Below are 115,343 nucleotides of genomic sequence, written 5' to 3' on the forward strand. Positions count from 1 at the left end.
AAGGCGCCGAAGGCGCGAACGGCGCCGCACCGACGCACGAAAACCGTTCGCGGAACGCACCCGCCCCCAACTACCGTGCCACTCCGTGGACATCGACGATCCCAAGGACGTGGTCAGGCGCGGATACGACGCGCTCTCCCGCCACTACGAGCGGTCCTATGCGACCGAGACCAAGTACCAGCCCTGGCTCGGCGCACTCCAACAGCGCATCCCGCCCGCCGCCACCGTGCTGGACCTGGGATGCGGCTCCGGCCTACCGGTCGCCCGCGTGCTCAGCGCCGCGGGACACCGGGTGACCGGAGTCGACATCAGCGGGGAGCAGATCCGCCGGGCGCGGGAGCTCGTGCCGGAGGCCGAGTTCCGCCAAGCGGATGCCACGGCGGTGGAGTTCCCGGCGGCCTCCTTCGACGCCGTGGTCTCCCTCTACGCCCTGATCCACATCCCCCTGGACGAACAACCTCCCCTCCTCGCCAGGATCGCCACCTGGCTCCGGCCCGGCGGCTGGTTCCTGGCCACCACCGGGCACACCGCCTGGACCGGCACCGATGACAACTGGCTCGGCGGTGGCACCAGGATGTGGTGGAGCCACGCCGACGCCGCGACCTACCGGGACTGGCTCACCCGGGCCGGACTGACCGTCGAGGGAGAGGAGTTCGCCCCCGAGGGCGACAGCGGCCACGCCCTGTTCTGGGCGCGGCGACCGTGACGTACCTCGGGACCTCGTCTCAGCCGATGGGCCCGTCCGCACCGGCCTTCTGCCAGGCGCAGCTGCCCAGCGTGGCCCGGCCCTTCTCCACCAGCGGGTCCGCGATCCGGGCAGGTGGCATCGTGCTGTGGCCCCGGTAGCAGATGACCGTGCGGTCCGTGTGCCCGGCGAGGTCGACGAGGATCTGGTCCCAGTGCCGGTACTGCACATCGTGGCCCGTGTCGGCATAGCTGCGCACGGCCGGGTCGCCGGGCAGGTGCTGCTTCCAGGTGTCGATCGTGCTGGGCGGCACGGTCGTGTCCTTCTTCCCGCTGTAGATGGTGACGGGGGCCGTCAGCTTTGACAGATCGGGGCCGGGCCGCTGGCAGTAGAGCTTCTGCTCATGCACCTGAGCCGCGGGGTCGGCCTTCTGACCGCGCTGGTTGTAGGTGCGGGCGCCGTCCTCGAAGGCGGTGTCGGCGAAGCCCGGGATGCGCTTGGTCGGGCTGTCGTCCGGGAGCGCCCACCAGACCCGGGGGTCGGCGATCTGCTTCTCCAGGGACTTGCCCAGCTCCTCGTCGGACATCGAGCAGTACGCGGGCTGGGTGCCGTACGGCGGCAGGGCGGCGGCCAGGTGCAGTGACGACACGCGGTCCGGGGCCAGGGACGCCAGCTCGGCGGCGTACGGACCGCCGCCCGAGATGGCGATCACACTGACCTTGCGCACCCCGACGCGGTCCAGCACCTGGAGCGCGTCCTTGGCGAAGTCGGCCTTCCCCAGGCTCTTGTCGAACTCGGTGTCGCCGAAGCCGTTGCGCTCGACGGATATCAGCCGCAGCCCGAGGGATTCCCGGGTGTTGCGCAGGAAGTCCGTCATGTGCGCCACCCGGGCGCTGGTACCCGTGCCACCGATGTAGAGCACCGGCTTGCCGTCCCGGGGGCCGTCGTCGATGTAGTGGGCGGTGCGGCCCGAGTCGAGTTTCAGCGCCCGGACCTCGGGGCCGAGCGAGTCGAAGTCGTCCTGGATGTGGACCCGGTGGACATCGGTGGCATGCGGCTCGCGCGGCGCGGTGGCCGTGGCGGTGGCGCTCACGACTCCGGAGCCCGTGAGGAGGACGGTGGCGACGGCGGTGGCGGCGATCCCGGTGACGAGGGCTCTGGGCACGTGTTTCTCCTGGCCGTAGGGGGCGGGCGGCGTTGATCGAGTACAACGAACGCCACCTACCCCCTCCGGCCAGGAAGACACTACGGGGTACCCGCCGCGTGACAGGGGCGTCGCCCGAGAGTGGCGATCCCCGTCGACGGCTGGCCCGGATCGCGGGCGATCTTCGAAGGAATCGATGACCCCGGCACGCACTGTGGTCCAGACCTGTGGCCGCGCGGGGGTGACCAGATGAACGGCACCTGATCCGTTGAAGGCGGTTCCTCGCCGCCTCGGACGCCATTCTCCGTTAAAAGGTTGCCGCGCTAATAATATTAGTGACGACGATTTTCGGACGGCCCGGCGCCAGATCCGCGGCTCATCCGCGAAATTCAGCCGAATTCACTTTCCGGAGCAACCTCTGTCTGATCGTGAGCATGCCAATCCCCCGGGGTCGCGTCTATTCCGTGAGCCCGTCGCGCGGCGCCTGGTCGGGGCGTGACATGGGGCGTTTGCTCGGGTCGCGCTCGGGCGCTTTTACATCACTTTAACTATGCTATGTGTGGACTTTGTTCGCTCATGACGCATTCCATTCCTAGGGAATTCCGGGTTTTCCGGCCTGGCATGCTGGGTCCGGAAAAGGCACTCAGGGAAAGGTTGGAGAATGCAGTATTCCTTCATCGCGGAGTTAGCCGGGCCGGGGCGCAAGGTTCCGGTGCGGGCATGCGATCCGGAGTCCAACCCGGTGTGGCTGTGCGCCTCGATCGGCGAGTACCCGGTGTACGACGACGTCGTGTACGAGGTGATGATCAAGGACGAGCGCCGGATGGGCGCCTACGCCGAAGCCGTCCGGCGCTACGCCCCCGGCCGGACGGTGCTCGACATCGGCACGGGAAAGGACGCGGTGTGGGCGCTGGCCGCCGCCCGCGCCGGGGCGCGGCACGTGTGGGCGGTGGAGGTCATCCCCAAGTCGGCACAGATCGCCCAGGAGACCATCGAGGAGGCGGGCTTCGCCGACCGGATCACGGTCGTCGAGGGACTGTCCACCGAGATCGAGCTCCCCGAGCCCGTCGATATGTGCGTCTCGGAGATCATCGGCACGCTCGGCGGCTCCGAGGGTGCGGGCTCGGTGCTGCGGGACGCGCGGAAGCGTCTGGTGAAGCCCGGCGGGGTGTTCGTCCCGCACCGCAGCGCCACCACGGCGGTCGCCCTGGACCTGGGCGCCGCGGGTCGCGGTGAGCCGCTCGGCTTTCCGCCGTTCGTCTTCCGTTATGTGGAGGAGGTGTTCGCCTCGGTGGGCCGCCCCTTCGATCTGCGGGTCGTCCTGGAAGGGCTCCAGGACAATCCCAAGGTGCGGGAGCGGTCGTATCTGTCGGGCCCGGTCGAGGTGGAGCCGCTGGAGTTCAACGGCGAGCCGCAGCCGGAGGGCGTCAACGGCGCCGAGCTGACGATCACCCGAGAGGGCAACTTCTCCGGGCTCGCGCTGGGCATGCGTCTGTGGGTGGCCGAGGACGACGAGCCCATCGACTCGCTGGTGCAGTCCAGCAGTTGGACCCCGGTCTACGCGCCGCTGGCGGAGGAGGGCCTGCCGGTGCGGCCGGGCGACCGGTTCGAGTTCGACTTCACCACGACGCTGAGCGACGACGGCGTACACCCCGACTACGCGCTCAACGGCGAGCTGCACCGGGCCGGCGGCCCGGCGGTGCCGCTGAGCTGGAGCTCGACCCACCACGGGGACGGCTTCCGGGCGAACCCCTTCTACCGCTCGCTGTTCCCCCTGCCCGAAGGGCCCTGAGGCCGCGCCACCTCAGCCGCCCGCCACCGTCAGCCGCCCGCCACCTCGGCGGAGGCGACGGCTTCCCGTACGAGCCGGGCGAACTCCTCCGGCCGCTGTTCGGGGAACGGCACACCGGCCCCGGGCACGATATGCCCCTTCGCCGACAGCGCCCGCACCATCGGCTCGAAGCTGGGCATCGACGGGTCGTCGTCCTGTCCGCAGATGACCGTGGCCGGGGCGGCGATCCGCGGCAGCCGCTCGTCCATCGCGAACAGCCGGATGGCGATATGGCCGTCCTCCGCCCGGTCCAGCACCCGCAGGGCGTCGGCCATGAAGCGGTTGAGCGCGCCCTCCTGCCCCGGCTCGTAGAAGTGTCGGCGCCGGTTCCACAGCTCCAGGAGGTGGGAGCCGTCCGGATTCGGCCGCACCCAGTCGACCGGGCGTTTCCACACCGCGCGGGCGCGCTTCTCCGGGGTGATGAACGGGGTCGCGGAGAGCGTCAGGCTCCGCACCCGGGAGCCCAGGCGGGCCGCCACCTCCACCGCGATCACTCCGCCGGTGTGGTGCCCGACCAGGTGGAACGTATCGAGCCCGAGCCCGTCCACCAGGTCCTCGACCCCGTCGGCGAACATCTCGACGCTCTGGTCGTCCGCGGGTTTCGCCGACGCCCCGTAGCCGACGGTGTCCATCGCGATCGCCCGGTGCGTGGCGCCGAGCAGCGGAAGCACATCGCGGTACTCGGCCCAGGACCGCGGGGTCTGGTGGAGCAGCAGCACCGGCTCGCCCTCGCCGCACTCGACGTAGTGCAGCTGGCCGAACCGGCTGGGGGCGTAGTGGGCGGTCAGCATATGCACTCTCCTGACGTGGCGGGGCGGCGAGCCCGCGCCTCTCTGGTCGTACTTTGTACGGAACTCCTCGGGTGCCGGTCAAGAGGCGTTCGGCCGGGAAAGGTCCTCGCTCGGAGCGTTCCGCCAGGCGGTACGGGGCGCTGGACGGACACGGGTGCGCGAGGTCAGTGTCACCTGGTCCGGCACGTCGTCATGCGCCCCGTTCCGTGTGACGGAACGAAAGTTGGCTCGTGGTGGGCGGCGCGTCTATACCGGAGGCCACATCGGGAGCGCCGGGCCCCGGCCCCATGTTCTTCTCCAGGAGGTAGCCCGTGCCGAATGTTCCCGACCACGTCCCGACGGACTCCCTCCCCGGGGCCGTGGTCAAGGCCGCCGACGCACTCGCGGGCGCCGCCCGCGACGGGATCGCCTGCGCGCCGGTGCGCACGCTCCTGGACGACGGCGACATCGAGGCCGCCTACGCGGTGCAGCGGCTCAACCTGCGACGCGAACAGGCCACCGGCCGCCGGATCGTCGGCCGGAAGATCGGCCTGACCTCTCCGGCCGTACAGCGCCAACTCGGCGTGGGCCAGCCGGACTTCGGTGCGCTCTTCGCCGACACGGCCGTGCCGGAGGGCGGCGAGGTGCCCGCCGGGCGGCTGCTCCAGCCCAAGGTGGAGGCCGAGGTGGCGCTCGTGCTCGGCAGCGATCTGCCACACCGCCACTGCACCGTCGTGGACCTGCTGCGCGCCACCGATTTCGCGCTGCCCGCGCTGGAGATCGTCGACAGCCGGGTGCGGGACTGGGACATCGCCATCGTGGACACCGTCGCCGACAACGCCTCCTGCGGGCTGTACGTCCTCGGCGCCTCCCCGGTGCCACTGTCCGGGCTCAACCTGCGCTCCGTACAGATGACCATGACGCGCAACGGCGAGATGGCCTCCGAAGGGACCGGCGCCGACTGCCTCGGCGGCCCCCTCAACGCGGCCGTCTGGCTGGCCTCGGCCCTCGCCGAGCGGGGCGATCCGCTGCGCGCGGGAGACCTCGTCCTGACCGGGGCACTGGGGCCGATGGTCCCGGCCGCCCCGGGCGATGCGTTCCACGCCCGCATCTCGAACCTGGGCGCCGTAGGAGTCGGCTTCGCCGCGGAAGGAGACCACCGGTGAGCAGCGAGACCAGCACCCGCACCAAAGTGGCGATCATCGGCTCCGGCAACATCGGCACCGACCTCCTGATCAAGGTGCTGCGGCTCTCCGACACCCTGGAGATCACCGCGATGGCCGGGATCGACCCCGCCTCCGACGGCCTGGCCCGCGCCCGCCGCCTGAAGGTGGCCACCACCCACGAGGGCGTGGACGGGCTGGTGGCGATGGACGAGTTCGCCGACGTGGACATCGTCTTCGACGCCACCTCCGCCGGTGCCCACAAGCGCCACGAGGAGGTGCTGCGCCCCCTCGGCCGCACCCTCGTCGACCTCACCCCGGCCGCCATCGGCCCCTATGTGGTGCCCCCGGTCAACGGCGACACCCACCTCGACGCGCCCAACGTCAACATGGTCACCTGCGGTGGCCAGGCCACGATCCCGATCGTCGCCGCGGTGGGCGCGGTCGCCCCCGTGCACTACGGGGAGATCGTCGCCTCCATCTCCTCCCGCTCCGCGGGCCCCGGCACCCGCGCGAACATCGACGAGTTCACCGAGACCACCGCCGCCGCCATCGAACGCGTCGGCGGCGCCGCCCGCGGCAAGGCCATCATCGTCCTCAACCCCGCCGAACCGCCCCTGATCATGCGCGACACCGTGCACTGCCTGGTCTCGGGCTGCGCCACCGAGGAGGTCACCGCCTCCGTCGAGGAGATGGTCGGCCGCGTCCAGGCGTATGTGCCCGGCTACCGCCTCAAGCAGAAGGTGCAGTTCGACCAGGTCGGGTCCGACGACCCGATGCGCTCCCTGCTGCCCGCCGAGGCCGCGCACACCGACGCGGTGAAGGTCTCGGTCTTCCTCGAGGTCGAGGGAGCCGCCCACTACCTCCCGGCCTACGCCGGAAACCTCGACATCATGACCTCGGCCGCGCTGCGCACCGCGGAGCGCCTGGCCGCACATCGCTCCGGCGAGGAGGCCGCACGATGACCACGACCGACGCCGGCGCCACCGCGGACACCCCGCCCGTCCCGCCCGCCCTGTACGTCCAGGACGTGACCCTGCGGGACGGCATGCACGCCATCCGCCACCGCTACACCGTCGAGCAGGCCCGCACCATCGCCGCCGCCCTGGACGCCGCCGGGGTGGCCGCCATCGAAATCGCCCACGGCGACGGCCTGTCCGGCTCCAGCGTCACCTACGGAATCGGCGCCCACACCGACTGGGACTGGATCGAGGCCGTCGTCGGGGCCACCGGCACGGCGATCCCCACCACCCTGCTGCTGCCGGGCATCGGCACATTGCACGACCTCAAGCGGGCCCACGCCCTCGGCATCCGCTCCGTGCGCATCGCCACCCACTGCACCGAGGCCGACATCTCCGCCCAGCACATCTCCGCCGCCCGCGAGATGGGCATGGACGTGGCCGGGTTCCTGATGATGTCGCACATGACGGAACCGGCCGAACTCGCCCGCCAGGCCAAGCTGATGGAGTCCTACGGCGCCCACTGTGTGTATGTCACCGACTCCGGCGGCCGGCTCACCATGGACGGTGTCCGCGACCGCTTCCGCGCCTACCGCGATGTGCTCGACCCGGGCACCGAACTCGGCATCCACGCCCACCACAACCTCGCCCTCGGCGTGGCCAACACCGTAGTGGCCGTGGAGAACGGCGTCACCCGCGTCGACGCCTCCCTCGCGGGCCAGGGCGCGGGGGCGGGCAACTGCCCGCTGGAGGCGTTCGTCGCCGTCGCCGACCTGATGGGCTGGAAACACGGCTGCGACCTGTTCCCCCTGATGGACGCCGCCGACGACCTCGTACGGCCCCTCCAGGACCGCGAGGTCCGCGTCGACCGCGAGACCCTGACCCTCGGTTACGCGGGCGTGTACTCCAGCTTCCTGCGCCACGCCGAGGCCGCCGCGGTCCGCCACGGGCTGGACACCCGCGCGATCCTGGTCGAGGTGGGCCGCCGTGGGATGGTCGGTGGCCAGGAAGACATGATCACGGACATCGCGCTCGACCTGGCCGCCCACCCGGACAGCACCTCGCGCCCGGACAACACCTCCTGATCGCCGCCCGATCGGCGGGACGCCTGTACGGTGTGGTGTACGACGGCGTCGGTGTCGCCGGTCCCCCGGTGGTGTGCGAAGAGGAGAGTCCCAGTGGCGGGTCAGCGGTCGCGTGGCAGGGCGCTCACCGCCGAGCGGATCATCGAGGTGGCCACCCGGATCTGCGACGAGGAGGACATCGACGTACTGACGATCCGGCGGCTCGCCGCGGACCTCGGCGTGGGCGCGATGACGCTCTACAGCTACTTCCGCGGCAAGGAGGAGATCCTCGACGGGATCGCCGACTACGTCATGGGGAACTTCCGGCTGCCCACCGCCGAGGAGACCTCGCCCGAGGCGGTCGTACGGGCCCTGGCGCTGGCCTTCCTCGAGATGATGCGGGAGCACCCCAGCATCGTGCGGCTCTTCGCCACCCGGGTGAGCACCGGCCCGCGTTCCATGCGGGGCGCGTTCGAGGCGGTCATCGGGAGGCTGCGCGAGGCGGGGTTCGCGGACCGGGACGCGGTGCGCGTCTACGGGCTGATCGTGCAGTACAGCCTGGGATTCGCCAGCTATCAGGCGCCCCGCCCGTGGGGCAAGGCGGACCATCCCGAGGCCGAGGAGCTGCGGCGTCAGCGCAGGCACTTCTACGGGACCCTGCCGCGTGAGGACTTCCCCCACATGGTGGAGCTCGCCGAGGAGATGACCACGCTGCCCAGCGACGAACAGTTCCTCTTCGGGCTCGACTGCCTCATCGACGGCGTACTGCGGCACACCGGCGACTGAACCTCGCCCCGTCCGTAGCTCCGTATCCCGTCCGTCTCTCGGTTTCCGTACTGCGTGCTGTCAGCAACCTTGACCTCATACAGCGAACGGTACATAGTACGACCCACTTGCGATCGCTGAGCCGACCTCGCCTCGGCCCGGTGTCCGGCGGTTCTTTCCCCTCCCCGCCCCTTCCCACAACCAGGGGCTCCGCCCCTGGACCCCGGACGCCCTTCGGGCGTGTCCTCAATCGCCGGACGTGCTGAAACCAGCCCCTCCGGCGCTTGAGGAGCGGGGTCTGGGGCGGAGCCCCAGTTCCGGGAAGGGGCGGGGAGGGGGAAGCACCGATATGCGGCTCCGCCGCGTGGCCCGCCGCAGGCGTACGCGTACCGCCGGACACGCCGCAGGCGTCCCGCGGCTTCCCCGTCCCCCATGGACCGTCCCTGAAGGACAAAGGACCCTCATGACAGCAACCGATGTTCGTGAACCCGGCCGGGACCAGGGCACCAGAGCGCTGGTCGCCGGCTGGATCGGCACCACCGTCGAGTACTACGACTTCTCCATCTACGGACTGGCCTCGTCCGTGGTGTTCGCCAAGCTCTTCTTCCCCACCTCGGACCCGGTGACGGGCACGCTGCTCTCGCTGTCGACCTTCGCCATCGGCTTCCTGGCCCGGCCGGTCGGCGCGGTGGTGTTCGGCCACTTCGGCGACCGCCTGGGCCGGAAGTCCACGCTGGTGGCCACACTCGGGCTGATGGGCATCGCCACCTTCGCGGTGGGTCTGCTGCCCACCTACCGCCAGGTGGGGATCGCGGCGCCGATCCTGCTGATCGTCGCCAGGCTCGCCCAGGGGTTCTCCGTCGGTGGCGAATACGGCGGGGCGGTCCTGATGACCATCGAACACGGGGAGCGCGGGAAACGCGGGTTCCGGGGCTCACTGATCAATACCGGGACCTCGGCCGGGCTGCTCCTGGCCAACCTCGTCTTCCTCGGGGTGCTCCAACTTCCGGACGACCAGTTGCACTCATGGGGCTGGCGGATTCCGTTCCTGCTGAGCGCGGTGCTCGTCGGCGTGGGTCTGTTCGTACGGCTCAGCCTGGACGAGAGCCCCGAGTTCGAGGCGGTCAAGGCGCGGAACGCGGTGGACCGGCTGCCCGTGGTCGAGGTGTTCCGCGAGTGCGCCGGGCGGGTTCTGCTGATGGCCGCCGCGATTCTGAGTGCCGGGGTGGCCTTCACGCTGGCGACCGTCTACAGCCTGGAGTACGCCCGCACCGGGCTGCACCTGGACAAGGACACCATGATCGCCGTGCTGCTGCCGGCCACCCTCGTCATCATCGTCTGCGTGCCGCTCGCCGGAAAGCTGGCGGACCGGTTCGGAAACCGCAGGGTCTTCATCGCCGGGGCGGCCTCGCTGATCGTGCTGCCGTTCGCCTGGCTGGCGCTGCTCCAGACGCGGAATTACGGGCTGATGCTGCTGGGCTTCACCCTGCTGTTCATCGGCTACTCCGCCAACTACGGCGTGGTCCCGGCGTACTTCTCGCAGGTCTTCCCGGCGCGGCTGAGGTTCACCGGCATGTCGATCGGCTTCACCGTCGGGCTGATCGCAGGGAACGCGTTCTCCCCCGACATCGCCACCTATCTGCTGCACACCACCGGCGGATGGGTGGGCATCGCGGTGTACATGGCCGTGATGTCGGTCGTCTCGGTGGTGGCGGGCCTGTTCCTGCGGGAAGCGGACGACACCGCGGAGCCACCGGGCGTTCCGGCCGCGCAGGTGGCCGACGGCGATACCGCGCAGGTGGGCTGACCGCCGTACGTCGTGCCGTACCAAGCACTCACACCAAGTAACCACACCAAGTAACCACACCAAGCACTCACAGCAAGCCCTCAGGAGGAGAGCGTGAACGAGAAGAGCGGGATACGCGTCGGTGTCCGCATACCGCCGTGCGACCGGGTGGACCGGCTGGCCGGGACCGCCCGGCGGGCCGAGGAACTGGGCTTCGACCAGGTGTGGTTCCCCGACTCCCAGTTGCTGTGGCGGGACGTGTTCACGGCCCTGACCGCCGCCGCGCTGGGCACCGAACGGATCGGCCTGGGCAGCGCGGTCACCAATCTCGTCACCCGGCACCCGGCCGTCGTCGCCTCGGCCGCGCGCAGCGTCGCCGAACTGGCCCCCGGCCGGTTCACCCTCGGCCTCGGCGTGGGCAACAGCTCGGTCGGCCCCATCGGCATGCGCTCCAGCACCGGGGCCGAGTTGCGCGCCGGGGTCGCCACGCTGCGGGCGCTGCTCCAGGGGGAGGAGTGGGACTTCAACGGCGTACGGTCCCGGCTCCGGGACCCGGCTCCGGACGTGCCGATCCACGTGGCCGCCAGCGGCCCCCGGAATCTGCGGCTCGCCGGGGAGATCGCCGATGGTGTCATCCTGCTCAGCGGCGTCTCGCGGACGACGCTCGCCAGTGCCACCGCCCGGGTGCGGGAGGGTGCCGAGGCCGCCGGGCGCACCACGGAGGCGATCCCGCTGACGGTCTCGGCGTTCTGCGCGGTGACCGACGACGTGGAGTCCGAAGCCCGGCTGCTCAAGCCGATCTGTGCGTCGATCGCCCAGAACGGCGGCGCGCCCTTCCTCGCCCTGGCCGGGATCGAACTGGACGTTCCGGCGCGGGTGGAGGGGGTCTATCCGGACCTCGTACACGCCGAGGACTGGGACGCGGCCGTCGAGATCTGCTCGGCCTGGGTGAGCGATGAGACGGCCGTGCGTTTCGCCCAGGAGTTCTGCCTCTTCGGAACCGCCAAGGAGATCGCCGAACGGCTCACCGCGCTGCACGCGGACGGGGTGACCGATGTGTTCCTCCAGCACGTCGGTTCCTACGACCCGCCCACCGAGCTGATCGAGAGCGTGGGCTCCGCGGTGCTGCCCGCCCTGCGGCCGGACATCAGCCGGTGAGCGTGGTGGAGCCGGAACCGCCGTCGGCCGCGACGATCAGATTGAGCACGGTGATGTGCTGACCGCAGTTCGGGCACTCGTGGCCGGTGCTGAGCGGGGGCACCGGCACCGCCTGCGACCGGTGGTGCGTCCGGTCCGCGGCGTCCGCGGCGTCCGCAGTGGCTTCGGTGGCCGCCGCGTCCACGGTGGCCGCGGTCGCCGCGCCTCGGTGGTGGGCCCGCCACCACCGGGTCTTGCATCTGGAGCCGCAGAACCTGCGCGTCGGGTTCCTGCTGGTCCAGGTGAACTCGGCGCCGCATTCGGCACACCGCCGGGCTGCGGTGTCCATGTAGCCTCCTCTGTCGGCTCGCGGTGAGACTGATTCCGCATCCATCCGCCCAGTAGATCGGTGCGTGGGTTTCGGAACCGTAACGCCCTCGGTCGCCCGCGCGTCATGTGGTTCTCGGTCGTTGGAAACCGGCCAGGTGCGATGAAACCTCGCCGAAACCCCCCTCTGTGGAGGATGGGGCCGCCGAAGACGAGGGCAGGTGAGGTGTGCACGATGTCCATCCCCGCGAACGGGCGGACGACCACCCGGCGAACGGGATTGTCACTCCCTCCCGATCTACCGCTGTCCGAGTGGCGCCACCTCGGCCAGCAGATCCACGTCATCGCCGACTCCTCCGCGTGGTGGCTGGGCGATTGGCTCATCTTCGGCCAGGAGCACTACCCCGACCGCTACCGCCACGCGCTGAAGCAGACCTCGCTCGACTATCAGACGCTGCGCAACTACGCCTGGGTGGCACGCAAGTTCGAGCCGGGCAGGCGGCGGGGCAAGCTGAGCTTTCAGCATCACGCGGAAGTGGCCGCGCTCCCCGAGGCCGAGCAGGAGGAGTGGCTGACCCGGGCCGAGGAGGGCGGCTGGACCCGCAATGCGTTACGTCGGCAGATACGGATGCGGCGTCAGTCGCCGGAAGCCGCACAGGAGCAGGGCGTTGTGCAGGTGAACGTGGTCGCCGAGCGCAGAATCCGCTGGGAGCGCGCGGCGGAGATCGCCGGTCTCGGGCTTATGGATTGGATCATCCAGATGCTGGATGAGGCGGCCGATGGCCCGGTCCCGCATATTCCCGGCCGCGCCGCCGACCCGCCCGCCCTGGGGGCGTAAACAGCGCTCCGTAGAACCTCTAGCCAATGCTTTCTGTCCCGCCGGCGGGACGACGGCATGGATTCCGGAGCGGCATTCCCGCGATTCCCCCGATTTGGCGTTCCCGCATGCCCTGTGAAAGCATTTAATGCGCGTTCCAGAGCTCCGGGGGAGAACGCGAAGGGCCAGGTGAGTGGCCGAACGGAGCCGCATTCACCTCATGTGACGCATCTCGTCCCGCTGGTATCGGTAAGCACGTACAGAACTCCATCGAACCCCATGGCTCCCACTGGTGATCGCCCCACTCGAAACCATGAGTTCTCGTTGCGTAACCGTGGCGCGCCGCGCGCGGATACGGGGTGTCAAACCGCCTGACCGCTGTTAGAGTCTGCGTCGAAAGATTGAACGGCCTTTCGCGATTTCGCGAAGTGGAGCAACGGGGGGTGGTCGATATTGATCGGCCACGATCGGCGATCTTCGAAGTGGTGTCCAAAGTGTTCCTGCCACCCCCCGGATAGAAATTCCTTTCGAGGCGAGCTCGCCTTGGAGCGGGGGGTTGGGGATGTTCGAGCAGCAACTTGAGGAAGTGGTCAGCGAAGTCGACATCGCGTCGATTTCGACGGCGGAGTCACCGCGGAGTTCAGGGGAGGACCCGGAGCACATCCAAGCGCTGGCGGAGACGGAAGCCACGTTACCGCCCATCATCGTTCACCGGTCCACGATGCGGGTGGTCGACGGCGCCCACCGGCTACGGGCCGCGGAGCTCCGCGGCGACGAGAAGATCAGGGTCAAGTTCTTCGACGGCAGCAAGGCCGACGCGTTCGTCCTGGCCGTCGGCTCCAACATCACCCATGGCCTGCCGCTTTCGATGACGGACCGGAAGTCCGCGGCCGCCCGCATCATCGTGTCGCACCCCCAGTGGTCGGACCGCATGATCGCGTCGGTCTCGGGGATCTCGGCGGGCACCGTCGCGGAGATCCGCCGACGGACGTCGGCCGAGGAGACGGCCAGTGGCAGCCGTATCGGTCAGGACGGCCGGGTCCGTCCCATCAACAGCGCCGCCGGGCGCGAGCTGGCGAGCAGGCTGATCACGGCGAACCCGGGTCTGTCGCTGCGCCAGATCGCCCGGGCCGCGGGGATCTCCCCGGAGACGGCACGGGACGTCAGGAACCGTATGAGCAGGGGCGAGGACCCCTTGCCGAAGGCGCGCGGCGCGGCGAAGGCCGGGGGCCGGCGGACCGAGGCGCTGAGCCGGTCCACGGCGGGCGCGGCCACCGCGGAGGTGGTCCCGATGGCCGACCGCCTCGCGGCCGTGCACCGCCTCACCTCGGACCCCGCCCTGCGGTTCAACGAAACCGGCCGCAGGCTGCTGCGGCTGCTCAACATCAACATGCTCAGCGCGGAGGAGTGGCAGGAAATCATCGCGAACGTACCGCCGCATTGCAGCAGCATCGTCGCCAGCCTCGCCCGTGAATGCGCGGGGATGTGGGACGAGATCGCGGTCCGGGTGGACCTCCAGCTCGCCTGAGCGCTCCGCTGGAAGTGCCCTGACGGGGCGGTCCTTCCGGACCGCCCCTCGGCCGCCGGGCACGGTTCAGGCCCCGCCCAGGCGCAGCAACTCGACGACCGCGTGGCCGACGGCGGCTGCCAGCGGGTTGCCGCCGAAGGTGGAGCCATGGCTGCCGGGCGGATCACACCGAGCACGTCATGGCGGGCGACGACCGCGGAGACGGGCACGATACCGCCGCCGAGCGCCTTGCCGAGGACGTAGATGTCGGGGGTGACGTCCTCGAATTCGCAGGCGAACGTCGTGCCCGTGCGGCCCAGCCCTGACTGGACCTCATCGGCGATGAAGAGCACGTTCTCGCGACTGCACACCTCCCGCACACGCCGGAGGTGGCCCGGTGGCGGGATGAGCACACCGGCCTCGCCCTGGAAGGGCTCGAGCAGCACCGCCACGGTGGTCTCGTCGACCGCGGCTTCCAGGGCCAACGCCTGGCGCGCCTGCACCTCCCCGCGCGATGACTGCTGGAACTGCCGATAGCCGTCGAATCCGAGCCATGCGACAAAACGTACGACGGTGGGTGCGCCGACCCCGGCCTGGGAGGCGAGCCCGGCGCGGAGTTCAGTCCGGCTGCCGGGTAGTTGGCGGTCAGCTCTCGGGCGATCTTCATCTCGGCCCGGGAGAGGCCACCCTGTACGCGGCGCAGCCGCTCGGCCACGGTGACCCCCAGGCCGGAGGGCTCCTGCGCACCGCTCGCCGGCTCCGTGTCCCCGAGGCGGTTCGCATGATCGCTTCGGTCTCCGGCCCGGTCGGCCATGGGCTTCCCTTCTCCGCGCTGTCTGACGCGACGATCGTTGCACACGGGCGGGCGCCGAGGAGGCACCCGAGCCCTCGGGGGGAGCACCGGCGATCCGGCCAGGACGAGAGGGCCCGTCCTGGCCGGATCGCATATGCGGGGCGCGGCCGCGCTCACCGTACGGTGCGCAGGCTCCGGGCCCCGGTGACGTCGGCGCAGCCCGCAAGACCCAGCGAGGTGCGCAGTTCGGCGGACAGCAGCTCGAACACCCGCCGCACACCCGCCTCACCGGCCGCGGCCAGACCCCAGATCACCGGCCGTCCCACCAGCACCCCGGCCGCGCCGAGGGCCAGGGCCCTGAGGATGTCCGTACCGCCGCGGACGCCGCCGTCGAGCAGCAGCTCGCAGCGGCCACCGAGCGCGGGCGCCAGCTCGGCCAGCGCGTCCAGGCTCGGCACGGCGCCGTCGAGCTGACGGCCACCGTGGTTGGAGACCACCAGCGCGTCGACCCCGGATTCGGCGGCGCGCAGCGCGTCCTCCCGCGCCAGGACGCCCTTGAGCACCAGCGGCAACCGCGTGTGCTCCCGCAGCCGGTCCACGGTGGCCCAGGTCAGCGCCGGGGAGAACGCCTCGCTGGTGTGCGCGGCCACGGCCGAGGCACCGGCGGGCCGGATGTGCGCCGTCCCGCCCGCGTCGATGTTGGTGGCCCGTACCTCGGCAGGGAGCGTGAACCGATTGCGGATGTCCCGCAGCCGACGGCCCATCCACGGCACGTCCACGGTGAGCATGAGCGCCTCACAGCCCGCGTCCTCCGCCCGGCGGGCGAGCTCCAGCGTCCGGGCGCCGTCGCGCAGCCAGTACAGCTGGAACCAGACCGCCCCGCCGACCGCCGTGATCTCCTCGATCGGCACACTGCTCAGCGTGGAGACCGCGAACGGCACCCCCGCGGCCTTCGCCGCCCGGGCGGTGGCCAGTTCACCGTCCTCGCTCACCAGCCGGTGGTACGCCACCGGGGCCACCGCCAGCGGCAGCGCCGCCGGACGGCCCAGCAGCGTGGCATCCGTCGTGCACCGCGAGACGTCCCGCAGCACCCGGGGCACGAGGAAGGTGCGGTCGAACGCCGCGCGGTTGGCGGCCAGCGTCAGCTCGTCACCGCTGCCGCCCGCCACGAAGTCCCGGACGTCGGGCAGCAGGACGGCAGCGGCGGCGCGCTCGAGGTCGGCCAGGCACTCGACACCATCGACGGCGTCGGCGGCTGCCCCGGCCGCACCGCGACCGGCGCGGTCAGCGCCGGAAGTCACGCTGCCCGGTCCTCTCCAGCTCCACGGCCTCGTACAGCGCCTTGATGTTCGCGCTGCCGAAGGTCTGGGCGCCCTGCCGCTCGATGACCTCGTAGAAGAGGGTGTGCCGCGGGTGGGTGGAGGCCGTGAAGATCTGGAACAGCTGCCCGTCGTGGTCCTCGTCCGCGAGCACCCCCGTGGCGCGCAGATCGGCCAGGCGCCGCGGGCTGAGGTCGATCCGCTCACCCAGCAGGTCGTAGTACGCGTCGGGCGTGGTGAGGAAGGTGACGCCGCGGTCGGACAGGGCGCGCACTGACCTGACGGCGTCATGCGAGGAGAAGGCCAGGTGCTGCACGCCCGAGCCCTGGTGGCTCTTCAGGAACTCGTCGATCTGCCCCGGCAGGGCCGTGTCGTCGGGCTCGATGAGCGTGAGCGTGACGGCGCCGGACGGGCTCTGCACGACCTTCGAGTGCATCGCCTGGGCGCCGACGACGATGTGCTCCGCGAAGACGTCCCGGAAGCCCAGTGCCTGCTGGTAGTACGCGACGGCCGGGCCGAGGCCGCCGGTGCCGAGACAGACGGCGATGTGGTCGATGTCGAGCAGACCCACTTCGGTCAGGCCCGTCTCGGGCAGACCCGCCTCTGCCAGACCCGCCTTGTTCAGGCCCGCCTCGCCGCCCGGTCCGTCGGGCCGCTCCTGGCCGTCCGCGGGTACGAAACCCGCGGGCAGCCCGGGGCCCGCGTCCGGCGCGCGCTGGACCAGGGTGTGGACCACGTCCCCGAAGCCGTGCACCGCGGCGGTGACGGACGGGCCGTCACCGGTGTGCCGGACCGGTCGCCGGTGGACACCGGCGCCGTTCGCCACCGCCGCCTCGAAGGCCGCCCGCACATCGGCGGTGCGCAGCGCGATGTCCGCCACGCCGTCGCCGTGGCTGAGTACGTACGCCGAGGCGGGGTGGCGGTCGGAGGTCGCCTGGGTCAGCACCAGCGTGATCTCCCCGTGCCGCAGCGCAAGGCTGCGGTGATCCGCGGAACCGCCGCTGCCGACGATGGCGAACGCATACCGGTCGACCCACTGGAACGCGCTCGAATCCAGGTTCTCCACATACAACTCGACATAGTCGATGGCGAGATCCGCGAGCGGCTCCGCGGCTTTTGATGAATTCCTCATGATGGCCCCCCAGATGCGGAAGAAAACCGAGCCCGCAGAACTCTAGGCGGCCATGAGCGCGTCCAGCCATCGGTGCCATTCCGGCGGTTAACGGAACTCGTGGACGCCGGGCCTTCTCCCTAAGCTGTGCCGCGTTTTGTGTTTCCGGGTCGCGGTCCTCTTGGACGGGTGATGTCTTGTGATGCACACGATGGCTGTCATCGGCACCGGCCTCATCGGTACGTCGGTCGCGCTCGCCGCCACCGGGCAGGGCGTGTCGGTGTATCTCTCCGACCGGAACCGGGCCGCCGCCAGGACCGCCGCCGCACTCGGCGCGGGACGGGCGGAGGAGCCGCCGGAGCCGGTCGACCTGGCCGTGCTCGCGGTGCCGCCGAGCCGGATCGCCGAGGTGCTGATCGCGGCCCAGGAACGCGGTCTGGCCCGCGCCTACACCGATGTGGCGAGCGTGAAGGAGGGCCCGGAGCGGGCCGTGCTCGCCCGCGCCCCCGAGCCCTCCCGTTACGTCGGCGGCCATCCGCTGGCCGGCCGGGAGCGATCGGGGCCGCTGGCGGCGCGGGCCGAGCTGTTCCGGGGCCGCCCCTGGGCGCTGACGCCGCACCGGCTGACCTCGCGCGCCGCCCTCGACCGGGGCCTGGAGCTCGCGGAGTTGTGCGGCGCCGCCCCGGTGGTCATGCGCGGCCGGGAGCATGACGAGGTGGTGGCGCTGACCTCGCACGTACCGCATCTGCTGGCCAGCGTGATGGCCGCCCGGCTGCGCGACGGTCCGGCCGGGGTGCCGCTGCTGGCCGGTCAGGGGCTGCGCGATGTGACCCGGATCGCCGCCGGGGACCCCCGGCTGTGGAGCGACATCCTGCGGTCCAACGCGGCAGCCATGGCCGGGGTGGTGAAGGAGCTGCGGGCCGATCTGGCCCGGGTGGCGGCGGTGCTCGACGTGCTCGCCGAGGACCACGACGAAGGCCACGGCCAGGGCGTACGGACCCTGGAGGATCTGCTGGCCAGGGGCGTGGCCGGGCTCGCCGGGCTGCCGCGCCCCGGCGCAGGCCCGCCCGTGGCCGAGGCGGCCTTACGGATCCTGGTCCCGGACCGCCCGGGGGAGCTGGCCCGGCTGCTGAGCGCCGTCGCGGCGCTCGGCATCGCCGTGGACGACGTCGCCGTGGAGGCCGCGGAGGAGCGCGGGCTGCGGGTGCGCCTGCCCGTTCCCTCGGCCGACGCCGAGCGGATCGGGGCCAAGCTGGGCGCCGACGGATGGGACCGGGCCCCGGCCGAATCGATGCCCGTGGGATAGCGCGATAGCGCTCCACAAGGCCGCCGACAAGCCCGTCCAAGTGCGCGGTTCGAGCAATTGGACGGCGTTGTCGAAAGGCCGACGGGCGTGTGATGCTGAAGCATCCGAGCCGCCCTCATACAGCCGCTCTCATTCATTTGCCGCCCGGGGGAATTCATGGCAGGAACCACCGTCGCCGCGCAGACCCGTCAACGGGAACACCTCGAAATGGCAGAGCTGCACGGCAGCGTTTCCGAGCCCGTGCTGGACACGATGAACTTCCTCAACGAGGTGACCCACCGCTATCCGGACGCGATTTCCTTCGCCCCGGGCCGGCCGTACGACGGCTTCTTCGACACCGAGCAGGTCTTCACCCATATCCGCCGCTATCTGGATTACTTGGCGGAGCGGGGGAGTTCACCGGCGGACATCCGTACCGCGCTGTACCAGTACGGGCCGACCGCCGGGCAGATCCGGCAGATCATCGCCGACTCGCTGCGCGCGGACGAGGCCACCGACGTACCGGCCGAGTCCATCGTGGTGACCGTCGGCGCCCAGGAGGCCATGCTGCTGGTGCTGCGCGCGCTCTTCGCGGGCCCCGACGACGTCCTGCTGGTCTCCAGCCCCTGCTATGTGGGGATCACCGGCGCGGCCCGGCTGCTGGACGTGGCCGTGTGTCCGGTGGAGGAGCGCGAGGACGGGTTCCACGCCGCCGATCTGGAGGCCGCGGTGCTGGCGGAGCGGGCGCGCGGCCGCCGCCCGCGCGCGTTCTACGTGGTGCCGGACCACTCCAACCCGTCCGGGAACACCATGGGCCCGAAGGCCCGGGAGGAGCTGCTCGAGCTCGCCGGGCGCCATGACTTCCTGGTGCTGGAGGACAGCCCGTACCGGCAGGTGAGCCCCGGCACTCCGCTGCCGACGCTGAAGTCCCGGGACCGGGCCCGCCGCGTGGTGCACCTGGGCTCGTACTCCAAGACGGTCTTCCCCGGCGCCCGCGTCGGGTTCGTCGTGGCCGACCAGCGGGTCCGGGACGCCACGGGCGGTGAGCGGCTGCTGGCGGACGAACTCGCCAAGATCAAGAGCATGGTGACGGTCAACACCTCGTCACTGAGCCAGGCCGCCGTGGCGGGTGCGCTGCTCGGCGCCCGGGGCCGGCTGTCGGAGCTGAACGCCGAGGCGGCCGCGTACTACGGCGAGGCGATGCGGGAGATGCTGCGGCGGCTGGACGCCCGGCTGCCCGCCGCCCGCCGGGAGGCCCTGGGGGTGCGCTGGAACGAGCCGAGCGGTGGCTTCTTCCTCACCATGCGCGTCCCGTTCCGGGTGGACAACACCGTACTGACCACGTCCGCACAGGACTTCGGCGTGATCTGGACGCCGATGGCGCACTTCTACCCCGGCACCGGTGGCCACCACGGCATCCGGCTGTCCATCAGCTATCTGACGCCCGCCGAGATCGACGAGGGCACGGCGAGGCTCGCGCGCTTCATCGAGGCGCACAGCGCGTCGCACAACGCACCGCATGACGCGCCACCCAGCGCGCCACACAGCACCAGCGGATCCCAGTGAGAAAGGTGAGGCAACGTGTCCGGACTGAGTCGCGGTCGCCGACCCCGGAGCAAGCCGCGTATGTGGGGGTGGACCTTCCGATGACCCTGGCAGCCGAGTTACGGCCCCGCGCCCTCGGCGTGGGGACGGCGGTTACATCCACGTCGTACACCCAGCGGGAGGTGCTCGACGCCTTCCAGATCACCGACCCCAAGATCCGTTCGGTCTTCCTCAACAGCGCCATCGACCGCCGCCATCTGACGCTCCCGCCGCCGGACGGCAAGGGCGGCCGCGTCCCCGAACCGCAGGGCGACCTGCTCGACAAGCACAGGGCCAAGGCCATCGAGATGGGCGCCGAGGCGCTGCGCGCCTGCCTCAAGCGGGCCGGTGCCGAACTGGCCGAACTGCGCCACCTGTGCTGTGTGACCTCCACCGGACTGCTCACCCCGGGGCTGAGCGCCCTGCTCATCAAGGAGCTCGGCATCGACCGGCATTGCAGCCGCTCCGACATCGTGGGCATGGGCTGCAACGCCGGGCTGAACGCCCTGGGCGTGGTCGCGGGCTGGGCCGCCGCCCACCCCGGCGAACTCGCCGTCGTGCTCTGCGCGGAAGCCTGCTCCGCCGCGTACGCGATCGACTCCACGATGCGCACCGCCGTCGTGAACAGCCTCTTCGGGGACGGCGCGAGCGCGATCGCGCTCCGCTCGGGGCCGGACGGCGTGGCCGACCCCGAGGGGCCGCGCATCCTCAAGTTCGCCAGCCGCATCATCCCGGACGCCTCCGACGCCATGCGCTACGACTGGGACCGCGAGCAGGGCCGCTTCAGCTTCTACCTGGACCCGCAGATCCCGTATGTGGTCGGCGCCCACGCCGAACTGGTCGTGGACCGGCTGCTGGCCGACACCGGGCTGCGCCGCAGCGACATCGCCCACTGGCTGGTGCACTCGGGCGGCAAGAAGGTCATCGACGCCGTGGTCGTCAACCTGGGGCTCACCCGGTACGACGTCCGGCACACCGTCGGTGTGCTGCGCGACTACGGCAACGTGTCCAGCGGCTCGTTCCTGTTCTCCTACGAACGGCTCCTGGACGAGGGAGTCGCCAAACCGGGTGAGTACGGCGTGCTGATGACCATGGGGCCCGGCTCCACTATCGAGACGGCGCTGGTCCAGTGGTGAGCGCGGAGGGTGGCATGGAAGAACTGCTGACCGTGGCGATCGACGGGGCCGAGCCGCCGACCGCCGCGACCGTGAGCGCCGTACAGGCCGTGTGCGACAAGGCCGAGGACCGCCCCGGCCGCGGAGTCGTCGCCGTACAGGTCGGCGGGGCCCCGGCAGCGGGCTGGACCGGAGACCTCGATGTGATGCGCGTCAGCAAGTGGGAGCGGACGCTGCGCCGCCTGGAGCGGCTGCCCCGGGCCACCGTCGCGGTGGCCTCGGGCGACTGCGGCGGCGCGGCCCTGGACGCCTTCCTCGCCTGCGACATCCGGGTGGTCACCCCGGGCACCCGGCTGCTCGTCCACGGCGATGGCACGGCGACCTGGCCCGGTATGGCCGGCTACCGGCTCGTCCAGCTGGCCGGGCCCGCGCGGGTCCGCCGGGCGCTGCTGTTCGGCGTGCCCATCGAGGCGCCCGAGGCGGTCGCGCTCGGCGTGGCCGATCAGCTGGCCGACGACCCGGCCGGTGCGGTCGCGGCCGCCGCCGGGCTGGTCAGCGGGCTGGCCGGAAAGGAGGTCGCGATCCGCCGGCAGCTGCTCTTCGACGCCGCGACGACCAGTTTCGAGGACGCCCTCGGCTCCCATCTGGCCGCCTGCGACCGGGCGTTGCGGCCGCCCGTGGTGGAGGCGTCATGACCGTCCCGCTCTGGCCGGAGCTGCGGCAGGCGGCCCTCCGCGTCGATGAACTGGTGGCGAAACTGCCCGAACCCGGTGCCCGGGGACCTGAGGAGCGGGCCGCGCTCGCCGCGGCCAAGGACACCGCACGGGCGCTGCGGACGCGCTATCTGCACACCCACGCCGACGCCGTGTACGACCACCTCACCAGCGGCGGCGCCGACGAGCTCCGCATCGTCGAACTCGTCGGCGCCGCCGCGGCCGCCTTCCCCGCGCTGCTGCCCACGGCCGGACAGCTCGCCGCCGACCGCGCCCGGCGGCAGGCGGACAAGGAGGGGTACGAGATCGATCAGGGCATCTTCCTGCGCGCCGTGCTGGGCTCGCCCCGGTCCGGGCCGCATCTGCTCGACGCGATGCTGCGGCCGACACCGCGGGCGCTGCGGCTGCTGCCGGAGTTCACGAGGACCGGCGTCCTCGAGACGACGTCCGTACGGATGGAGCGGCGCGACGGCGCGGCGTATCTGACGATGTGCCGGGACGACTGCCTGAACGCCGAGGACGAGCAGCAGGTCGACGACATGGAGACCGCCGTCGACCTGGCGCTGCTCGACCCGGAGGTGAGGGTCGGGGTGGTGCGCGGCGGCCCGATGAGCCATCCCCGCTACCGGGGCCGGCGGGTGTTCAGCGCGGGCATCAACCTCAAGAGCCTGCACGCCGGAACCATTTCGCTGGTCGGCTTTCTGCTCCGCCGCGAGCTGGGCTATCTCCACAAACTGGTCAGGGGAGTGCGCACCGACACCGCGCCCTGGCACTCCCCGACGGTCGAAAAGCCGTGGGTCGCGGCCGTCGAGACGTTCGCCATCGGCGGCGGCACCCAGCTGCTGCTCGTCTTCGACCATGTGATCGCCGCGTCGGACGCCTATATCAGCCTGCCCGCGGCCCGGGAGGGCATCGTGCCGGGGGCCGCGAACTTCCGGCTCGGCCGGCACGCCGGACCCCGGATCTCCCGCCAGGTGATCCTCCAGGGCCGCCGGATCCGGGCCACCGAACCCGACGCCCGGCTGCTGATCGACGAGGTGGTCGAGCCGGAGGAGATGGACACGGCCGTGGCGGGCGCCGTGCGGCGGCTCGGCGGCCCGGCGGTCGTACCCAACCGGCGGATGCTGGGCGGGGCCGAGGAGCCGGTCGAGGAGTTCCGCCGCTATATGGCCGAGTTCGCGCTCCAGCAGGCCCTGCGTCTGTACGGCGAGGACGTGATCGGCAAGGTCGGCCGGTTCGCGGGGCAGGGGCAGGGCGCATGACCGCTACCGAGAAGAGCAACGCACGCCAGGAGGGGGAAACCATGAGCAGTGAAGGTCGTCAGGAGTACGACGTCGTGGTGGTCGGGGGCGGTCCCGGTGGGTCGACGCTGGCCGCACTCGTCGCCATGCGGGGCCACCGGGTCCTGATCCTGGAGAAGGAGACGTTTCCGCGGTATCAGATCGGCGAGTCGCTGCTGCCGTCCACGATCCACGGCGTCTGCCGGATGACCGGGGTGGCGGAGAAGCTGGCCGCGGCCGGGTTCACCCCGAAGAAGGGCGGCACGTTCCGCTGGGGTGCCAACGCCGAACCGTGGACGTTCTCCTTCTCGGTGTCCCCGAAGATCGCGGGTGCCACCTCGCACGCGTACCAGGTCGAGCGCTCGAAGTTCGACACCATCCTGCTGGAGCACGCGGTGGAGAAGGGCGCGGAGGTGCGCTTCCGGGTGTCGGTCTCCGATGTGATCGAGGACGGTGAGCGGGTCACCGGGGTGCGGTACACCGACGCGGACGGCACCGAGCACGAGGTGCGCGCCACATACGTCGTGGACGCGTCGGGCAACGGCAGCCGGCTGCACAAGCGGGTGGGCGGCACCCGGGAGTACTCGCAGTTCTTCCGGAGCCTCGCGCTGTTCGGCTACTTCCAGGGCGGCAAGCGGCTGCCCGCCCCCAACTCGGGCAACATCCTGTCCGTGGCGTTCGAGAGCGGCTGGTTCTGGTACATCCCGCTCACCCCCGACCTCACCAGCGTCGGCGCCGTCGTCCGGAGGGAGAACGCCGACAAGATCCAGGGCGATCCGGAGCGGGCCCTGCTGGCGCTCATCGACGAATGCCCGCTCATCAAGGAGTATCTGGCGGACGCCCCCCGGGTGACGGAGGGCCAGTACGGCCAGCTCCGGGTGCGCAAGGACTACTCCTACCACCAGACCAAGTTCTGGCGGCCCGGCCTCGTGCTCATCGGCGACGCGGCCTGCTTCGTCGACCCCGTCTTCTCCTCCGGCGTCCACCTGGCCACCTACAGCGCCCTGTTGGCGGCCCGCTCGATCAGCAGCAGCCTGGCCGGGGTCGTGTCCGAGGAGGCGGCGTTCACCGAGTTCGAGGCCCGCTACCGCCGGGAGTACGGCGTCTTCTACGAGTTCCTGATGTCCTTCTACGACATGCACGTGGACGAGAACTCCTACTTCTGGTCGGCCAAGAAGGTCACCCGCAACCAGCACACCGAGCTGGAGTCGTTCGTCGAGCTGGTGGCGGGCGTGTCGTCCTCGGAGTTCGACCTCGACGGCGCCGAGTCGGCCGCGCTGCGCATGAAGTCCAAGTCGGCCGAGTTCGTCTCCGCCATCGACGAGATGTCCGCCGACGCGGACGGGAACATGACGCCGCTGTTCCGCTCCTCCGCGGTGCGCCAGGCGATGCAGGAGGGCGCGCAGGTGCAGAGCCGGGCCTTCCTCGGCGAGGACCTCGGCCCCGATGTGCCGATGTTCCCCGGCGGGCTCATCACCTCCGACGACGGCATGCTCTGGCAGCCGGGACCGGCCTGACGATGCCTGTCGTCCGGATCAACGGGATCCAGCTGAACTACGAGGCGCACGGAACGGGGGACCCGGTCGTCATGGTGACCGGCACCGGGGCCCCCGGCCGGATGTGGCGCACCCACCAGGTGCCCGCGCTCAAGGCGGCCGGCTTCAAGGTGATCACCGTGGACAACCGCGGGATCCCGCCGAGCGACCCCTGCGCCGAGGGCTTCACCCTCGACGACATGGCGGCGGACATCGCGGGCCTCATCGAGCACCTCGGCGCGGGCCCGTGCCGGGTCGTGGGCTTCTCCCTGGGCGGCATCATCGTCCAGGAGCTGATCCTGGCCCGGCCCGAACTCGTCCGGTCGGCCGTGCTGATGGCGACCAGCGGCCGGGCCGACACCTTCGCCACCGCCCAGGCGATCGCGGAGATGGACCTGGCCGACAGCGGGGTGAAGCTGCCGCCCCGCTACGCCGCCTACGTCAACGCGTTGCAGAGCCTGTCCCCGCAGACCCTGGCCGATGAGCAGCGGCTGCGCGACTGGCTGGACATCTTCGAGATCTCCGCCATCGACCTGGCCTCGGTCCGCGGCCAGCTCGGCCTCCAGCTGATCCCCAACCGGCTGCCCGCGTACGCGGCCATCCGCTGCCCGTGCCTGGTCCTGGGCTTCGAGCACGATCTGATCGTACGGCCGCAGCTCACCCGGGAGGTCGCCGACGCCATCCCGGGCGCCCGCCACACCGAGATCCCCGGCTGCGGACACTACGGCTATCTGGAGAAGCCGGCGGCGGTGAACGCCGCGCTCGTCGACTTCTTCACCGCTCCCCTCGCCGCTGGGGCGGCGGCCCCGGGCGGTGGGCGGAGGACGGTTCCTTCCGGTGGCCCGGTGGCGGTCCCGGCCGGTGGCCCGGTGGCCGTTCCTGCCGGTGGTCCATTGGCGGTCGCGGTGGGTGGCCCGGTGGGTGGCCCGGTGGGTGCGGAAAGCCGATCGTGAAGACGAGGCCCCCCTCCGGGCGGGCCTCCACGGCGAGCGTGGCGTCATGCGCCACCGCGATGGCCTGCACGATCGACAGCCCAAGCCCCAGGCCGTCCTTGTTGGTCCGCGGGTCGCCGAGCCGCTGGAACGGCTGGAACATCTGGTCCAGCGCGCTCGGCTCCACCACCGGACCGGAGTTGGCCACGGTCAGGACGGCCCGGCCGGGCTCGTCCGCCGTGGCCACCTCCACCCAGCCGTACGGCTCGTTGTGCCGCAGCGCGTTGTCCACCAGGTTGATGACGAGCCGTTCGGCCAGCGGCCGGTGGCCCGCCGCGACCGTGGCCGCCGGCGCGCAGCGCAGCGTGACCCGCCGCTGCTCCGCGTCCGTCCGGCGGGCCGCCACGACCTCCCGCGCCAGCCGGTCCAGGTCGAACGGCCTGCGCACCTCGATCCCCGCGTGGCTACGGGCCAGGGTGAGCAGCGCCTCGATCATGCGCTCCTGCTGGGCGCCCGCGGCGAGGATCCGTTCGTGTGCCGCGCGCAGCGACGCCACGTCCGCGTCGGGATCCGACAGGGCCAGCTGCCCCAGCGTCCGCTGCCGGGCGAGGGGCGTGCGCAGCTCATGCGAGGCGTTGGCGACGAACCGGCGCTGTGCCTCGAACGATGTCTCCAGCCGGCCGAGCAGACCGTCGAACGTGTCGCCCAGCTCCTTGAGTTCATCCCTCGGGCCATCGAGCGCCAGGCGCTGATGCAGGCTGGTCGCCGAGATCTCCCGGGCGGCGCCGATGACCGTACGCAGCGGGCGCAGTATCCGCCCCGAGACCACCCAGCCCAGCGCGATCGAGATGACCGACATCAGCCCGAGCGCGATCGCGGACTGCACCAGCAGGTCATGCAGCACGGCGTCCCGTTGCAGCTCCATGATCTCCCGCGCCGCGGCCGGAAGGACATCGCGGGTGCTCTCCCCGATGCGCCCCCGCGGCGGCGGCACCGGCGGGGAGTGGCCGTCGGTCTCGCCCGTCCGCGGCCCACCGCCGTCCGGCGCGGGCTGCCCGCCGGACAGCGAACCGCCGTTGGACCCCAGCACCAGCAGATACGTGATCGTCAGCAGCGCCGCCCCCGAGAGCAGGAACAGCGCCCCGTACAGCAGCGTCAGCTTCAGCCGCACCGTACGCCGGGGCAGGGCCGAGTGCGCCAGCCGGGCGGTGAGCCGGGACAGCGGAGCCAGGAGCCGGGGCAGCGAAGGCATCGGCGGCCTCAGATCCGGTAGCCGCGCTTGGCGACGGTCTCGATCACCGGCGGATCGCCCAGCTTGGCCCGCAGCCTGCTGATGGTGATCTTCACGGCGCTGGTGAACGGATCGGCCGCCTCGTCCCACACCCGCTCCAGCAGCTCCTCCGCCGAAACCGCCCGCCCCTTGGCCGACAGCAGCAGCTCCAGCACGCCGAACTCCTTCGGCGCCAGCTCCAGCGGCCGGCCCGCCCGGGCGGCCTTGCGGCGCGCCGTGTCCACCACCAGATCGCCGTGGTGCACCACCGGCGGCACCGCCGGATGCGCACGCCGCGCCAGCGCGCCGATCCGCGCGATCAGCACCGGGAAGTCGAACGGCTTCGCCAGATAGTCATCGGCCCCCAGATTGAGCCCGTCGACCAGATCCTCCGCCGAGGCCGCCGCGGTCAGCATCAGCACCCTGCTGCGGCAGCCGGACGCGATCAGCTCGGAGCAGATCTCGTCGCCGTGCGTCCCGGGCAGATCCCGGTCCAGCACGATCACGTCGTAGTCACTGAGCAGCGCCCGCTCAAGACCGCTCTCCCCGTCGAACGCCACATCGACGGCCATCTGAGCCCGCCGTAAGCCGACGGCCACCGCCTGCGCCATTTCCTGGTCGTCCTCCACCACGAGCACGCGCACCCGCTCCCCCTCCTCGTTCTGTCCAACCGGCCCCTCGGCCCTGCCCCCCCCTGGACAGCGGGACCCAGAATGCCCCGGCTCCGGTTTCCGCGGGGTTTCACCCGTTGTCCAAGTGCAGAGAATACGCGGTTGGACGCCACTTCAATAGTCGACCTTGCCGCTCCCGATGGCCGCTCGTTACCTTGAATTCCGGCCCGCTCCGGGGAAGTTGGAAGGAGTGAAGATGACCAATCCGTTCGATGACGAAAACGGTTCCTTTCTGGTCCTGCTGAACGACGAGGGTCAGTATTCGCTGTGGCCCGCCTTTGCCGAGGTACCGGCCGGCTGGCGCGTCGTATTCGGCGAGGACGCCCGCAAGAACTGCCTGGACTACATCGAGGAGAACTGGCGCGACATGCGCCCCAAGAGCCTCATCGACCAGCTCACATAGGTCGGAACGACCCAAGCCGAGGAGAGCGTCGTGTCCATAGGCGGCCCAGGGCCGATGATGATTCGCGCGGTGGGCCCCGACCCATCCGTGACCAAGCAGAAAATAAAAGCCGGGACCGCGAAACGGATAGTTCCGTATACCCGGCCGTATCGCGTCAGCATCTGTCTGCTGCTGCTCATGACCGTGGCGAACGCCGCCATTGTGGTGGCCGTCCCCATCCTCTTCAAATACCTCATCGACAATGGTATCGCCGAACATGATTCCGATGTCGTCGTGGGTATCGCCGTGGCGGTCGGCGGACTGGCGGTCCTCGGCGCGCTGCTGGGGTTCGGCGAGGCGTGGTACTCGGCCCGGGTCAGTGAAGGGCTCGTCTACGAGCTGCGCACCAAGGTCTTCGACCATGTGCAGCGCCAGCCGCTGGCGTTCTTCACCCGGGCCCAGACCGGCGCCCTGGTCAGCCGGCTCAACGCGGATGTGGTCGGGGCCCAGCAGGCCCTGACCTCACTGCTGTCCACGGTCGTCTCGGCCGCGCTCACCCTGCTGTTCGTCCTCATCACGATGTTCTACCTGTCCTGGGTGATCACCCTGATCTCCCTGGTAGTGCTGCCCTTCTTCATCCTCCCCGGCAAGGTCGTCGGGCGCCGGCTCCAGCGGCTCATGCGCTCCCAGATGGAGCAGAACGCCGAAATGGGCGCGCTGATGAACGAGCGGTTCAACGTGACCGGGGCGCTGCTGGCCAAGCTGTACGGCCGGCCCAGCCGGGAGCTGCGCCAGTTCACCAAGCTGGCCGGAAGGGTCCGTGACCTCGGCGTACTGACCGCCGTCAACGGCAAGCTGCTCTTCCTGTCGATGGTCCTCCTCAGCGCGCTCGCCACCGCCGTGGTCTACGGCGTCGGCGGCCGGCTCGTCATCGACGACGCCTTCGAGATCGGCACCCTGGTGGCCCTGGCCACGCTGCTCACCCGGCTCTTCGGCCCGATCAACCAGCTCTCCAGCGCCCAGGCCAACGTGGTCACCGCCCTCGTCAGCTTCGACCGGCTCTTCGAGATCCTCGACCTCAAGCCGCTCATCTCCGAGAAGCCCGACGCGATCGCCCTGCCCCGCGACGGCGCGCCCGAAATCGTCTTCGACGGCGTCTCGTTCTCGTACCCGGCCGCCGCGGACGTCTCGCTCGCCTCCCTCGAATCGATCGCCATACCGCGGACGGAGCGCACCAGGAACGATCGGACCCTGCGCGAGCTGAGCTTCCGGCTGCCCGCCGGGAAGCTCACCGCCCTCGTCGGCCCCTCGGGCGCCGGCAAGACCACCATCACCCATCTCGTGCCCCGGCTGTACGACCCCGGCGAGGGCACCGTCAGCATCGACGGACACGACCTCCGGGACCTCACACTGGAGTCCCTCTACGACACCATCGGCGTCGTCACCCAGGACGCCTACCTCTTCCACGCCACCATCGGCGACAACCTCCGCTACGCCCGCCCGGAGGCCACCGAGCAGGAGATGGTCGACGCTTGCAAGGCCGCCCAGATCTGGGGCCTGATCGAGTCCCTGCCCGACGGCTTCGACACCGTCGTCGGCGACCGGGGCTACCGGCTCTCCGGCGGCGAGAAACAGCGCATCGCCATGGCCCGGCTGCTGCTCAAGGCGCCACCGGTCGTCGTCCTCGACGAGGCCACGGCACACCTCGACTCCGAGTCGGAGGCCGCGCTGCAACGGGCGCTGGAGACCGCGCTCGCGGGGCGCACCTCGCTGGTGATCGCCCACCGGCTGTCCACGATCCGCGACGCCGACCAGATCCTCGTGATCGACGGCGGCCGGGTGCGGGAGAGCGGCACCCATGAGGAACTCCTTGCCCTGGGTGGGCTCTACGCGGAGCTGTACCGCACCCAGTTCGCGGGGCGTGGCGGGCCGGGTGGTCATGAGGCGCCGCCCAATGGGCGTGGGCCGGTGCCGCCCCATGGCCACGGGCCGATGGGCAATGGGCCGATGGGCAATGGGCCGATGGGCAACGGGCATGCGCCGGGGCCCTATGGACACGCACCGGTGGCGATGCCCGGGGGCCCGCCGCCCGGCCATGGCTGAGCACGGCTGAGCACGGCTGAACACGGGGCTCCGACCACCGCCATCGCGTACCGCAGCAGAGGGAGACATCCATGCATGGCACGACCGAATCCTGGCGACCGCTGGGCGAGCTGTTCGACGCCCAGGTGGCCGAGTCGCCGGACGCGGTGGCGGTGATCGGCGCGGACGGTCTGGAGTGGTCGTACGCGGAACTGGCGGCGCGGGCGGACCGGGTGGCCGGGGCGCTGGCCGCACACGGGGTCCGGCGCGGTGACCTGGTGGCGGTGGTCCTGGACCGGTCCGCCGAGCTGGTGGCGGTGTGGCTGGGGGTGGTGAAGGCCGGGGCGGGGTTCGTTCCGGTCGACCCGGCGTATCCGGCCGAGCGGATCCGGTGGATGGTCGAGGACGCCGGTCCGGTGCTGGCGGTGTGCTCGGAGGAGACGCGGGCGTTGGTTCCGGCCGGGGTGGAGTCCCTGGTCCGGGATCCGGCCGAGGAGGGTGAATCGGCGCCCCCGGTGTCCGTGGGCGTCGATGACGTGGCGTATGTGATCTACACGTCGGGCTCGACGGGCCGTCCCAAGGGCGTGCTCGTGACCCACCGAGGCATCGGCAACCTGGCGGCCGCGCAGATCGACCGGTTCGCGGTGGACGCCGATGCGCGGGTGCTCCAGCTGGCGTCGTTGAGCTTCGACGCCGCGGTTTCCGAGATCTGCATGGCGTTGCTCTCGGGTGCCGCGTTGGTGATGGCGGACGCGGACAGGTTGCCACCGCAGGGGTCGTTGAGCGAGACGGTGGCGGAGTACGGCGTCACGCATGCGACCGTGCCGCCGTCGGTGCTGGCGACGGTGGAGGAGCTGCCGGAGAGCCTGCGGACGCTGGTGGTGGCGGGGGAAGCGTGCCCGCCGGGGCTGGTGGAGCGATGGGCCCCTGGCCGGCGGATGATCAATGGGTACGGCCCGACCGAGGTCACCGTGTGCGCCACGATGAGCGCGCCGCTGAAGCCGTCCGGGCCGGTGCCGATCGGTGGGCCCATCGCCAACACGCGGGTGTTCGTGCTGGATGAGTGCCTGCGGCCGGTCCCCGATGGTGTGCTGGGCGAGTTGTATGTCGCGGGCCCGGGGCTCGCGCGGGGCTATCTGCGCCGCCCGGGACTGACGGCGGAACGCTTCGTGGCCTGTCCGTTCACGGACGGGCGGATGTATCGCACGGGCGACCTCGCCCGGCGGACGGCCGACGGTGAGCTGGTCTTCGGCGGGCGTGCCGATGAGCAGGTCAAGGTGCGTGGCTTCCGGGTGGAGCCGGGTGAGATCGAGGCCGTTCTCGCCGGACACCGGAGCGTCGGCCACGTCGCCGTGGTCGTACGGGAGGACCGCCCCGGGGACCGGCGACTCGTGGCGTACGTCGTCCCTGACGGCGATGTGGATTCCGCCGGGCTGCGGGAGTACGTGGCCGAGCGGCTGCCGGAGTACATGGTGCCGACCGCGGTCGTCACCCTGGACGCGCTCCCGGTCACGGTGAACGGCAAGCTGGACCGCGCCGCGCTCCCAGCCCCCGACTTCACCGACGCCGCCGAGGGCCGTGGTCCGCGCACGCCCACCGAGCAGCTGCTCTGCCGGCTCTATGGCGAGATCCTCGGCCTGGAGCGGGTCAGCGCGGAGGCATCCTTCTTCGAGCTCGGCGGCGACTCGATTCTGACCATGCTGCTGGTGTCGGTGGCCCGGCGCGCCGGGCTGGTGATCGCCCCGTACCAGGTGTTCGAGCTCGCCACCCCGGCACGCCTCGCCGACGTCGCCGAACCGCTGGACCAGGGCGCCGCGAAGGGCGACCGGGCGCGGGGCGCCGGGCATGTGCCGCTCTCCCCGGCCATGCACGAACTACTGGACCGGGAGGGGGTTCAGGGGCCCGGGAGACCCGGGGTGGGCGCGGGATTCCGGTCGGCCGTGCTGGATCTTCCGGCCGGGTGCGGCCTGAGCGACGTCGTCCGTGCGCTGCAAGCCGTCGTCGATCGCCACGACATGCTGCGGGCCCGGTTGGAGACCACGCCGGGGCGGCGGCTGACCGTACCCCCGGCCGGTTCGGTGTCCGCCCGGCCGTGGACGCGGCGGGTGGCGACGGCGGGCATGGACGCCGACCAGCTCCAGCAGTCGCTCGCCGCGGAGTCGGCCGAGGCCGGACGGCGGCTGGACCGGCGGTCCGGGGTGATGGCCCAGGCCGTGTGGTGCGACAACGGGCCGGACGTGCCGGGGCGGCTGCTCGTCGTGGCGGACCGGCTGGTGGTCGACGCGGTGTCCTGGCGGATCCTGCTCGGGGACGTGGCCGCCGCGATCGTGGGACGGGAGATTGCGGCCGTCCCGACGTCATTCCGCCACTGGACCCGGACCCTGGCCACACAGTCCGACAGTGCGCGGCGGCGTGCGGAGCTGCCCGCCTGGACCGAACTCCTCGCCGCGAGCGACCCGTTGCTCACCACCCGGCCCGCCGGCCCGGCCCGCGACACGAACGCCCCGGTGCGATCCGCCTCCGTACGCATCCCGGCCGACACCACGGCGGCAGTGCTGACCGGCCTGCCGGAGGCGTTCCACACCGGCGCGGAGACGGTCCTGCTGACCGGGCTGACCGCGGCCCTCGCCACCTGGTGCGACGGCCAGAACCGGACCGGTGGCTTCCTCGTGGACGTGGCCGTGCCGGACCACGGGCGTGGCGCCCTGGGCAGCGGCCCCGATCTCTCCCGCACCGTGGGCTCGTTCGCCCACCGCCATCCCGTACGGCTCGACACCCGGGCCGCCGACCTCGCGGAGATCCGCCTCGGCGGGCCCGCCGCGGGCCGGGCCATGAAGCAGATCAAGGAACAGCTGCGGGCCGTCCCCGGCGATGGACTCGGCTACGGCCTGCTGCGCCACCTCAACCCCGACACCGCCGCCACGCTCGCCACCCTGCCCGCCCCGCAGCTCGGCTTCACCGCCCCGGGCGACGACGACCAGTCGCCCACGCATCCACTCGAAGCGGCGGCCCGCGTCGAGGGAGCCGAACTGGTCATCAGCCTGGACTGGCCGGATCCCCTCCTCACCGAACCGGCCGCGCGACGACTGCTCGAAGCGTGGGCGGAGACGCTGTCCGGCCTCGCCGCACACTCCGGCGGTGGCCACACGCCGTCCGACTTCCCGCTGATGGCACTCGACCAGGCACAGATCGAGGAGCTGGAGGCCGAGGTGGCGGGTGGTGTGGTCGACATACTGCCGCTGTCCCCGCTCCAGGAGGGCCTGCTCTTCCACGCGATGTTCGACGAGCGGGAGCGGGACATCTATGTGGAGCAGAAGGTCCTGGAGCTCGAAGGGCCCCTGGACATACGGAAGTTGCGCACCACCTGGCAGGCGCTCGTCGAACGGCACGGCAGTCTGCGCACCGGCTTCCGCCGCCTCGTCGGCGTGGACGAACCCATCCAGGTGATCGCCCGCCACACCACCCTGCCCTGGCATGAGGTGGATCTGTCGCACCTCGGCGCCGAGGCGGCGCGGGACCGGGCGGACCGTCTGGAGAGCGCCGAACGGGCCCGCCGCTTCGACCTCGCGGCCCCACCCCTGGCACGAATCCTGGTGGTGAAGACCGGCCCCGACCGCCACCGGATGGTCGTCACCCTGCACCACATCGTGCTCGACGGCTGGTCGCTGCGGATCCTCATCCGCGAGCTGTGGGCCGCCTACACGGCCGGTGGCGACACCCGCGAACTGCCGCCGACCACGCCCTACGGGGAGTATCTGGCCTGGCTCGCCCGCCAGGACCGGGAGGCCGCGCGCGCCGCCTGGCAGCGGGCCCTGGACGGCGTGTCCGAGCCGACGACGGTCGCCGCGCTCGACCCGAACGCCGAACCCGTCCTCACCCGCAAGGTTCTCGCCGAGACCGGCGACCATCTGGCCGGTGCGCTGCGGGAGCTCGCCCGCGCCCACGGCGTCACGCTGAACACCGTCCTACAGGTCGCCTGGGCCCAGGTCGTCGGCAAGCTCACCGGACGGAGCGATGTGGTGTTCGGCGCCGCGGTCGCCGGACGTCCGCCGGAACTGGCGGGAATGGCGGACATGTTGGGGCTCTTCATCAACACGATCCCCGTGCGCGTCCGGCTGCGCCCGGCGGACTCCATCGCCCATCTGCTCACGGCCGTACAGGCCCAGCAGTCGGCGCTGCTCGGCCACCAGCACCTCGGCCTCAAGGAGATCCAGCGCCTGGCCGGACCGGGCGCCACGTTCGACACCCTGATGGCCTTCGAGAACTTCCACGCGGGCGAGACCGGCCCGGCCGCTCCGCTGCGGCTGACCGACAGCACGACCCGGATGGCGACCACCTTCCCGCTGACGCTGGGGGTCGACCCGGCGGACGAGCTGAAGTTCTGGCTGGACTATCGCCCGGACGCGTTCGACGAGGACGCCGCCCGGGGCGTGGTACGGCGGCTGGTGCGGGTGCTGGAGCAGATGGCGGCGGATCCGGCGCGGCGGGTGAGCGAGGTCGAGGTGCTGGGGGCGGTGGAGCGGGCGCGGGTGGTGGGGGAGTGGAACGCCACTGACCGGGTTGTGCCGGTGGGGTCGTTGGGGGAGTTGTTCGATGCGCGGGCGGCCGTTTCGCCGGATGCGGTGGCGGTGGTGGGTGTGGGTGGTGAGGAGTGGTCGTATGCGGAGTTGAGGGAGCGGTCGGATGGGGTGGCGGGGGTGTTGGCTGCGCGGGGTGTGGGGCGGGGTGATCTGGTGGGTGTGGTGTTGGAGCGGTCTCCGGATGTGGTGGCGGTGTTGTTGGGGGTGGTGAAGGCGGGTGCGGGGTTTGTGCCGGTGGATCCGGCGTATCCGGTGGAGCGGATTGGGTGGATGGTTGAGGATGCCGGGCCGGTGTTGGTGGTGTGTTCGGAGGGGACGCGGGGGTTGGTTCCGGCTGGGGTGGAGTGCTTGGTGTGGGGTGCGTCGGAGGTGGTGGTGGAGTCTGCGCCTGTGGTGTCTGTGGGTGTTGATGATGTGGCGTATGTGATTTATACGTCGGGGTCGACGGGGCGGCCGAAGGGTGTGGTGGTGACGCATCGTGGTGTTGGCAATCTGGCGGCTGCGCAGGTCGAGCGGTTTGCGGTGGGTGTTGATGCGCGGGTGTTGCAGTTGGCGTCGTTGAGTTTCGATGCGGCGGTGTCCGAGATGTGTATGGCGTTGTTGTCGGGTGCTGTGTTGGTGGTGGCGGGTGGGGACTGGTTGCCGCCGCGGGGGTCGTTGGGTGAGGTGGTGGTGGAGTTCGGTGTGACGCATGTGACGGTGCCGCCGTCGGTGTTGGCGACGGTGGAGGAGTTGCCGGGGGGTCTGCGGACGTTGGTGGTGGCGGGTGAGGTGTGTCCGCCGGGGTTGGTGGAGCGGTGGGCGTCGGGGCGGCGGATGGTCAATGCGTACGGGCCGACCGAGGTCACCGTATGCGCGACGATGAGCGCTCCGCTGGAGCCGTCAGGGCCGGTCCCGATCGGCCGTCCGATCGCCAATACGCGGGCGTATGTACTGGACGCGTTCCTACGGCCCGTACCCGAAGGCGTGGCGGGCGAACTGTATGTCGCGGGGCCGGGGCTCGCGCGTGGCTATCTCTGCCGTCCGGGGCTGACGGCGGAACGGTTCGTGGCGTGTCCCTTCACGGGCGGGCGGATGTATCGCACCGGTGACCTCGTCACATGGACGGCCGATGGTGAGCTGATCTTCGGTGGCCGGGCGGACGACCAGGTCAAGGTGCGTGGCTTCCGGGTGGAGCCGGGTGAGATCGAGGCCGTCCTCGCCGGACACCGGAGCGTTGGACAGGTCGCCGTCGTCGTACGGGAGGACCGTCCCGGAGACCGGCGGCTGGTCGCCTACGTCGTCCCTGATGGAGACGTGGATACCGCCGGGCTGCGGGGGTACGTGGCCGAGCGGCTGCCGGACCACATGGTCCCCGCAGCGGTCGTCGCCGTGGATGCCCTGCCCGTCACCGTCAACGGCAAGCTGGACCGCGCCGCGCTCCCCGCCCCGGACTTCTCCGATGCCACCGGGCGTGGTCCTGCCACGCCGACCGAGGAGATCCTCTGCGGTCTGTACTGCGAGGTTCTCGGGCTCGAACGGGTCGGCGCCGAGGTGTCGTTCTTCACCATCGGTGGCGACTCGATCCTCGCCATGAAGCTCATCGCCCGGATCGGCGCCGTACTCGACACCGAGCTCAACATTGGCGAGCTGTTCGCCGCCCCCACGGTGGCCGGAGTCGCCCGCCTCGTCGCGGCGGCGGGAGGTACGCCCGCCCGCGCCGCGCTGACACCACGGCCGAGGCCGGAGGCGCTGCCGCTCTCGTACGCCCAGCGGCGCATGTGGTTCCTCAACCAGCTCGAGGAGACCAACCCGGGAGCCGGAGCGGTCTACAACCTGCCGCTGGCCCTGCGGCTCTCCGGCGAGCTGGATGTCCCCGCGCTGGAAGCCGCCCTCGGCGATGTCGCCGACCGGCACGAGAGCCTGCGCACGGTCTTCCCGGAAACCGATGGCGAGCCGCGCCAGCGGGTGCTGGCGGGCGAGGCGGGCCGACCGCGGCTCGTCGTCGTGGAGACCAGCGAGGAACTGCTCGCGGCCGAGCTCGGGTCGCACGCGGACCGTGGCTTTGACGTGACCGTCGATCTGCCGTGGCGGGCACGGCTGTTGAAGACCGGGCCGTCGGAGTGTGTGCTGCTGATCGTCGCGCATCACATCGCCGTGGACGGCTGGTCGATGGGCGTGCTGGCGCGGGACCTGGGGTCGGCGTACGCGGCTCGGCGGGCGGGTGGCGCGCCGGGGTGGGAGCCGCTGCCGGTGCAGTACGCGGACTACGCGCTGTGGCAGCGCGAGGTGCTGGGCGCTCCCGAGGACCCGGGAAGCGTGATCAGTCGCCAACTCGACTACTGGCGTGGGGCGTTGGCCGGTGCTCCCCAGGAGCTCGCGCTGCCGACCGACCGGCCCCGGCCCGCGGTGTCCTCCTTCCGCGGTGGCGAAGTCCCGATCCAGATCGGCGCGGAGACCCATGCCCGGCTGCTGGACGTGGCCCGCCGTGGCCGCGCGACCATGTTCATGGTGGTGCACGCCGCCCTTTCCGTGCTGCTGAGCCGGGTGGGTGCGGGCGACGACATCCCGATAGGCGTGCCGATCGCGGGTCGTGGCGATCCGGCGCTGGACGACCTGGCCGGGTTCTTCGTCAACACCCTGGTCGTCCGCGCCGATCTCAGCGCGGACCCGACGTTCAGCGAGGTGCTGGCTCGTGTGCGGGAGACCGATCTGGCGGCGTACGCGCATCAGGATGTGCCGTTCGAGCGGCTGGTCGAGGATCTGAACCCATCGCGCTCGCTCTCCCACAACCCGCTGTTCCAGGTTCTGCTGGCCCTCCAGAGCGTACCGGCGCCGCGATGGGGTCTGCCGGGGCTGCGGGTCCGGCCGGTACCGGCGGCCGCCCAGGTCCCGGCGCGCTTCGATCTGTCGCTTGACCTGGCCGAGCACCGTGATGGTGCGGGGGCGCCGGCGGGGTTGGGTGGGGCGTTGCTGTTCGCGGTGGATTTGTTTGATGAGGGTACGGCTCGGGGGTTGGCGGAGCGGCTGGTGCGGGTGTTGGAGGCGGTGGCGGTGGATCCGGGGGTGCGGGTCAGTGAGATTGATGTGTTGGGGGAGGTGGAGCGGGCTCGGGTGGTGGAGGAGTGGAATGCCACGGGGGCTGGGGTGTCTGGCGGTTCGGTTGTGGAGCGGTTTGAGGCGTGGGTTGCGGCGGGGCCGGATGTGGTGGCGGTGCGGTGTGGTGGTGAGGCGTTGTCGTATGGGGAGTTGGATCGGTGGGCGAATCGGTTGGCGCGGTTTTTGACCGGGGTGGGTGTGGGTCGGGAGTCGCGGGTGGCGTTGTGTTTGCCGAGGTCGGTGGGGGTGGTGGTGGCGGAGTTGGCGGTGTGGAAGGCGGGTGGTGCGTTTGTTCCGCTGGATCCGGAGTACCCGGCGGACCGGTTGGGGTTTGTGATCGCGGACAGCGGCGCCGAAGTGGTCCTCGGTACATCGGAGAGCTTGGCCGAGGTGCCGGTCGGTGGGGCTCGTGTCGTGTGTATGGAGGAGGCGGACGGCTTCTCCGCCGAGCCGCTGGGGAGGGTCATCGTCCCCGATCAGTTGGCGTATGTGATTTATACGTCGGGTTCGACGGGGCGGCCGAAGGGTGTGGCCGTCGCTCACGGTGGGGTGGCGAATCTGGCCGAGGCGATGCGTCCGGTGTTGGGGGTGGAGGCGGGTGTGGTGGCGTTGCAGTTCGCCTCGTTCAGCTTTGACGCCGCCGTCCTCGATGTCGTCGTGACGCTGGCCGCCGGCGGCACGCTCGCGGTGGCGAGTGCGGAGGAGCGTAAGGATCCGCAGGCGCTGGCGGAGATGGTCGGCCGGTGTGGGGTTCGGGTCGCGAGTGTGGTGCCGTCGCTGCTGGGGGTGTTGGACCCGGATGCGGTGCCGGGTGTCGGCAACTGGGTGCTGGGTGCGGAGCGGTTGAGTGCGGAGCTGGCCGGGCGGTGGTCGGCGGGTGCGCGGGTGTGGAACACGTACGGCCCGACCGAGGCCACCGTCATCACCACCGCCACCGCCACGCCTCTCGATCCCGGACTGGGCACGGCCCCGCCCATTGGTCGCCCTCTGCCCAACAACAAGGTGTTTCTGCTGGACACCTTCCTCAAGCCGGTCCCCGTAGGCGTCACGGGTGAGGTCTATATCGCCGGTGCCGGTCTGGCCCGGGGCTATATCGGTCGGCCAGGGCTCTCCGCGGAGCGGTTCGTCGCCTGCCCCTTCGCCGCCCCGGGCGGCCGGATGTATCGCAGTGGCGACCTGGCGAAGTGGACCGCCGACGGGGATCTTGTCTTCGCGGGACGGGTCGATGAGCAGGTCAAGGTCCGTGGTTTCCGCGTCGAGCCAGGTGAGATCGAGGCGGTGGTGGCCGCCTGTGAGGGTGTGGGTCAGGTCGCGGTGGTGGTCCGCGAGGATGGGCCGGGGGACAAACAACTGGTCGCCTACGTCGTCACCGACGGGGAGCTGGATGTGGCGGCCGTGCGGGAGTTCGCGGCGGACCGGTTGCCGGAGTACATGGTCCCGGCGGTCATGGCGCTGGACGCGCTCCCCCTGACGGTCAACGGCAAGCTGGACCGCGCCGCGCTCCCCGCCCCCTCCACTGCCGAGATGGTGCTGGGCCGGGCCGCCAGGACGCCCGTCGAAGAGATCCTCTGTGGGCTTTTCGCCGAGGTGCTCGGGCTCGATGCGGTCAGTGCCGATGCGTCGTTCTTCGAGCTCGGCGGTGACTCGATCATGTCGATGCTGCTGGTGTCGAGGGCGCGTAAGGCCGGTCTGGTGGTCAGCGCCCGGCAGGTGTTCGAGCGGCGCACTCCGGCGGAGCTGGCCGTGGTCGCCCGCGATGTGACTACTGCCGATGGCCTGGAGGGGAGCGGCGACCCGGGCACGGGTGAGGTGCCGTTGACCCCGGTGATGCATGAGCTGCTGGGCCGGGCCGGGGCAGAGCGCATACGTGGGGTGTTCCAGTCGACCGTGGTGGTGGTTCCGGCGGGGATGCGGCTGGAGACGCTGACCGCCGCCGTGCAGGCGGTGGTCGATCACCACGACATTCTCCGGGCGCGACTGGACACCGAGCCCGCCGCCCGCTTCCTCGTCCCTCCGACCGTGTCCGTGGCCCCGTGGGTGCACCGAGTCGATGCCAGTGCGGCCGGGGTCGACCTCGAGCGTTTGATCGCCGAGCAGTCGCGGGCCGCCGCGGGCCGGCTCGATCCGCGGGCCGGGGTGATGGTGCGGGTGGTCTGGTTCGACCTCGGCCCGAGCGCCCCCGGACGGCTTCTGCTCACCGTCCACCACCTCGCCGTGGACACGCTCTCCCTCCGTATCCTCATCCCGGACCTCGCCCAGGCATACGCGGACCTGGCCGCCGGCCGTGAGGTCGGGCTGGAGCCCGTGCCCACCTCCTTCCGGCACTGGGCCCGCGCCCTGCGGGCCGAAGCCACCGGCCAACCGCGGCTCGCCGAACTCCCCGCCTGGACCCGACTGCTGCGTGGCTCCGACGCGCCACTCGGCGCGCACCCCCTGGACCCCGTTCGCGACGTGGGTGCCACGCTGCGACGGGTCTCCGTGACGGCCTCGGCGGAGCTCACCGCCACCCTGCTGACGGCGGTCCCGGCCGCCTTCCACGCCGGGATCGACGATGTGCTGCTCACCGCCCTCGCCTCCGCCGTCGCGGAGTGGCGGCGGCACGGTGGGCGGAGCACGGAGGGCGGGGTCCTCGTGGACGTGGAGGGCCACGGCCGGACGTCCGGCGGTCTCGATCTGGCCCGTACGGTGGGCTGGTTCACCAGCACGTACCCCGTACGACTCGACCCCGCCACACAGGACTTCGCCGGGCTGCGCGGCGGCGGGCCGGTGGCGGGACGGGCCGTCAAGCGCATCAAGGAACAGCTCCGCGCCGTCCCGGGCGACGGCCTCGGCCACGGTCTGCTCCGCCATCTCAACCCCGAGACCGCGCCCGCGCTCGCCGCCCTGCCCACCGCCCAGATCGGCTTCACCTACCTGGGCCGCTTCGCCGACGGGACACCGGAGCGGGCGGCTGCCGCCTGGTCCGCCGCCCCCGAAGGCGGCCTCGGCGGCGGAGTGGGCGACGAGGTCCCGCTGGCGCACGCCCTGGAGGCGGTCGGCCTGGTCCGCGACCTGCCGGACGGCCCGCTGCTCACGTTGACACTCGCCTGGCCCCAGCACCTCCACCACACCGACGACATGCGACGACTCGCCGATGGCTGGCTGGCGATGCTCACCGGCCTCGCCATCCACACCACCGGCTCCGGCGGTGGCCACACACCGTCGGACTTCTCACTCATCACGCTCGACCAGAGCCAGATCGACGCGCTCGAAGCGGAACTCGCGGACAAGGGGGGAGCACGATGACTCAGATGCGAGTCCAGGACGTCTGGCCGCTGTCGCCGTTGCAGGAGGGCCTGCTGTTCCATGCGGTGTACGACGAGCGTGGCATTGACGTCTATGTCGAGCAACTCGTGCTTGACCTGGAGGGCAAGCTGGACCCCGCGGTGCTGCGCGACGCGTGGCAGGCGCTGCTCGACCGGCACGAGAGCCTGCGCGCGAGCTTTCGGCAACTGGCCGGGGTGGCGCAGCCGGTGCAGGTCATTGCCCGGGGCGTGGAGCTGCCGTGGCGGGAGGAGGATCTGTCCGCGCTCGATGCGGATACCGCACGTGCGGAGTCGGAGCGGCTGGGGATCGAGGAGCGGGAGCGGCGGTTTGACCTGGCGGTGCCGCCGTTGCTGAAGGTGCTGCTGGTCAAGGTCGGGCCGGACGAGCACCGGATGATGGTCACGCTGCATCACATTCTGCTGGACGGCTGGTCGCTGCCGGTGCTGATGCGGGAGTTGTGGACGTGTTACGAGGCCGGGGGCAGCGCACACGGTCTGCCGCCCGTCACCCCTTACCGCGACTACCTCGCCTGGCTCGCCCGCCAGGACAAGGAGGCCGCGCGGAACGCATGGCGACAGGAGCTGACGGGCGCGGACGAGCCGACACTGGTGGCACCGGGCGGACCGGCCACTGCCCCGGTCGCCTCCGGCAAGGCGGCCACCGACGCCGGGGCGGAAATCGCCGGCCGACTGCGGGACCTCGCCCGCCGCAATGGCCTGACCCTGAACACCGTGATCCAGGCCGCCTGGGCCGTTGTGCTCGGTCGGCTCACCGGCCGCCGCGATGTGGTGTTCGGCGCGACGGTGGCGGGGCGCCCAGCCGACCTGCCCGGCATGGAGAGCATGCTGGGGCTCTTCATCAACACGCTGCCCGTACGGGTGCGCTTGGACCCGGCGCATACGGTCGCCGAGCTGCTGGCGGAGCTACAGGAGCGGCAGTCGGCGCTGCTGGACCACCAGCATCTGAGCCTCACCGAGATCCAGCGGCAGACCGGGCCCGGCGCCACCTTCGACACCATCATGGCGTTCGAGAACCACCCCATCGGTACGCGGGACTCCACGGCGGCGGCCGCTGGGCCGCGGATCACCGGCACGGCGATGCGCGAGTCCACCAACTTCCCGCTGTCGCTGGGCGTCCACCCGACGGAGGCGCTGCGGCTGCGGCTGGACTACCGCCCGGACCTGTTCGACCCCGAGGCGGCTCAGGGGCTCCTTGACCGCCTGGTACGGGTGCTGCGGCAGATGGCGGCCGATCCGGGGACGTTGGTCGGTCGGCTGGATGTGTTGGGGGAGGTGGAGTGGTCGCGGGTGGTGGCGGAGTGGAATGCCACTGAGACCGCACTGCCCGCCGGGTCGATCGTGGAGCGTATCGAGGCGTGGGTTGCGGCGGCGCCGGGTGCGATGGCGGTGCGGTGTGGTGGTGAGGTGTTGTCGTATGGGGAGTTGGATCGGCGGGCGAATCGGTTGGCGCGGTTTTTGACCGGGGTGGGTGTTGGTCGGGAGTCGCGGGTGGCGTTGTGTTTGCCGAGGTCGGTGGGGATGGTGGTGGCGGAGTTGGCGGTGTGGAAGGCGGGTGGTGCGTTTGTTCCGCTGGATCCGGAGTATCCGGCCGAGCGGTTGGGTTTTGTGATTGCGGACAGTGGTGCTGAGGTGGTCCTGGGTACGGCGGATTGCCTTGATGGTGTGCCGCTCGGTGATGCGCGTGGGGTCCTTCTCGAGGGTGCTGATGCCTTCTCGGCGGATCCGCTGGGGACGGTGATTGCCCCGGACCAGTTGGCGTATGTGATCTACACATCGGGTTCGACGGGGCGGCCGAAGGGTGTGGCCGTCGCTCACGGTGGGGTGGCGAATCTGGCTGAGGCGATGCGTCCGGTGCTGGGCGTGGACGCGGGTGTGGTGGCGTTGCAGTTCGCCTCGTTCAGCTTCGACGCCGCCGTCCTCGATGTCGCCGTCACCCTCGCCGCCGGTGGCACCCTCGCCGTCGCCACCACCGCCGAGCGCAACGACCTGCGGGCGCTGGCGGAGATGGTCGGCCGGTGTGGGGTGCGGGTGGCGAGCGTGGTGCCGTCGCTGCTCGGGGTGCTGGACCCGGACGCTGTGCCGGGTGTGGGCAATTGGGTGTTGGGTGCGGAGCGGTTGGGTGCGGAGCTGGCTGGTCGGTGGTCGGCGGGTGCGCGGGTGTGGAACACGTACGGGCCGACCGAGGCCACCGTCATCACCACGGCCACCGCCACTCCGCTGGACGCCGTGCTGGAGGAGGCTCCGCCGATTGGCCGTCCCCTCCCCAACGCCCGTGTCTACGTACTCGACCAGTTCCTCAAGCCGGTGCCCGTAGGTGTCACGGGAGAGGTCTATATCGCCGGTGCGGGCTTGGCCCGGGGCTATATCGGTCGGCCGGACCTGTCCGCGGAGCGGTTCGTCGCCTGCCCCTTCGCCGCCCCGGGTGGCCGGATGTATCGCAGCGGCGACCTGGCGAAGTGGACCGCCGACGGGGATCTTGTCTTCGCGGGACGGGTCGATGAGCAGGTCAAGGTCCGTGGCTTCCGTGTCGAGCCCGCCGAGGTCGAGGCCGTCCTCAGCGGCCACCCGGCCGTGGCCCAGGCCGCCGTGGTCATCCGCGAGGACCGCCCCGGGGACCGGCGCCTGGTCGCGTATGTGGTCCCCAGCGGCGAGCTCGACCCGGCGGCCCTGCGCCGCCGCGCCGCCGACCGGCTGCCCGAGTACATGATCCCGGTCATCGTGCCGCTCGACGCGCTGCCGCTCACCGTCAACGGCAAGCTGGACCGCGCCGCGCTCCCCGCCCCCGACGCCGCGGGTGCCCCCGAGGGCCGCGCGCCCGCCACCCCCACCGAGGAGATCCTCTGCGGGCTCTTCGCCGAAGTCCTCGGGCTGAACCAAGTGGCGGCCGACACCTCCTTCTTCGAACTCGGCGGCGACTCCCTCCTCGCCATGCGGCTCATCGCCCGCATCCGCCCCGTCCTCGACAGCGAACTCCGCATCGCCGACCTGTTCGCCACCCCGACCGTCGCCGACACCGCCCGCCGGATCGACGCCGAGCACGGCGGCGCACGGCCACCGCTGGAGCCACAGCCGCGCCCCCAGCACCCCGAGCACCTGCCGCTGTCGTACGGGCAGCAGCGGATGTGGTTCCTCAACCGGCTCGCGACCACAGCCGAAGACGCAGACGAGGGCGCCGGGGGCGCCGGGGGCGCCGGGGGCGTCTACAACATGCCCCTCGCGCTACGCCTCTCCGGCCATCTCGACACCGGCGCGCTGGAAGCCGCCCTCGCCGACGTCGCCGACCGCCACGAGAGCCTGCGCACGGTGTTCCCGGAGACGGACGGCGTACCGCGGCAGCGGGTGCTGGACGGCCCCGCGGCGCATCCGCCACTCGTGGTCGTCGACCTCCCTGCGGACCAGGTCGAGGCGGAGCTGAGCGCGCACGCCGGCCGCGGCTTCGAGCTCGGCACCGAACTGCCGTGGCGAGCACGGCTGTTGGTCACAGGACCCACCGAGTACGTGCTGCTCATCGTGGCGCACCACATCGCCGCCGACGGCTGGTCGATGGGCGTCCTCGCCCGGGACCTCAGCACGGCCTACGCCGCCCGTCGGCAGGGCCTGGCGCCGGTCTGGGAGCCGCTGCCGGTGCGGTACGCCGACTTCGCCATCTGGCAGCGGCGGCTGCTGGGGGAGCGGGGCGACGCGGACAGCCTGCTGAGCGATCAGCTCGCCTACTGGCACGACGCCCTCGCCGACGCGCCGCAGGAGCTGGCGCTTCCGGCCGACCGGCCGCGTCCGGCGGTGTCGTCGTACGCGGGCGGCCTGGTCCCCGTACGGATCGACGCCCCCACCCACGCCCGCCTCGTCGGGCTCGCCCAGCGCGGCGGAGCCACGGTGTTCATGGTCGTGCACGCCGCGCTGGCGGCGCTCCTCGCGCGGATGGGCGCGGGCACGGACATTCCCATCGGCACGGCCACCGCGGGCCGTGGCGACGCCGCGCTGGACGGGCTGACCGGCTTCTTCGTCAACACGCTCGTGCTGCGCACCGACCTGAGCGGCGACCCCGCCTTCACCGAACTCCTGGCCCGGGTGCGGGAGACCGACCTGGCCGCTTACGCCCACCAGGACGTGCCGTTCGAGCATCTCGTCGAGGATCTCGCGCCCTCGCGCTCGCTCTCCCGCAACCCGCTGTTCCAGGTCATGCTGTCGCTGCGGAACGTCCCGCCCGCGCAGTGGGACCTGCCCGGCCTCCAGGTCCGGCCCACCCCGCCCGGTTCCCTCGCCGCCCGCTTCGACCTGTCCGTCGACCTGTCCGAACACCGCGACGAGGACGGCAGCCCGGCCGGAATCGGCGGGGACATCTTCTACGCCACCGAGCTGTTCGACGAGGCCACCGCCCAGGCCCTGGCCCGGCGGCTGGCGGCGGTGCTGGAGCAGATCGCCGCCGATCCCACCGTCCCCCTCAGCCGGCTGCGGATCCTCGACCCGGCCGAGCGGCGCACCGTCGTCCAGGACTGGAACCACACGGCCCGCCGCGTGCCGGAGGGCACGCTGGCCGAGCTGTTCGAGGCACAGGTGCGGCGGACCCCCGATGCGCTGGCCGTCGTCGGGGCGGCGGAGCACGGCCTGACGTACGCACAGCTGGAGGAGCGCGGCAACCGGCTGGCACATGAGCTGATCGCCCGTGGCATCGGCCCCGAGGATCTGGTCGGCGTGGCCATGGAGCGGTCCGTCGAGCTGATGGCCGTGCTGCTGGCCGTGGTCAAGGCGGGAGCGGGCTATCTGCCCATAGACCCCCGGTATCCGGCGCGGCGGATCGCGTTCATGCTGGCCGACGCCCGGCCGAAGCTGCTGCTGTGCACGGGCGCGACCGAGGCCGTGCTGGGCGCCGGTGGGTCCGAAGCCGCGGCGTGCGCTGGTGGGTCCGAGGCCGTGCGGGGCGTCGGTGGGCCCGAGGTCGCCGTGGGCGCCGGCGGGTCCGAGGCGGTGTTGGGCGCCGGTGGGTCCGATGCCGTGTTGGGTGCCGACACGCCGCCCCGCCTGGTCCTCGACGCCCCGGAGGTGACCGCCGCGCTGGCGACACGCCCGGCCACCGCCCCCGGCGACGCCGACCGCGTCCGGCCGCAGCGGCTGGCGCATCCCGCGTACGTCATCTACACCTCCGGCTCCACCGGCACCCCGAAGGGCGTCGTGGTCACCCACGGCGGAGTGGGCAGCCTGGCGGCGAGCCACATCACCCGGTTCGGCTCCGGGCCCGGCGCACGCGTCCTGCAATTCGCCTCGCCCAGCTTCGACGCCGCGTTCGCCGAGTTCTGCACCGCCCTGCCCGCCGGGGCCACCCTCGTCATGGCGGACCGGGACATGCTGCCGCCGTACGGATCGCTGGCCGATGTCGCCGCCGAGTTCGGCGTCACCCACCTGACCGCGCCGCCGTCCGTGCTCGCCGCCGCCGATGAGCTGCCCGCCACCGTGACCACCGTCGCCGCCGCGGGCGAGGTGTGCCCGCCCGCGCTGGTGGCACGGCTGGCGCCGGGTCGGCGGATGCTGAACGCGTACGGCCCCACCGAGGCCACCGTCTGCGTCACCCTGAGCGACCCGCTCACCCCGGCCGATGCCGATGCCGACGCCGGCGCTCCGGTGCCGATCGGGCGCCCGCTCGAGAACGGGCAGACGTATGTCCTGGACGAGTTCCTGGAGCCCGTCCCCGTCGGTGTCACGGGAGAGCTCTACCTCGCCGGCCCCGGCCTGGCCCGCGGCTATCTCGGTCGCTCGGCGCTGACCGCCGAGCGCTTCGTGGCCTGCCCGTTCGCCGCCGCCGACGAACCCGGCGCCCCCGGCGGGCGGATGTACCGAACCGGGGACCTCGCCCACTGGACCGCCGACGGCCAAGTCGTCGTCGTCGGACGGGCCGACACCCAGATCAAGATCCGTGGCTTTCGGGTGGAACCCGGCGAGATCGAGGCCGTCCTGGCCACCCACCCGGCCGTACGCCGCTCTGCCGTCGTGGTCCGCGAAGACCGCCCCGGGGACCGTCGCCTCGTCGCCTACGTCGTCCCGGACGAGGACGCGGACACCGCCGGACTGCGGGAGTACGTGGCGGAACGGCTGCCCGACCACCTGGTTCCGGCCGCCGTGGTGACGCTCGACTCCCTCCCCGTCACGGTGAACGGCAAGCTCGACCGCGACGCCCTGCCCGTCCCCGACTACGCGGGTCTGACCGGCCGCCGCGCCCCCGCCACCCCCATCGAAGAGGCGCTGTGCGGGCTGTTCGCCGACATCCTCGGCCTCGACCAGGTCGGCGTCGATGCGTCGTTCTTCGCGCTGGGCGGAGACTCGTTGCAGGCCATGCGGCTGATCGCCCGGGTCCGCGCCGTCCTGGACACCGAGCTGAGCATCCGGCAGCTGTTCGCCGAACCGACCGTCGCCGGGGTCGCCCGGCAGCTCACCGGTGGGGGCGGTGTGCGGCTCGCGCTCACCCCGCAGCCCCGGCCGGAGGTCGTACCGCTGTCGTTCGGGCAGCGGCGGATGTGGTTCGTCAACCAGATGGAGGAGGCCCAAGAGGGCGGCGAGGCCGCGTACAACCTGCCACTGCGCCACCGCCTCTCCGGCGACCTCGACCTGCCCGCCCTCGAAACCGCCCTGGGCGACCTCGCCGACCGGCACGAGTCCCTGCGCACGGTCTACCCCGAAACGGACGGCGTGCCGCGCCAGCACGTCCTCGAACCCTCGGCCGGACGCCCGCGCATGGTCGTCCTCGACACCCCCGCCGACCGGGTCGAGCAGGTGCTTGCCGAGCAGACCGAGGAGCGCTTCGACCTCAGCACCGACCTCCCGTGGCGGATCCGGCTGCTGAAGACCGCTCCCGCGGAGTACGTCCTGCTGATCGTGGCGCATCACATCGCGGTGGACGGCTGGACGATGGACCTGCTGCTCAGGGACCTGGCAGTGGCGTACGCCGCCCGTCGGGAGGGGCGGGCGCCGGTGTGGGAGCCGCTGCCGGTGCAGTACGCCGACTACGCGCTCTGGCAGCGCCGTCTCCTCGGCGACCTGGACACCCCCGACAGCCTGATCAGCGCCCAGCTGGACCACTGGCGGCGCGCCCTGGCCGACGTGCCCCAGGAGCTGGCGCTTCCGGCCGACCGTCCCCGGCCCGCGGTGGCATCGCACCGTGGCGGGGCGGCCGGGGTACGGATCGACGTGCCCACCCATGCCCGGCTCGTGGAGCTCGCCCGAAGCGGCGACGCCACGATGTTCATGGTCGTCCACGCGGCGCTGGCGCTGTTGCTGTCGCGGATGGGCGGGGGGAATGACCTTCCGATCGGCACGGCGGTCGCGGGGCGTGGCGACGCGGCGCTGGACGGGCTGGCCGGTTTCTTCGTCAACACGCTGGTCCTGCGGACCGATGTGAGCGGCGACCCGACCTTCGCGGAGCTGCTGTCCCGGGTGCGGGAGACCGACCTGGCCGCCTACGCACACCAGGATCTGCCCTTCGAACACCTCGTCGAGGAACTCAATCCCACCCGCTCACTGGCCCGGCACCCGCTGTTCCAGGTGATGCTCTCCGTGCAGACGATGCCGCCCCAGCAGTGGAAACTGCCGGGCGTCGAGGTGCGGCCGATGACACCCGGGGCCGCGGCGGCCCGGGTCGACCTGTCGCTGACCCTGGCCGAACACCGGGACGGCGAGGGCAGCCCGGCGGGAATCGAGGGCGATCTGCTGTATGCCACGGACCTCTTCGACGCGGCCACCGCGCACGCGATGGCGGATCGGCTGGTGCGGGTCCTGGAACAGGTGGCCTCGGATCCGGCGCGGCGGGTGAGCGAGGTCGAGGTGCTGGGGCGCGGGGAGCGGGCGCGGGTGGTGGAGGGGTGGAACGAGACCGCTGCTGATGTGCCGGTGCGGCCCTTGGGCGAGCTCTTCGATGCGCGGGCGGCCGTTTCGCCGGATGCGGTGGCGGTGGTGGGTGTGGGTGGTGAGGAGTGGTCGTATGCGGAGTTGAGGGAGCGGTCGGATGGGGTGGCGGGGGTGTTGGCTGCGCGGGGTGTGGGGCGGGGTGATCTGGTGGGTGTGGTGTTGGAGCGGTCTCCGGATGTGGTGGCGGTGTTGTTGGGGGTGGTGAAGGCGGGTGCGGGGTTTGTGCCGGTGGATCCGGCGTATCCGGTGGAGCGGATTGGGTGGATGGTTGAGGATGCCGGGCCGGTGTTGGTGGTGTGTTCGGAGGGGACGCGGGGGTTGGTTCCGGCTGGGGTGGAGTGCTTGGTGTGGGGTGCGTCGGAGGTGGTGGCGGAGTCCGCGCCTGTGGTGTCTGTGGGTGTTGATGATGTGGCGTATGTGATTTATACGTCGGGGTCGACGGGGCGGCCGAAGGGTGTGGTGGTGACGCATCGTGGTGTTGGCAATCTGGCGGCTGCGCAGGTCGAGCGGTTTGCGGTGGGTGTTGATGCGCGGGTGTTGCAGTTGGCGTCGTTGAGTTTCGATGCGGCGGTGTCCGAGATGTGTATGGCGTTGTTGTCGGGTGCTGTGTTGGTGGTGGCGGGTGGGGACTGGTTGCCGCCGCGGGGGTCGTTGGGTGAGGTGGTGGTGGAGTTCGGTGTGACGCATGTGACGGTGCCGCCGTCGGTGTTGGCGACGGTGGAGGAGTTGCCGGGGGGTCTGCGGACGTTGGTGGTGGCGGGTGAGGTGTGTCCGCCGGGGTTGGTGGAGCGGTGGGCGTCGGGGCGGCGGATGGTCAATGCGTACGGGCCGACCGAGGTCACCGTATGCGCGACGATGAGCGCTCCGCTGGAGCCGTCAGGGCCGGTCCCGATCGGCCGTCCGATCGCCAACACCGCTGTCTACGTACTGGACGAGCAACTGCGGCCGGCCCCCGTGGGTGCGCTGGGTGAGCTGTATGTCGCGGGGCCGGGGCTCGCGCGTGGCTATCTCGGCCGCGCCGGGCTGACCGCGGAGCGGTTCGTGGCGTGTCCGTTCACGGGCGGGCGCATGTATCGCACCGGCGACCTCGCCAAGTGGACCGGGGACGGCCAACTCGTCTTCGGTGGCCGGGCTGACGACCAGGTGAAGGTGCGTGGTTTCCGGGTGGAGCCGGGTGAGATCGAGGCCGTCCTCGCCGCACACCGGAGCGTCGGCCACGTCGCCGTCGTCGTACGGGAGGACCGCCCCGGCGACAAGCGGCTCGTGGCATACGTCGTCCCTGATGGAGACGCGGACACCACCGCACTGCGGGAGTACGTGGCCGAGCGGCTGCCGGACCACATGGTCCCCGCCGCCGTCGTCGCCCTTGACGCCCTCCCGGTCACCGTCAACGGCAAGCTGGACCATGCCGCGCTCCCCGCACCGGACTTCACCGACGCGGCCGAGGGGCGCGGTCCGGCGACTCCCACCGAAGAGATCCTCAGCAGCCTCTACGGCGAAATCCTCGGCCTGGAGTGGGTCGGCGCCGACGCCTCCTTCTTCGAGCTGGGCGGCGACTCCCTGCTCGCCATGCGGCTCATCGCCCGCATCCGCGCCGTCCTCGACGCAGAGGTCAGCATCGGCGATCTGTTCGCCACCCCCACCGTCGCCGGTGTCGCCCAGCTGGTAGCCGGACTCGGCGGCGAGTCCCGGGCGCCGGTGACGGCGCGGCCACGGCCGGAGGTGCTGCCGCTGTCGTTCGAGCAGCAGCGGATGTGGTTCCTCAACCGGCTGGAGACCACCGGTGAGGGAGCCGCGTACAACCTCCCCCTGGCCCTCCGCCTCTCCGGCGACCTCGACATCCCCGCCCTGGAAGCCGCCCTCGGCGATGTCGCCGACCGGCATGAGAGCCTGCGCACGACCTTCCCGGAGACCGCGGGCGTCCCCTGCCAGCGGATCCTGCACGGCGCGGCCGGCCGCCCCTCGCTGACGGTGGTGCACACCGCAGCGGACGAGGTGCCCGCGCAGCTCACGGCGTACGCGAACCAGCCGTTCGATGTCCGCGCCGAACTGCCCTGGCGGGTACGGCTCTTGGTGACAGGTCCCGCCGAGTACGTCCTCATGGGCGCCGTCCACCACATCGCCGCCGACGGCTGGTCGATGGGCATCCTCGCGGGCGACATCGGTACCGCCTACGCGGCCCGCCACCAGGGCCGACTGCCCGGGTGGGAGCCGCTGCCGGTGCAGTACGGGGACTACGCGCTCTGGCAGCGTGAGGTGCTGGGCGACCTCGGCGATCCGCGGAGTGTGATCAGCGGGCAACTGGACTACTGGCGGCGGACGCTCGCCGGTGCCCCGCAGGAGCTGGACCTGCCGACGGACCGGCCCCGACCCGCGGTGTCCTCCTTCACCGGCGGCGAGATGCCGTTCGAGGTGAACGCGGAGACCCACGCCCGGCTGGTGGAGCTCGCCCAGCGCGGCAGGGCGACGATGTTCATGGTGATGCACACGGCGCTGGCGGTTGTGCTGTCGCGGATGGGTGCGGGTACGGACATCCCCATCGGCACGGCGACGGCGGGCCGTGGTGACGCCGCGCTGGACGGGCTGGCCGGTTTCTTCATCAACACGCTGGTGCTGCGCACCGACCTGAGCGGCGACCCGTCGATCACCGAACTGCTGGCCCGGGTGCGGGAGACCGATCTGGCCGCGTACGCACATCAGGATGTGCCGTTCGAGCGGCTGGTCGAGGATCTCAACCCCACCCGGTCGCTGGGCCGGCACCCGCTCTTCCAGGTGTCGCTCACCATGCAGAACCTGCCGCAGGGCCGTCGGCCGTGGGAGCTGGCCGGGCTGGAGGTGAGCGGTCTCCCGGCAGCCTCTCCGGCGGCCCGGTTCGATCTGTCGGCGACGGTGGCGGAGCGCCGCGACGAGGAGGGCGCGCCGAGGGGGTTGATGGGCTCGCTGCTGTATGCGACCGATCTGTTTGACGAGGGCACGGTGGGGTTGTTGGCGGGGCGGTTGGTGCGGGTGTTGGAACAGGTGGCGGTTGATCCTGGGGTGCGGGTGAGTGGGGTTGATGTGTTGGGTGAGGGTGAGCGTTCGCGGGTGGTGGGGGAGTGGAATGCCACTGAGCGTTCGGTGGCCGGGGTGTCGTTGGTGGAGTTGTTCGCGGCGCGGGCGGCTGCTTGTCCGGATGCGGTGGCGGTGGTCGGCGCCGGTGGCGAGGAGTGGTCGTACGCGGACCTCGGGGAGCGTGCGGATCGGGTGGCGGGTGGTTTGGTTGCGCGGGGTGTGGGGCGGGGGGATTTGGTGGGTGTGGTGATGGAGCGGTCGGTGGAGTTGGTGGCGGTGTGGTTGGGTGTGGCGCGGGTGGGGGCGGGGTTTGTGCCGGTGGATGTGGGGTGGCCGGTGGCGCGGCGGGGGTTGGTGTTGGGGGAGGTGGGTTTGGTGGTGGCGGATCGGGGTCTTGGGGTGTCGGGTGCGGTGGCGGTGGATGAGTTGTTCGGCGGGGCGGATGGGGTGCCGGGGGTGGTGGTTTCGGCGGAGGATGTGGCGTATGTGATGTTCACGTCTGGGTCGACGGGTGTGCCGAAGGGTGTGGCGGTCAGTCATGGTGCGGTGGCGGCGTTGGTGGTGGATGGGTGTTGGAGTGCGGCGGCGCGTGGGTGTGTGTTGATGCATGCGCCGCATGCGTTTGATGTGGCGGTCTTTGAGGTGTGGGTGCCGTTGGTCAGTGGTGGTCGGGTGGTGGTGGCACCGCCGGGCCAGCTGGATGCGACGGTTTTGGCGGGTTTGGTGAAGGCGCATGGGCTGACCGCTGTGCACCTCACGGCTGGGTTGTTCGGTGTGTTGGCGGAGGAGTCGCCGGAGTGTTTGTCGGGGTTGGCGGAGGTGTTGACCGGTGGCGATGTGGTGCCGGCGGGTGCGGTGGCTCAGGTGAAGGCCGTGTGTCCGGGGATCGAGGTCCGGCATTTGTACGGTCCGACCGAGACCACCCTGTGCGCCACGACATACGCGGTGGCCGCTGGGGCGGTGGCTCCGGCGGTGTTGCCGATCGGTCGGCCGCGCGACAACACCAAGGCGTTCGTCCTCGACGAGTACCTGAGGCCCGTACCCGTCGGGGTGAGGGGTGAGCTCTATCTCGCCGGGGCCGGACTCGCCCGTGGGTACACGGGACACCCCCGTCTCACGGCCGAGCGCTTCGTCGCCGCGCCCTTCGCCGAGCCGGGCGCACGCATGTATCGCACGGGCGACCTTGCGCGGTGGACGGCCGACGGTGAGCTGGTGTTCGCGGGTCGGGTGGATGAGCAGGTGAAGATCCGTGGTTTCCGGGTGGAGCCGGGTGAGATCGAGGCCGTGCTCGCCGCGCATGAGAGTGTGGGTCAGGTCGCGGTCGTCGTCCGCGAGGACCGCGAGGGCGACAAGCGGCTCGTGGCCTATGTCGTACCCAACGGCAACGGCGAGGGTGAGCTCGCTGGGCTGCGCGAGTACGTGGCCGAGCGGCTGCCCGAGTACATGGTCCCGGCGGCCGTGATGGCCATGGACACCCTCCCCGTCACCGCCAACGGCAAGCTGGACCGCACCGCGCTCCCCGTCCCGGAGTTCGGCGGCGCCACCACCGGGCGCGGCCCCGCCACCCCGGTCGAGGAGATCGTCGCCGGGGTCTTCGGCGAGGTGCTAGGGCTGGACTGGGTGGACGCGGAGGCGTCCTTCTTCGAGCTGGGCGGCGACTCCCTGCTCGCCATGCGGCTCATCGCCCGCATCCGCGCCGTCCTGGGGGCGGAGCTCACCATCGGGGAGCTCTTCGCCGCCTCCTCGGCCGCCGGTGTGGCCCGGCAGGTCGACGCGGCAACGGGGCAGACGCACGCCGCACTGACGGCGCGGCCACGGCCGGAGGTGCTGCCGCTGTCGTTCGAGCAGCAGCGGATGTGGTTCCTCAACCAGCTCGAAGGCGCGGGCGAGGGGGCCGCGTACAACCTTCCGCTGGCCCTGCGGATGTCCGGCGAACTGGACCTCGCGGCGCTGGAGGCCGCGCTGGGCGACGTAGCCGACCGGCACGAGAGCCTGCGCACGATCTACCCGGCGAGCGAAGGCGTCCCGCGTCAGCGGGTGCTCGAAGGCGCCGCGGGCAGGCCGCCGCTGGTCGTGGTGGACACCACCGAGGACGAGATCGCCGACGTCCTCACGGCTCATATGGGCCACGGCTTCGATGTCAGTGTCGATCTGCCCTGGCGGATCCGGCTGCTCAGGACCGGCCCCACGGACTGCGTCCTGCTCATCGTGGCACACCACATCGCGGTGGACGGCTGGTCGATGGGTGTGCTCGCGCAGGATCTGGAGACCGCCTACACCGCCCGCCACCAGGGCCGACTCCCCGGCTGGGAGCCGCTGCCGGTGCAGTACGGGGACTACGCGCTCTGGCAGCGTGAGGTGCTGGGCGACCTCGGCGATCCGCGGAGTGTGATCAGCGGGCAGCTGGACCACTGGCGGCGGACGCTCGCCGGCGCACCGGAGGAGCTGGAACTGCCGACGGACCGGCCCCGACCGGCCGCGCCGACGTTCCGCGGGCGCACCCTGCCGGTGGAGGTGGACGCGGAGACCCACGCCCGGCTGGTGGAGCTGGCGCGGCGTGGCCGGGCGACGATGTTCATGGTCGTACACACGGCGCTGGCGGTTGTGCTGTCGCGGATGGGTGCCGGTACGGACATCCCCATCGGCACGGCGACCGCGGGTCGCGGTGACGCCGCGCTGGACGGGCTGGCCGGTTTCTTCGTCAACACGCTGGTGCTGCGCACCGATCTGAGCGCCGACCCGGGCTTCGATGAGCTGCTGGCCCGGGTGCGGGAGGCGGATCTGGCGGCGTACGCGCATCAGGATGTGCCGTTCGAGCGGCTGGTCGAGGAGCTCAACCCCACCCGATCGCTCTCCCGAAACCCGCTGTTCCAGATCATGCTCGTCCTCCAGAACCTGCCCGCGTCCCAGGGCCGGTGGAATCTGCCCGGGCTGCGGGTCGGGCCGCTGGAGGCCACCTCGCAGGAGTCCACCGCGAAGTTCGACCTCTCGCTGACCCTGGCCGAACGGCGCGACAGCGAAGGCGAACCGGCCGGGCTCGTGGGTGGGCTGCTGTATGCGACCGATCTGTTTGATGAGGGCACGGTGGGGTTGTTGGCGGGGCGGTTGGTGCGGGTGTTGGAGCAGGTGGCGGTTGATCCTGGGGTGCGGGTGAGTGGGGTTGATGTGTTGGGTGAGGGTGAGCGTTCGCGGGTGGTGGGGGAGTGGAATGCCACTGAGCGTTCGGTGTCCGGGGTGTCGTTGGTGGAGTTGTTCGCGGCGCGGGCGGCTGCTTGTCCGGATGCGGTGGCTGTGGTGGGGGTGGACGGCCGGGAGTGGTCGTATGGCGAGTTGGCCGAGCGTGCGGATCGGGTGGCGGGTGGTTTGGTTGCGCGGGGTGTGGGGCGGGGGGATTTGGTGGGTGTGGTGATGGAGCGGTCGGTGGAGTTGGTGGCGGTGTGGTTGGGTGTGGCGCGGGTGGGGGCGGGGTTTGTGCCGGTGGATGTGGGGTGGCCGGTGGCGCGGCGGGGGTTGGTGTTGGGGCAGGTGGGTTTGGTGGTGGCGGATCGGGGTCTTGGGGTGTCGGGTGCGGTGGCGGTGGATGAGTTGTTTGGTGGGGTGGAGGGTGTGCGGGTGCCGGGGGTGGTGGTTTCGGCGGAGGATGTGGCGTATGTGATGTTCACGTCTGGGTCGACGGGTGTGCCGAAGGGTGTGGCGGTCAGTCATGGTGCGGTGGCGGCGTTGGTGGTGGATGGGTGTTGGAGTGCGGCGGCGCGTGGGTGTGTGTTGATGCATGCGCCGCATGCGTTTGATGTGGCGGTCTTTGAGGTGTGGGTGCCGTTGGTCAGTGGTGGTCGGGTGGTGGTGGCACCGCCGGGCCAGCTGGACGCGGCGGTGTTGGCGGGTTTGGTGAAGGCGCATGGGCTGACGGCTGTGCATGTGACGGCTGGGTTGTTCGGTGTGTTGGCGGAGGAGTCGCCGGAGTGTTTGTCGGGGTTGGCGGAGGTGTTGACGGGTGGCGATGTGGTGCCGGCGGGTGCGGTGGCTCAGGTGAAGGCCGCTTGTCCGGGGATCGAGGTCCGGCATTTGTACGGTCCGACCGAGGCCACCCTGTGCGCCACGACATACGCGGTGGCCGCTGGGGCGGTGGCTCCGGCGGTGTTGCCGATCGGTCGGCCGCGCGACAACACCAAGGCGTTCGTCCTCGACGAGTACCTCAACCCCGTGCCCCCGGGCGTCAAGGGCGAGCTCTATCTCGCGGGTGCCGGGCTCGCTCACGGCTATCTCGGTCGGCCGGGCCTGTCGGCGGAGCGCTTCGTAGCGTGTCCGTTCACGGGTGGGCGGATGTATCGCACGGGCGACCTTGCGCGGTGGACGGCCGACGGTGAGCTGGTGTTCGCGGGTCGGGTGGATGAGCAGGTGAAGATCCGTGGTTTCCGGGTGGAGCCGGGTGAGGTCGAGGCCGTGCTCGCCGCGCATGAGAGCGTGGGTCAGGTCGCGGTCGTCGTGCGTGAGGACCGGCAGGGCGACAAGCGGCTCGTGGCCTATGTCGTACCCAACGGCAACGGCGAGGGTGGCCTGGCTGGGCTGCGGGATTACATGGCCGAGCGGCTGCCCGAGTACATGGTCCCGGCCGCCCTGGTCCCGCTCGACGCCCTCCCGGTCACCGCCAACGGCAAGCTGGACCGTGCCGCCCTCCCCGCCCCCGACTTCGCCGGTACCACCTCCGGCCGGGGCCCGGCCACTCCGACCGAGGAGATCCTTTGTGGGCTCTTCGCCGAGGTGCTGGGCCTGGAGAGGGTCGGCGCGGAGGACTCGTTCTTCGAGCTGGGCGGCGATTCTCTGCTCGCCATGCGGCTGCTCGCCCGGATCCGGTCGGTGCTGGACACCGACATCGGGATCGGCAGGCTGTTCACGGAGCCGACGGTGGCCGGGGTCGCCCGGCTGCTCGACGCCCGCGAGGACGGCGCCACCCGGGCCGCGCTGACGCCGCGGCCGAGGCCGGAGGTGCTGCCGCTCTCGTACGCCCAGCAGCGGATGTGGTTCCTCAACCGGCTCGAAGGCGTCGGCGAAGGCGCGGGCTACAACCTGCCGCTGGCGCTGCGGATATCGGGACACCTGGACATCGCCGCCCTGGAAGCCGCGCTGGGTGATGTCGCCGACCGGCACGAGAGCCTGCGCACGATCTTCCCCGAGACGGACGGTGAGCCCCGGCAGCAGGTGCTGGAGGGTGACGCGGGTCGGCCGCCGCTGATCGTCGTGGAGACCACACCGGACGAGCTCGGCGCCACACTCGCGGCGCACTCCGGGCGTGGCTTCGAGCTGAGCGCCGATCTGCCGTGGCGCATCCGGCTGTTGGCGACCGGGCCCATGGAGTACGTGCTGCTGCTCGTGGCGCATCACATCGCGGTGGACGGCTGGTCGATGGGCGTACTCGCCCGTGACATCGGCGTGGCGTACGCCGCCCGTCGGGCGGGTGGCACGCCGGGGTGGGAGCCGCTGCCGGTGCAGTACGCGGACTACGCGCTCTGGCAGCGCGAAGTGCTGGGCGACCTCGAGGACCCGCACAGCGTGATCAGCGGTCAGCTGGACTACTGGCGTGCGGCCCTGGCCGACGCTCCCCAGGAGCTGACACTGCCGACCGACCGGTCGCGCCCGCCCGCATCCTCCTTCCGGGGCGGCACGGTGCCCCTGCACGTGGCCGCCGAGACCCACGCCCGGCTGGTGGCGGCCGCCCAGCAGGGCAACGCCACCATGTTCATGGTCGCCCAGGCCGCACTGGCCGTGCTGCTGACCCGGCTGGGCGCGGGTACGGACATCCCCATCGGCACCGCGATCGCAGGCCGTGGCGACGAGGCCATGGACGCCCTGGCCGGGTTCTTCGTCAATACGCTGGTCCTGCGGACGGACGTCAGCGCGGACCCGACGTTCAGCGAGGTGCTGGCCCGGGTGCGGGAGACCGATCTGGCGGCGTACGCGCATCAGGACGTGCCGTTCGAGCGGCTGGTGGATGTGCTGAGCCCGGAGCGGTCGCTGGCGCGCAACCCGCTGTTCCAGGTCATGCTGGCGCTCCAGAACGCCGCGCCGGAGGAGTGGGAGCTGCCCGGCCTGGAGGTCGACACGCTGCCGTCGACCGCGGACCCCGTGGCCCGCTTCGATCTGTCGGTCACGCTGATCGAGCACCGTGATGGCGCGGGGGCGCCGGCGGGGTTGGGTGGGGCGTTGCTGTATGCGGTGGATTTGTTTGATGAGGGTACGGCTCGGGGGTTGGTGGAGCGGCTGGTGCGGGTGTTGGAGGCGGTGGCGGTGGATCCGGGGGTGCGGGTCAGTGAGATTGATGTGTTGGGGGAGGTGGAGCGGGCTCGGGTGGTGGAGGAGTGGAATGCCACGGGGGCTGTGGTGTCCGGCGGTTCGGTTGTGGAGCGGTTTGAGGCGTGGGTTGCGGCGGGGCCGGATGTGGTGGCGGTGCGGTGTGGTGGTGAGGCGGTGTCGTATGGGGAGTTGGATCGGTGGGCGAATCGGTTGGCGCGGTTGTTGACCGGGGTGGGTGTGGGTCGTGAGTCGCGGGTTGCGTTGTGTTTGCCGAGGTCGGTGGGGATGGTGGTGGCGGAGTTGGCGGTGTGGAAGGCGGGTGGTGCGTTCGTTCCGCTGGATCCGGAGTATCCGGCCGAGCGGTTGGGTTTTGTGATTGCGGACAGTGGTGCCGAGGTGGTCCTGGGTACGGCGGATTGCCTTGATGGCGTGCCGCTCGGTGATGCGCGTGGGGTTCTTTTCGAGGGTGCTGATGCCTTCTCGGCGGAGCCGTTGGGGACGGTGATTGCCCCGGACCAGTTGGCGTATGTGATCTACACATCGGGTTCGACGGGGCGGCCGAAGGGTGTGGCCGTCGCGCATGGTGGGGTGGCGAATCTGGCTGAGGCGATGCGTCCGGTGCTGGGCGTGGACGCGGGTGTGGTGGCGTTGCAGTTCGCCTCGTTCAGCTTCGACGCTGCCGTCCTTGATGTCGTCGTGACGCTGGCCGCTGGTGGCACTTTGGCGGTGGCGAGTGCGGAGGAGCGTAAGGATCCGCAGGTGCTGGCGGAGATGGTCGGCCGGTGTGGGGTGCGGGTGGCAAGCGTGGTGCCGTCGCTGCTCGGGGTGCTGGACCCGGATGCGGTACCCGGGGTGAGCAATTGGGTGTTGGGTGCGGAGCGGTTGAGTGCGGAGCTGGCCGGGCGGTGGTCGGCGGGTGCGCGGGTGTGGAACACCTACGGGCCGACCGAGGCCACCGTCATCACCACCGCCACCGCCACTCCGCTGGACGCCGTGCTGGAGGAGGCTCCGCCGATTGGCCGTCCCCTCCCCAACGCCCGTGTCTACGTACTCGACCAGTTCCTCAAGCCGGTGCCCGTAGGTGTCACGGGAGAGGTCTACATCGCCGGTGCCGGTCTGGCCCGGGGCTATATCGGTCGGCCAGGTCTCTCCGCGGAGCGGTTCGTCGCCTGCCCCTTCGCCTCCCCGGGTGGCCGGATGTATCGCAGTGGCGACCTGGCGAAGTGGACCGCCGACGGGGATCTTGTCTTCGCGGGACGGGTCGATGAGCAGGTCAAGGTCCGTGGTTTCCGCGTCGAGCCGGGTGAGATCGAGGCGGTGGTGGCCGCCTGTGAGGGTGTGGGTCAGGTCGCGGTGGTGGTCCGCGAGGACGGGCCGGGGGACAAGCAACTGGTCGCGTACGTGGTCCCCAACGGGGAGCTGGACGTGGCGGCGGTACGCGCGTTCGCCGCTGGGCGGCTGCCGGAGTACATGGTCCCGGCGGTCGTCGTGCTGGACGCGCTGCCGCTCACCGTCAACGGCAAGCTGGACCGCGCCGCGCTCCCCGCACCCGACGCCGCTGTCACCGTGGCGGGTCGGGGCCCGGCCACCCCCGCCGAAGAGATCCTCTGTGGGCTTTTCGCCGAGGTGCTCGGGCTCGATGAGGTCAGTGCCGATGCGTCGTTCTTCGAGCTCGGCGGTGACTCGATCATGTCGATGCTGCTGGTGTCGAGGGCGCGTAAGGCCGGTCTGGTGGTGAGCGCCCGGCAGGTGTTCGAGCGACGGACCCCGGCGGAGCTTGCGCTGGTGGCCCGTGATGCCTCTGCCCCCGGTGGCCCGGAGGGGAGTGGCGACCCGGGCACGGGTGAGGTGCCGTTGACCCCGGTGATGCATGAGCTGCTGGGCCGGGCCGGAGCAGAGCGTATCGGTGCGGTGTTCCAGTCCACGGCGGTGGTGGCTCCGGCGGGGATGCGGCTGGAGACGCTGACCGCCGCCGTGCAGACGGTGGTCGATCATCACGACATTCTGCGGGCGCGGCTGGAGACCCAGCCCGCCGCCCGCCTCCTCGTCCCCCCGACCGTGGCCGTGGCACCGTGGATACACCGGATCGATGCCGGTGCGGCCGGGGTTGACCTTGAGCGCCTGATCGCCGAGCAGTCGCGGGCGGCGGCGGATCGGCTCGATCCGCGGGCCGGGGTGATGATGCAGGTGGTCTGGTTCGACCTCGGACCGGACACCCCCGGACGGCTGCTGATACTCCTCAACCACCTGGTGGTGGACGGTGTCTCCTGGCGCGTCCTGGTCCCCGATCTGGCCGAGGCGTATACGGAGCTGGCAGCCGGCCGTGAGGTCGTGCTGGAGCCGGTGCCCACCTCCTTCCGGCACTGGGCCCGCGCCCTGAGGACCGAAGCCACCGGCCAACGACGGCTCGCCGAACTCCCTGTTTGGGCCCAGCAGTTGGGCGGTCACGACCCCCTCCTCACCTCGCGGCCCGTGGACCCGGAGCGGGACCTCGGCGCCACCGTCCGGCAGCTGTCGGTGAAGGTGTCCACGGAGGTCACATCGGCGCTGCTGACCAGCGTGCCGACGGCGTTCCACGCGGGCGTCGACGACGTACTGCTGACCGGCCTGACCGCGGCGCTGGCCGAGTGGCGCCGCCGCCAGGGCCAGGACACGGCCGAGGTCCTGCTGGATCTCGAAGGCCATGGGCGGGTCCCGCTGGCGGAGGGTGTGGATCTGACGCGTACGGTCGGCTGGTTCACCAGCGGCTACCCGGTGCGGCTGGACATCGGCGTCGCCGACGTCATGGAGCTGCGCTCCGGCGGGGCCGCGGCGGGACGGGCCATCAAGCGCATCAAGGAACAGCTCCGCGACGTCCCCGGCGATGGGCTCGGCTACGGGATGCTCCGGTATCTCAACCCCGAGACCGCGCCCACCCTCGCCGCCCTGCCCACCGCCCAGATCGGCTTCAACTACCTGGGCCGATTCCCCGGCCGACAGGACCAGAGCGAACAGGGCCAGCGGCGCGTCGAACAACATGCCTGGCAGACCGTGGGCGACGGCGGCCGAGGTGGCGGCGCCAACGACCGGATCCCGGTCATGCACGCCCTGGAGGTCATGGGCGTCGTCCACGACCTGCCCGACGGCCCCCAGCTCACCCTCGTCGTGTCCTGGCCGTCCGAGCTGCTGGTGGAGTCCGCTGTCCGCAGCCTGCTGGACGGCTGGGCCGCGATGCTCACCGGACTGACCACACACACCACGGACGTCGACGCCGACACCGGTATCGGTGGTTACACCCCCTCCGACTTCCCGCTCGTGGACATCAGCCAGAGCGAGTTGGACGAGTTCGAAGCGACAGCGCAGCAGATGGACGAAGGAGCTTGAGATGACCGACTCCGCTCTGGTGGGGGTATGGCCGCTGTCGCCGCTACAGGAGGGCCTGCTGTTCCATGCGGTGTACGACGAGGAGGGCATCGACGTCTACGTCGAGCAGATGATCACCGGCCTGGAGGGCGAGCTGGACCCCACGGTGCTGCGGGCGTCCTGGCAGGCGCTGCTCGACCGCCACGAGAGCCTGCGCGCCGGATTCCAGCGGCGCGCCTCCGGAGCCCCGGTCCAGCTCATCATGCGCCGGGTGACCCTGCCGTGGCGGGAGGAGGATCTGTCCGGGCTGGACGCGGATACCGCCCGTGCGGAGTCGGAGCGGCTGGGGATCGAGGAGCGGGAGCGGCGGTTTGACCTGGCGGTGCCGCCGTTGCTGAAGGTGTTGCTGGTCAAGGTCGGGCCGGATGAGTACCGGATGATGGTGACGCTGCATCACATCCTCTTGGATGGCTGGTCGCTGCCGGTGCTGATGCGGGAGTTGTGGACGTGTTACGAGGCCGGGGGCAGCGCACACGGTCTGCCGCCCGTCACCCCGTACCGCGAGTATCTGGCCTGGCTCGCCCGCCAGAACAAGGAAGAGGCCATGGCGGCCTGGCGGAAGACGCTGGTCGGGGCGGATGAGCCCACGCTGGTGGCCCCGGCCGAGTACAACGGGGCGCCGGCCCACTCCGCCACGGTGTCCGGCAGAGCCAGCAAGGAGCTGGACCAGGCGCTGCGCGACCTGACGCGCCGCTTCCACGGCCTCACCCTGAACACCGTCGTTCAGGCCGCCTGGGCCCTCGTCGTCGGCAAGCTGACCGGCCGACGGGATGTGGTCTTCGGCGCCAGCGTGGCCGGACGGCCGCTGGACCTGCCGGGCATGGAGAGCATGCTGGGGCTCTTCATCAACACCGTGCCCGTACGCGTCCGCTTCGACCCGGCGCAGCCGGTGGCCGAACTGCTGGCGGAGCTCCAGGCCGAGCAGGCGGCGCTGGTTGACTACCAGTACCTGAGCCTCAGCGACATCCAGCGGCAGGCCGGGCCCGGGGCGACGTTCGACACCATCATGGCGTTCGAGAGCTTTCCCTCGGGCGCGAACGCCCGGAAGCCGCCGGGCGACAAGCCATCGGGCGATGAGGTCTCGGGCGATGAGTCTGAACGACGCGGACCCGGCGGTCTGAAGTTCACCGAGCATGGACTCCGGGAGTCGATCAATTACCCGCTCGGCCTGGTGGTCGGCCCGAGCGGCGGCCTGGGCATGCGACTGAGCTACCGGCCGGACCTGTTCGACGAGGAGACGGCACAGGGGCTGGTCGACCAGGTGCTCCGGGTGCTGCGGCAGATGGCGGCCGATCCGGGGACGTTGGTCGGTCGGCTGGATGTGTTGGGGGAGGTGGAGTGGTCGCGGGTGGTGGCGGAGTGGAATGCCACCGAGACCGCATTGCCCGCCGGTTCGATCGTGGAGCGCATCGAGGCGTGGGTTGCGGCGGCGCCGGGTGCGATGGCGGTGCGGTGTGGTGAGGAGGCGCTGACGTACGGGGAGTTGGACGAGCGGGCGAATCAGTTGGCGCGGCTTCTGACCGAAGTAGGGGTCGGCCGGGAGTCGCGGGTGGCGTTGTGTTTGCCGAGGTCGGTGGGGATGGTGGTGGCGGAGTTGGCGGTGTGGAAGGCGGGTGGTGCGTTTGTTCCGTTGGATCCGGAGTATCCGGCCGAGCGGTTGGGTTTTGTGATTGCGGACAGTGGTGCCGAGGTGGTCCTGGGTACGGCGGATTGCCTTGATGGCGTGCCGCTCGGTGATGCGCGTGGGGTTCTTCTCGAGGGTGCTGATGCCTTCTCGGCGGAGCCGTTGGGGACGGTGATTGCCCCGGAGCAGTTGGCGTATGTGATTTATACGTCGGGTTCGACGGGGCGGCCGAAGGGTGTGGCCGTCGCTCACGGTGGGGTGGCGAATCTGGCTGAGGCGATGCGTCCGGTGTTGGGGGTGGACGCTGGTGTGGTGGCGTTGCAGTTCGCCTCGTTCAGCTTTGACGCCGCCGTCCTTGATGTCGTCGTGACGCTGGGCGCTGGTGGCACTTTGGCAGTGGCGAGTGCGGAGGAGCGTAAGGATCCGCAGGTGCTGGCGGGGATGATCGGCCGGTGTGGGGTGCGGGTGGCGAGTGTGGTGCCGTCGCTGCTGGGGGTGCTGGATCCGGATGCCGTGCCGGGCGTCGGCAATTGGGTGTTGGGTGCGGAGCGGTTGGGTGCGGAGCTGGCTGGTCGGTGGTCGGCGGGTGCGCGGGTGTGGAACACGTACGGGCCGACCGAGGCCACCGTCATCACCACCGCCACCGCGACCGCACTGAAGACCGGGCTGGAGGCCGCGCCCCCGATCGGTCGGCCGCTGCCCAACAACAAGGTGTTTGTGCTGGATCCGTTCCTCCGGCCGGTGCCTGTCGGTGTGAACGGCGAGGTCTATATCGCCGGTGCGGGCCTGGCCCGGGGCTACATCGGTCGGCCGGGGCTATCGGCGGAGCGTTTCGTCGCGTGTCCGTTCGCCGCCCCGGGCGGTCGGATGTATCGCAGCGGCGACCTGGCCAAGTGGACCGAAGAGGGTGAGCTGGTCTTCGCGGGGCGCGTCGATGAGCAGGTCAAGGTCCGTGGTTTCCGCGTGGAGCCCGGTGAGATCGAGGTGGTGGTGGCCGCCTGTGAGGGTGTGGGTCAGGTCGCGGTGGTGGTCCGGGAGGACGGCCCGGGGGACAAGTTGCTGGTCGCGTACGTGGTCCCCGGCGGGGAGCTGGATGTGGCGGCCGTGCGGGAGTTCGCGGCGAGGCGGCTGCCGGAGTACATGGTCCCGACCGTCGTCGTGCTGGATGCGCTGCCGTTGACGGTCAACGGCAAACTGGACCGAGCGAAGCTCCCGGCGCCCGATGCCACAGCCGCCGTGGCGGGCCGGGGTCCGGCCACCCCGAACGAAGAGATCCTCTGCGGGCTGTTCGCCGAGGTGCTCGGCGTGGAGCGGGTCAGCGCTGATGCCTCGTTCTTCGAGCTCGGCGGTGACTCGCTCCTGGCGATGCGGCTCATTGCCAGGGTTCGGGCGGTGCTCGACACCCGGATCACCATCCGTGAGCTCTTCACCGCCACCACGGTCGCCCTGCTCTCCCGCCGCATCGAGGAAGAAGGCGACGCGGACGGCCGGGCCCGCCCCGCGCTGCTGCCGTGCCCCCGGCCGGACACCGTACCGCTGTCGTACGCCCAGCGTCGGATGTGGTTCCTCAACCGCCTCGAAGGCGTGGGGGAAGGCGCGGGCTACAACCTGCCGTTGGCGCTAAGGCTTTCCGGCGAGCTCGACACGGTTGCTCTGGAGGCTGCCCTTGGAGACGTGGCCGACCGGCATGAGAGTTTACGTACGGTCTTTCCCGAGACCGATGGCGAACCGCGTCAGCACGTGCTGGCGGGTGGCGCCGGCCGACCGTCCCTCGTGGTCGTGGAAACGGCGGAGTGGGAGTTGCCACAGACACTGATGGCGCACTCCGCCCGAGGCTTTGACTTGAGCGTCGATCTGCCGTGGCGGGCCTGGCTGTTGAAGTTGGGTTCGTCGGAGTTTGTGTTGTTGATCGTGGCGCATCACATCGCGGTTGATGGTTGGTCGATGGGTGTGTTGGGTCGGGAGATCGGGGTGGCGTATGGGGCGCGGCGGGTGGGGCGTGTGCCGGGGTGGGGGTCGTTGCCGGTGCAGTATGCGGATTATGCGTTGTGGCAGCGTGAGGTGTTGGGGGATCTGGAGGATCCGGAGAGTGTGATCAGTGGCCAGCTCGGTTACTGGCGTGAGGCGCTGGCCGGTGCGCCGGAGGAGCTCGTCCTGCCCGTGGACCGGTCCCGGCCCGTCGTGTCCTCCTTCCGTGGCCGATCCGTGCCGGTCCGGGTGAGCCCGCAGGTCCACGCCCGGCTGGTGGCGCTCGCCCAGCGCGGGCGGGCCACGATGTTCATGGTCGTCCAGGCGGCGCTGGCGCTGTTGCTGTCGCGGATGGGTGCGGGGAAGGACATTCCGGTGGGTACGGCGGTGGCGGGGCGTGGGGATGCGGCCTTGGACGGGCTGGTGGGGTTCTTCGTCAACACGCTGGTGTTGCGGAGTGATGTGAGTGGCGATCCGAGTTTTGTGGAGTTGTTGTCGAGGGTGCGGGAGGTGGATCTGGACGCGTATGCCCATCAGGATGTGCCGTTTGAGCGGGTGGTGGAGGACCTTAATCCTGCTCGGTCGTTGGGGCGTAATCCGCTGTTTCAGGTGTCGTTGGGGCTTCAGGGGGCGCCTGGGGGTGAGGGGCGGTTGTGGGATCTGCCGGGGTTGCGGGTGCGTCCGTTGGAGTCGGGTGCGGAGGCTTCGGCGCGGGTGGATCTGGCCCTGGATTTGGCCGAGCACCGCGATGGCGACGGCAATCCGGGCGGGATCCGCGGGGCGTTCCTGTATGCCACCGATCTCTTTGACGAGCAGACGGTGGAGGCACTGGCCGAGCGGCTGGTGCGGGTGTTGGAGCAGGTCGCTTCGGATCCCGCGGCTCGGGTGAGTGAGGTCGCCGTGCTGGGTCCGGGCGAGCGGGAGCGGGTGCTGGAGGGGTGGAACGCCACCGAGCGGGAGGTTCCCGTGCGGCCGTTGGGTGAGCTCTTCGACGAGCGGGCCGAGCTGTCGTCGGATGCGATGGCGGTGGTTGGTGCGGGTGGTGAGGAGTGGTCGTATGCGGAGTTGAGGGGGCGGTCGGAGCGGGTGGCGTGGGTGTTGGCCGGGCGGGGTGTGGGGCGCGGTGATCTGGTGGCTGTGGTGTTGGAGCGGTCGGTGGATGTGGTGGCGGTGTTGTTGGGGATTGCCAAGGCTGGGGCGGGGTTTGTGCCGGTGGATCCGGCGTATCCGGTGGAGCGGATCGGGTGGATGGTCGAGGACTCGGCGCCCGCGCTGGTCCTCTGCTCCGAGGAGACACGGCGGCTGGTTCCGGCCGGGGTGGAGTGCTTGGTGTGGAATCCGTCGGATGCGATGGCGGAGCCCGCGCCCGCGGTTTCGGTGGATGTCGATGATGCGGCGTATGTGATCTATACGTCGGGTTCGACGGGGCGGCCGAAGGGTGTGGCGGTGACGCATCGCGGTATCGGGAATCTCGTCAGCGCGCAGATCGAGCGGTTCGCGGTGGGGGCTGATGCGCGGGTTTTGCAGTTGGCGTCGCTGAGCTTTGACGCTTCGGTGTGGGAGATGTTCATGGCGTTGCTCTCGGGCGCCGCGCTGGTGATGGCGGACTCGGACAGGCTTCCGCCCAATGGGTCGTTGGGCGAAGTGGTGGCGGAGTTCGGTGTCACGCATGTGACGGTGTCGCCGTCGGTGCTGGCTACGGTGGAGGAGTTGCCGGAGTGCTTGGGCACGGTGGTGGTGGCCAGTGAGGTGTGTCCGCCGGGGTTGGTGGAGCGGTGGGCGTCGGGGCGGCGGATGGTCAATGCGTATGGTCCGACCGAGGTGACCGTGTGCGCGACGATGAGCGAGCCGTTGGAAGCGTCCGGCGCGGGCCCGGTGCCTATCGGGCGGCCCATCACCAATACCGCTGTCTATGTGCTGGACGAGCGTTTCCACCCGGTCCCCGTTGGGGTGCTGGGTGAGCTGTATGTCGCGGGGCCGGGCCTCGCGCGTGGCTATCTCGGTCGTCCCGGGCTGACGGCGGAGCGTTTCGTGGCGTGTCCCTTCACGGGCGGGCGGATGTATCGCACGGGTGACTTCGCCAAGTGGACCGCGGATGGTCAGCTCGTTTTCGGTGGCCGTGTGGATGACCAGGTGAAGGTGCGTGGTTTCCGGGTTGAGCCCGGTGAGATCGAGACTGCTCTCGCCGCCCACCCGAGCGTCGGCCAGGTGGCGGTGATTGCCCGGGAGGACCGCGCCGGGGACAAGCGGCTGGTCGCCTACATCGTTTCGGATGACGCGGTGGAGGTGTCCCAGTTGCGGACGTTTCTCGCTGATCGGCTGCCCGATTACATGGTTCCGGCCATGTTTGTGACGGTCGGCGCGCTGCCCATTACGGTGAACGGCAAGCTGGATCGGTCCGCTCTCCCCGCTCCCGACTTCACTGGTGCGGCGATGGCGGGGCGTGGACCGCAGACGCCGACCGAGGAGCGTTTGTGTGCGTTGTTCGCCGAGGTGCTGGGTTTGGAGGAGGTGGGTGCCGAGGCGTCGTTCTTCGAGCTGGGTGGCGACTCGATCCTGGTGATGAAGCTGATCGCGCAGATCCGTGCCGTCCTCGGCGCCGAAGTCAGCATCCGTGCGATGTTCACCGCTCCGACCGTGGCCGACGTGGCCCGACTGCTCGACGGTACGGAGGACGGCACCGCCCAGCAGGCACTGACCGCTCGGCCGCGCCCGGAGGTGCTGCCGCTGTCGTACGCCCAGCAGCGGATGTGGTTCCTCAACCGCCTCGAAGGCGTCGGCGACGGAGCGGTATACAACCTCCCGCTGGCGCTCCGGCTCTCCGGGGAGCTCGACGGGGTCGCTCTGGAGGCGGCGCTCGGGGACGTGGCCGACCGGCACGAGAGTCTGCGTACGGTCTTTCCCGAGACCGATGGCGAACCGCGTCAGCATGTGTTGACGGGCGAGGCGGGCCGGCCGCCGCTGATCGTGGTGGAGACCGCGGAGGAACACCTGCGGGAGGTACTCGGCGGCTATGCCGCCCGAGGCTTTGACCTGAGCGTTGATCTGCCGTGGCGGGTGCGGTTGTTGAAGTTGGGTTCGTCGGAGTTTGTGTTGTTGATCGTGGCGCATCACATCGCGGTTGATGGTTGGTCGATGGGTGTGTTGGGTCGGGAGATCGGGGTGGCGTATGGGGCGCGGCGGGTGGGGCGTGTGCCGGGGTGGGGGTCGTTGCCGGTGCAGTATGCGGATTATGCGTTGTGGCAGCGTGAGGTGTTGGGGGATCTGGAGGATCCGGAGAGTGTGATCAGTGGCCAGCTCGGTTACTGGCGTGAGGCGCTGGCCGGTGCGCCGGAGGAGCTCGTCCTGCCGACGGATCGGCCCCGGCCTGCGGTGTCGTCCTTCCGCGGTGGCGAAGTGCCGGTCGCCATCACCGCGGAAACCCATGCCCGGCTCACGGAGCTCGCTCAACGGGGCGGGGCGACGATGTTCATGGTGATGCACGCCGCCATCTCCGCCCTGCTGTCGCGGATGGGTGCGGGGAAGGACATTCCGGTGGGTACGGCGGTGGCGGGGCGTGGGGATGCGGCCTTGGACGGGCTGGTGGGGTTCTTCGTCAACACGCTGGTGTTGCGGAGTGATGTGAGTGGCGATCCGAGTTTTGTGGAGTTGTTGTCGAGGGTGCGGGAGGTGGATCTGGACGCGTATGCCCATCAGGATGTGCCGTTTGAGCGGGTGGTGGAGGACCTTAATCCTGCTCGGTCGTTGGGGCGTAATCCGCTGTTTCAGGTGTCGTTGGGGCTTCAGGGGGCGCCTGGGGGTGAGGGGCGGTTGTGGGATCTGCCGGGGTTGCGGGTGCGTCCGTTGGAGTCGGGTGCGGAGGCTTCGGCGCGGGTGGATCTGGCCCTGGACTTGGCCGAGCACCGCGATGGCGACGGCAATCCGGGCGGGATCCGCGGGGCGTTCCTGTATGCCACCGATCTCTTTGATGAGCGGACGGTGGAGGCACTGGCCGAGCGGCTGGCGCGGTTGCTGGAGCGGGTGGCGGCCGACCCTTCCGTTCGGGTGAGTGAGTTCGAGGTGCTTGGCGGCGCGGAGCGGGAGCGGGTGCTGGAGGAGTGGAACGCCACCGAGCGGGAGGTTTCCGTGCGGCCGTTGGGTGAGCTCTTCGACGAGCGGGCCGAGCTGTCGTCGGATGCGATGGCGGTGGTTGGTGCGGGTGGTGAGGAGTGGTCGTACGCGGAGTTGAGGGAGAGGACGAACCTGGTGGCGTGGGTGTTGGCCGGGCGGGGTGTGGGGCGCGGTGATCTGGTCGCTGTGGTGTTGGAGCGGTCGGTGGATGTGGTGGCGGTGTTGTTGGGGATTGCCAAGGCTGGGGCGGGGTTTGTGCCGGTGGATCCGGCGTATCCGGTGGAGCGGATCGGGTGGATGGTCGAGGACTCGGCGCCTGCGCTGCTCCTCTGCTCCGAGGAGACACGGCGGCGGGTTCCGGCCGGGGTGGAGTGCCTGATATGGGATCCGTCCGCAGTCCAATCCGCGGACGCGACCCCGGCGCCGGTGGTCTCCGTGAGCGTGGACGACGTGGCGTATGTGATCTATACGTCGGGGTCGACGGGGCGGCCGAAGGGTGTGGCGGTGACGCATCGCGGTATCGGGAATCTCGTCAGCGCGCAGATCGAGCGGTTCGCGGTGGGGGCTGATGCGCGGGTTTTGCAGTTGGCGTCGCTGAGCTTTGACGCTTCGGTGTGGGAGATGTTCATGGCGTTGCTCTCGGGCGGCGCGCTGGTGATGGCGGACCCGGACAGCCTTCCGCCCAACGGCTCGCTGGGCGCGACGGCCTCGGCGCTGGGTGTCACGCATGTGACGGTGTCGCCGTCGGTGCTGGCTACGGTGGAGGAGTTGCCGGAGTGTCTGGGCACGGTGGTGGTGGCCAGTGAGGTGTGTCCGCCGGGGTTGGTGGAGCGGTGGGCGTCGGGGCGGCGGGTGGTCAATGCGTATGGTCCGACCGAGGTGACCGTGTGCGCGACGATGAGCGAGCCGTTGGAGGCGTCCGGCGCGGGCCCGGTACCCATCGGGCGGCCCATCACCAACACCCGGGCATACGTCCTCGATGAGCGTCTGCACCCCGTCCCCGCGGGTGTGCTGGGAGAGTTGTATGTCGCGGGGCCGGGCCTCGCGCGTGGCTATCTCGGTCGTCCCGGCCTGACCGCGGAGCGCTTCGTCGCGTGCCCCTTCACGGGCGGGCGGATGTATCGCACGGGTGACTTCGCCAAGTGGACCGCGGATGGTCAGCTCGTTTTCGGTGGCCGTGTGGATGACCAGGTGAAGGTGCGTGGTTTCCGGGTCGAGCCCGGTGAGATCGAGACTGCCCTCGCCGCCCACCCGAGCGTCGGCCAGGTGGCGGTGATCGCCCGGGAGGACCGCGCCGGGGACAAGCGGCTGGTCGCTTACATCGTTTCGGATGACGCGGTGGAGGTGTCCCAGTTGCGGACGTTCCTTGCTGATCGGCTGCCCGACTATATGGTCCCGGCCGCGTTTGTGGGGCTGGAGGCGCTGCCTATCACGGTGAACGGCAAGCTGGACCGGTCCGCTCTCCCCGCTCCCGACTTCACTGGTGCGGCGATGGCGGGGCGTGGTCCGCAGACGCCGACCGAGGAGCGTTTGTGTGCGTTGTTCGCCGAGGTGCTGGGTTTGGAGGAGGTGGGTGCCGAGGCGTCGTTCTTCGAGCTGGGCGGTGACTCGATCCTGGTGATGAAGCTGATCGCGCAGATCCGTGCCGTCCTCGGCGCCGAAGTCAGCATCCGTGCGATGTTCACCGCTCCGACCGTGGCCGACGTGGCCCGACTGCTCGACAGTACGGAGGACGGCACCGCCCGCACCGACTCCGACGACACGGGCCTGTTGCTGCCGCTCCGGACCGAAGGCGACCGCCCGCCCGTGTTCTGCGTCCACCCGAGCACCGGGCTGGGGCGCTGCTACGCGGAACTCACGGACCACTTGCCGCCGGACCGCCCGGTCTACGCGTTGCAGGCTCGCGGCTTCGGCACGGGTGAGTCACTGCCGGGGACGGTCGAGGAGATGGCCGCGGACTACGTGGCGAGGATCCGGACCGTGCGGCCGGCCGGGCCCTATCACCTCCTCGGCTGGTCGTTCGGTGGCACCGTGGCCCATGCGATGGCGGCGCTGCTCCAGGAGCAGGGCGAAACGGTGGACCTCCTGGTCAGCCTCGATGGCTACCCCGGCGTAGACGAGGCGGAGCCGACCGCCGAGCCCGCCGAGCCCGCTGACGAGCCCGCCGAGCCCGCCGCCGAGCCCGCCGAGCCCGCCGAGCCCGCTGACGAGCCCGCCGAAGGGCCCCGCGGTGGGCGGCGCAAGCGAGTGCGGATGCTCTCCGAGATCCAGAGGGTCAACGCCAACAACAACCGGCTGCTCCAGCACCACACGCCCTGCGTCTTCCGCGGAGACCTGCTGCTCTTCGTCGCCACGGAGGGTCGGCCCGCGTCGGCTCCCGCGCAGCTTGCTCCGGACAGTTGGGTGCCGTACGTGGACGGGCATGTCGAACCGGTCCGGATCGCCTCCGATCACGACGGGATGCTCACCGGTGAGCCCCTTGAAACGATCGGTCGGCTCATTTCCGCGCAGCTGCTGACGAAGAATTAGGAGAGGGTGGAGAGAAAATATGGACGAGAAGGAGAACGCGGCCGCGGGCGAGCCGCCCGAGGGCACGCGTCGACAGGGCAGATTAGCCATTCTGCTCGTTTCGCTGGGGGCCGCTCTGGCGATCGCGATGGTGGCGGGTGGATTGGGTTTCGCGCTCGGCTCCGACGATTCCCCGAAGTCCTCCGGCAGCGCAGGGGCGGGGGACAAGAGGGCCAAAAGCATGGCCTTCGTCGAGTGCCTTCGGGACAACGGCGTGCCGGACTTTCCCGATCCCGCCGCGGACGGCTCGATTCTGCTCGACCCGAGCAGCGGTATCGACGTCAAGGGCGCTGCGTACAAGAAGGCGGAGAAAGCCTGCGAGCGGCTGATGCCCGAAGGGCGCCGGGCTTCCCCGCCGCCCGGCGGGATGCCCGATCTGACGAAGTACGTGGACTGCATGCGGAAGAACGGCGTACCCGACTTCCCCGATCCGAAGGGCGGCGGCTTCGCCCCCGAGGAGGCCGGGATCGACGTCAAGTCGCCCGAGTTCCGGGACGCCCACAAGGCCTGTCAGCAGCACCTGCCCGCTGGGGCGCCGGGCCCGGCGTAACCCGCGCGGTCCCGCCCCGGCTTTCCCCGCCCCGCCCTGCCCCGCCCCACCCGGCCCCGCGTAGGCCCACGTCGGCCTTCCGCACGTAACTCCGCGCGGTGCCCTGCCGGGCGCAGCCTCCGCCCCGGGCCGCCGGACCACCCGTCCGGCGGCCCGGGGCTTCCGCCTGCCCGAGGGAGCAGGGCTTCCGCATGTCCGGCGCGCCGGGACCCCTGCGTCTCAGGCCGTAACCCCCACTGAAACCTCGGCGAAACCGCCCCCTCGCTAAAACAGGAGGTACAGGAAATCCCGAAGGAATGGGGACAGTGGCATGGTGGTTATCACGGAGCGGCCGTCGGATGGCAGTGCCGCACCCAAGAAGAGGCTGCGGCGCACCACCGCACTGGCGGCGCTGCTGACCGGGGTCGCCTTGCTCGCCACTGCCTGTGGCGACAATGACGAACCCGATAAGAGCGTGGCCAGCGTGGGCTCCGGGAAGGGCTCGCAGTCCAAGAAGCCGGAGGCCGGTACACAAGGGGACGGGCTGAAATTCGCGGACTGCATGCGGAAGAACGGCCTACCCGATTTCAAGGACCCGAAGCCCGGCGAGGGCATGGGCGCCGGAATCGACCCGCAGTCGTCGGAGTTCCAGAAGGCCGAGAAAGCCTGCAAGCAGTACATGCCGGCCCCGCCCCCGCAGGAGGGTGGCGGCGGTCCGGGCGATGTGTGGCCGACCGAGGACAAGCTCAAGTACGCCAAGTGCATGCGCAAGAACGGCGTGCCCAGCTTCCCCGACCCGGACGAGAGCGGTGGCTTCAAGCTGGAGGTCGACCCGACCACTCCGCAGTTCAAGAAGGCGGAGGACGCCTGCAAGCAGTACCAGCCCGAGTCCCTGCGCAACATGGAGCCCAACAAGCCCGGTGGGGGCTCGGCGTGAGTGCGACCCAGACCCCGACCGAGGACGAGGAAGCCAGCCCCCCGGAGCGGCAGAGCGCGCCACCACCGGCGCGGCGCAAGCGGCGCGGACTGACCGCGATCGTCGTCGTGGCGATCGTGGTCGCGGCGGGCGCGGGCGTCGTCGTGGCCGACCCGTTCAAGAAGTCCGAGAAGGACTCGTCGGCCAGGACCAGCGCCCCCACCGGGCTGGCGAAGGTCACCCAGGGGTCGTTGTCGGCCCGCACCCTGGAGAACGGGACGCTCGGCTACGCGGGTTCGTACGACGTCGTCAACAACGCCAAGGGAACCATCACCAGGCTGCCAGCCGTGGGCGATGTGATCAGCCAGGGCGAGGTGCTCTACCGGGTGAGCGGCAAGCCGGTGGTGATGCTCCAGGGCGCCGCCGAGCCGGTGTACCGCGAGCTGGCCTACGGCGCCGAGGGCGCCGATGTGCGGCAGCTAAACGCCGCGCTCGTCAGCCTCAAGTACGCCACCAAGGCACAGATCGACCCCGACTCGGACTACTTCAGCATGCAGACCTACTACGCCCTCAAGGAGCTCCAGGAGAACGTCGGCCTGAAGGAGACGGGTGAACTGTCGCTTGGGCAGGCCGTGTTCCTGCCCGCCGAGGAGGTCCGGGTCATCAAGTCCGGGGCCGTACGCGGTGGCCCGGCCGGGCAGGGGCAGAGCGTGCTACAGGTCTCCTCGACCAAGCGGCAGGTCACCGTCGAGCTCAACGCCAGCCAGCAGACCGGAGTGGCGGTCGGCGACAAGGTGACCATCACCCTCCCGAACGGCAAGTCGACCGACGGCGAGGTGTCGTCGGTGGGGAAGGTGGCGAAGCAGGCCGACGACAAGACCACCATCGAGGTGCAGATCAAGCCGAAGGACCCGAAGGCCACGGGTGGACTCGACCAGGCGCCCGTCCAGGTGGCCATCGTCTCCGACACCGTGAAGGACGTGCTGTCGGTGCCGGTGAACGCGCTGTTGGCGCTCGCCGGGGGCGGTTACGCCGTCGAGGTCGTCGGCGTGGGCGGCAAGCACAAGCTGATCCCGGTGCGCACCGGGCTCTTCGACGACAGCGCGGGCAAGGTGGAGGTCAGCGGCGCCGGGCTCGAGGTCGGCCAGAAGATCGCGGTGCCCGCGTCATGACCGGCGTGGAGACCGAGACGCGGCCGGTCGACGTGCGGACCACCGGCGAGGCGGTGCTTCAGCTGGAGGACGTGACCAAGGTCTATCCCGGCGCCTCCCCGGTCGTGGCGCTGGACGGGGCCGGATTCACCATCCACCGGGGCGATTTGGTGGCCATCGTGGGCCCCTCCGGCTCCGGCAAGTCGACGCTGCTGCAAGTGATGGGCACCCTGGACCGGCCGACGTCCGGAACGGTACGGGTCGTCGGGGAGGACGTGGCCGCGATGTCCGACCGGGCGCTGGCCGGGCTGCGCGCCACCCGGATCGGCTTTGTCTTCCAGCAGTTCTTCCTGGCCGAACACGCCACGGCGCTGGAGAACGTGGCCGACGGGATGCTGTACTCGGGCGTCCGGCGCCCGGCCCGGCTGTCGGCGGCCGCCGTGGCCCTGGACCGGGTCGGCCTCAGCCACCGGATCCACCACCGGCCGTCGCAGCTGTCGGGTGGCGAGCGGCAGCGGGTCGCGATCGCCCGCGCCCTGGCCGGTGATCCGGCGATCGTGCTGGCCGACGAGCCCACCGGCAACCTCGACAGCGTCGCGGGTGCCGCGATCTTCAAGCTGTTCAAGGAGCTCAACGCCGAGGGCACCACCATCGTCATGATCACCCACGATCGGGAGCTGGCCGCCCGGCTGCCGCGCCGGATCGAGGTACTCGACGGCCACATCGTCGCGGACGTCATGTCGGCGGAGGACCCGCTGGACATCGAGAGGCGGTTGCCATGACCTCCACGGCCCCCGCCCCCGGCCGGCTCCACCCCGCCGACCTGGGCCGGACCGCCAGCGTGGGCCTGCGCACCCGCCGGATGCGGGCCGCCCTGTCGGCGCTGGGCATCGCCATCGGCGTCGCCGCGATGGTGGCGGTGCTCGGGCTGTCGTCCTCCTCACAGGCCGGGCTGCTCGCCGAGATCGACAAGCTGGGCACCAATCTGCTGAAGGTCACTCCGGGCCAGTCGCTGGGTGGCGGGGACGCCAAGCTCCCCGTCGAGGCGCCGGGCATGATCTCCCGGATCGGCCCGGTCGAGGCGGTGCAGAGCACCGGCAAGACCGACGCCGAGGCGTACCGCAGCCCGCACATCCCGACCCTCAACACCAACTCCCTCTCGGTGAACGCCGCCAGCCTGCGCCTCCCGGCCGCGGTGCGCACCTCGATGGCCCAGGGCAGATACCTCAACGCCGCCACCGCGCGGCAGCCGGTGGCCGTCCTCGGCTGGGACGCCGCCAGCCGGCTGGGCATCTCCCGGATCCACCCGGGCATGCGCGTCTGGGTCGGCGGCCAGTGGTTCTACGTGTCCGGGGTGCTCAAGCCCGCGAAGCTGACCCCGGAGATCGACTCGGCGGTGCTGGTGGGCTACGAGGCCGCGAAGAAGTACCTGGACTTCGACGGCCACCCCTCCACGGTGTACGTACGGTCGGACACCGACCAGGTCAAGGAGGTCCGCAACGTACTGGCCGCCACGGCCAACCCGCAGAACCCCAGCGAGGTCAGTGTCACCCAGCCGTCGGCCGCGCTCGAGGCCCGGGCCGCCGCGCGGTCGGCGCTGGACGGACTCTTCCTCGGGCTGGGAGCGGTGGCCCTGCTCGTCGGGGGCATCGGCGTGGCCAACACCATGGTGATCTCCGTGCTCGAACGCCGTTCGGAGATCGGCCTGCGGCGGGCGCTCGGCGCCACCCGTGGCACCATCCGGTTGCAGTTCCTCTCCGAGGCGATCCTGCTCGCCATGCTCGGTGGCGCGGTCGGGGTGGTGCTGGGCACGCTGGCCACGTTCGTCTACGCGGGCGTCAAGGGCTGGGAGACCGTCGTCCCGGTGCTCGCCTGGGCGGGTGGACTCGGCGCGGCCGTGGCCATCGGCGCCATCGCCGGGCTGCTGCCCGCCCTGCGGGCGGCCCGGATGCCACCGACGGAGGCGCTGCGCACGGTCTGAACCGAGCCGCCCGGCACCGTGGATCCCCCGTCCCGGTGCCGGGCTTCGGGCTGCCCGATACGGGCGGGAGACGTACGCGCACGGCCCTCGTGGTGGCACGCGGTTTCGGCCTCGGCCCCGCGTCCAGACGTCCAAGTGCGCATTTCTGTATGGGAGTTGGCTCCCCGACACTGGGCGGAACCGATGACGGGGGAGGGCCATGGCCATGAGTGGCGGCGAGCTGGAAGAGACCATCCGTGATGTGCTGATCGGCCTTGCCGTGGTCGTGCCCGCGGCCGTCGTCTGCGGGCGGATCGCCCAGCGGCTGCGGCAGCCGGCGGTGCTGGGGGAAATCGCCGCCGGTCTGATGCTGGGGCCCAGTCTGCTGGGGCTGCTGCCCGGGAATCCGACCGCGGTCCTGTTCCCGGACCAGGCCCGCCCCTTCCTCCAGCTGCTGGCCCAACTGGGCCTCGTACTCTTCATGTTCGGGGTGGGATACCACCTCGACGTGGCGCAACTGCGCGGCCGGGGCCGTCAGGTGGTGTCGGTCTCGCTCAGCTCAGTCGCCCTGCCGTTCGCCCTGGGCACGGGCCTTGCCGTCGCCTTCGCGTCCTGGGGCCTCACCGAGCGGGGGCGGATGGGGCCGCTCGGCCCGGCGCTGTTCCTGGGCGCGGCCATGTCCATCACGGCCTTCCCGGTACTCGCCCGCATCCTGACCGACCACGGTCTGGCCCGGGAGCGCATCGGTACCATGGCGCTCGCCTGCGCCGCCCTCCAGGACCTGCTGGCGTGGGGCATCCTCGCCGTCGTGGTCGTCGTGGTGAACGCCGACGGCTCCTGGCCGCTCGCCCGGATGGTGCTGCTGTCCGCCCTCTTCGTCCTCGGCATGCTGTACGTGGTCAAACCCGCGCTGCACCGGCTGCTGGCGGCCGAGGGGGCCTGGAACCGGGACAGCACAGTGGTCCAGGGCGTGGTCTTCAGCGGCCTGCTGCTGTCGGCCTGGGCCACCGACGCGATGGGACTGCACACCGTGTTCGGCGCCTTCGTCTTCGGCGCCGTCGTACCGCGTCGCCTGCTCGAGGCCCACGCCCCGGAGGCGCCCGCGCGCATCGAGCAGTCGAGCCTGCTGCTGCTCCCGGTCTTCTTCACCGTCACCGGGCTGTCCGTCAACTTCCGGGGACTCGGCGGCCAGGGCCTGGCCATGCTGCTCGCCGTGCTCGTCGCGGCCTGCGCGGGCAAGTTCATCGGCGCCGCGGCCGCCGCCCGGCTCACCGGGGCCACTCCACGGCAGGCCATCACCCTCGGCGTGCTGATGAACGCGCGCGGGCTCACCGAACTCGTCCTGCTCAACGTGGGCCTGGGCCTCGGTGTCATCGACGGCCGCGTCTTCACCGTGATGGTGGCCATGGCCGTGGTCACCACGATGATGACCGGCCCGCTGCTCCAGCGCCTGTTGCCGGCGCCCCCGTCGCGCACCGCCTACCGCGGTGGCGAACACGGGGGCGCCGGTGGCGCGGCGGAGGCCGGGGCGGATCCGCGGCCGCTGCCGCGCGACGTGGCCGGAAGCGGTCAGCCGGATACGGCGCTCAGGGAGCCGTGACGACCGCGCCGCCACCCGCCCCGGCCGTGATCCTGCCGGGGCACAGCCCCCGTGCCGCGAGCCCGCTGAGGATCTGCGGCACGGCGGCGACCGTGGTCTGGTATCCGCCGTCGTGCATGAGGATGATGCCGCCCGCCCGCATGGTGGCGGCGGCCTGGACGATCTGCTGAGTGCCGGCCCCGTTCCAGTCCTGGGAGTCCACGCTCCACAGCACCTCGGTCAGCCCGAGACGGGCCTCATCGGCCCTGACCTGCGCGTTGGTCTCCCCGTATGGCGGCCGGAACAGCGTAGGCGTCTGGCCGGTGATGCGCTTGATGGTGTTCTGGGCGCCCGCGATCTCGTTGTACGCCGCCGGTTCGCCGATCTGGGTGAGATGGGGGTGTGAGGTGGTGTGATTGGCGATCCACATACCCGCCGCCTGCTCGGCCCTGAGCAGGTCCGGATACTGGTCGGCGTGCTGCCCCCAGATGAAGAAGGTGGCCTTCGCGCCACCCGCCCGCAGGGCGTTGAGCAGCGCCTGCGTCGACCCCGGGTTGGGCCCGTCGTCGTACGTCAGACCCACGTACCCATTGGGGCAGTTGGCCCAGGCCCGCTCGGTGTGCGCCGCGCCGTGCGTGGCCGCGGGCGACGGGGCGGCGGAGAACCCCGCGAGGGCGGCCGTGGCCGCGGCGACGAGTGCGAACCGCCGCGCTCTCCGGGTGCTTCTTCTTCCAGCTCGTCTTGCCATGGCCTTTCCGCGTCCGGTCATGGTCCCTCCTGGAGTGCGGGTGTGGTGTGGTTCCCCTGCCGGTCGGCTACGAGGCGGTGCACGAGCCGACGGTGGGGGCCGACCAGTCCCCGTTCGCCATGACCGTGAAGCCGAAGCTGGTGGCCGCCCCGGCGCCCAGGCTGCCGTTGCCGTTGGGGCGCATCGTCATGACCTTGCCGCTGCTGTCCCAGCTGGGAGTTCCGTTCCAGGTCGTGGAGACGCTCTGCGCGGAACGCACGGTCACCGTCACCGTCCAGCCGCTGATGGCGGAGGATCCGGCCGTCACCGTCACCTTGCCGTTGAAACGGTCGCCCCACCGCTGCGTCTCGGAGTACGACGCGGTGCACGACATGCCGCCACCACCGTCTCCGCCGCCACCGCTGGTACCGCCCAGCGCGGTGAGCACCGCGGTGTACGCGGGCTTCTTGGCGTAGTTGTCGTCGAACAGCAGCGGGGTGCCACTGGCGCGCCATGAGTACTTGTCGGTGACCCCCCATACGGTGATGCCGGTGCAGCGGGACACGGCCAGACACGCCTGGGTGACACGGCGGTAGCTGTCGGCCTGGGCCGAGCCGGAGCCCTCGATGTCCAACTCGGTGATCTGCACATCGACGCCGAGGTCGGCGAAGCGCTGGAGGTTCTGCTGGTAGTCACCGGGGACCGGGGACTGGCTGTTGAAGTGCGACTGGAAGCCGACGCAGTCGATCGGCACACCGCGCGCCTTGAAGTCCTTCACCATGTTGTAGACGGCGTTGCTCTTCGCGTTCTGGCCGTCGGTGTTGTAGTCGTTGTAGCAGAGCTTGGCGCCGGGGTCGGCCGCACGCGCGGTGCGGAACGCCTCCTCGATGAAGCCGTCGCCGAGCTTGTCCTGGAACGGCGAACTGCGCCGCGCACCGCTGTTGCCGTCCTGGAACGCCTCGTTGACCACGTCCCAGGCGTAGATCTTGCCCTGGTAGTGCTGCATCACCTTGGTGATGTGGTTGTTCATCGCCGAACGCAGCTCGGTGGCGTTCAAACCGCCCACCCAGCCGGGGAGTTGGGAGTGCCAGACCAGGGTGTGGCCGCGGATCTTCATGCCCTTGCCCTGGGCGTGGCCGACGATCTGGTCGGCGCTGCCGAAGTTGAACGAGTTGCGGGAGCTTTCGACGGCGTCCCACTTCATCTCGTTCTCGGGGGTGACGGCGTTGAACTCGGTGTCCAGCGTGCTGGCGTACGGGGATTCGCCGAGGTGGTTGGCGGCCACGGCGGCGCCGAAGTAGCGGCCCTTGGCCGCCGCCGCGCCGCCGAGGGTGCTCGCGGCGCTGGCGGGACCGGAGAGGGCCAGGACACCGGCCGCGGTGAGGAGGCCGACGACACCGAGGCTGAACGCCCTTCGGACGGGTAACCGAGGACGGCGATCTCCGCGCTCCTGACGGGCCTTACGGGAATCGATGACCATTGCTGTCCCTTCTTCGGGGGCGGGTGGCAGTGGTGTGCCGATGGGCAACGATCGATGCGGAGTATGCTGCGCGGCTGACGCAACGTCAACGCTTCTTCCGGAATGATTCCGGTAGAAATCCTCGCTGGTGCCGATGGCGCTCCGGTTCTGACCTGTGACTCTTCGATGTGCGCGTGTGGCCATCGAGGGCGCAAAGGATCTCACCCCGCCAGTATCCGATAAGTTTTCGGTGCCGCGATGATGTGTTATCGGTCGCGCTGCCCGCCTCCGTCGGCGAGTGCAGTCAGGTGACGGACACCGCCCATGACCCACCCCGACGAGGATTCTGCTGCGAATCGGACTTCTCATGAACAAGCGAACATCCATGCAGCGGATAACCCTGGGCGACGTCACCGTCACACGCGTCGAGGAATACTTCGGATCCGTCGACCTGACGCCCCGGACCTTCTTTCCGGAAAGCCCCGAGGAGGTCTGGGAGGACAACGCCTCCTGGCTGGTCCCGGACTTCTACGACCCCGGCACCGACAACGTGCGCTCCGCGATCCAGACCTGGGTCCTGCGCAGTGAGGGCAAGACCATTCTCGTGGACACCGGGGTGGGCAACCACAAACACCGGCCCTACGCACCGGTGTGGAGCTATCTGAACACCGACTTCCTGGGGAATCTCGCCAGGGCCGGGGTGCGGCCGGAGGACGTCGACATCGTGGTCAACACCCATCTGCACGTCGACCACGTGGGCTGGAACACCCGTCTCGACGGTCGGCAGTGGGTGCCGACCTTCCCGAACGCCACGTATCTCATCCCCGAGCGCGACTTCGAGTTCTGGAATCCGGAGAATGAGCACAAGCCGCTGCTCGGCAGGGGCAATCAGAATGTCTTCGAGGATTCCGTCGCCCCCATCCGGGAAGCGGGCAAGGCGCTGCTGTGGGACGGCAGCCTCGATATCGACGCCAATCTCCGTCTGGAGCTGGCCCCCGGACACACACCGGGATCCTCCGTGCTCGCTCTCGATTCCCGGGGCGACCGCGCGCTCTTCGTGGGGGATCTGCTGCACAGCCCGGTGCAGATCGCGGATCCCGACACCAACAGCTGCTTCTGCGAGGACCCGGCGGAATCCCGTGCCACCCGCCGCCGGGTCCTCGGCCGGGCCGCCGATCGACACGCCCTGGTCTTCCCGGCCCACCTGGGCGGCCACGGCGCCGCCGAGGTGCGCCGCGAGGGCAGCGCGTTCGCCGTCAAGGAATGGGCCGCCTTCGCACGCCTGTGACCGGCGGCCGGAGCGATACCGAGGAAGAGACACACCACGCATGACGAACCACCCCACCGCCCCCGTCGTCGTGACCTCCCACGGCGCGGTCCGCGGCCGCCAGGAGGAACACGCCGCCGTCTTCCGGCACATCCCGTACGCCGCCCCGCCACGCGGCGCCGCCAGGTTCGCCCCGCCGACGCCGCACCCGCCCTGGGGCGGGGTCCGGGACGCCACCGCCGCGGGTCCGACGGCACCGCAGCCGAGGCGCGACGCGTTCGGCAGCCTCGACATGTCCCCGTACTTCGGACAGGGCTGGGTCCCGGGTGAGGACTACCTCGCGGTGAACATCTGGACGCCCGACACCACACGCGACGACCTGCCCGTGATGGTGTTCGTGCACGGCGGCGGCTTCGTGGCCGGGTCCACCCGGTCCGAGCTCTACGACGGCACCGCCTTCGCCCGGGACGGCGTCGTCCTGGTCACCCTCAACTACCGGCTCGGGATACCCGGCTTCCTGCACCTCCCCGACGCCCCCGACAACCGCGGCCTGCTGGATGTGATCGCCGCGCTGCGCTGGGTCGGGGAGAACATCGCGGCCTTCGGGGGCGACCCGTCCCGGGTCACGCTCTTCGGCCAGTCGGCGGGCGCCACCATCGTGGGCGCGGTGGTGGCCGACCCGCGGGCCGAGGGGCTCTTCCAGCGCGCGATCGTCCAGAGCGGCAGCGGCCTGGGGGCGTTCAGTCGCGCCCAGGCCAGCCGGGTCACCCGGGCCCTCGCCCGCGTCCTGGGGACCACCGGGACCGCGGAGGCGCTGGCGTCGGTCCCCGACGAGCGCTTCGTGGCGGCCATGCCCCAACTCGCCGGGATCGATCTCGTGGTCGACGGGCGCTTCGACCCGCTGATCGGCCTGAGCGCGTTCAGCCTCGTCCTGGACCAGCAGCCGGCCGAGGCCGTGGCCGCCGGACGTGGCGCGGGCATCGATCTGCTGCTCGGCACGACCGCCGAGGAGGGCAACCTCTATCTGGCCCCGTCGGGCCACCTCACGTCCTCGACCGAGGAGGACGTCCACACCACGGCGGCACGCTCCCACCCCGCCCCCGAGAAGCTGGTGGAGGTCTACCGCCGGGAGCGGCCCGGGGCGTCCCCGGGCGAGCTGCGGGCCGCGATCATGACGGATGCCCTGTTCGGCGCGGGCACCCGGCGGCTCGCGACCGCCCATGCCCAGCACCCCTCGTCGCGTACCCACGTCTACGAGTTCGGCTGGCGGTCGGAGGCGCTGGACGGCCGGCTCGGCGCCTCGCACGTCATGGAGCTGCCGTTCGTTTTCGACCGCACCGAACCGGCGCGGCTGCACGGTCCGGAGGCGATCCTCGGCCCGACCGAGCCGCCCGCCGACCTCGCCTCTCGGGTCCACGCCACCTGGATCCGGTTCGCGAGGACGGGCGATCCCGGCTGGCCGCCGTACGACAGCGTGCGCAGGACGACCATGCGCATCGCCGAGACATGGACGCAGGTGGCGGACCCCGGCGCGCAGGTACGGCTGGCCTGGGAATAGCACCATCACGGGCGCGCCATCGCGGGCCCATCGCCACGGACGACCCGCACCCCATCCGCTCTCCGCGGCGGATGGGGTTCCGCGGGTCCCGTGTGTTTTCGGTCCCGGCAAGGGCTTGACCGGAGGCGAAGTGGCTCCTACATTCCTCACACCCTCGAGGTAGATCGATTAACCACTCGTTAACCGCCTGGTTGGAGACCCCCGCAGTGCACTCACCGCTGACTCGGCGCGGCTTCCTCGCCGCCGGTTCCGGCCTCGCCGCCGCGACCGTCCTGCCCGGCCTTTCCGCCTGCTCCGCGCTCACCGGGGCGGACTCCGATCCCGATACGCTCGTCGTGCACAGCCAGCTGGGCACCACCGCCCCGGGATCGCCCACCTACCTCGCGGCCCTCGACCGGTTCCGTGAGGAGAATCCGGGACTCAAGGTCAAGAACCTCATCAACGGCGACGACCTCGCGCAGGTCTACGAGACCTCGCGGCTGGCCCGCAAGGAGCCGGACGTCGTCATGGTCAACCTCTACGACAAGACGCTGGCGTGGACGGACGTCGGCGCCACCGTCGACGTCAAGGGCTATCTGGACGACTGGGGGCTGCGGACGCGTGTGCTCCCGCAGGCGCTGGCCGACTGGACCGACGCCAAGGGCAGGGTGCGCGCCTTCCCCTACTTCGCCACCAACTGGCCGATCGCCTACAACCGGGCCCTGCTGGACCGCGCGGGCGTCGACGCGATACCCACCACGGGCGACGAGCTGATCGCCGCGGCCCGCAAGCTGCGCGCCAAGGGGATCGCGCCCGTGACCGTCGGTGGCAACGACTGGACCGGGCAGAAGCTGCTCGCCCAGATCATCCAGACCTTCCTGACCGAGGACGAGGCCCGGCACGCCTACTCCACCGGCGACTTCGGAGCCAAGGGCGCCCGGGAGGGCATCGAGTACTTCGTGACGCTGCGGGACGCGGGCGTCTTCGCCGACAAGGCGCAGGGCCTCATCTCGGACACGATGATGACGCAGTTCAACACGCAGGCCGCGGCGATCGAGTCGGCGATGTCCTCGGCGCTGGCCAAGGTGCCGCCGAAGGTGGCCCGGCACACTGAGGTCGGCGGATGGCCGCTGGCGGACGGCGCCGCGCACGACAAGCCCACCATCCTGCGCACCTACACCCTGATCGGGTTCTGGATCAGCCCGAACGGCACCAAGAAGATCGACGCCGTCGAGAAGTTCCTGCGCTTCATGTACCGGCCCGACACCGTCGCCCGGTTCATCAAGGAGAGCGGCCGCGACATGGCGCTCCGCTCCGACGCCGTCAGCACCGATTTCCCGCTGGTCGCTGCGGCCCAGCGGCTGGGCTCGACGGTGAGCCAGGCGCTGCTGCCCGATGTGTACGTCCCGCCCGCGGCCGCCCAGCCGCTGATCACCGCGACCAGCACCTCCTTCACCCGCGGCACCAGCGCCACGAAGGTCCGCGCCGCGCTCGAGACCGCGTACCGCTCCGCGTGAACCGCCCGCCCGTTCGCTCATTTCCCGAGCCCGACTCCACGGGAGCCACCTCATGACGACGCTGACGTCGCCCCCGGGCGGGGCCGCGATCCGCCACCCCGCACCGCCCGCCACCACAGGCCGTACCGGCACACCCCGGCAGGGCGGCACGATCCTCGCCGTACCGGCGCTGGTCTGGTACGCGGTCTTCATGATCGGCCCGGTGATCGCCATCTTCGTGATCGCCGCGCTGCACTGGCCGGGCATGCTCCAGCCGGTGTCGTTCGCCGGACTCGGCAACGTCCGGACCGTCCTGGACGACCCCGTCTTCTGGGACGCGGTGCGCAACACCGCCGTCCAGCTGGCGGTGGCACTGCCGATCATGATCGTGTGCGCCTACATGCTGGGCTACTACGTGGCGCAGAAGCCGCCCGGACACCGGGTGATCCGCTATCTGCTGTTCATCCCCGGCCTGATCTCCACCCCCGCCAAGGCCATGGTGTTCTACGCGGCGCTGTCCCCGGACGGACTGGCCAACGGCGCGCTCCAGTCGGTGGGGCTCGGTTCGCTCACCGACGCCTGGCTCGCCTCGCCGTCCACGGCCCTGGCCTGTCTCATCGCCCTGGACGTGTGGAGCGGGATCGGCTTCACCGCCGTCCTGTTCGCCGCCCGGCTCGACAGCGTCCCCGACGACCTCGGCGAGGCGGCCCAGCTGGACGGGGCCGGACACTGGCGGACCATGTGGCGCATCCACTTCCCCGTGATCCGCGACTACGTCGGCGTCGTCACCATGCTCCAGTTCCTGTGGACCCTCTTCGGCTCGGCCCAGCATGTGCTGCTGCTCACCCAGGGCGGTCCCGGCAGCTCGTCCACGACGCTGTCGTTCCTCGTCTACCAGAAGGCGTTCATCGCGGCCGACCTGGGCTACAGCCAGACCGTCGGCGTCATCCTCTTCCTGGCCGGGCTCGTCGGGCTGCTCGCCATCCGCCGCGCGTTCCGCCAGAACTACTGACCTTAAGGCGGCTCACCATGAAACTCGGCAAGCGCTGGCTGCCCGCGCACATCCTGGTGTGGACCTACGCGGTACTGCTGATCGTGCCGCTCTACTACTTCCTCGCCTCCGCGTTCAAGAGCAACGAGGAGATCTTCGCCCATCCCTTCGCACTGCCCGAGTCGTTGGGCTTCGGCAACTTCCGCACCGCCTACGACAGCGCCGACCTGGGCACGGCCGTCGTCAACTCCGCCCTGGTGACGGTCCTGGCCCTGGCGCTGACCCTGCTGCTGGCGCTGCCCGCGGCGTTCGCGCTCGCCCGCTCGACGGGACGGCTGGCCTCGGCGATGGAGAAGGTCTTCTCGCTGGGCTTCCTGATCCCCACGTTCGCGGCGCTCTTCCCCACCTTCCTGCTCGCCGCCGCCACCGGGCTGTTCCACACCCGGCTGTTCATGGTCTTCTTCCTGCCCGCGACGGCGATGCCACTGTCGGTGGTGATCCTGGTGCAGTTCATGCGGACCATCCCCAGGGAGATGGAGGAGGCCGCCCGGATGGACGGGGCGTCCACCTACACGGTGCTGCGCCACATCTACATACCGATGTGCCTGCCCGGTATCGCCACCGTGCTGCTGCTGAACTTCCTCACCTTCTGGAACGAATACCTGTACTCGCTGATCATCATCGGCCCCGACCCCGAACAGCGCACCGTGCAGGTGGCCCTGCCCACCCTCAAGGCCATCACCGGTACCGACTACGGGGTCCTCACCGCCGGTACCGTCCTGACCCTGATCCCCGTATGGGTCGTCTACACGGTGCTCCAGAAGCGCATGCAGCAGGCGCTCATCAACGGGGCGGTCAAGGCGTGAGCACGACCGCCGGTGAAGGTATGAGCACGACCGCCGGTCAAGGCGTGGGTACGACCGCCGCGAAACCCGGACGGCGCCCCACCATCAAACAGGTGGCGGCCGCCGCCGGGGTGTCCACCGCCGCCGTGTCCCAGGCGTTCAACGACAAGGGCCGGCTGTCGGAGGCCACCCGGCAGCGCATCCTGGACACCGCTACGGAGCTCGGCTGGTCGCCGAGCGCGTCCGCCGCCGCCCTGCGCAGCGCCCGCACCCGCACCCTCGCCCTCGTGGTCCGGCGCCCCACCGATGTGCTCGGCGCGGACCCGCACTTCAGCGAGCTGATCACCGGTATCGAGGGCGAACTGGCCCCGCGCGGCTACGGTCTGCTGCTGCACCTGGTGGCCGGGGCCCAGGAGGAGAACGCCCTCTACAAACGCCTCGCGGCCGAGGGCCGCGTCGACGGCGCCGTCCTGACCGACGCCCGCGCCGACGACCCGCGCCCCGCCCTGCTGGCCCGCCTCGGCCTGCCCGCCGTGCTGCTCGGTCCCCCCGACCGGGCCGCCGCCGTGCCCCGCGTCGGCCTCGGCCACCAGGCCGCCGCCGTCGAGGAGGTCGTCCGCCATCTGCTCGGGCTCGGACACCGGCGGATCGCCTATGTGGCGGGCCCCGCCGACCTGAAGCACACCCGGCTGCGCGGCGGTGTCTTCGAGACCGCCCTCCGGCAGACGGGCCTGCGGCCCTACGCGGTCCTGCACACCGATTTCACCGAAGTGTCCGCCGTCGCCGCCACCCAGGCCCTGCTGGACGCCGCCGACCGCGCCACCGCGATCGTCTACGCCAACGACTCGATGGCGATGTGCGGTATCGGCGCGGCCCAGCGCGCCGGGCTGCGCGTCCCCGACGATCTGTCGGTCGTCGGCTACGACAACCTGCCGCTCGGCCGCTGGCTGCACCCCCGGCTGACCACGGTGGACCAGCAGGTGCAGCGGGTCGGCGCGGCCGCTGCCCGGCTGCTCCTCGCGCGCTGCGGCGAGGACGTCGAGGAGACGGTGCTCGACGACCGGCCGCGGCTGGTCGTCCGCGAGTCCACCGGACCCGCCCCTGGCTGACGGCCGACCCCGACACTCGAACCCCCGAACCCCCGAACCCCCGACCCCCGAACCCCCGACACCCGAACCCTCGACCCCGGCCATGTGCCGGGCCACCCCCCACCCTGCACCACCGACATCCGAGAAGGACCATGCGACGCCACAGCGCCCAGCTCACCCACCACCCCGCCGTCCTGCCCTGGCTCGGCGCCAACTTCTGGTCCCGCACCGGCGGGCCCCTGATGTGGCGCGACTACGACCCGAAGACGGTCCGCGCGGAACTGCGGGTGCTGCGCGAGCACGGCCTGACGATGACCCGGTCGTTCTTCTACTGGCCCGACTTCCATCCAGAGCCCCACCGCGTCGACGAGACGCTGTGCGAACACTTCCGCGACTTCCTCGACGCCCACACCGAGACGGGCATGGGCACGGTGCCCACCTTCATCGTCGGCCACATGTCGGGCGAGAACTGGGACCCCGTCTGGCGCGGCGGCCGCGATCTCTACGAGGACGTGTGGATGGTCGGCCGCCAGGCCTGGTTCGTGTCCCAGATGACCCGCCGCTTCAAGGACCACCCCGCGGTCACCGGCTGGCTCATCACCAATGAGATGCCCGGCTACGGCCGGATCTACCAGGTGGATCCGCCCTCCTCCGAGGTGGTGACCGCCTGGGCGCAGGCCATGTGCAACGCCGTACGGGCGGCCGGCGGCACCCAGCCCGTCTCCCTCGGCGACGGCGCGTGGGGCATCGAGGTCACCGGCCGCGACAACGGCTTCTCGCTGCGCGAGACCGCCGAATACGTGGACTTCGTGGGCCCGCACGTCTACCGCTCGGACACCGACCGGCCGCGTCAGCACCTGCGCGCCGCCTTCGAATGCGAACTGGCGTCGGTCACCGGACAGCCCGTCGTCCTGGAGGAGTTCGGGCTCTCCACGGACACCGTGTCCGATGAGAACGCGGCGGTCTACTACCGGCAGACCCTGCACAACTCGCTGCTCGGCGGGGCCACGGGCTGGATCGCCTGGAACAACACCGACTACGACGACCTGTGGGATCGCTCGCCGTACGACCACCACCCCTTCGAGATGCACTTCGGCATCACCGACCACACCGGCGCCCCCAAGGCCCCGCTGCTCGAACTCGCCGCTTTCGCCGAGGTGTTGAAGGCCGTGGACTTCGCACACTGCCGACGCGCCGACGCGGACGCGGCTCTGGTCGTACCCGCCTTCCTGGAGCGCGGCTACCCCTACAGCAGGCCCGCCGACCGGCCGCTGATCTTCACATCGCTGCACCAGGGCTATGTGGCCACGCGCGCCGCCGACCTGCCGGTGGGCTTCACCCGGGAAGCCGACGGCCTGCCCGGTGACGCGGCCCTGTATCTGCTCCCCGCCACCCGCCAGCTCACCACGCGCACCCGGCGTGCGCTCGAACGCCGCGCCCACGCGGGCGCCACCGTCTACCTCTCGTTCTGCTCCGGTGAGCACCCGGGGACCCGCGGCCCGTGGTTCGACGACCTGGACGGGCTGTTCGGCGTCGAACTCCAGCTCTCCTACGGCGTGGCCGAGCCCATCGAGGACGATGTCCTGGAGATGACGTTCACCGAGGACTTCGGCGGGCTGACGGCCGGGACCTCGCTGCGCTTCCCGGTCGCGGGCAACGAGGACAGCCGGGCGTATCTGCCGGTCGTCCCGCGTGACGCCCGGGTGGTGGCCGTCGACGCCCACGGGCGGCCCGCCCTCCTGGTGCGCGACACCGGGCGCGGCCGCACCGTCCTGGCCACCTACCCCCTGGAACACATGGCCGCCCGCACCGCCCGCGCCAACCCCGAGGAGACCCACCGGCTGTACGCGGCGCTCGCCGACGTGGCCGGGGTCCACCGCACGGTGACGGTCGACAGCCCCCACGTCGGCGCGGACCTCCTCGTCCACGACGACGGACGCCGCTTCGTCTGGCTGGTCAGCCAGAGCCCCGACGAGGTCACCGTCCGCCCCGTCGCCGAGGGAACGCTGCGCGACCTGGCGTCCGGCGCGGCGACGGCGGATGTGACCCTCGGCCCGTACGGTGTGCGCGTCCTGGAGCTGACGTGACCGACCAGCCCTACCGCGACCCCACCGCGCCGGTGGCGGAGCGGGTCCGCGATCTGCTGGGGCGCATGACGCTCACCGAGAAGGTCGGCCAGGTCAACCAGCGCATGTACGGCTGGCACGCCTACGACCGTAACCACAGCGGCCACCGGCTCACCGACGCCTTCCGCGCCGAGGTCGCCGCGTACGGCGGGATGGGGGCCCTGTACGGACTCCAGCGGGCCGACGCCTGGTCCGGTGTCGGCTTCGCCGACGGCATCACGGCGGCGGACGGGGCGCGGGTCGCCGATGACGTACAGCGGCATGTCGTGGAGAACACCCGTCTTGGCATACCCGTGCTGTTCGTGGAGGAGGTTCCGCACGGCCACCAGGCCCTGGACGGCACCGTGCTGCCGGTCAACCTCGCCGTGGGCGCCACCTGGGACCCCGGGCTCTACGAGGCGGCGGCGGCCGCGGTCGGCGCGGAAGTGCGGGCGCGCGGCGGCCATGTGGCGCTGGTCTCCGCCCTCGACCTGGTGCGAGACCCGCGCTGGGGCCGCGCGGAGGAGTGCTTCGGCGAGGATCCGTATCTGGCGGCCCGGCTCACCGAGGCGCTGGTGCGGGGGATGCGCACGGCCGACGTGGCCGTGGTGCTCAAACACTTCGCCGGTCAGGGGGCCACGGTCGGCGGACGCAACAGCGCGGCCACCGAACTGGGCGCGCGTGAACTTCACGAGATCCATCTGGCGGCGGCCCGTGCCGGGATACGCGCCGGTGCGGCCGGGGTGATGGCGGCCTACAACGAATTCGACGGTCTGCCCTGCGTCGCCAGCCGACCGCTGCTGACCGAACTCCTCAGGGAGCGGCTGGATTTCGACGGCATCGTGATGGCGGACGGCGGGGCCATCGACCGGCTGGTCCGGCTCACCGGCGACCCGGTGGCCGCAGGCGCGCTGGCCCTCGACGCCGGATGCGACATCAGCCTCTGGGACGCCTGCTTTCCGCGGCTGGCCGAGGCGGTGGCACAGGGGCTCGTCGCGGAGCGGGCCCTGGACACGGCCGTGGCCCGGGTGCTGGCCCTGAAGTTCCGCCTGGGCCTCTTCGAGCGGCCCTACACACCTGCCGCGGGCCGGCCCTCCGACCCGCGTGCGCTGAGTGAACGCGTGGCCCGCGCGTCCATCACCCTGCTCGCCAACGACGGGGGAGTCCTGCCGCTGACACCCTCGGCCCGCCGGATCGCGGTCCTCGGCCCGAACGCCGACTCCATCGCCCAGCAGATCGGCGACTACACCGCGCCACAGCGCCCCGGCTCCCGCCACGTCACGGTCCTGGACGGCATCCGGGCGGCCGCCCCGCCGGACACCGAGGTCACCTACGCGCCGGGGTGCGAACTGGTCGGCGGCGACCTCTCCGGTGTCCCGGAGGCGGTCGCGCTGGCGGCAGCGGCGGACATCGCGGTGCTCGTCCTGGGCGGGTCCAGCGCCCGGTCCGGCGACACCACCTTCGACACCAACGGCGCCGCCGTCGTGAGCTCGGCCAACCCCGCCGGTATGACCTGTGGCGAGGGTGTAGATCTGGCCGAACTGCGCCTGCCCGATGGGCAGTTGGGGCTCCTGGACGCGGTGGCGGCCACCGGTGTGCCGGTCGTCGTGGTCCTCGTCCAGGGCCGTCCGCACGCCCTGCCGGACCTCTCCGGCACGGCCGCGGCGGTGCTGAGCGCCTGGTACCCCGGTCCGTGGGGCGGACGGGCCGTCGCCGACGTACTGTTCGGCACGGCGGGGCCCGAGGGGCGGCTGCCGGTGTCCATACCCAGGTCGGCCGCGCAGCTGCCGGTGTTCTACAACGCCAAGGACCACCGGTACCGCGGCTATGTGGACCAGCCCGCCACCGCCCGCTACGCCTTCGGCCACGGCCTTTCGTACACCACGGTCGCCTACGCGCCGCCACGGCTCTCGCGCGCCCGGCTGACCCCGGACGACCCGACGCTCATCTGCCGGGTCACCGTGCGCAACACGGGTGAGCGTCCGGTGCGCGAGACGGTCCAGCTCTATGTGCGCCGGCTGTCGGGCGGCTCCTCGTGGCCCCGCGTACGCGAGCTCCGCGGCTTCGACCGCCTCGATCTGCGGCCGGGAGAGGAGGCCGACGCCGTGTTCGCGATCGACGCCGACACCCTCGCCTCCGTCACCAGGGACCTGGGCCTCGCCGTGGAACCCGGAGAACTGCTGTTGGAGACCGGGCCCTCGTCCGGCGAAACGCAGGGAGTACGGCTGGTGATCGAGCCGCCGAGCTGATCGCACGCTGTCTGGACGGTGGTGTGATGGACCGTCAGTATGGTGCCCGGGCGCGCCGGGTCCGGCGGAGCCGCGTTCGGGCACCATCGCTCACCCATGGGAAGGCCGCATGCCGACCAGGAGAACACTCAGGTACCTGACGGGAATCGCGTCGATCCTCGCCCTGCTGGCCACGGCGCCGGGACCGGTCGCCACCGCCCAACAGCCCACCGCACCGGCGGCCCCCGCCACCTCCGCCACGGCCACCTCCGCCCCCGCCCCCGCGGCAGAGAGCTGGCAGCCGCCGCTGTCGACCCGCGGCCGGTACATCGTGGACGCCAAGGGCGACCGCTTCCGGCTCAAGTCGGCCAACTGGGACGGCGCACAGGGCTCGTGGACGGGGAGCGGCAGTGTGGACGACCCCGCCAACCACCACGCCGGGCAGAACTCCTCCGGCATTCCCCTCGGCCTGGACCGGGTTCCCCTGCCGACGCTGCTCGCCGACTTCCATCGGCTCGGCATCAACAGCATCCGGCTGCCGTTCTCCAACGAGATGATCCACGCCACCGCGACCGTTCCGGACGGCGCCGTGGCCGCCAACACCCAACTGCGCGGAAAGACACCCCTCCAGATCTTCGATGCGGTGGTGTCCGCTCTCAGCCGGGACGGCTTCGCCGTCATCCTCAACAACCACACCAACACCACCCGGTGGTGCTGCGGTATCGACGGCAACGAGCGGTGGAACAGCGGCCAGTCCACGAAAGCGTGGATCGACGACTGGGTCTTCATGGCCCGCCGCTACGCCGACGAACCACGCGTGGTGGGCGCCGACCTCTACAACGAGGTGCGCCGCGATGTCCTGGACGACCCCAACTGGGGCCTCGGCGACGAGCACGACTGGTACACCGCCGCGCAGCGCGCCGCCGACCGCATCCTCACCGAGGCCGACCCCGACCTCCTCATCGTGATCGAGGGAATCAACTGGACCGGGATCCCGGTGGACGGGCTGCCCCACGAGCGCCCCACCCTGGCCCCCGCGCGCACCCTCTCGCACACCCTCACAGACGCCCACAAGCTGGTGTATTCGGCCCACTTCTACGGCTACACCGGCCCGCGCCACAGCGGCGCCACCGGCGTCGGCGAGACACATGACCCCCGGTACCAGGACCTCAGCCGCGATGAGCTGTATCGAGTCCTCACCGACCAGGCGTTCTTCGTCGCCGAGGACAGCGGACGGCACTACACGGCACCCGTGTGGATCAGCGAGTTCGGCATCGGATCGGCCGAGACGGGCACCGCGCCCCGGGCCTGGTTCACCAATATCACCGACTACTTCGCCGACCATGACGCCGACTTCGCCTACTGGCCACTCGTGGGATGGGAAGGCCACGACAACTGGTCGCTGCTGCGCTACGACTCCTCGGGCCGCAGACACGGAATCCTCGACCAGGGCGACTGGCGTGGCACGGCGTGGCAGCGGCTGATGACCGCGCCCGAACACACCGGCCCCGTCGGCCGCGTCCCTGCTTGGCGTATGCTCGTCACCGACCACGGCGACCATGTGCGGTCGCTGATCGAGCGGGGCCGGGGCGACTGGGATCCGGGCGCCTACAAGGCGGCCTGCCCCGATGGGCTGCGGCTGATCGGCCTCAGCCACACCGCCGGACGTGGACTGTGCACCGACACCGGGGCCGACGACCCGCGCGCCCCCGGCACCGCCCATACGGTCGTCACGGATGAACGGTACGTGCCCTCCGATGGCGACTGGGCCTCCGGCTACACCAAGTTCCAGTGCCCCTCGGACCAGTTCCTCATCGGCTACAGCCGCCGTGGCAGCCGGGTGTCCGCCGCGCTGTGCGCCCCGGCCCGGACCGCGTTGGGCACCACGGGACGTACGGTCTGGTTCGACCGCTCCGACAACCGGCCCGCCGACGCCGCGGGTGGCGACTTCGCCCACGGCGCGTACAAGGGCCAGTGCGCGGACGGCGAGTACGCCGCCGGTATCGCCTTCACCACGCGGGTGGGCAGCTCCGGCAGCCCGGACGCGCTGCTGTGCCGCCGCCTGTCCTGAGCTGTTCGCCTGCCCCTGGAGGCGTCGCCTGCTCCTGAGCGCCTGCCCCTGCCCCTGGGCTGCCAGTCGCTCCGCCACCCTTGCCCGAATCTGACGCCCCGTCATATCGTAAAGCGGTGCGCGCAGCCGTTGTCGCACGACATCCGCTCGACCGGATCAGGAGTTACGGGGTGGAGCCGCACACCACACCCGGGGCCGCGCCGAAAGTACGTGCCCGCGCGGTGACCCGCACCTTCGGGCACGGAACCCGACAGGTGCACGCCCTTGGACCACTCGATATGGACATTCGGCAAGGGGAGTTCTGCTGCATCGTCGGCCCGTCCGGATGCGGCAAGTCCACGTTCCTGCGCATCGTCGCCGGACTCGTCCGCCCCAGCGGTGGCGAGGTCGAGATTCGCGCTCGCCGCCGGCACCCGGCCGCGATGATCCCGCAGGACTACGGCATCTACGACTGGAAGACCGTGCTGGCCAACGTCCGCTTCGGACTCGATGTGCGGCGTGTGCCACGCAAGGCCGCCGACGCGCGGGCCAGGGACTGGCTCGCCCGGCTCGGCCTCTCCGACTTCGCCGACGCCTACCCGGCCACCTTGTCGGGCGGGATGCGGCAGCGGGTGGCGATCGCCCGCGCGCTCGCGGTGGAGCCGGAGGTGCTGCTCCTGGACGAACCGTTCGCCGCGCTCGACGCCCAGTTGCGCACCATCCTCCAGGACGAGCTGCTCGCGGTGTGCCAGGCGACCCGCACCACCGCACTGTTCGTCACCCACAGCCTGGAGGAGGCGATCGTGCTCGGGGACCGGGTGGTGGTGATGTCGGCCAGACCCGGCAAGGTGATCGCCGAACGGCACCCGCCCTTTGAACGCCCGCGCACCGGGGCGATGCGCCACGCTCCGCAGTTCGCCGCCCTGCGGTCCGAGCTGTGGGAACTCCTGCGTGACGAGGTCCAGCGGGGCGGGGCCGGTGCCGCCGCTCCGGCGGACCCGGTGGGGAAGCCCTCATGAAGGGCGAGAACACGGCCGCCTCGGCCCCGGCCGCGCGGCCCGGTGAGCGCCCCGGTGAACACCCTGGTGAGGGTGAACGGGACGGCGGGTCCGCCGGGACGACGCTGCTGGTGCGGCGCCCCGGACCGGGGGAGCGCGATCCGGTCCGCGCCCACCGGCGCCGCCGCGCCATCGAACTCGCCCTCGCCCTCGCCGTGCCCGCCGCGCTGATCCTGCTGTGGCAGCTCGCCGCGGATCAGCGCTGGATCGACTCGCGTATCTACCCCGCGCCGTCCACGATCGCGGCGGACGGCTGGCAGCGCGCCGCCGACGGCAAGCTGTGGCCGGACGTATGGGCCACGCTCAAGCGGGTGGTCGCCGGTTACGCTCTCGGCACCGCCACCGGCTATCTCTTCGGGCTGCTGATGGGCGCGCTGCGGATGGTCCGCGCGGCGCTGGAACCGTTGCTCGACGCGCTGTACGTCGTGCCCAAGCTCGCACTGCTCCCCGTGTTCCTCAATATGTTCGGCCTCGGCGAGGGACCCCAGATCGCGCTCGTCGCGACCACCGTCTTCTTCTTCGTGTGGATCTCCACGATGGCCGCCGTGATGGGCGTCGCCGAGGGCCACCGGGAGGCCGGACAGGTATTCGGCGCCGGTCCCTGGCAGATGTTCCGCCATGTTCTGCTGCCCGCCTCGCTGCCGCAGGTGCTCGTCGGCATGCGGGTCGCGGCCGGAGTGGCGGTCCTGGTCATCGTCGCGTCCGAGCAGATCGCCGCGAACGACGGCCTCGGCCACCTGATCTTCGACTCGCGGACGCTGTTCCAGAACGACGTGATGTTCGTCGGCATCGTCTGTGTGGCCGTGCTCGGCGTGGTCTTCTCCGAACTCGTCCGGTTCATCGGCCGCCGGCTCACCCCCTGGGCGCCGCGGGACCGCGGCCGGCCCCAGTCCTGACCCCCACCCCGGCTCCGATCCCAGTCCTGATCCCCACCTCGGCTCCGACCTCAATCCTTACCCCTACCTCGGCTCCGACCCCCGGCCCCCGGAAGGCGGCACCCATGGCACGGCCCCCCTCCCTCGCCCGCGCCCTGCTCACGGGCGTGACCCTGCTGGGCGTCCTCGGCTCCCTCGCCGCCTGCGACGCGCAGACCTCGGACTCGGCGGGCCCGGGCAAGCGGAGCGAGCCCCGTCCGATCACCCCCGTCGCGGGCTGCGCCAAGGGCTGGACCGACCCCTCCGACATGTCCGCCGCCCGCAGGCCCGCCCGTTGCGCGCCCGGCACGCCCGCGCCGAAGCCGCTGAAGAAGAAGACGAAGGTCGTCGTCTCCGCCTCCACGCTGACCGCCGAGTATCTGGCGCCCCTGCGGATCGGCGTGGCGAAGGGCGAGTTCAGCAAGGAGAAGCTCGACGTCGAAGTGAAGCTGCTGCCCACCCCGGACGCGCTTCCGCTGCTCGCCAAGGGCGATGTCGACGTCCAGTACGCGGCGCCGGAGGCCGCCGTGCTCAACGGCATCCGGCAGGGGTTCGACATTCGCTGGGTCGCCGGCAACTTCACGCCCGCGCCCGGCTCCAAGAGCGGATTCTGGGCCAGGCTGCGGCCGGGGGAGACGGCGGGCGGGGTCAGCCTCAAGGACCGTACGGTCGGCACCCTCATCGGCAAGGGCTCGGTCATCACCTACCCGATGGAGAAGGTGCTCTCCGCGCACAAGGCCGACATGGACAGCGTCCGCTTCCAGCAGCTCGGCCCGGCCGAGGTCCTCGCCTCGCTGAAGAACGGCGGAGTGGACGCGGCCTGGCTGCTCGACCCGGTGTGGCGCCAGGTGGACGGCGACGCGGGCTACGCCTTCCTCGGCGGTCAGCCGAGGGGCGAACCGCTCGGCGGGCTCCTGTTCGGACCCGATCTGCTGACCGGGGACCCGGACGCGGGGGTGGCGTTCCTGCGTGCCTACATCCGCACCGTCAACACCTACTTCGCCGGGGACTACAAGAAGGACAAGGCGTTCCTCGACGACCTCGCCGACGTGCTCAAGACCGAACCGGACACGCTGGCCGCCGTGCCGTCGCTGCGCATGGACTGGGAGATTCGCGCGGGCACCGTGGACCGCTTGCAGAAGTCGTACGCCACCGCCGGGGTGGTCGAGGGCGACCCCCTGCCCGAGGACCAGGTCGTGGACCGCTCGTTCTACGCGGAGGCGGTCGGCCACAAGCCCTAGGGGACACCGTTCCCTCTTCCACGGGGATCCGCCGGAAGGACCCCAGCGCGGTCCATGCCCTGGACTACGGAGATCGGCCACGCTGTTCAGCCCGCCGAACGGCCGCTAGTGTGGCCTGCGCCGTAGCGGGCCGACTCTCGCTCCGTGCCGCGCGTCAGATGCCGTGTGGCTTCCCCACACGGACCCGCGGCCCGGGCGGAATGGCCCAGCTGTCGCACGAAGGACATCGAAATGCACTTCCCCGCCTCCGCGCCGTCCGAGCTGGAGTCCCTGGCGGTCGAGCCGCTGATGACACGGGACTTCGAGACCCGGCCCGCCGCGGTGTACGCACGCCTGCGGGCCCGGTACGGGCCGGTGGCACCCGTCGATCTGCACGGGGTGCCGGTCTGGCTGGTGCTCGGCTACCGCGAGGTGCGGGAGGTGCTGCGCGACGAGAGCGCATGGAAGAAGGACGTCCAGAACTGGCGGTGGCTGCGGGAGGGCCGGGTGCCGTCCGACTGGCCGCATCTGCCCGGCTACCAGGTCAGCCATCTGCTGGTCCAGGACGACCAGCGGCACAAGGCGACACGCGCCGCCGTGGAGGAGGCGCTCGCCCCCTTCCAGGACTCCGACGCGCCCCAGTCCTGGGAGCTGGCGAACGCCGTGTCCCGCCACGCCGACGAGCTGATCACCTTCTTCGCGGACGGCAGCGAGAGCGGATGGGTGGACCTGGGCGCGCAGTTCGCGCGGGCGCTGCCGCTGATGGCCGTCAACCGGCTGTTCGGCTTCCCGGTCGAGCAGGGCGACGACGTGTTCATGGACTCGTGGCGCATGGTGGACGGCGGCCCGGACGCCGCGGCCGCCGTGGGTCGGTTGGTGGCCGCGACGACCGAACTCGCTGCGTACAAAAGGCAGCACCCCGGTGACGACCTGACCACCCGGCTGCTCGCCATCGAGCCCCCGCTGACGGTCGAACAGATCGGCCTGGAGCTGTACGCGATCATCGTCATCATGTCGGAGCTGGTCAGCCACGCCATCACCAACAGCGTGCTGGAGGTGCTGGCCGGGGAGTCCGGGACGCGGGCCGGGCTGATGGCGGGGCCGGTCGAGGAGCTGGTCAACCGCGTGCACATCGCCTCGCCGCCGTGGGTCAACCTCACCTTCCGCTTCCCCGCGGCCGACACCGACCTGGGGGACTTCCGGCTCGCCGCGGGCGATGTGGTGGTGCCCTCCATCGCCGCCGCGCATGGCGATCCGATGTTCGCCACGCCCGGCAGCCAGGACGCGTCAGTGAGTTCGCGCGCCCATCTGGCGTGGGGGGCGGGGCCGCACCAGTGCCCGGGCCGGGGGCTCGCGGACATGATCGTCACCACGGCCGTGGGCAAGCTGTTCGAACGGTGCGACTTCGAACTGGGGCTGCCCGTGGACCAGTTGCCCTGGCGCTCGTCCACGCATGTGCGCGGTCTGAAGTCCTTCCCGGTCCGGTACCGGATGCGGACGCGGCAGGCCCCGATGCCCCCGGCCGCCGGAGCCGCGGCACCCACCCCACTGCCGGAGCCCGCACCGTCCGCCCCCACCCAGCCGGAACGGCCCCGCTCCGCACTCTGGCGCTTCCTGGCAAGCCTGCGCCGGGGCTAGAGGGTGCCCGGCGAGCCATGCCGCCTGCGGCAAGCTGTCCCCTCCCCGCCCCTTCCCTAAACTGGAGCTCCGCCCCAGCCCCCGTTCCAGGGCTGCGCCCGAGGCTCCGCCCCAGGTCCCGTTCCGGGGCTCCGTCCCCGGTCCCGTTCCGGGGCTTTGTCCCAGGTCCCGTTCCAGGGCTGCGCCCGAGGCGCCGTTCCGGGGCTCCGCCCCAGGTCCCGTTCCGGGGTTGCGCCTCAGGTCCCGTTCCGGGGCTTCGGCCCAGGTCCCGTTCCGGGGCTTCGGCCCAGGTCCCGTTCCGGGGCTGCGCCCGAGGCCCCGTTCCGGGGTTGCGCCTCAGGCCCCGTTCCGGGGTTGCGCCTCAGGTCCCGTTCCGGGGCTTCGGCCCAGGTCCCGTTCCGGGGCTTTGCCCCAGGCCCCGGCCCGGGGCTTCGCCCCAGACCCCGATACCGGGGGCTTCGCTCCAGGCCCTGGGCGGGGGCTTTGCCTCAGGTCCGGAGGCTCTGCCCCAGAGCCCGGCCCGGGGCTTTGCCCCAGGCCCCGGCCCGGGGCTCCGCCCGAGGCCCCGAAACCGGGGCTTCGGCCCAGGCCCTGGGCGGGGGCTTTGCCTCCGACTCTGGTCGGGGTTTCGCCTCAGGCCCCCCGGGGTCCAGGGGCGGAGCCCTTGGTATCGGGAAGGGGCGGGGAGGGGAAAGCACGACGTGCGGCTCCGCCGTGTGGCAAGGGCTCCGCCCCTGGACCCCGGGGTCTCGGGCGGAGCCCCACCACGCGGCGGAGCCGCTCATCGATGCTGCGGGAAGGGGCGGGGAGGGGATGGAGCCGCCGGACACCCCCTGGGTGCCCGCGCCCAAGCTCGGCGCGTAAGCCCCTTGCGCCCGGCCGTCGGCCTGTAGTGCGCTGAGCTTCATGAGGAGCATGAGGGTCATGAGCGCCATGAGGAAGCCGAGCCTTGCCGCACTGGTCGCCGCCCTGGTGGCGGGCTCCCTCTGCGCGGGCGCACCGCAACCGCGGGCCGAGGCCGCAGAGGCCGCCGAGGCCGCCGATGTGGGCGGTGGCATTCCGTCGCCGCCAACAGCTTCGCCCGCCGAACTCGGCGTCGACCTCGACACCGTGACGATCCCGGAACTCCAAGCGCGGATGGCGAACCGTTCGCTGACCTCAGCCGCCCTGACCACCGCCTACCTGCGGCGGATCAAGGCCATCGACCCCACGATCCACGCCGTGCTGCGCACCGACCCCACCGCCCTGCGGCAGGCGGCCGCCAGTGACGCCAGGCACCGGGACGGCCACACCCGTGGCCCGCTCGACGGCATCCCCGTCCTCCTCAAGGACAATGTGAACACCCGCGACCTGCCCACGACCGCCGGTTCGCTGGCACTGGCCGGAAGCCCGCCGGACACGGACGCCGCCCTGGTGACACGGCTGCGCCAAGCGGGGGCGGTGATCCTCGGCAAGACCAATCTGTCCGAGTGGGCCAACTTCCGGTCCGCCAAGCCGACTTCGGGGTGGTCGGCGGTGGGCGGGCAGACCAGCAACCCCTACGTACTGGACCGCAATCCCTGCGGCTCGTCCGCCGGTTCGGGCGCCGCGCTCGCCGCGTCGCTGGCGCAGGTGGCGATCGGCACCGAGACCGACGGCTCCATCGTGTGCCCGGCCGGGATGAACGGGGTGGTCGGCCACAAGCCCAGCCTCGGCCTCGTCAGCCAGTCCGGAGTGGTCCCGATCTCCGCCGAGCAGGACACCGCGGGGCCGATGGCACGCAATGTGATCGACACCGCGCTCACCTTCTCGGTGCTCAGCGGCACCACGCGCCCCGGCGATCCCGCCGCCCTTCCCAGGACGTCCGGTCTGCGCGGCAAGCGCATCGGCCTGTGGCGGCTGCCCTCGCTCGGGCCCGAGGTGGACGCCGTGATGACCCGTACCGCGAAGCGACTGCGCATGGCGGGCGCCGAGGTCGTCGAGGTGACACCGCCGTATCAGGACCGGCTGGCCGAGCTGGAGTTCCCCGCGCTGCTGAGCGAGTTCCACCGGGACATCGACGCCTACCTCGCCACCCGCAAGGGCCCGCGCGACCTAGCCGGGCTGATCGAGTTCAACCGCGCCCACCCGGCGGAGCAGAGCTGCTTCGCAGGGCAGGAGCTGTTCGAGCGGGCGCTTGCCGCGCCTCCCACCACCGACCCCGAATACCGGGCCATGCGCGCCGAGTTGAAGGACCTTTCGCGGCGTTCCCTCGACGAGACCATGGCCACCCATCACCTGGACGCAATCGCCTCGCCGACGAACCCGCCCGCCTGGACCACCGACTGCGCACGCGGCGACAACGATGTGATCCCGTCCTCGACCCCCGCCGCCGTGGCCGGGTACCCTTCCCTGTCGGTGCCCGCCGGGTTCGTGGACGGGCTGCCCGTGGGCGTGCTCCTGATGGCCGGTGACCACGAGGACACCGAGCTGTTGTCGCTGGGCGCCGCCGTGGAGCGCCGGCTTCACGCCTGGCGAGCCCCGCGCTACCTGCCGTCAACGGGAGTCGATGCCTCCCGGTAGCGGTCCGTCGGAACGTCTGCCGCAAAAGCCACGGATACTCGCGCTAGTGTGCGCGCGTGAACCTTCATGTCGTCATAGGATTCGGGCCCGCGGGGGCGGCCACTGCTCGGCTGCTCGCCGAAAAGGGCCATACGGTACGCGTCATCACCAGGTCGGGCAGGAGCCCCGAACCGGGTATCGAGCACATCGCGCTGGACGCGACGGACAGCGAGCGACTGACCGGGGCCGTGCGGGGCGCGGCCGCCCTCTACAGCTGTGGCGCACCGCCCTACCACCGCTGGGCGAGTGAATGGCCGCCCCTGGCCGCGTCGCTCCGTACGACCGCCGAGGCCACCGGGGCGGTCCTGGTCATGCTCGGCAACCTCTACGGGTACGGCCCGGTGGACGGCCCCATGACCGAGGAGCTGCCGCTCGCCGCCACCGGCACCAAGGGGCGGGTGCGCGCCGCCGTGTGGGAACAGGCGCGCGACCTCCATGAACAGGGCCGTATCAAGGCGGTCGAGGTGCGGGCATCGGACTTCTTCGGGCCCGGGGTGACCGGCGGCGGACACCTGGCCGCGCGGGCCATGCCACAGGTGCTGCGCGGCAAGCCGGTCTCCTCGCTCGGAGACCCGGACACCCCGCACAGCTGGAGCTATGTCCCCGACGTGGCCGCCGCCCTGGCCGAGGTGGCGGTCGAGGAACGGGCCTGGGGGCGCGCCTGGCACGTGCCGACGGCGCCCGCGCTGTCCACCCGCGAGATGGTCGACCGCCTCGCCGCCCAGGCGGAGACCGGGCCGGTCGCGGTGCGCAGGCTGCCGTCGGCCGCGCTGGGACTCGCGTCGCTGGTCTCCCCGCTGCTCCGCGAACTGAAGGAGGTCCGGTACCAGTTCGACCGGCCCTTCATCATGGACGCGAGCGCCTACGAAGCCGAGTTCGCGGTGCGCGCCACCCCCGTCGACGAGCAGGTCAAGGCGACGGTGGCGTGGTGGCGCGAGCGACTGGCCACCGGCGGGTGACGGCCGTGACGGCGAAGGGATCCACAGTGGGCGCGAGCGGAACGCGGCGCGACGACATCGCGATCGTGGGAATGGCCTGCCGGTTCCCGGGGGCGCGGAACGTCAACCAGTACTGGCGGCTCCTCAACGAACCGCGGGCGCAGTTCGCCACCGTCCCGGACTCGAGATGGCGCACCGCCACCTTCCTCAGCGACAACTTACGCGACACATCCTCGACCTATACGGACACCATGGCGCTGCTGCCGGACGTGGGCCACTTCGACGCGGCGCACTACGGCATCCCGCCACGCCGGGCCAGATCGATGGATCCGCAAGGGCGGCTGCTGATCGACCTGACCCGGGAGGCCATCCAGGACGCCGGGTGGGAGGCCGAGGGCTTCGACCGCGAGGAGACCTCGGTGATCACGGCGCTCACCGAGAGCGGCTATCGCGAGATCACCACCATGCGCATCCGGATGCGCCAGCTGACCGGCGGTGAGTTCGGGGCGCGGGCCACCGATCCCCGGTGGCCGGAGACGGTGCGCGCGGTGGACGGGCTGCACGGCTCGTCCGTGGCCGGGCTGCTGCTCAACATGGGGCCGAACACCGTCAGTTCGGTCTTCGACCTGCACGGCGAGAGCTATTCGCTGGACTCGGCGTGCTCCGGTGGCCTCATGGCCGTGGCCAACGCCGTGTTCGCACTGCGCGCGGGCCGCTGCCGGATCGCCCTCGCGGGCGGCGCCCAGCTGATCCTCGCACCCGATCTGCTGGTGGGGCTGTGCCGGATCGGCGCCATCTCGCGCACCGGCAGATGCCTGCCGTTCGGCGCGGAGGCCGATGGCTTCGTCCTGGGGGAGGGCGCCGGGGTCCTGGCGCTGCGCCCCCTGGCCGACGCACTGGCCGCCGGCGACCGGGTCTACGCGGTGATCCGGGGCGTGGGCACGGCCAACGACGGGACCGTACAGGGCGGAATGCACCCTCAGGCGGCCGGTCAGCTCAGGGCCCTGCGCCGGGCCTACCGTGACGCCGATCTGACCCCGGACGCGGTGGGTTACCTCGAGGCGCACGGCACCGGGACCACGGTCGGCGATCCGGTCGAGGTCGGTGTCCTGGGCGAACTGCGGGGCGAGCGGGGCGCGCCCGCCTTCCTGGGCGCGGTGAAGGCGGTGGTCGGACACGCGCTCAACGCCGCCGGGGTGGCCGGGCTGGTCAAGACCGTGCTGGCCGTGCACCGGGGAGTGATACCGCCGCAGCCGGAGTTCGACCTCGCCGACCGCTCCGGGCTCGACGCCGCGCGGCTGATCGTCCCGACGAAGCCCACCGTATGGCCGGAATCCGGGCAGCCGCGCCGGGCCGGGGTGAGCGCCTTCGGCTTCGGCGGCACGGGTGTCCACCTGGTGGTCGAGGAGTGCGCCACCGCACCGGCCCGTCCCGCACCGGAGGAGGGGCCGCGGTTGCTGGTGCTCAGCGCCCGCGACCGGGCCGGGCTGGTCCGTTACGCCCGGGAGCTGGCCGACACCCTCGCCGAGGACCGGCCGCCGCTGGCCGGGGTGGCGGACACCCTGGCCCGCCGGGCCCCGTTCGCCGAACGCCTCGCCCTGGTGGCCGAGGACACCGCCGACGCGGTCACCAAGCTGACCGCCGCCGCCGAGGCGGTGGCGGCCGGCCGCACCGGGCAGCTCGGGCCGGGGCAGCTGACCGGGACGGTGCCACCCGGTGAGCAGCCGGAGGCCGCCGTGCCCGCGCCGGGCTCGCTGCCCGATCAGGAACGCTCGGCCGTGCTGGCCCGGCTCGCCGAGCGGGCGGTCACCGGCGCGGGGCTCCGCCCGGTGATGGAGCACATACCCCCCTGCACCCTGCCGCCGAGCCCGCTCGCCCCGCGCCACCACTGGGCGGTGGACGAGTCGGCACGCGCCCCCGAGGAGGCCCCGCCCGCCCTCGCGGCAGTGGGGGAGGGCCGGACCGGGCCGGTGGCCGCGCGGGCCGGTGGCGGATCCGCCGCGTCCATCGTGCTCGAAGAGCTCTCGCGGACCGGCGTCTTCCCGCTCGCCGATCTGACCGAGCGGATGGAGCTGGTGACCGACCTCGGCTTCGACTCCCTGATGCTCCAGGAGCTGGAGGTCAACATCGGCAAGCGGATACCGGGATTCCGCACCGAGGAGATCTTCTCTCCCGATCTGACCGTGGAACGGCTGGTCGGGCTGGTCGATCCGCATCTCACCGGGAAGCCCGTCCTCGGCGAGCCACGGCCCCGGGAGATCGGTGAGCCGCCGCCCCGGGAGACACGGGGGGGCGGGGACGGGGACGCGGCGACCGCCTGCGCCGATGACTTCCCCGAGGTGCGCCAGTTCGAGGAGCGCCTGAGCACCATCAGGGGCAGCGGCGCGGACTTCCCGTACTTCCGCGTCCACCAGGGCACCATCCGCGATACGACCATGATCGACGAAAGGCCGTATCTGTCCTTCGGCAGCTACAACTACCTGGGGCTCTCCGGCCACCCGGCGGTCAACGAGGCCGTGCACCAGGCGGTGGACCGGTACGGGACCTCGGTCTCGGCGAGCCGGGTGCTCTCCGGCGAACGGGACCTGACCGTACGGCTGGAGCGGGCGCTGGCCGACTTCCTCGGCACCGCGGACTGCCTGGCGCTGGTGAGCGGCCACGCCACCAACGTCACCGCGATCGGGCACCTCGTCGGCGCGCGGGACCTGGTGGTGCACGACGCGCTCGCCCACGACAGCATCCTCCAGGGCTGCGCCCTGTCCGGCGCGGCGCGGCGGCCGTTCGCCCACAACGACATCGGTGCGCTGGAGGACACGCTGCGGCGCAACCGGTCCCGGTTCAGACGGGTGCTGATCGTCGCGGAGGGCGCGTACAGCATGGACGGCGACCTGGTGGACCTGCCCGCCGTGATCGAGCTGAAGCGGGCTTACGGCGCCCTGCTGATGGTCGACGAGGCGCACAGCATCGGCACCGTGGGCGAACGCGGCCGTGGCGTCGGCGAGTTCTTCGGCGTCGACCGGGCGGATGTGGACCTGTGGATGGGCACCCTGTCCAAGGCGTTCGCCAGCTGCGGGGGCTATCTCGGCGGCTCGGCCCGGATGGTGCGGTGGCTGCGGCACACGCTGCCGGGCTTCGTCTACAGCGTCGGCCTGACCCCGGCCAACGCGGCCGCGGCACTGGCCGCCACCGAGCTGATGGTCGCCGAACCCCACCGGGTGCGGGCCCTGCGGCGCAACGCGGAGCTCTTCCTCGGTCTGGCCGGCTCGGCCGGTCTGGCGACGGGCACCAGCGCCCACACCCCGATCGTGCCGTGTCTCCTCGGCGACTCGGCGAGGACCCTGCACATCGCGGACCGGCTGTTCGACCGCGGTGTGATCGCCGACCCGATCTTCCACCCCGCGGTGGAGGAGGGGCTCGCCAGGCTGCGGTTCTTCGTCACCAGCGAGCACCGCGAGGACGACATCCGGCGCACCGTGGCGATCCTGGCCGAGGAGGTGGCGGCCACCGGGAGATGAGTGGGGCAATGCGTGAGGCACCGTCGGATCAACCTCAGATCAGGGTGCGTTCGATCCGGCTGAGCATGGCGTCCTTCCCTGATGCCCCGGCGTCCCCCGCCGTGGGCCCGCCATGCCGCTCCTCGGTGCCGCCCACCCGTTGGGAGAGCAGATAGGCGATGATCTCCGCTTCCTGCTCCTGGACGTCGTCGTAGGTCGCGCGCAGGAGCATGTCACGCACGAGGTCGGGGTCGAGGTTGGGGAAGAGGAGGCGGGCACTCGCCTCGTCCAGCCAACCCGCCCCGCGATGGCAGCAGATGATGTGGCCCAGCTCGTGCAAGATGATGTGCTCCTGATGCGCGCTGGTCGTGTTGGCGTCATAGAAGATGAGATCCTCGTCGCGGGCGGCGACCCACATGCCGCACGGGTGCGTCGCCGGCATCGGCATCGGGACCAGCGTGATCGGGCGGCCGCGGACCTCGCCGAGATGGCGGCACAGCTCGGCCACATCGGCCACCTCCGGCAGGTCGAGGTCGGCGATCCGCCGCGCACCGGCCTTGCGGAGCTTCTTGAGCTGACTGCGGCGGTCGTGATCGGCCGACCGTCCCTTGCCTGCGCCCCTCACCCAGCCGCACCCCTCATTCGGAGTCCGAGGCGTTCGAGGCGTCCGAGGCGTCGGTGACCGGCGGAAGGCCCTGGAGCTGCCGGTACTGATCCATGATGGTCGTGATGGCCTCGAGGTTCTCCTTCTTCATCCCCGCCGCGCGCATCGCCACGGCACGGACCCCGGCCTGGCGCAGCGCCTCGACGGCGGCGATCTCGCCGAGCACCGACTCGGCGACCTGGTCGTCGAAGAAGTAGGCCACCGAGACGCCGAAGAAGCGTGCCAGGGCGGCCAGCAGGTCCGGTGAGGGATTGGAGCGCTTGCCCGTCCGCAACTGCGACAGATACACACCCCCGACCTTCAGTTCGGGGTTGGCCCGCTTGAGCTCCTCCGCCACCTCGGCATTGGTCCAGTGCCTGCCCTTGGGACGAACCGTCTTGAAGAGGTTGTCCAGACGCACTGCCAGCATGGGCCGGTCGTCAGTCTCGGACATGTGATCTCCCTCCCTCACCTCCTCGGCTTTGCCCCCGGCTAATCGTCAGTTTCGCAGATTAGCGGTCAGTTGACAATCGGGCGCAACTCCGCCAACGTGGACCTCGTCGATAGCTGCTAGCTAACTCCGCTCACGGGGGTGGCCGAGTTGGCTGCCAGTCCTATCGGCCTGGTTCGGCCCGGCCTTCCGGGGCCGGGCCCGGGCCGGACCGAGTGGGGCCACCCACTCGGCTCGGAAGAAGGAAAACGGGGGACACGGGGGAACACGGGGGAAGTCCCGCTCGGCCTGACGGGGGCAGACCGGGCGGGATCCTCCCTTGGCCGGGCGGGATCCCGGGCGGGATCCTCTCTTGGCGCGAACGCCCCCGCAGCCCCTCAGCGCGCCTTGCCGAGCCGCCGGTAGGCGGAGGCCACCTTGGTGAGCCAGACGACCTCGGCGGTGAAGTTGTCCGTGTCGCGGTCCCCGAAGTCGCCGGTGTCCGCGTTGTCGTCGGGAATGGTGCCGGTGCGCTTGGCGTGCAGAGCCTGCCTGATCTGCGCCGCCTCGGCGAACGCCTGCCGGGACTCCTCGCTCCCCCTGGGGCCCGCCCCGCCGTCGCCGTTCGTGGTGCGGTCGATGTAGGGGCGCAACTCCCGCCATCCGTCCCGTATTTCGATGACCCTCCGGTGCAACCGGTAGTTGAGGTCGGAGACCGCGGCCCCGGGCGGCTCCAGGACGATGTCCGGTGAGGACTCGTACAGATCCCGCCACAGCGGATACAGCGCCCGGTAGGACCGGTAGCCGCGCGCCCACTCCAGCAGCTTGGTGGCCGACGGCCCCCAGGAGGAGATCGTCAGGGCGAGCGAGAGGGTGACGATGCCCAGCGCGCTGAAGACGGAGGCGGCCAGGGTCCAGGCGCCGATGTCGAGCCCGCACGCGGCCGTGACGACGTTGACCACCCGGGCCGTGCAGTACAGGAAGAGGATCACCGCGGCGACGGAGAGCAGCCGCAGGGCCTGCCGCAGCGAGGTCTTGCTCGTCATACGGGCGTAGGGCCCGCACTGGCGCAGGATGGTGACGCACGGAACCGCCTGGGAGACCATGAAGACCAGGAGGTAGGTGAGGACCAGCGGCTGGCCGCTGCCGGTGTTGAAGTCCTCGGCCGGTCGGCCGGGGCCGTCGGCGATGAGGAAGAGCGCCGTAAGGAGCGCGTTGAGGGCGATGCCGGTGATCAGCCAGTAGCGTGCCTTGCGCCCCGACTCCTCGACGCCGGTCGCCCAGCGCAGCAGGATGATCTGCGCGCTGACGCAGAAGGCGACCGCCGACAGGTGCATCACCAGGATCGCGAGGTTGCCGACGCCCAGGAAGCGCTCGCTCCCCATGGCGACGGCACCCATCGTGAAGGTGAGGCACTGGAGCAGCAGGGTGACTAACAGGGTGCGGTAGGCGCTGTCCCGCCAGCCCCGTCTGACCTGGAACAGCCGGTAGACGAGCGCCGCGTACGACGACAGCGCCGCGATGACGAAGCAGAGAGTCTTGATGGTGTTCACGGCCCTTTCCCCCACAGGTGCCGCGCACGCGGCGAACGGATCAGTCGGTGTTCTCGCCCAAGGGAACCACGAGTCCGATCCCCTCGGCCGCGACGGCGACGGCGTAGTCGAAGAACGCGGTCTCGTCCCGGACGCTGTCATGGGTGCGGCTGAAGACCTGGAACACCAGGAGCCCGATCAGGCTGCTCCACAGTACGATGCCGCGCTCGATGATGTCCGAGAACGGGGCCTCGGGCGTGCCGCCGAAGAGGTGCACCGCCTCCGGCAGCAGCAGCGGCGGCCCCGGCACCTCCCGCCGGGGCGCGGTGAGTTCACCGGCCTCCAGCGCCGACCGTACGATGCCGGCCAGCACCGCGGGGGTGCGCGAGGCGGGCGGGACGGTCTCCTGCGGGGCGTGGTAGTCCGGCACGGGCGAGCCGTAGACCAGCGTGAACTCACCGGGGTTGGCGAAGGACCACCGGCGCAGCGCCCGGGTGACCGCGAGCAGCCGCGCGCCCGCCGACGCGCCCGCGTCCCGGGCGGCCCGGTCGGCCTCCTCCATCGCGGCACCGGAGTCGTCGTAGGCGTCGATGAGCAGCGCGGTCAGCAGATCGTCCCGGTGCGGGAAGACGGCTTCCACCTCACCGGCGGAAAGACCGCTCTCGCGGGCGACGGCGGCCGGGGACAGCCCTCCGGCGCCCAGCTTCACCAGCAGCCCGCGCGCGGTGGCCGTGATGGCCGCCCGAGCCCCGGAGTTGTCGTCGGCGGAACGTGTTCCGGAAACATCCATGGCCAAACCGTACCGGTGCCACGGCACTTCGCGCCGCGCGGACCCTGACCTGAACCCTGACCCCGGAGGGGTCTTCGCGGCTATGGTGAGCGGGATGTGAGCGGGTGCACGGGCTCGGCGGGGGACGCGCGCCGACGCCGCGAGGGAGGGGCTGCTGTGGACGGCGGCACGGTGGGGCTGCGGATCGCTTCGGCAGTGGTCGTGCCGGTGGTCAAACGACTGCTGCTGCCGCCCGCGAGCGCGCCCGGCGCGGAGTACGGCGAACGGCCCGTACCGATCCGCCGGCTCGTCTCCTTCGCCAGGGAGCACCGCACCCTCACCGAGGACGATCTGCACAAGCTCGCCCGCGAGCTGGTCCGCCGCGCCGTGCGGGCCGCCGGGCCGCACGACCCGCCGATCGGCGCCGATGAGCACGACTCCGTGGGGCAGGCGCTGACCCGCACCCTGCACGCGCTCGGCGATCTCGACATGGACGACGTGCACGCCTTCGCGCTGGGCCCGGAGCGGCTGGCCGCCGAGCTGTCCCGGCGAGCGGGCCCCGACACCCGCAGGCTCCTCAGCGACGACGCCGCCCGCTTCCACGACCGGCTCCTGGAGACGGCCTGCGTCCACCTCATGCGCTTCTTCAGCCAGCGGCCCGGGTTCGCGGCCCGGGCCCAGATCGAGCAGAGCCGCGAGATCCGGGAGCAGAGCGAGAAATTGGACGCCATCCTGCGGCGGCTGCCCGACATCAGCCGCCAGGACGAACAGTTCGAGGAGGAGTACGCGCGCTACGTCGTCGAATGCCACGGCCGGCTCACCATCTACGGCGTGGACCTGCGCGAACCGGACGGCCAGGACTGGCCGCTGGAGACCGCGTACCTGAGCCTCCAGGCCAGGCCGTACCGCGATGGCACCGACCGGGTGCCGGCGGTGAACGGCGAGCCCGGCGCCGACCGGGACACCGAGACCGATCGGGCCCCGGGCCCGGCCGAGGCGGTCTTCGCCACCCAGGAGCGGGTCCTGCTGCGCGGGGTCGCCGGCACCGGCAAGACCACCCTCGTCCAGTGGCTGGCCCTCTCCACGGCGCAGCAGGAGCGGCTGCCGGGCGGGCTGTCCCAGCTGTTCGGGCGGGTCCCCTTCGTGCTGCCGCTGCGCACCCTGGCGCGCAAGGACTCCGAGCTGCCGATGCCCGACGACTTCCTGCGCTGGATCGGCTGCCCGCTGGTGGGCACCGAGCCCGACGGCTGGGCCGCGCGGGTGCTGCGGCACGGGCGCGGAGTGCTCCTGATCGACGGGGCCGATGAGATCCCTAAGGACGACCGGACCCGCGTACGGGCCTGGCTGAGGAAGCTGCTCGCCGTCTTCCCCGGCAATCTGTGGCTGCTCACCTCCCGCCCCGCCGCCCTCGAGCGGGGCTGGCTGGGCCGCGAGGGCTTCCAGGAGTTCGCGCTCGCCGCGATGCGGCCCGCCGACATGAAGCAGTTCATCCGGCGCTGGCACACGGCCGCGGGGGCCTCGCAGGAGCTCGGCGACTCGCTCGCCCAGTCACTGCGCAGCAGCCCCGAGCTCAGCCGCCTGGCGACCAATCCGCTGATGTGCGGCCTGATCTGCGCCCTGCACCGGGAGCGGCGCGGCTTCCTGCCCCAGGGCCGCGCCTCCCTGTACGAGGCGGCGCTGTCCATGCTCCTGGAGCGGCGCGACCTGGAGCGCGAGGTCTACGGGCGCAGCCGTAAGCCCGTCCTGGACCAGAAGTCGGCCACGGAGCCGCTCCAGAGGCTCGCGTACTGGCTGATCCGCAACGAGCGGACCCAGCTGGACCGCCCCGACGCGGTGAACGTGGTGCGGCGGCTCCAGCCGTCCGTGCCCCGTCTCGCGGAAGTCGGCACGGCGGAGGAGACCCTCCAGCATCTGCTGGAGCGCTCCGGTCTGCTGCGCGAACCCGCCCCGGGCGCGGTCAACTTCATCCACCGCACCTTCCAGGACTTCCTGGGCGCCAGGGCCGTGCTGGAAGAGCGCGATATGGGCATGCTGGTGAACAACGCACACCTGGACCAGTGGGAGGACGTGGTGCAGATGGCCGTCGCACAGGCTCGACACCAAGAGCGTGCCGACCTGCTGACCCGGTTGCGCGAGCGGGGCGACCGGGAGCAGGACGCGACGGTCCAGGCGCGGTTACGGCTCCTCGCGCTCGCCTCCCTCGAACAGGCCACCCGCCTGGAGCCCACGGTCCGCGAGGCCATCGAGGACCGGGCCGCGCGGCTGCTTCCGCCGCGCAGTCTGCGGGAGGCCAGGTCACTGGCGCAGACCGGACCGCTGCTGCTGGGCCTGCTGCCCGACGCCAAGGACCTGGAGGGCGACGAGGAACTGGCCACCGTCCACGCGATATGCCAGATCGGCGGGGACGCGGCCATCCCCAGGCTCCGGGAGTTCCTGGGCACCGGCCAGTCTGCGGTGCGCGCCCAACTGCTCGCCCACTGGGACCGGTTCGACACCAAGGTGTACGCCGAGGAGATCGTACGGCCGCTCCTCGACACCGCGCCCGAGGAGATCGTCACGGTGCGCTCCCACGCCGAGCTGGAGGCCCTGCGCACCATGTCCGGCCATCAACGCGTCGGCCTGCACGGCGACTTCGCCCCCGAGGCGATCCGCGCCGCGCTCGACCCGCGGCATCTGCGCGAGCTGCGCCTGCGCAACACCCTCCAGCTCGAAGACCTCGATCTGCTCTCCGCCTACCCCGAGCTGGAGACCCTCGCCCTCCAGGGCTGCCGGAACGTGAAGGACCCCGCGCCGCTGACCCGGCTGCCCCGGCTGCGGCGGCTGGAGCTGCGGGACCTGCCGCAGTTCGAGCCGCTGCTGAAGCTGGCGGACTGCCCCCGTCTCGAAGGGCTTCTCATCGGGCCCGAGGTGCCCTGGCGCGGCCTGTCCGACCTGCCCCGCCCCGCCGCGCTGCGGCTGCTCTCACTGCCGTCGTCGGCGGCGCAGCTCGCGGGGATCGTGGAGTGCCGGGAGCTGGAGGAGCTGCGGCTCCAGGACGCCAGCGAGCGGCTGACACCGGACGAATGGGGCTCCCTCATCGCCGAGTTGCCCCAACTGCGCAAGCTGACGCTCTCCCCGCAGCAGCTGAGCATGCTGCTGTTCGCGCCCCGCACCGAGATACCCCAGGTCACCCATCTGGATGTGTGGGCCAGGGCCGGTGTCGCGGTTCCGCTGCGGCGGATCGCCCGGCGGCTGCCGGGACTTGAGGAGATCCATCTGTCGCAGGTGGCGGAGCTCGATCTGGCTTCCCTCGCCGGGCTCCGGCGGCTGCGCCGGGTGCGGCTGGTCTACCCGGGCGAGATCCGCGGCGCGGATTCGCTCCCCGAAAGCGTCGACCTCGACATATATCCACACCCCTGACCGGCACTATCTCCGACGGTGCCGCGTTCACCTGGTGGGATGTTTACCCAAGGGGTAAATTCAAGATTGTAGGCGTAGTTGGTACGGATGTCAGCGGCTGATGTCTCGGGGGAGCGGTGCCGCCCGTCTCCGAGGTCAGGGCTGCCGGGCAGCAGAGGACGACTGAGGCGGGTCGCAACGGAATGGGCGTATCGGAAGGGTCACCGCTCTATGGCCGGGACCCGGTGCTGCGCTCGCTTGTTCCGCGGCTGACCGGCCTGGCCTACGACGAGCGGTCCCGGGTCGGCCGGGAACACCAGGGCGATCTGCCCGTGGTGCTGCTGACGGGGTACCACGGCATGGGGCGCAGCGCCGTGCTCGAGGAACTGGCGGCGCGCTATCGGGACCGGCTGCCGCTGGCCCACGTACGGGCCGTGGCCACCGAGACCGCCCCCTTCCCGCCCGCCGCGACCGACGGCGGCGCGCCCACCGCCGCCACCCTGGTGGAGATCCTCGCGGAGCTGGTGTGCGGCCTCGCCCCCGGGCTGCGCCGTCGCTTCCCCGTCCTGGTGCCCGGCCTGTTCGCCGTCTCCGGCTGGTACCACGGCAACGGCGAGCAGCGGGACGCGGCGTGTCTGTGGTTCGCCCGGCTGCTGCTCGCCTGCCGCCTGGCCGGCGGGGACGAGAACACGCTGAGACACGCCTGGGCCACCGCCGTCGAAGGCCGTCTGGAGACCATTGACGCGGAGGCCGACGCGGAGTGGGGCCGGGACGCGGTCACCGCCGCCGTGGTGGCCGAGTACACCGACCGGCACCAGCCGGCCGCGGCACAGGAGTGGTACCGGGGGCGCTTTCCGCGGGGCGCGGACGGCCAGGATCCGCTGGTGCTGCTGGGGGAGTGGTTCCAGCGGGGCGGTGACTACCGGCACGCGGCCGAGCAGAGCCTGATGGCCGCCTTCCTCCACGATGTCGCCTCCTCCTACGGCAGGCTCCAGCGGTGGAACCGCGAACCGTGGCCGCTCATCCTGCTCGACGACGCCCACTGCCCGCCCGGGCAGGACTTCCTCGACCTGCTCCTCGAACACCGCGCACTGCCCGAGCGCCCCGACCACGAGGAGCTCGTCGTCGTGGCCACCCGCCTCGGCGGTTTACCGGAGGACGCGCCCGACGCCGTCCGCCGCGACCTGCCCGACCTGGTGAAGTCCACCGGCTGGCAGCGCAGGGGCCTGGCCCCGTCCGCCGGGCTGCTCGCCGTCCCGCTCACCCCGCTGAGCCGGGACGACATCCTGCCCCTCCTGGTGCCCGGCTGGCCCGCCCGGCCGCTCCACCCCTATCTGGCCTCCGCCGTGCACTCCCTGACCGGCGGGCACCCCGCGGTGACCACCGTGCTGTGCGCCGCGGTCCTGGACGCCACCAAGCGGGGCCGCGGCGTGGACCCGCGGGACCTCCTCGAACTGAACGCCAAGGACGGCCGCCCGGTCACCGAGGCGCTCCTGGAGCGGCTGCTCCCGGACCGGCGCCAGCGCGACCGGCTCACCCTGCTCTCGCTCGCCCGCGACAGCACCGCCGCCGAGGCACTGGCCGAGCATCTGCGGCTCCAGGGCCCGGACCAGCTGCCCGCCAACTCCGCCACCGACTACCTCGAAGAACAGCAGTGGCAGCAACTCACCCCGCCCGACCAGCCGTTGGTCACCGACGCGCTGCTGCGCACCCTGCTGGTGCACGAGGCGCGCCGCACCTCCTCACGGGCCGAGGACGGCCGCAGCTGGCAGGACATCCACCGCTTCCTGCGGATGCACCACGCCCAGCGCGGTGAGAGCGGCGAGGCCGACGCCCTGCGGCACACCCTCGCGGCCGGGAACGCCGAGACGGTGGTGGCCATGCTGACGGAGGAGTTCCAGTCGGAGAAGGACGCCCACGCCGCCGCCCACTGGCTGCGCTGCCTCCAGTACGCGGCCACCGCGCCCACCCCACCGGCCGAGGAGTGGACCGACGAACGGATGCAGATCGCCCTCGGCGCGCACGACGGCCGGTACGCCGAGCTGCACGAGATCGAGCGCTGCGTCAACCGGCTGCTGCACGCCCTGTGGCACGTCTCCGAGCCGCACGCCGAGCCGGACCCCGACATGTGCAAGGCGGTCGGCGAGGAGCTGGCCTATCTCTCCCCGCGCCATCCGTCCTGGCACGCCGTCCTGGGCCAGGCGGCCCGCAACTGGCCCGCGGCGGCACGGAAGAAGCGCCCCTTCCCTATCTCCGGTCAGTGAGGAAGCATGCTGCTCCGTCTGTTCCGCCGTCATCCTCGCGAGTGGGGGCCGCTCGAATGGCTGGCCGTCGTAGGAATCGGCGCCCTGGTCGCCGCCGCGATCACCATCGCCGTCAACGTGGCGCAGGGCCCCGGCAGGTGCGGTGACGACCTGCGGGACATCGACGGGGACTGCGTGGGCGTCACCGAGGAGGCCTTCGAGGCGGACCCGGGCATCGAAAGCCTCATCGGGGCGGTGGCCGACGAGAACGCCCGGGTGAAGCGGGACTGGGAGGACCCGCCGAGCGGGCCCAGGATCCCGTACGTACGGATCGCGCTGATGATGCCCTTCACCGCGGACGACCACAGCGCCATGACGGCGGACATGATCCGCCGCGGCATCGCGGGCGCCCTGGCCGCCCAGCGGCAGGCCAACCGATTCGGCGGACCGCACTACCAGCTGCTGCTCGCCCCCGACGGCCGCAACCTCGACCAATGGGAGCCCGTGGTCGACCGTCTCGCCGAGCTGACCAAGGACACCCGGGCGCCGCTGGTCGGCGTGACCGGCATCCCCAGCAGCACACCGGAGACCCGTAAGGCGATCGCCGCGCTCAGCAAGCACAGCATCCCCACCGTCGGCCCGGTCATCACCGCGGCCAAC

The 115,343-nt window shown here is 71.3% G+C and carries 59 protein-coding genes and 2 pseudogenes (1 of these 61 running past the window's edge); 47 read left to right on the forward strand and 14 right to left on the reverse strand.

All coding sequences use genetic code 11. The annotated features are described in order from the left end of the window. The first annotated feature begins 85 nt into the window (after window positions 1-85). Window positions 86-706, forward strand: coding sequence for a class I SAM-dependent methyltransferase (locus tag ACJX2R_RS41270; protein WP_413104233.1), 621 nt, complete (start codon window positions 86-88; stop codon window positions 704-706). Window positions 707-725: 19 nt separating this feature from the next. On the opposite strand, the gene ACJX2R_RS41275 is transcribed toward ACJX2R_RS41270, so the two are convergent. Beyond that, window positions 726-1,850: an alpha/beta fold hydrolase gene (locus ACJX2R_RS41275; RefSeq protein ID WP_413104234.1), complete on the reverse strand. Its 1,125-nt coding sequence runs from the start codon at window positions 1,848-1,850 to the stop codon at window positions 726-728. 640 nt (window positions 1,851-2,490) lie between these two features. Between ACJX2R_RS41275 and ACJX2R_RS41280 the strand changes: the two genes are divergently transcribed. Further along, window positions 2,491-3,621: a 50S ribosomal protein L11 methyltransferase gene (locus tag ACJX2R_RS41280; RefSeq protein ID WP_413104235.1), complete on the forward strand. Its 1,131-nt coding sequence runs from the start codon at window positions 2,491-2,493 to the stop codon at window positions 3,619-3,621. A 29-nt stretch (window positions 3,622-3,650) separates the two neighbouring features. Here the strand turns inward: ACJX2R_RS41280 and ACJX2R_RS41285 are convergent, their stop codons facing one another. Beyond that, window positions 3,651-4,451: an alpha/beta fold hydrolase gene (locus tag ACJX2R_RS41285; protein ID WP_413104236.1), complete on the reverse strand. Its 801-nt coding sequence runs from the start codon at window positions 4,449-4,451 to the stop codon at window positions 3,651-3,653. 311 nt (window positions 4,452-4,762) lie between these two features. On the opposite strand from ACJX2R_RS41285, the gene ACJX2R_RS41290 reads away from it, so the two are divergent. The 6 genes from ACJX2R_RS41290 (at window position 4,763) to ACJX2R_RS41315 (ending at window position 11,325) form a co-directional block, all read left to right on the forward strand. Beyond that, window positions 4,763-5,596 carry a 2-keto-4-pentenoate hydratase gene (locus tag ACJX2R_RS41290; protein WP_413104237.1) on the forward strand — a complete coding sequence of 278 codons (834 nt, stop codon included), beginning with the start codon at window positions 4,763-4,765 and terminating at the stop codon, window positions 5,594-5,596. Continuing rightward, a complete protein-coding gene (locus tag ACJX2R_RS41295) occupies window positions 5,593-6,558 on the forward strand; it encodes an acetaldehyde dehydrogenase (acetylating) (RefSeq protein WP_413104238.1) in 966 nt (321 codons plus the stop codon). Before ACJX2R_RS41290 ends, ACJX2R_RS41295 begins: the two co-directional genes overlap by 4 nt. Then, on the forward strand, window positions 6,555-7,637 hold the full coding sequence (gene dmpG, locus ACJX2R_RS41300; RefSeq protein ID WP_413104239.1) for a 4-hydroxy-2-oxovalerate aldolase: 1,083 nt from the start codon (window positions 6,555-6,557) through the stop codon (window positions 7,635-7,637). Before ACJX2R_RS41295 ends, dmpG begins: the two co-directional genes overlap by 4 nt. 93 nt (window positions 7,638-7,730) lie before the next feature. Then, on the forward strand, window positions 7,731-8,402 hold the full coding sequence (locus ACJX2R_RS41305; protein ID WP_262704219.1) for a TetR/AcrR family transcriptional regulator: 672 nt from the start codon (window positions 7,731-7,733) through the stop codon (window positions 8,400-8,402). Window positions 8,403-8,844: 442 nt separating this feature from the next. Further along, entirely contained in the window at window positions 8,845-10,188 is a 1,344-nt protein-coding gene (locus tag ACJX2R_RS41310) for an MFS transporter (RefSeq protein WP_262704220.1), read from the forward strand. Window positions 10,189-10,281: 93 nt separating this feature from the next. Further along, window positions 10,282-11,325 (forward strand): LLM class flavin-dependent oxidoreductase, encoded by a 1,044-nt coding sequence (locus ACJX2R_RS41315; protein ID WP_413104240.1) that lies wholly within the window; start codon window positions 10,282-10,284, stop codon window positions 11,323-11,325. Here the strand turns inward: ACJX2R_RS41315 and yacG are convergent. Continuing rightward, window positions 11,315-11,653 (reverse strand): DNA gyrase inhibitor YacG, encoded by a 339-nt coding sequence (yacG, locus tag ACJX2R_RS41320; protein WP_413104241.1) that lies wholly within the window; start codon window positions 11,651-11,653, stop codon window positions 11,315-11,317. The genes ACJX2R_RS41315 and yacG overlap by 11 nt on opposite strands. Window positions 11,654-11,866: 213 nt before the next feature. Between yacG and ACJX2R_RS41325 the strand changes: the two genes are divergently transcribed. Together ACJX2R_RS41325 and ACJX2R_RS41330 are read left to right on the forward strand one after the other, a co-directional pair. Next, window positions 11,867-12,469: an LmbU family transcriptional regulator gene (locus tag ACJX2R_RS41325; protein ID WP_262704223.1), complete on the forward strand. Its 603-nt coding sequence runs from the start codon at window positions 11,867-11,869 to the stop codon at window positions 12,467-12,469. 541 nt (window positions 12,470-13,010) lie between these two features. Then, the gene (locus tag ACJX2R_RS41330; RefSeq protein WP_413104242.1) at window positions 13,011-13,976 is read left to right on the forward strand and encodes a ParB N-terminal domain-containing protein; all 966 of its coding nucleotides are present in this window, start codon (window positions 13,011-13,013) and stop codon (window positions 13,974-13,976) included. Between the two features lie 75 nt (window positions 13,977-14,051). On the opposite strand, the pseudogene ACJX2R_RS41335 reads toward ACJX2R_RS41330, so the two are convergent. From ACJX2R_RS41335 to hppD, 3 genes and pseudogenes are all read right to left on the reverse strand, one after another. Next, window positions 14,052-14,437 (reverse strand): annotated as a pseudogene (locus ACJX2R_RS41335) (aminotransferase class III-fold pyridoxal phosphate-dependent enzyme); the annotation flags it as partial. 484 nt (window positions 14,438-14,921) lie between these two features. Further along, window positions 14,922-16,049 (reverse strand): alpha-hydroxy acid oxidase, encoded by a 1,128-nt coding sequence (locus ACJX2R_RS41340; protein WP_413104243.1) that lies wholly within the window; start codon window positions 16,047-16,049, stop codon window positions 14,922-14,924. Beyond that, on the reverse strand, window positions 16,033-17,199 hold the full coding sequence (gene hppD / locus ACJX2R_RS41345) for a 4-hydroxyphenylpyruvate dioxygenase (RefSeq protein WP_413104244.1): 1,167 nt from the start codon (window positions 17,197-17,199) through the stop codon (window positions 16,033-16,035). Before hppD ends, ACJX2R_RS41340 begins: the two co-directional genes overlap by 17 nt. Window positions 17,200-17,389: 190 nt before the next feature. Here hppD and ACJX2R_RS41350 point away from each other — a divergent pair, with 190 nt between their 5' ends. From ACJX2R_RS41350 to ACJX2R_RS41380, 7 genes and pseudogenes are all read left to right on the forward strand, one after another. Beyond that, window positions 17,390-18,484 carry a prephenate dehydrogenase gene (locus ACJX2R_RS41350; protein ID WP_413104245.1) on the forward strand — a complete coding sequence of 365 codons (1,095 nt, stop codon included), beginning with the start codon at window positions 17,390-17,392 and terminating at the stop codon, window positions 18,482-18,484. 156 nt (window positions 18,485-18,640) lie between these two features. Continuing rightward, complete coding sequence (locus ACJX2R_RS41355; RefSeq protein ID WP_413104246.1) at window positions 18,641-20,029, forward strand: PLP-dependent aminotransferase family protein; 1,389 nt, start codon at window positions 18,641-18,643, stop codon at window positions 20,027-20,029. Window positions 20,030-20,109: 80 nt separating this feature from the next. Further along, on the forward strand, window positions 20,110-21,183 hold the full coding sequence (dpgA, locus tag ACJX2R_RS41360; protein ID WP_413104247.1) for a 3,5-dihydroxyphenylacetyl-CoA synthase DpgA: 1,074 nt from the start codon (window positions 20,110-20,112) through the stop codon (window positions 21,181-21,183). 14 nt (window positions 21,184-21,197) lie between these two features. Beyond that, a complete protein-coding gene (gene dpgB / locus ACJX2R_RS41365) occupies window positions 21,198-21,857 on the forward strand; it encodes an enoyl-CoA-hydratase DpgB (RefSeq protein WP_413104248.1) in 660 nt (219 codons plus the stop codon). After that, window positions 21,854-23,137, forward strand: coding sequence for a (3,5-dihydroxyphenyl)acetyl-CoA 1,2-dioxygenase DpgC (dpgC, locus tag ACJX2R_RS41370; protein WP_413104249.1), 1,284 nt, complete (start codon window positions 21,854-21,856; stop codon window positions 23,135-23,137). Before dpgB ends, dpgC begins: the two co-directional genes overlap by 4 nt. 41 nt (window positions 23,138-23,178) lie before the next feature. Beyond that, window positions 23,179-24,672 carry a tryptophan 7-halogenase gene (locus tag ACJX2R_RS41375; protein WP_413104250.1) on the forward strand — a complete coding sequence of 498 codons (1,494 nt, stop codon included), beginning with the start codon at window positions 23,179-23,181 and terminating at the stop codon, window positions 24,670-24,672. 2 nt (window positions 24,673-24,674) lie between these two features. Further along, window positions 24,675-25,466, forward strand: a pseudogene (locus ACJX2R_RS41380) (alpha/beta fold hydrolase); the annotation flags it as partial. Here ACJX2R_RS41380 and ACJX2R_RS41385 read toward each other — a convergent pair. Continuing rightward, the gene (locus ACJX2R_RS41385) at window positions 25,465-26,874 is read right to left on the reverse strand and encodes a sensor histidine kinase (protein WP_413104251.1); all 1,410 of its coding nucleotides are present in this window, start codon (window positions 26,872-26,874) and stop codon (window positions 25,465-25,467) included. The pseudogene ACJX2R_RS41380 and the gene ACJX2R_RS41385 overlap by 2 nt on opposite strands. 8 nt (window positions 26,875-26,882) lie before the next feature. Next, window positions 26,883-27,536, reverse strand: a complete 654-nt coding sequence (locus ACJX2R_RS41390) for a response regulator transcription factor (RefSeq protein WP_262704233.1) — start codon at window positions 27,534-27,536, stop codon at window positions 26,883-26,885. 223 nt (window positions 27,537-27,759) lie between these two features. On the opposite strand from ACJX2R_RS41390, the gene ACJX2R_RS41395 reads away from it, so the two are divergent. The 11 genes from ACJX2R_RS41395 (at window position 27,760) to ACJX2R_RS41445 (ending at window position 78,074) form a co-directional block, all read left to right on the forward strand. After that, a complete protein-coding gene (locus ACJX2R_RS41395) occupies window positions 27,760-27,966 on the forward strand; it encodes an MbtH family protein (RefSeq protein ID WP_020866836.1) in 207 nt (68 codons plus the stop codon). A 54-nt stretch (window positions 27,967-28,020) separates the two neighbouring features. After that, window positions 28,021-30,048: an ABC transporter ATP-binding protein gene (locus tag ACJX2R_RS41400; RefSeq protein WP_413106080.1), complete on the forward strand. Its 2,028-nt coding sequence runs from the start codon at window positions 28,021-28,023 to the stop codon at window positions 30,046-30,048. A 71-nt stretch (window positions 30,049-30,119) separates the two neighbouring features. Continuing rightward, window positions 30,120-40,970 (forward strand): amino acid adenylation domain-containing protein, encoded by a 10,851-nt coding sequence (locus ACJX2R_RS41405; RefSeq protein ID WP_413104252.1) that lies wholly within the window; start codon window positions 30,120-30,122, stop codon window positions 40,968-40,970. Beyond that, window positions 40,967-61,609 (forward strand): non-ribosomal peptide synthase/polyketide synthase, encoded by a 20,643-nt coding sequence (locus tag ACJX2R_RS41410; protein WP_413104253.1) that lies wholly within the window; start codon window positions 40,967-40,969, stop codon window positions 61,607-61,609. Before ACJX2R_RS41405 ends, ACJX2R_RS41410 begins: the two co-directional genes overlap by 4 nt. Window position 61,610: 1 nt before the next feature. Then, window positions 61,611-71,879 (forward strand): amino acid adenylation domain-containing protein, encoded by a 10,269-nt coding sequence (locus tag ACJX2R_RS41415; RefSeq protein WP_413104254.1) that lies wholly within the window; start codon window positions 61,611-61,613, stop codon window positions 71,877-71,879. 19 nt (window positions 71,880-71,898) lie between these two features. Further along, on the forward strand, window positions 71,899-72,468 hold the full coding sequence (locus ACJX2R_RS41420) for a hypothetical protein (protein WP_413104255.1): 570 nt from the start codon (window positions 71,899-71,901) through the stop codon (window positions 72,466-72,468). A 310-nt stretch (window positions 72,469-72,778) separates the two neighbouring features. Then, window positions 72,779-73,384, forward strand: coding sequence for a hypothetical protein (locus ACJX2R_RS41425; RefSeq protein WP_413104256.1), 606 nt, complete (start codon window positions 72,779-72,781; stop codon window positions 73,382-73,384). Next, window positions 73,381-74,535, forward strand: a complete 1,155-nt coding sequence (locus ACJX2R_RS41430) for an HlyD family efflux transporter periplasmic adaptor subunit (RefSeq protein ID WP_413104257.1) — start codon at window positions 73,381-73,383, stop codon at window positions 74,533-74,535. Before ACJX2R_RS41425 ends, ACJX2R_RS41430 begins: the two co-directional genes overlap by 4 nt. Further along, a complete protein-coding gene (locus ACJX2R_RS41435) occupies window positions 74,532-75,296 on the forward strand; it encodes an ABC transporter ATP-binding protein (RefSeq protein ID WP_385222855.1) in 765 nt (254 codons plus the stop codon). The genes ACJX2R_RS41430 and ACJX2R_RS41435 overlap by 4 nt, the downstream gene beginning before the upstream one ends. Then, window positions 75,293-76,495, forward strand: coding sequence for an ABC transporter permease (locus ACJX2R_RS41440; protein WP_262702582.1), 1,203 nt, complete (start codon window positions 75,293-75,295; stop codon window positions 76,493-76,495). Before ACJX2R_RS41435 ends, ACJX2R_RS41440 begins: the two co-directional genes overlap by 4 nt. 205 nt (window positions 76,496-76,700) lie before the next feature. Next, window positions 76,701-78,074: a cation:proton antiporter gene (locus ACJX2R_RS41445; protein WP_413104258.1), complete on the forward strand. Its 1,374-nt coding sequence runs from the start codon at window positions 76,701-76,703 to the stop codon at window positions 78,072-78,074. On the opposite strand, the gene ACJX2R_RS41450 is transcribed toward ACJX2R_RS41445, so the two are convergent. Continuing rightward, a complete protein-coding gene (locus ACJX2R_RS41450) occupies window positions 78,061-78,822 on the reverse strand; it encodes a polysaccharide deacetylase family protein (protein WP_413104259.1) in 762 nt (253 codons plus the stop codon). The genes ACJX2R_RS41445 and ACJX2R_RS41450 overlap by 14 nt on opposite strands. 46 nt (window positions 78,823-78,868) lie before the next feature. Beyond that, on the reverse strand, window positions 78,869-80,260 hold the full coding sequence (locus ACJX2R_RS41455) for an endo-1,4-beta-xylanase (protein ID WP_413104260.1): 1,392 nt from the start codon (window positions 80,258-80,260) through the stop codon (window positions 78,869-78,871). A gap of 364 nt (window positions 80,261-80,624) precedes the next feature. Here ACJX2R_RS41455 and ACJX2R_RS41460 point away from each other — a divergent pair, with 364 nt between their 5' ends. From ACJX2R_RS41460 to ACJX2R_RS41535, 16 genes are all read left to right on the forward strand, one after another. Continuing rightward, complete coding sequence (locus ACJX2R_RS41460; protein WP_262702578.1) at window positions 80,625-81,527, forward strand: MBL fold metallo-hydrolase; 903 nt, start codon at window positions 80,625-80,627, stop codon at window positions 81,525-81,527. Window positions 81,528-81,567: 40 nt separating this feature from the next. Then, complete coding sequence (locus ACJX2R_RS41465; RefSeq protein WP_413104261.1) at window positions 81,568-83,064, forward strand: carboxylesterase/lipase family protein; 1,497 nt, start codon at window positions 81,568-81,570, stop codon at window positions 83,062-83,064. Window positions 83,065-83,270: 206 nt separating this feature from the next. After that, entirely contained in the window at window positions 83,271-84,560 is a 1,290-nt protein-coding gene (locus ACJX2R_RS41470) for an ABC transporter substrate-binding protein (protein ID WP_413104262.1), read from the forward strand. A gap of 52 nt (window positions 84,561-84,612) precedes the next feature. Then, entirely contained in the window at window positions 84,613-85,551 is a 939-nt protein-coding gene (locus ACJX2R_RS41475) for a carbohydrate ABC transporter permease (RefSeq protein WP_086880468.1), read from the forward strand. A gap of 17 nt (window positions 85,552-85,568) precedes the next feature. Beyond that, window positions 85,569-86,396, forward strand: coding sequence for a carbohydrate ABC transporter permease (locus ACJX2R_RS41480; RefSeq protein WP_086880469.1), 828 nt, complete (start codon window positions 85,569-85,571; stop codon window positions 86,394-86,396). 20 nt (window positions 86,397-86,416) lie between these two features. Continuing rightward, complete coding sequence (locus ACJX2R_RS41485; protein WP_413104263.1) at window positions 86,417-87,484, forward strand: LacI family DNA-binding transcriptional regulator; 1,068 nt, start codon at window positions 86,417-86,419, stop codon at window positions 87,482-87,484. Window positions 87,485-87,615: 131 nt separating this feature from the next. Further along, window positions 87,616-89,550 (forward strand): cellulase family glycosylhydrolase, encoded by a 1,935-nt coding sequence (locus ACJX2R_RS41490; protein ID WP_413104264.1) that lies wholly within the window; start codon window positions 87,616-87,618, stop codon window positions 89,548-89,550. After that, window positions 89,547-91,817: a glycoside hydrolase family 3 N-terminal domain-containing protein gene (locus tag ACJX2R_RS41495; protein ID WP_413104265.1), complete on the forward strand. Its 2,271-nt coding sequence runs from the start codon at window positions 89,547-89,549 to the stop codon at window positions 91,815-91,817. Before ACJX2R_RS41490 ends, ACJX2R_RS41495 begins: the two co-directional genes overlap by 4 nt. A 109-nt stretch (window positions 91,818-91,926) precedes the next feature. Further along, window positions 91,927-93,867: a glycoside hydrolase family 5 protein gene (locus tag ACJX2R_RS41500; RefSeq protein ID WP_413104266.1), complete on the forward strand. Its 1,941-nt coding sequence runs from the start codon at window positions 91,927-91,929 to the stop codon at window positions 93,865-93,867. Window positions 93,868-94,037: 170 nt separating this feature from the next. Beyond that, on the forward strand, window positions 94,038-94,865 hold the full coding sequence (locus ACJX2R_RS41505) for an ABC transporter ATP-binding protein (RefSeq protein WP_262702602.1): 828 nt from the start codon (window positions 94,038-94,040) through the stop codon (window positions 94,863-94,865). After that, window positions 94,862-95,800 (forward strand): ABC transporter permease, encoded by a 939-nt coding sequence (locus ACJX2R_RS41510; RefSeq protein ID WP_413104267.1) that lies wholly within the window; start codon window positions 94,862-94,864, stop codon window positions 95,798-95,800. The genes ACJX2R_RS41505 and ACJX2R_RS41510 overlap by 4 nt, the downstream gene beginning before the upstream one ends. Before the next feature lie 104 nt (window positions 95,801-95,904). Further along, window positions 95,905-97,059 (forward strand): ABC transporter substrate-binding protein, encoded by a 1,155-nt coding sequence (locus ACJX2R_RS41515; protein ID WP_413104268.1) that lies wholly within the window; start codon window positions 95,905-95,907, stop codon window positions 97,057-97,059. A 231-nt stretch (window positions 97,060-97,290) separates the two neighbouring features. Further along, window positions 97,291-98,676: a cytochrome P450 gene (locus ACJX2R_RS41520; RefSeq protein ID WP_413104269.1), complete on the forward strand. Its 1,386-nt coding sequence runs from the start codon at window positions 97,291-97,293 to the stop codon at window positions 98,674-98,676. 933 nt (window positions 98,677-99,609) lie between these two features. Beyond that, the gene (locus ACJX2R_RS41525; RefSeq protein ID WP_413106081.1) at window positions 99,610-101,217 is read left to right on the forward strand and encodes an amidase; all 1,608 of its coding nucleotides are present in this window, start codon (window positions 99,610-99,612) and stop codon (window positions 101,215-101,217) included. 56 nt (window positions 101,218-101,273) lie between these two features. Beyond that, window positions 101,274-102,215 carry an NAD-dependent epimerase/dehydratase family protein gene (locus tag ACJX2R_RS41530; RefSeq protein ID WP_413104270.1) on the forward strand — a complete coding sequence of 314 codons (942 nt, stop codon included), beginning with the start codon at window positions 101,274-101,276 and terminating at the stop codon, window positions 102,213-102,215. Window positions 102,216-102,286: 71 nt separating this feature from the next. Then, window positions 102,287-105,709 carry an aminotransferase class I/II-fold pyridoxal phosphate-dependent enzyme gene (locus ACJX2R_RS41535; RefSeq protein ID WP_413106082.1) on the forward strand — a complete coding sequence of 1,141 codons (3,423 nt, stop codon included), beginning with the start codon at window positions 102,287-102,289 and terminating at the stop codon, window positions 105,707-105,709. A 34-nt stretch (window positions 105,710-105,743) separates the two neighbouring features. Here the strand turns inward: ACJX2R_RS41535 and ACJX2R_RS41540 are convergent, their stop codons facing one another. From ACJX2R_RS41540 to ACJX2R_RS41555, 4 genes are all read right to left on the reverse strand, one after another. Beyond that, entirely contained in the window at window positions 105,744-106,313 is a 570-nt protein-coding gene (locus ACJX2R_RS41540) for a toxin (RefSeq protein WP_262702564.1), read from the reverse strand. Between the two features lie 13 nt (window positions 106,314-106,326). Beyond that, a complete protein-coding gene (locus ACJX2R_RS41545) occupies window positions 106,327-106,785 on the reverse strand; it encodes a helix-turn-helix domain-containing protein (RefSeq protein ID WP_413104271.1) in 459 nt (152 codons plus the stop codon). Window positions 106,786-107,159: 374 nt separating this feature from the next. Next, entirely contained in the window at window positions 107,160-108,314 is a 1,155-nt protein-coding gene (locus tag ACJX2R_RS41550) for an MAB_1171c family putative transporter (RefSeq protein WP_262702562.1), read from the reverse strand. A gap of 40 nt (window positions 108,315-108,354) precedes the next feature. Next, window positions 108,355-109,083, reverse strand: coding sequence for a TetR/AcrR family transcriptional regulator (locus ACJX2R_RS41555; RefSeq protein ID WP_413104272.1), 729 nt, complete (start codon window positions 109,081-109,083; stop codon window positions 108,355-108,357). A gap of 156 nt (window positions 109,084-109,239) precedes the next feature. Between ACJX2R_RS41555 and ACJX2R_RS41560 the strand changes: the two genes are divergently transcribed. The 3 genes from ACJX2R_RS41560 to ACJX2R_RS41570 all read left to right on the forward strand — a co-directional run. After that, window positions 109,240-112,461, forward strand: a complete 3,222-nt coding sequence (locus tag ACJX2R_RS41560) for an NACHT domain-containing protein (protein WP_413104273.1) — start codon at window positions 109,240-109,242, stop codon at window positions 112,459-112,461. A gap of 182 nt (window positions 112,462-112,643) precedes the next feature. Further along, window positions 112,644-114,704 carry an ATP-binding protein gene (locus ACJX2R_RS41565; RefSeq protein ID WP_413104274.1) on the forward strand — a complete coding sequence of 687 codons (2,061 nt, stop codon included), beginning with the start codon at window positions 112,644-112,646 and terminating at the stop codon, window positions 114,702-114,704. 6 nt (window positions 114,705-114,710) lie between these two features. After that, window positions 114,711-115,343, forward strand: partial view of an ABC transporter substrate-binding protein gene (locus ACJX2R_RS41570; RefSeq protein WP_413104275.1) — the 5' end (the start) only. It continues 957 nt past the right edge of the window; 633 of the gene's 1,590 nt are visible here — the first part of the coding sequence; the start codon lies at window positions 114,711-114,713; its stop codon lies beyond the right edge, outside the window.

Source organism: Streptomyces sp. Inha503 (assembly GCF_047215865.1).
GTDB lineage: Bacteria > Actinomycetota > Actinomycetes > Streptomycetales > Streptomycetaceae > Streptomyces > Streptomyces lycopersici.

Bases quoted from the DNA above. Each gene is read 5' to 3' on its own strand.
- ACJX2R_RS41400 (WP_413106080.1), top strand. From the start codon at position 28,021: ATGATGATTCGCGCGGTGGGCCCCGACCCATCCGTGACCAAGCAGAAA.
- ACJX2R_RS41465 (WP_413104261.1), top strand. From the start codon at position 81,568: ATGACGAACCACCCCACCGCCCCCGTCGTCGTGACCTCCCACGGCGCG.
- ACJX2R_RS41310 (WP_262704220.1), top strand. From the start codon at position 8,845: ATGACAGCAACCGATGTTCGTGAACCCGGCCGGGACCAGGGCACCAGA.
- hppD (WP_413104244.1), bottom strand. From the start codon at position 17,199: ATGAGGAATTCATCAAAAGCCGCGGAGCCGCTCGCGGATCTCGCCATC.
- ACJX2R_RS41325 (WP_262704223.1), top strand. From the start codon at position 11,867: ATGTCCATCCCCGCGAACGGGCGGACGACCACCCGGCGAACGGGATTG.
- ACJX2R_RS41535 (WP_413106082.1), top strand. From the start codon at position 102,287: ATGGCCTGCCGGTTCCCGGGGGCGCGGAACGTCAACCAGTACTGGCGG.
- ACJX2R_RS41475 (WP_086880468.1), top strand. From the start codon at position 84,613: ATGACGACGCTGACGTCGCCCCCGGGCGGGGCCGCGATCCGCCACCCC.
- ACJX2R_RS41375 (WP_413104250.1), top strand. From the start codon at position 23,179: ATGAGCAGTGAAGGTCGTCAGGAGTACGACGTCGTGGTGGTCGGGGGC.
- ACJX2R_RS41355 (WP_413104246.1), top strand. From the start codon at position 18,641: ATGGCAGGAACCACCGTCGCCGCGCAGACCCGTCAACGGGAACACCTC.
- ACJX2R_RS41395 (WP_020866836.1), top strand. From the start codon at position 27,760: ATGACCAATCCGTTCGATGACGAAAACGGTTCCTTTCTGGTCCTGCTG.
- ACJX2R_RS41545 (WP_413104271.1), bottom strand. From the start codon at position 106,785: ATGTCCGAGACTGACGACCGGCCCATGCTGGCAGTGCGTCTGGACAAC.
- ACJX2R_RS41480 (WP_086880469.1), top strand. From the start codon at position 85,569: ATGAAACTCGGCAAGCGCTGGCTGCCCGCGCACATCCTGGTGTGGACC.
- ACJX2R_RS41435 (WP_385222855.1), top strand. From the start codon at position 74,532: ATGACCGGCGTGGAGACCGAGACGCGGCCGGTCGACGTGCGGACCACC.
- ACJX2R_RS41525 (WP_413106081.1), top strand. From the start codon at position 99,610: ATGAGGAAGCCGAGCCTTGCCGCACTGGTCGCCGCCCTGGTGGCGGGC.
- ACJX2R_RS41450 (WP_413104259.1), bottom strand. From the start codon at position 78,822: ATGACCGGACGCGGAAAGGCCATGGCAAGACGAGCTGGAAGAAGAAGC.
- ACJX2R_RS41285 (WP_413104236.1), bottom strand. From the start codon at position 4,451: ATGCTGACCGCCCACTACGCCCCCAGCCGGTTCGGCCAGCTGCACTAC.
- dmpG (WP_413104239.1), top strand. From the start codon at position 6,555: ATGACCACGACCGACGCCGGCGCCACCGCGGACACCCCGCCCGTCCCG.
- ACJX2R_RS41485 (WP_413104263.1), top strand. From the start codon at position 86,417: ATGAGCACGACCGCCGGTCAAGGCGTGGGTACGACCGCCGCGAAACCC.
- ACJX2R_RS41565 (WP_413104274.1), top strand. From the start codon at position 112,644: ATGGGCGTATCGGAAGGGTCACCGCTCTATGGCCGGGACCCGGTGCTG.
- ACJX2R_RS41490 (WP_413104264.1), top strand. From the start codon at position 87,616: ATGCGACGCCACAGCGCCCAGCTCACCCACCACCCCGCCGTCCTGCCC.
- ACJX2R_RS41555 (WP_413104272.1), bottom strand. From the start codon at position 109,083: ATGGATGTTTCCGGAACACGTTCCGCCGACGACAACTCCGGGGCTCGG.
- dpgB (WP_413104248.1), top strand. From the start codon at position 21,198: ATGGAAGAACTGCTGACCGTGGCGATCGACGGGGCCGAGCCGCCGACC.
- ACJX2R_RS41350 (WP_413104245.1), top strand. From the start codon at position 17,390: ATGGCTGTCATCGGCACCGGCCTCATCGGTACGTCGGTCGCGCTCGCC.
- yacG (WP_413104241.1), bottom strand. From the start codon at position 11,653: ATGGACACCGCAGCCCGGCGGTGTGCCGAATGCGGCGCCGAGTTCACC.
- ACJX2R_RS41425 (WP_413104256.1), top strand. From the start codon at position 72,779: ATGGTGGTTATCACGGAGCGGCCGTCGGATGGCAGTGCCGCACCCAAG.
- ACJX2R_RS41420 (WP_413104255.1), top strand. From the start codon at position 71,899: ATGGACGAGAAGGAGAACGCGGCCGCGGGCGAGCCGCCCGAGGGCACG.
- ACJX2R_RS41415 (WP_413104254.1), top strand. From the start codon at position 61,611: ATGACCGACTCCGCTCTGGTGGGGGTATGGCCGCTGTCGCCGCTACAG.
- ACJX2R_RS41385 (WP_413104251.1), bottom strand. From the start codon at position 26,874: ATGCCTTCGCTGCCCCGGCTCCTGGCTCCGCTGTCCCGGCTCACCGCC.
- ACJX2R_RS41500 (WP_413104266.1), top strand. From the start codon at position 91,927: ATGCCGACCAGGAGAACACTCAGGTACCTGACGGGAATCGCGTCGATC.
- ACJX2R_RS41520 (WP_413104269.1), top strand. From the start codon at position 97,291: ATGCACTTCCCCGCCTCCGCGCCGTCCGAGCTGGAGTCCCTGGCGGTC.
- dpgA (WP_413104247.1), top strand. From the start codon at position 20,110: ATGACCCTGGCAGCCGAGTTACGGCCCCGCGCCCTCGGCGTGGGGACG.
- ACJX2R_RS41510 (WP_413104267.1), top strand. From the start codon at position 94,862: ATGAAGGGCGAGAACACGGCCGCCTCGGCCCCGGCCGCGCGGCCCGGT.
- ACJX2R_RS41445 (WP_413104258.1), top strand. From the start codon at position 76,701: ATGAGTGGCGGCGAGCTGGAAGAGACCATCCGTGATGTGCTGATCGGC.
- ACJX2R_RS41455 (WP_413104260.1), bottom strand. From the start codon at position 80,260: ATGGTCATCGATTCCCGTAAGGCCCGTCAGGAGCGCGGAGATCGCCGT.
- ACJX2R_RS41410 (WP_413104253.1), top strand. From the start codon at position 40,967: ATGACTCAGATGCGAGTCCAGGACGTCTGGCCGCTGTCGCCGTTGCAG.
- ACJX2R_RS41460 (WP_262702578.1), top strand. From the start codon at position 80,625: ATGCAGCGGATAACCCTGGGCGACGTCACCGTCACACGCGTCGAGGAA.
- ACJX2R_RS41440 (WP_262702582.1), top strand. From the start codon at position 75,293: ATGACCTCCACGGCCCCCGCCCCCGGCCGGCTCCACCCCGCCGACCTG.
- dpgC (WP_413104249.1), top strand. From the start codon at position 21,854: ATGACCGTCCCGCTCTGGCCGGAGCTGCGGCAGGCGGCCCTCCGCGTC.
- ACJX2R_RS41330 (WP_413104242.1), top strand. From the start codon at position 13,011: ATGTTCGAGCAGCAACTTGAGGAAGTGGTCAGCGAAGTCGACATCGCG.
- ACJX2R_RS41280 (WP_413104235.1), top strand. From the start codon at position 2,491: ATGCAGTATTCCTTCATCGCGGAGTTAGCCGGGCCGGGGCGCAAGGTT.
- ACJX2R_RS41515 (WP_413104268.1), top strand. From the start codon at position 95,905: ATGGCACGGCCCCCCTCCCTCGCCCGCGCCCTGCTCACGGGCGTGACC.
- ACJX2R_RS41405 (WP_413104252.1), top strand. From the start codon at position 30,120: ATGCATGGCACGACCGAATCCTGGCGACCGCTGGGCGAGCTGTTCGAC.